Annotated in this window: 95 protein-coding genes (2 of these 95 running past the window's edge); 40 read left to right on the forward strand and 55 right to left on the reverse strand. The window is 67.3% G+C overall.

The genetic code is table 11. From position 1 onward, the window contains the following. On the reverse strand, nucleotides 1-1,964 hold the 5' portion of the coding sequence (locus ACVOMH_RS10935; RefSeq protein ID WP_481551971.1) for a glycoside hydrolase family 3 protein. 616 nt of this gene lie to the left of the window's left edge; 1,964 of the gene's 2,580 nt are visible here — the first part of the coding sequence; its start codon is at nucleotides 1,962-1,964; its stop codon lies off the left edge, out of view. 205 nt (nucleotides 1,965-2,169) lie between these two features. Here ACVOMH_RS10935 and ACVOMH_RS10940 point away from each other — a divergent pair, with 205 nt between their 5' ends. Beyond that, nucleotides 2,170-3,168: a LacI family DNA-binding transcriptional regulator gene (locus tag ACVOMH_RS10940; RefSeq protein WP_481551972.1), complete on the forward strand. Its 999-nt coding sequence runs from the start codon at nucleotides 2,170-2,172 to the stop codon at nucleotides 3,166-3,168. Nucleotides 3,169-3,260: 92 nt separating this feature from the next. On the opposite strand, the gene ACVOMH_RS10945 is transcribed toward ACVOMH_RS10940, so the two are convergent. From ACVOMH_RS10945 to ACVOMH_RS10965, 5 genes are all read right to left on the reverse strand, one after another. Beyond that, nucleotides 3,261-4,721, reverse strand: a complete 1,461-nt coding sequence (locus ACVOMH_RS10945; RefSeq protein ID WP_481551973.1) for an MFS transporter — start codon at nucleotides 4,719-4,721, stop codon at nucleotides 3,261-3,263. Nucleotides 4,722-5,063: 342 nt separating this feature from the next. Further along, nucleotides 5,064-6,659 carry an OpgD/OpgG family glucan biosynthesis protein gene (locus tag ACVOMH_RS10950; protein ID WP_481551974.1) on the reverse strand — a complete coding sequence of 532 codons (1,596 nt, stop codon included), beginning with the start codon at nucleotides 6,657-6,659 and terminating at the stop codon, nucleotides 5,064-5,066. A gap of 82 nt (nucleotides 6,660-6,741) precedes the next feature. Then, complete coding sequence (mutM, locus tag ACVOMH_RS10955; RefSeq protein ID WP_481522415.1) at nucleotides 6,742-7,554, reverse strand: bifunctional DNA-formamidopyrimidine glycosylase/DNA-(apurinic or apyrimidinic site) lyase; 813 nt, start codon at nucleotides 7,552-7,554, stop codon at nucleotides 6,742-6,744. A gap of 60 nt (nucleotides 7,555-7,614) precedes the next feature. Beyond that, nucleotides 7,615-7,956, reverse strand: a complete 342-nt coding sequence (locus ACVOMH_RS10960) for an EF-hand domain-containing protein (protein WP_054660197.1) — start codon at nucleotides 7,954-7,956, stop codon at nucleotides 7,615-7,617. Beyond that, nucleotides 7,953-8,342, reverse strand: coding sequence for a hypothetical protein (locus ACVOMH_RS10965; protein WP_481551975.1), 390 nt, complete (start codon nucleotides 8,340-8,342; stop codon nucleotides 7,953-7,955). The genes ACVOMH_RS10960 and ACVOMH_RS10965 overlap by 4 nt, the downstream gene beginning before the upstream one ends. Nucleotides 8,343-8,470: 128 nt before the next feature. On the opposite strand from ACVOMH_RS10965, the gene ACVOMH_RS10970 reads away from it, so the two are divergent. Beyond that, the gene (locus tag ACVOMH_RS10970; protein ID WP_481551976.1) at nucleotides 8,471-9,295 is read left to right on the forward strand and encodes an ABC transporter ATP-binding protein; all 825 of its coding nucleotides are present in this window, start codon (nucleotides 8,471-8,473) and stop codon (nucleotides 9,293-9,295) included. Between the two features lie 61 nt (nucleotides 9,296-9,356). Further along, entirely contained in the window at nucleotides 9,357-10,226 is an 870-nt protein-coding gene (locus ACVOMH_RS10975) for an acid phosphatase (RefSeq protein ID WP_481551977.1), read from the forward strand. Nucleotides 10,227-10,620: 394 nt separating this feature from the next. Here the strand turns inward: ACVOMH_RS10975 and ACVOMH_RS10980 are convergent, their stop codons facing one another. After that, nucleotides 10,621-12,882, reverse strand: coding sequence for a TonB-dependent receptor (locus ACVOMH_RS10980; RefSeq protein ID WP_481551978.1), 2,262 nt, complete (start codon nucleotides 12,880-12,882; stop codon nucleotides 10,621-10,623). A 170-nt stretch (nucleotides 12,883-13,052) separates the two neighbouring features. Between ACVOMH_RS10980 and ACVOMH_RS10985 the strand changes: the two genes are divergently transcribed. Together ACVOMH_RS10985 and ACVOMH_RS10990 are read left to right on the forward strand one after the other, a co-directional pair. Beyond that, complete coding sequence (locus ACVOMH_RS10985) at nucleotides 13,053-14,066, forward strand: TIGR00266 family protein (RefSeq protein ID WP_057505707.1); 1,014 nt, start codon at nucleotides 13,053-13,055, stop codon at nucleotides 14,064-14,066. A gap of 76 nt (nucleotides 14,067-14,142) precedes the next feature. Further along, complete coding sequence (locus ACVOMH_RS10990; protein ID WP_057505708.1) at nucleotides 14,143-15,177, forward strand: patatin-like phospholipase family protein; 1,035 nt, start codon at nucleotides 14,143-14,145, stop codon at nucleotides 15,175-15,177. Between the two features lie 46 nt (nucleotides 15,178-15,223). Here the strand turns inward: ACVOMH_RS10990 and ACVOMH_RS10995 are convergent, their stop codons facing one another. After that, nucleotides 15,224-15,709, reverse strand: coding sequence for an Lrp/AsnC family transcriptional regulator (locus ACVOMH_RS10995; protein ID WP_054660213.1), 486 nt, complete (start codon nucleotides 15,707-15,709; stop codon nucleotides 15,224-15,226). 133 nt (nucleotides 15,710-15,842) lie between these two features. Here ACVOMH_RS10995 and phhA point away from each other — a divergent pair, with 133 nt between their 5' ends. After that, nucleotides 15,843-16,733, forward strand: a complete 891-nt coding sequence (phhA, locus tag ACVOMH_RS11000) for a phenylalanine 4-monooxygenase (protein WP_481551979.1) — start codon at nucleotides 15,843-15,845, stop codon at nucleotides 16,731-16,733. An 87-nt stretch (nucleotides 16,734-16,820) separates the two neighbouring features. Here phhA and dmeF read toward each other — a convergent pair whose 3' ends face one another. Further along, entirely contained in the window at nucleotides 16,821-17,771 is a 951-nt protein-coding gene (gene dmeF / locus ACVOMH_RS11005; protein ID WP_054660217.1) for a CDF family Co(II)/Ni(II) efflux transporter DmeF, read from the reverse strand. Nucleotides 17,772-17,833: 62 nt separating this feature from the next. On the opposite strand from dmeF, the gene ACVOMH_RS11010 reads away from it, so the two are divergent. The 5 genes from ACVOMH_RS11010 to ACVOMH_RS11030 all read left to right on the forward strand — a co-directional run bounded on the left by ACVOMH_RS11010 (nucleotide 17,834) and on the right by ACVOMH_RS11030 (nucleotide 22,700). Continuing rightward, nucleotides 17,834-18,106, forward strand: a complete 273-nt coding sequence (locus ACVOMH_RS11010; protein ID WP_481551980.1) for a metal/formaldehyde-sensitive transcriptional repressor — start codon at nucleotides 17,834-17,836, stop codon at nucleotides 18,104-18,106. Nucleotides 18,107-18,202: 96 nt separating this feature from the next. Then, the gene (locus ACVOMH_RS11015; RefSeq protein ID WP_481551981.1) at nucleotides 18,203-18,931 is read left to right on the forward strand and encodes a DUF3348 domain-containing protein; all 729 of its coding nucleotides are present in this window, start codon (nucleotides 18,203-18,205) and stop codon (nucleotides 18,929-18,931) included. A 10-nt stretch (nucleotides 18,932-18,941) separates the two neighbouring features. Next, nucleotides 18,942-21,335 carry a DUF802 domain-containing protein gene (locus tag ACVOMH_RS11020; protein WP_481551982.1) on the forward strand — a complete coding sequence of 798 codons (2,394 nt, stop codon included), beginning with the start codon at nucleotides 18,942-18,944 and terminating at the stop codon, nucleotides 21,333-21,335. Between the two features lie 5 nt (nucleotides 21,336-21,340). Next, nucleotides 21,341-21,988: an OmpA family protein gene (locus ACVOMH_RS11025; protein WP_054659976.1), complete on the forward strand. Its 648-nt coding sequence runs from the start codon at nucleotides 21,341-21,343 to the stop codon at nucleotides 21,986-21,988. Next, nucleotides 21,978-22,700, forward strand: a complete 723-nt coding sequence (locus ACVOMH_RS11030; protein ID WP_481551983.1) for a DUF2894 domain-containing protein — start codon at nucleotides 21,978-21,980, stop codon at nucleotides 22,698-22,700. The genes ACVOMH_RS11025 and ACVOMH_RS11030 overlap by 11 nt, the downstream gene beginning before the upstream one ends. A gap of 87 nt (nucleotides 22,701-22,787) precedes the next feature. Here ACVOMH_RS11030 and ACVOMH_RS11035 read toward each other — a convergent pair whose 3' ends face one another. Beyond that, nucleotides 22,788-23,492: a pirin family protein gene (locus ACVOMH_RS11035; RefSeq protein ID WP_481551984.1), complete on the reverse strand. Its 705-nt coding sequence runs from the start codon at nucleotides 23,490-23,492 to the stop codon at nucleotides 22,788-22,790. Nucleotides 23,493-23,671: 179 nt separating this feature from the next. On the opposite strand from ACVOMH_RS11035, the gene ACVOMH_RS11040 reads away from it, so the two are divergent. After that, nucleotides 23,672-24,070, forward strand: coding sequence for a hypothetical protein (locus ACVOMH_RS11040; RefSeq protein ID WP_481551985.1), 399 nt, complete (start codon nucleotides 23,672-23,674; stop codon nucleotides 24,068-24,070). Between the two features lie 14 nt (nucleotides 24,071-24,084). Here the strand turns inward: ACVOMH_RS11040 and ACVOMH_RS11045 are convergent, their stop codons facing one another. From ACVOMH_RS11045 to ACVOMH_RS11085, 9 genes are all read right to left on the reverse strand, one after another. After that, nucleotides 24,085-25,296, reverse strand: a complete 1,212-nt coding sequence (locus ACVOMH_RS11045; protein WP_481551986.1) for a GDSL-type esterase/lipase family protein — start codon at nucleotides 25,294-25,296, stop codon at nucleotides 24,085-24,087. A gap of 86 nt (nucleotides 25,297-25,382) precedes the next feature. After that, nucleotides 25,383-26,021: an RpiB/LacA/LacB family sugar-phosphate isomerase gene (locus tag ACVOMH_RS11050; RefSeq protein WP_054658441.1), complete on the reverse strand. Its 639-nt coding sequence runs from the start codon at nucleotides 26,019-26,021 to the stop codon at nucleotides 25,383-25,385. A 72-nt stretch (nucleotides 26,022-26,093) separates the two neighbouring features. Continuing rightward, nucleotides 26,094-26,849, reverse strand: a complete 756-nt coding sequence (gene kduD / locus ACVOMH_RS11055; protein ID WP_054658439.1) for a 2-dehydro-3-deoxy-D-gluconate 5-dehydrogenase KduD — start codon at nucleotides 26,847-26,849, stop codon at nucleotides 26,094-26,096. Between the two features lie 214 nt (nucleotides 26,850-27,063). Continuing rightward, nucleotides 27,064-28,149, reverse strand: a complete 1,086-nt coding sequence (locus ACVOMH_RS11060; protein WP_241772641.1) for a LacI family DNA-binding transcriptional regulator — start codon at nucleotides 28,147-28,149, stop codon at nucleotides 27,064-27,066. Nucleotides 28,150-28,164: 15 nt separating this feature from the next. Then, nucleotides 28,165-29,754 (reverse strand): family 43 glycosylhydrolase, encoded by a 1,590-nt coding sequence (locus tag ACVOMH_RS11065; protein WP_054658437.1) that lies wholly within the window; start codon nucleotides 29,752-29,754, stop codon nucleotides 28,165-28,167. Between the two features lie 88 nt (nucleotides 29,755-29,842). After that, nucleotides 29,843-31,126 (reverse strand): TRAP transporter large permease, encoded by a 1,284-nt coding sequence (locus tag ACVOMH_RS11070; protein WP_054658435.1) that lies wholly within the window; start codon nucleotides 31,124-31,126, stop codon nucleotides 29,843-29,845. A gap of 3 nt (nucleotides 31,127-31,129) precedes the next feature. Further along, a complete protein-coding gene (locus tag ACVOMH_RS11075) occupies nucleotides 31,130-31,666 on the reverse strand; it encodes a TRAP transporter small permease (protein WP_054658433.1) in 537 nt (178 codons plus the stop codon). 11 nt (nucleotides 31,667-31,677) lie between these two features. Further along, nucleotides 31,678-32,682 carry a TRAP transporter substrate-binding protein gene (locus ACVOMH_RS11080; RefSeq protein WP_057505712.1) on the reverse strand — a complete coding sequence of 335 codons (1,005 nt, stop codon included), beginning with the start codon at nucleotides 32,680-32,682 and terminating at the stop codon, nucleotides 31,678-31,680. 34 nt (nucleotides 32,683-32,716) lie between these two features. Then, on the reverse strand, nucleotides 32,717-33,544 hold the full coding sequence (locus ACVOMH_RS11085) for a 2-keto-4-pentenoate hydratase (protein ID WP_054660792.1): 828 nt from the start codon (nucleotides 33,542-33,544) through the stop codon (nucleotides 32,717-32,719). Between the two features lie 131 nt (nucleotides 33,545-33,675). Here ACVOMH_RS11085 and ACVOMH_RS11090 point away from each other — a divergent pair, with 131 nt between their 5' ends. The 4 genes from ACVOMH_RS11090 to ACVOMH_RS11105 are packed head-to-tail and all read left to right on the forward strand — an operon-like array spanning nucleotide 33,676 to nucleotide 37,865. Then, complete coding sequence (locus ACVOMH_RS11090) at nucleotides 33,676-34,674, forward strand: alpha/beta hydrolase (protein WP_057505713.1); 999 nt, start codon at nucleotides 33,676-33,678, stop codon at nucleotides 34,672-34,674. Continuing rightward, nucleotides 34,671-36,278: a carboxylesterase/lipase family protein gene (locus ACVOMH_RS11095; RefSeq protein ID WP_481551987.1), complete on the forward strand. Its 1,608-nt coding sequence runs from the start codon at nucleotides 34,671-34,673 to the stop codon at nucleotides 36,276-36,278. Before ACVOMH_RS11090 ends, ACVOMH_RS11095 begins: the two co-directional genes overlap by 4 nt. Nucleotides 36,279-36,286: 8 nt before the next feature. Continuing rightward, the gene (locus tag ACVOMH_RS11100; protein ID WP_481551988.1) at nucleotides 36,287-37,162 is read left to right on the forward strand and encodes a rhamnogalacturonan acetylesterase; all 876 of its coding nucleotides are present in this window, start codon (nucleotides 36,287-36,289) and stop codon (nucleotides 37,160-37,162) included. 58 nt (nucleotides 37,163-37,220) lie between these two features. Then, entirely contained in the window at nucleotides 37,221-37,865 is a 645-nt protein-coding gene (locus ACVOMH_RS11105; RefSeq protein ID WP_481551989.1) for a cysteine dioxygenase family protein, read from the forward strand. 52 nt (nucleotides 37,866-37,917) lie between these two features. Here ACVOMH_RS11105 and ACVOMH_RS11110 read toward each other — a convergent pair whose 3' ends face one another. The 4 genes from ACVOMH_RS11110 to ACVOMH_RS11125 all read right to left on the reverse strand — a co-directional run bounded on the left by ACVOMH_RS11110 (nucleotide 37,918) and on the right by ACVOMH_RS11125 (nucleotide 49,248). Beyond that, nucleotides 37,918-41,655, reverse strand: coding sequence for a LamG-like jellyroll fold domain-containing protein (locus ACVOMH_RS11110; RefSeq protein WP_481552035.1), 3,738 nt, complete (start codon nucleotides 41,653-41,655; stop codon nucleotides 37,918-37,920). 87 nt (nucleotides 41,656-41,742) lie between these two features. After that, on the reverse strand, nucleotides 41,743-42,822 hold the full coding sequence (pelA, locus tag ACVOMH_RS11115; protein ID WP_481551990.1) for a pectate lyase: 1,080 nt from the start codon (nucleotides 42,820-42,822) through the stop codon (nucleotides 41,743-41,745). A gap of 249 nt (nucleotides 42,823-43,071) precedes the next feature. Further along, nucleotides 43,072-46,233 carry a TonB-dependent receptor gene (locus ACVOMH_RS11120; protein WP_481551991.1) on the reverse strand — a complete coding sequence of 1,054 codons (3,162 nt, stop codon included), beginning with the start codon at nucleotides 46,231-46,233 and terminating at the stop codon, nucleotides 43,072-43,074. A 264-nt stretch (nucleotides 46,234-46,497) separates the two neighbouring features. Further along, the gene (locus ACVOMH_RS11125) at nucleotides 46,498-49,248 is read right to left on the reverse strand and encodes a TonB-dependent receptor (RefSeq protein ID WP_481551992.1); all 2,751 of its coding nucleotides are present in this window, start codon (nucleotides 49,246-49,248) and stop codon (nucleotides 46,498-46,500) included. Between the two features lie 270 nt (nucleotides 49,249-49,518). Between ACVOMH_RS11125 and ACVOMH_RS11130 the strand changes: the two genes are divergently transcribed. Next, on the forward strand, nucleotides 49,519-50,541 hold the full coding sequence (locus ACVOMH_RS11130; protein WP_481551993.1) for a sugar kinase: 1,023 nt from the start codon (nucleotides 49,519-49,521) through the stop codon (nucleotides 50,539-50,541). Further along, the gene (eda, locus tag ACVOMH_RS11135; RefSeq protein ID WP_481551994.1) at nucleotides 50,528-51,166 is read left to right on the forward strand and encodes a bifunctional 4-hydroxy-2-oxoglutarate aldolase/2-dehydro-3-deoxy-phosphogluconate aldolase; all 639 of its coding nucleotides are present in this window, start codon (nucleotides 50,528-50,530) and stop codon (nucleotides 51,164-51,166) included. Before ACVOMH_RS11130 ends, eda begins: the two co-directional genes overlap by 14 nt. 27 nt (nucleotides 51,167-51,193) lie before the next feature. Here the strand turns inward: eda and ACVOMH_RS11140 are convergent, their stop codons facing one another. Then, a complete protein-coding gene (locus ACVOMH_RS11140; protein ID WP_057505721.1) occupies nucleotides 51,194-51,592 on the reverse strand; it encodes a hypothetical protein in 399 nt (132 codons plus the stop codon). 86 nt (nucleotides 51,593-51,678) lie between these two features. Continuing rightward, nucleotides 51,679-53,811, reverse strand: coding sequence for a TonB-dependent receptor family protein (locus ACVOMH_RS11145; protein ID WP_481551995.1), 2,133 nt, complete (start codon nucleotides 53,809-53,811; stop codon nucleotides 51,679-51,681). Nucleotides 53,812-53,986: 175 nt separating this feature from the next. On the opposite strand from ACVOMH_RS11145, the gene ACVOMH_RS11150 reads away from it, so the two are divergent. Continuing rightward, nucleotides 53,987-55,189, forward strand: a complete 1,203-nt coding sequence (locus ACVOMH_RS11150; protein ID WP_481551996.1) for an amino acid aminotransferase — start codon at nucleotides 53,987-53,989, stop codon at nucleotides 55,187-55,189. A 139-nt stretch (nucleotides 55,190-55,328) separates the two neighbouring features. On the opposite strand, the gene ACVOMH_RS11155 is transcribed toward ACVOMH_RS11150, so the two are convergent. Continuing rightward, nucleotides 55,329-56,561 carry an MgtC/SapB family protein gene (locus ACVOMH_RS11155; RefSeq protein ID WP_481551997.1) on the reverse strand — a complete coding sequence of 411 codons (1,233 nt, stop codon included), beginning with the start codon at nucleotides 56,559-56,561 and terminating at the stop codon, nucleotides 55,329-55,331. Nucleotides 56,562-56,729: 168 nt separating this feature from the next. On the opposite strand from ACVOMH_RS11155, the gene ACVOMH_RS11160 reads away from it, so the two are divergent. Beyond that, entirely contained in the window at nucleotides 56,730-57,740 is a 1,011-nt protein-coding gene (locus ACVOMH_RS11160; protein WP_054660010.1) for a class 1 fructose-bisphosphatase, read from the forward strand. Between the two features lie 69 nt (nucleotides 57,741-57,809). Here ACVOMH_RS11160 and ACVOMH_RS11165 read toward each other — a convergent pair whose 3' ends face one another. The 5 genes from ACVOMH_RS11165 to ACVOMH_RS11185 form a co-directional block, all read right to left on the reverse strand. Next, a complete protein-coding gene (locus ACVOMH_RS11165) occupies nucleotides 57,810-58,910 on the reverse strand; it encodes a PA0069 family radical SAM protein (RefSeq protein ID WP_481551998.1) in 1,101 nt (366 codons plus the stop codon). Between the two features lie 64 nt (nucleotides 58,911-58,974). Then, a complete protein-coding gene (locus tag ACVOMH_RS11170; protein ID WP_481551999.1) occupies nucleotides 58,975-59,985 on the reverse strand; it encodes an HlyD family secretion protein in 1,011 nt (336 codons plus the stop codon). A 12-nt stretch (nucleotides 59,986-59,997) separates the two neighbouring features. Continuing rightward, nucleotides 59,998-60,207, reverse strand: a complete 210-nt coding sequence (locus ACVOMH_RS11175; RefSeq protein WP_481552000.1) for a DUF1656 domain-containing protein — start codon at nucleotides 60,205-60,207, stop codon at nucleotides 59,998-60,000. Then, entirely contained in the window at nucleotides 60,197-62,359 is a 2,163-nt protein-coding gene (locus ACVOMH_RS11180; RefSeq protein WP_481552001.1) for an FUSC family protein, read from the reverse strand. The genes ACVOMH_RS11175 and ACVOMH_RS11180 overlap by 11 nt, the downstream gene beginning before the upstream one ends. Continuing rightward, entirely contained in the window at nucleotides 62,356-62,871 is a 516-nt protein-coding gene (locus ACVOMH_RS11185; protein WP_481552002.1) for a MarR family winged helix-turn-helix transcriptional regulator, read from the reverse strand. Before ACVOMH_RS11185 ends, ACVOMH_RS11180 begins: the two co-directional genes overlap by 4 nt. Nucleotides 62,872-62,957: 86 nt before the next feature. Here ACVOMH_RS11185 and cls point away from each other — a divergent pair, with 86 nt between their 5' ends. The 3 genes from cls to ACVOMH_RS11200 all read left to right on the forward strand — a co-directional run bounded on the left by cls (nucleotide 62,958) and on the right by ACVOMH_RS11200 (nucleotide 65,551). Further along, on the forward strand, nucleotides 62,958-64,418 hold the full coding sequence (gene cls, locus ACVOMH_RS11190) for a cardiolipin synthase (protein WP_054659081.1): 1,461 nt from the start codon (nucleotides 62,958-62,960) through the stop codon (nucleotides 64,416-64,418). 72 nt (nucleotides 64,419-64,490) lie between these two features. Next, nucleotides 64,491-64,787, forward strand: coding sequence for a hypothetical protein (locus ACVOMH_RS11195; RefSeq protein ID WP_241772643.1), 297 nt, complete (start codon nucleotides 64,491-64,493; stop codon nucleotides 64,785-64,787). Further along, entirely contained in the window at nucleotides 64,784-65,551 is a 768-nt protein-coding gene (locus tag ACVOMH_RS11200) for a pyridoxine 5'-phosphate synthase (protein WP_481552003.1), read from the forward strand. Before ACVOMH_RS11195 ends, ACVOMH_RS11200 begins: the two co-directional genes overlap by 4 nt. Nucleotides 65,552-66,216: 665 nt before the next feature. Here ACVOMH_RS11200 and ACVOMH_RS11205 read toward each other — a convergent pair. From ACVOMH_RS11205 to dnaA, 11 genes are all read right to left on the reverse strand, one after another. After that, complete coding sequence (locus ACVOMH_RS11205) at nucleotides 66,217-66,627, reverse strand: ExbD/TolR family protein (protein WP_054659085.1); 411 nt, start codon at nucleotides 66,625-66,627, stop codon at nucleotides 66,217-66,219. Between the two features lie 3 nt (nucleotides 66,628-66,630). Continuing rightward, nucleotides 66,631-67,056 carry an ExbD/TolR family protein gene (locus tag ACVOMH_RS11210; protein WP_054659087.1) on the reverse strand — a complete coding sequence of 142 codons (426 nt, stop codon included), beginning with the start codon at nucleotides 67,054-67,056 and terminating at the stop codon, nucleotides 66,631-66,633. A 46-nt stretch (nucleotides 67,057-67,102) separates the two neighbouring features. Further along, nucleotides 67,103-67,846: a TonB-system energizer ExbB gene (exbB, locus tag ACVOMH_RS11215; RefSeq protein ID WP_054659089.1), complete on the reverse strand. Its 744-nt coding sequence runs from the start codon at nucleotides 67,844-67,846 to the stop codon at nucleotides 67,103-67,105. 90 nt (nucleotides 67,847-67,936) lie between these two features. Then, entirely contained in the window at nucleotides 67,937-68,608 is a 672-nt protein-coding gene (locus ACVOMH_RS11220; protein WP_481552004.1) for an energy transducer TonB, read from the reverse strand. 146 nt (nucleotides 68,609-68,754) lie between these two features. Next, nucleotides 68,755-69,945, reverse strand: coding sequence for a tetratricopeptide repeat protein (locus ACVOMH_RS11225; protein WP_481522375.1), 1,191 nt, complete (start codon nucleotides 69,943-69,945; stop codon nucleotides 68,755-68,757). Between the two features lie 156 nt (nucleotides 69,946-70,101). Further along, a complete protein-coding gene (locus ACVOMH_RS11230) occupies nucleotides 70,102-70,908 on the reverse strand; it encodes a M48 family metallopeptidase (protein ID WP_481552005.1) in 807 nt (268 codons plus the stop codon). Nucleotides 70,909-70,979: 71 nt separating this feature from the next. Further along, nucleotides 70,980-71,828 (reverse strand): CPBP family intramembrane glutamic endopeptidase, encoded by an 849-nt coding sequence (locus tag ACVOMH_RS11235; protein WP_481522373.1) that lies wholly within the window; start codon nucleotides 71,826-71,828, stop codon nucleotides 70,980-70,982. A gap of 71 nt (nucleotides 71,829-71,899) precedes the next feature. After that, on the reverse strand, nucleotides 71,900-74,359 hold the full coding sequence (gene gyrB / locus ACVOMH_RS11240) for a DNA topoisomerase (ATP-hydrolyzing) subunit B (protein ID WP_481522372.1): 2,460 nt from the start codon (nucleotides 74,357-74,359) through the stop codon (nucleotides 71,900-71,902). 110 nt (nucleotides 74,360-74,469) lie between these two features. Next, nucleotides 74,470-75,570, reverse strand: coding sequence for a DNA replication/repair protein RecF (gene recF, locus ACVOMH_RS11245; protein ID WP_481522371.1), 1,101 nt, complete (start codon nucleotides 75,568-75,570; stop codon nucleotides 74,470-74,472). Nucleotides 75,571-76,397: 827 nt separating this feature from the next. After that, nucleotides 76,398-77,498, reverse strand: coding sequence for a DNA polymerase III subunit beta (dnaN, locus tag ACVOMH_RS11250; protein ID WP_057506194.1), 1,101 nt, complete (start codon nucleotides 77,496-77,498; stop codon nucleotides 76,398-76,400). A 374-nt stretch (nucleotides 77,499-77,872) separates the two neighbouring features. Beyond that, a complete protein-coding gene (gene dnaA, locus ACVOMH_RS11255) occupies nucleotides 77,873-79,201 on the reverse strand; it encodes a chromosomal replication initiator protein DnaA (RefSeq protein WP_057506193.1) in 1,329 nt (442 codons plus the stop codon). 256 nt (nucleotides 79,202-79,457) lie between these two features. Between dnaA and rpmH the strand changes: the two genes are divergently transcribed. The 8 genes from rpmH to ACVOMH_RS11295 all read left to right on the forward strand — a co-directional run bounded on the left by rpmH (nucleotide 79,458) and on the right by ACVOMH_RS11295 (nucleotide 89,401). After that, nucleotides 79,458-79,598 carry a 50S ribosomal protein L34 gene (gene rpmH, locus ACVOMH_RS11260; RefSeq protein WP_006404565.1) on the forward strand — a complete coding sequence of 47 codons (141 nt, stop codon included), beginning with the start codon at nucleotides 79,458-79,460 and terminating at the stop codon, nucleotides 79,596-79,598. 5 nt (nucleotides 79,599-79,603) lie between these two features. After that, a complete protein-coding gene (gene rnpA / locus ACVOMH_RS11265; RefSeq protein WP_481522709.1) occupies nucleotides 79,604-80,095 on the forward strand; it encodes a ribonuclease P protein component in 492 nt (163 codons plus the stop codon). After that, complete coding sequence (gene yidC / locus ACVOMH_RS11270) at nucleotides 80,095-81,801, forward strand: membrane protein insertase YidC (RefSeq protein WP_481552006.1); 1,707 nt, start codon at nucleotides 80,095-80,097, stop codon at nucleotides 81,799-81,801. The genes rnpA and yidC overlap by 1 nt, the downstream gene beginning before the upstream one ends. An 88-nt stretch (nucleotides 81,802-81,889) precedes the next feature. Beyond that, complete coding sequence (locus tag ACVOMH_RS11275) at nucleotides 81,890-84,577, forward strand: polysaccharide deacetylase family protein (protein ID WP_481552007.1); 2,688 nt, start codon at nucleotides 81,890-81,892, stop codon at nucleotides 84,575-84,577. 3 nt (nucleotides 84,578-84,580) lie between these two features. Further along, nucleotides 84,581-85,930, forward strand: a complete 1,350-nt coding sequence (gene mnmE, locus ACVOMH_RS11280; protein ID WP_481522367.1) for a tRNA uridine-5-carboxymethylaminomethyl(34) synthesis GTPase MnmE — start codon at nucleotides 84,581-84,583, stop codon at nucleotides 85,928-85,930. 45 nt (nucleotides 85,931-85,975) lie between these two features. Then, nucleotides 85,976-86,368, forward strand: coding sequence for a VOC family protein (locus tag ACVOMH_RS11285; RefSeq protein ID WP_481552008.1), 393 nt, complete (start codon nucleotides 85,976-85,978; stop codon nucleotides 86,366-86,368). 217 nt (nucleotides 86,369-86,585) lie between these two features. Beyond that, nucleotides 86,586-88,199: an ABC-F family ATP-binding cassette domain-containing protein gene (locus tag ACVOMH_RS11290; RefSeq protein ID WP_481552009.1), complete on the forward strand. Its 1,614-nt coding sequence runs from the start codon at nucleotides 86,586-86,588 to the stop codon at nucleotides 88,197-88,199. 131 nt (nucleotides 88,200-88,330) lie between these two features. Beyond that, nucleotides 88,331-89,401 (forward strand): glycerophosphodiester phosphodiesterase, encoded by a 1,071-nt coding sequence (locus ACVOMH_RS11295; RefSeq protein WP_481552036.1) that lies wholly within the window; start codon nucleotides 88,331-88,333, stop codon nucleotides 89,399-89,401. A gap of 35 nt (nucleotides 89,402-89,436) precedes the next feature. Here the strand turns inward: ACVOMH_RS11295 and ACVOMH_RS11300 are convergent, their stop codons facing one another. Both ACVOMH_RS11300 and ACVOMH_RS11305 read right to left on the reverse strand, forming a co-directional pair. Continuing rightward, a complete protein-coding gene (locus tag ACVOMH_RS11300) occupies nucleotides 89,437-90,228 on the reverse strand; it encodes a rhomboid family intramembrane serine protease (protein ID WP_481552010.1) in 792 nt (263 codons plus the stop codon). A 97-nt stretch (nucleotides 90,229-90,325) separates the two neighbouring features. Beyond that, a complete protein-coding gene (locus ACVOMH_RS11305) occupies nucleotides 90,326-91,282 on the reverse strand; it encodes a TerC family protein (RefSeq protein WP_054659568.1) in 957 nt (318 codons plus the stop codon). Nucleotides 91,283-91,562: 280 nt separating this feature from the next. Between ACVOMH_RS11305 and ACVOMH_RS11310 the strand changes: the two genes are divergently transcribed. Continuing rightward, nucleotides 91,563-92,732 carry a class I SAM-dependent rRNA methyltransferase gene (locus tag ACVOMH_RS11310; protein WP_054659570.1) on the forward strand — a complete coding sequence of 390 codons (1,170 nt, stop codon included), beginning with the start codon at nucleotides 91,563-91,565 and terminating at the stop codon, nucleotides 92,730-92,732. 286 nt (nucleotides 92,733-93,018) lie between these two features. Then, nucleotides 93,019-94,260 (forward strand): dipeptidase, encoded by a 1,242-nt coding sequence (locus ACVOMH_RS11315; RefSeq protein ID WP_481552011.1) that lies wholly within the window; start codon nucleotides 93,019-93,021, stop codon nucleotides 94,258-94,260. Between the two features lie 200 nt (nucleotides 94,261-94,460). Here the strand turns inward: ACVOMH_RS11315 and ACVOMH_RS11320 are convergent, their stop codons facing one another. The 4 genes from ACVOMH_RS11320 to ACVOMH_RS11335 form a co-directional block, all read right to left on the reverse strand. After that, complete coding sequence (locus tag ACVOMH_RS11320; protein WP_057506186.1) at nucleotides 94,461-95,894, reverse strand: amino acid permease; 1,434 nt, start codon at nucleotides 95,892-95,894, stop codon at nucleotides 94,461-94,463. A 148-nt stretch (nucleotides 95,895-96,042) separates the two neighbouring features. Beyond that, nucleotides 96,043-96,402, reverse strand: a complete 360-nt coding sequence (locus ACVOMH_RS11325) for a DUF488 domain-containing protein (protein ID WP_481552012.1) — start codon at nucleotides 96,400-96,402, stop codon at nucleotides 96,043-96,045. A gap of 26 nt (nucleotides 96,403-96,428) precedes the next feature. Then, nucleotides 96,429-97,052 (reverse strand): leucine efflux protein LeuE, encoded by a 624-nt coding sequence (gene leuE, locus ACVOMH_RS11330; RefSeq protein ID WP_481552013.1) that lies wholly within the window; start codon nucleotides 97,050-97,052, stop codon nucleotides 96,429-96,431. A gap of 15 nt (nucleotides 97,053-97,067) precedes the next feature. Continuing rightward, a complete protein-coding gene (locus ACVOMH_RS11335; RefSeq protein ID WP_481552014.1) occupies nucleotides 97,068-97,271 on the reverse strand; it encodes a hypothetical protein in 204 nt (67 codons plus the stop codon). A gap of 62 nt (nucleotides 97,272-97,333) precedes the next feature. On the opposite strand from ACVOMH_RS11335, the gene ACVOMH_RS11340 reads away from it, so the two are divergent. Beyond that, nucleotides 97,334-98,905, forward strand: coding sequence for a DNA recombination protein RmuC (locus ACVOMH_RS11340; protein WP_481552015.1), 1,572 nt, complete (start codon nucleotides 97,334-97,336; stop codon nucleotides 98,903-98,905). 153 nt (nucleotides 98,906-99,058) lie between these two features. Continuing rightward, nucleotides 99,059-99,604 (forward strand): glutathione peroxidase, encoded by a 546-nt coding sequence (locus tag ACVOMH_RS11345; protein WP_054660073.1) that lies wholly within the window; start codon nucleotides 99,059-99,061, stop codon nucleotides 99,602-99,604. Nucleotides 99,605-99,678: 74 nt separating this feature from the next. On the opposite strand, the gene ACVOMH_RS11350 is transcribed toward ACVOMH_RS11345, so the two are convergent. From ACVOMH_RS11350 to ACVOMH_RS11375, 6 genes are all read right to left on the reverse strand, one after another. Continuing rightward, nucleotides 99,679-100,683, reverse strand: a complete 1,005-nt coding sequence (locus tag ACVOMH_RS11350; protein ID WP_057506182.1) for an MlaA family lipoprotein — start codon at nucleotides 100,681-100,683, stop codon at nucleotides 99,679-99,681. Nucleotide 100,684: 1 nt separating this feature from the next. Further along, nucleotides 100,685-100,993: an STAS domain-containing protein gene (locus ACVOMH_RS11355; protein WP_057506181.1), complete on the reverse strand. Its 309-nt coding sequence runs from the start codon at nucleotides 100,991-100,993 to the stop codon at nucleotides 100,685-100,687. Continuing rightward, the gene (locus tag ACVOMH_RS11360) at nucleotides 100,983-101,651 is read right to left on the reverse strand and encodes an MlaC/ttg2D family ABC transporter substrate-binding protein (RefSeq protein WP_057506180.1); all 669 of its coding nucleotides are present in this window, start codon (nucleotides 101,649-101,651) and stop codon (nucleotides 100,983-100,985) included. The genes ACVOMH_RS11355 and ACVOMH_RS11360 overlap by 11 nt, the downstream gene beginning before the upstream one ends. Then, nucleotides 101,648-102,169, reverse strand: a complete 522-nt coding sequence (gene mlaD, locus ACVOMH_RS11365; protein WP_054660674.1) for an outer membrane lipid asymmetry maintenance protein MlaD — start codon at nucleotides 102,167-102,169, stop codon at nucleotides 101,648-101,650. The genes ACVOMH_RS11360 and mlaD overlap by 4 nt, the downstream gene beginning before the upstream one ends. Before the next feature lie 100 nt (nucleotides 102,170-102,269). Next, nucleotides 102,270-103,019, reverse strand: a complete 750-nt coding sequence (locus ACVOMH_RS11370; protein WP_057506179.1) for an MlaE family lipid ABC transporter permease subunit — start codon at nucleotides 103,017-103,019, stop codon at nucleotides 102,270-102,272. Then, entirely contained in the window at nucleotides 103,019-103,807 is a 789-nt protein-coding gene (locus tag ACVOMH_RS11375; protein ID WP_481522357.1) for an ABC transporter ATP-binding protein, read from the reverse strand. The genes ACVOMH_RS11370 and ACVOMH_RS11375 overlap by 1 nt, the downstream gene beginning before the upstream one ends. 226 nt (nucleotides 103,808-104,033) lie before the next feature. Between ACVOMH_RS11375 and recC the strand changes: the two genes are divergently transcribed. The 5 genes from recC to ACVOMH_RS11400 all read left to right on the forward strand — a co-directional run bounded on the left by recC (nucleotide 104,034) and on the right by ACVOMH_RS11400 (nucleotide 114,251). Beyond that, nucleotides 104,034-107,393 carry an exodeoxyribonuclease V subunit gamma gene (recC, locus tag ACVOMH_RS11380; protein ID WP_481552016.1) on the forward strand — a complete coding sequence of 1,120 codons (3,360 nt, stop codon included), beginning with the start codon at nucleotides 104,034-104,036 and terminating at the stop codon, nucleotides 107,391-107,393. Next, entirely contained in the window at nucleotides 107,390-111,037 is a 3,648-nt protein-coding gene (locus ACVOMH_RS11385) for a UvrD-helicase domain-containing protein (protein ID WP_481552017.1), read from the forward strand. The genes recC and ACVOMH_RS11385 overlap by 4 nt, the downstream gene beginning before the upstream one ends. Next, the gene (gene recD / locus ACVOMH_RS11390) at nucleotides 111,034-112,968 is read left to right on the forward strand and encodes an exodeoxyribonuclease V subunit alpha (RefSeq protein ID WP_481552018.1); all 1,935 of its coding nucleotides are present in this window, start codon (nucleotides 111,034-111,036) and stop codon (nucleotides 112,966-112,968) included. Before ACVOMH_RS11385 ends, recD begins: the two co-directional genes overlap by 4 nt. A 136-nt stretch (nucleotides 112,969-113,104) precedes the next feature. After that, on the forward strand, nucleotides 113,105-113,704 hold the full coding sequence (gene folE, locus ACVOMH_RS11395; RefSeq protein ID WP_054660942.1) for a GTP cyclohydrolase I FolE: 600 nt from the start codon (nucleotides 113,105-113,107) through the stop codon (nucleotides 113,702-113,704). A gap of 100 nt (nucleotides 113,705-113,804) precedes the next feature. Then, the gene (locus ACVOMH_RS11400; RefSeq protein ID WP_481552019.1) at nucleotides 113,805-114,251 is read left to right on the forward strand and encodes an MAPEG family protein; all 447 of its coding nucleotides are present in this window, start codon (nucleotides 113,805-113,807) and stop codon (nucleotides 114,249-114,251) included. Between the two features lie 65 nt (nucleotides 114,252-114,316). On the opposite strand, the gene ACVOMH_RS11405 is transcribed toward ACVOMH_RS11400, so the two are convergent. Then, nucleotides 114,317-114,359, reverse strand: partial view of a TonB-dependent receptor gene (locus ACVOMH_RS11405; protein WP_481552020.1) — the final stretch only. The gene runs 2,885 nt beyond the window's last position; 43 of the gene's 2,928 nt are visible here — the last part of the coding sequence; its start codon lies off the right edge, out of view; the stop codon is at nucleotides 114,317-114,319.

Here is a 114,359-nt window from a genome sequence, read left to right on the forward strand (position 1 = left end):
AGGCCGTAGTCGAACGGAAACAGCGGGGCATAGTCCTTCTGACCGACATTGTTTGCGAACTGGTTGGCACGGCGCGGCCACGAGAAGCCCAGCTTGCCTTTGAAGTCGTGCTGCACGGTGCCATCGGGCTTGCGCAGCAGTACGTCGGCGACGCCCGCGCCTTCCGAACCAGGCAGCCAGGCGGCGACGAAGGCGTCGGCGGCGTTGATCTCGCGGTTCATCCACAGCGGACGACCGCTGAGGAACACCGCCACCACCGGAATGCCGTCGGCCTTGAGTTTGCGGATCAACTCCAGGTCGCCGGACTTGCCACTCTTGAACATCAGATCGGGTAGATCCCCCTGGAACTCTGCGTAGGGGTTTTCGCCGAAGACCACCACGGCAACATCGGGCTTCCGCCGGTACGCTCCATCAACAGCCAGTTCGGCACTGCCGCCCGCCGCCCGCACCTGGGCATTGAGGCCATCCCAGATCGAGTCGGCATTGGGGAAATCGGCGCGGGAAGTTCCATCGCCCTGCCAGGTCAGCGTCCAGCCGCCGGTCTGCTTGGTGAGATTGTCCGCACCGTCACCCGCCACCAGCACCCGCTGCTTCGGAGACAGCGGCAGAATGCCGTTCTGGTTCTTCAGCAGTACCAGGGATTCGCGTACGGCCTGACGGGCGATGGCACGGTGCTCCGGCGCACCGAGCAGTTCGAATTTGCCGCCCAGTGCACGCGCCGAAGGCTTCGGCTTGTCGAACAGGCCCATGCGGAACTTCACCCGCAGAATGCGGCGCACCGCGTCATCCAGCCGCTCCGTCGGCAGCGTTCCATTCTTGACATGCGCCAGCGTGCTTTCGTAAAGACCCTTCCAGCTGTCCGGCGCCATGGCCATATCCAGTCCGGCATTGAAGGTCTGCGCGCAATCCGTGTTGGTGCAGCCCTTGACCTGGCCGTGGCCATTCCAGTCGCCGACGATAAAGCCGCCGAAGCTCATGCGGCCCTTCAGCACGTCGGTCAGCAGCGGCTTGTGGCCATGCATCTTTTCACCATGGAAGGTGTTGTAAGAGGCCATGACCGACTGCGCGCCGACTTCTATGGCCGGCACATAGCCAGCGGCATGGATGTCGCGCAATGCGGCCGCACTGACCTCGGTATTGCCCTGGTCCTTGCCGTTGGTGGTGCCGCCATCGCCAAGGAAATGCTTGACCGAGACCATTACATGGTGATCGTCAAGGAAACCGGGCGTACCCGGCGTACCCTGCAGTGCCTCGACCATGACCCGCGCGAAACGGGCCACTACTTCCGGATTTTCCGAGTAGCCTTCATAGGTGCGGCCCCAGCGGTCATCCTGCGGAACCGCCACCGTCGGCGCGAATGCCCATTCCATGCCGGTGGTGCGGGTTTCGATGGCGGTGATGCGCCCGATCTCGCGCATCAGCTCGGCGTTGCGGGTGGCGCCCAGGCCAATGTTGTGGGGAAACAGCGTGGCGCCGACGATGTTGCTCTGACCATGCATCGCATCGATACCCCAGATCACCGGGATCGCCTTTCCGCCGTTGCGGGTGTCCATCGACGCTTCCCAGAAGGCATCGGCCAGCTCCAGCCATGCCTTGGGCGGCGCGTTGTACTTGCCGCCAGGATCCGAACCGCCGCCCGCCAGGATCGAGCCCAGCCGGTACTTGCGCAATTCGTCCGGGGTGATCGAGCCGATATCGGCCTGGATCGTCTGGGCGACCTTCTCTTCGATCGTCATCGATGCCAGCAATGTGTCGATCTTGCCTTCGAGTTCGGCATCCTGCGCGAACGGCCATACCGGCTGCGGCCATTGCTCCGGCACAATGGCGGTATCGGCATCCACAGCCTTTTTTGCCTGTGCCGGGCCAGCCGGCGCTTGCGGGGTACAGGCCACCAGGGTGATCAGTGCGGCGGCAAGACAGGTGATTCGAAGGGCGGATCTGCAGATGACACGAGCGGTTTTCATGGTCGTTCCGGTCTGTTCCATTCAGGCATTGGAGGCGCGCGTATTCGCTTGACAGCGCTGTCACATAGCGCAGCATAGCCTGCTTCCGTGCGCCATGCTTGTTGCACGGCATCATCCCGATCAGGGTGCAATGCCATGGATTTGGCAGAATCCACAACGTTCCGAAGAGGTAAGAGTTTTGGCAATCCGGGTACGAATCGAAGATGTGGCGGCAGCCGCCAACGTGTCGATGAAGACGGTGTCACGCGTGCTCAACAACGAGCCCAATGTCGCCGACGCAACGCGCCGTCGGGTCGAGGCGGCGGCGGAGCAGCTTCGCTACCGCCCGCTGCCCTCGGCGCGCGTTCTGGCGGGACGACGCTCCTATCTGGTCGCCATGCTGTTTGACAACCCTTCCTCCAATTACCTGATGGAAATCGAGATGGGGGTCCTGGACGCCTGTCAGGCGCAGCATTACAACCTGATGCTGGTGCCGTTGATCTATGACGCAGACGATGTCGTGGACAAGGTCGAGGCCCTGGTCATGCAGTCCCAGATGGATGGAATCGTGCTTACCCCTCCGCTCACCGACGATGTCCAGCTACTGGAGCGGCTGGTCGCCCTGGGCATTCCTTATTCAAGCATCTCGGCGATGGAGCAGAATCGCCACGTCGGTGTGGTGGTGGATGAAGTCGGCGCGGTTGGCGCGCTGATGGCGCACTTGGCTGAGCTGGGACACACCCGTATCGCCCATATCAAGGGCCATGCTTCACACGGTGCCAGCCAGTGGCGACTGACCGGCTATCGCGAGGGTCTGCGCCGGGCAGGCTTGCGCTACGATGCCGCGCTGGTGGTGGATGGCGAGTTTTCCTACGAATCCGGCTATGCCGGGGCCAATGCGCTGCTGGACCTGCCCGATCATCCCACCGCCATCTTCGCAGCCAATGACGATATGGCCGCAGGTGTCATCTGTGCCGTCTGCGAGCGCGGCCTGTCGGTACCCGGGGACATCTCGGTCTGCGGCTTTGATGACACGCCTATCGCCCGGCAGATCTACCCGGCACTGACCACCGTGCGCCAGCCTACCCGTGAAATGGGGAAGCTGGCCGCCGCCGAACTGCTCAAGGAAATCCGCGAGATGGGCAGCGGTGGCGTGGTGGACGTGGCTTACACCTTGCAGGTGCGGCGTTCAACCGGACCGGTGAAACAGCGGGCACCGAAATAGGCGGGGAACCCATGGAACAGGCCGTACGCACCGGCGCTTGCCTGGGCACGGCCTCTGGCTCCGTTTTTCTTCCACGGGCCCCGCGCTTGAGCTCAATGCCCGCCTTCGGCCGCCAACTGGTCCAGATCGATACCCTGCCGGCGCAAGGTGCGGGTGGCGGCAACGGCGTAGAACGCCAGATAGGCGAAGCACAGCACGCCGACGATGAAGCTGTGATGCACCCCTACCTTGTCGGCCAGCGCGCCCTGCGCCCAGCTGACGAGGCCGCCCCCCATGATCATCATCACCAGCAGGCTGCTGCCTTGGTTGGTGTTGTTACCCAACCCGGTGATCGCCAGGGTGAAAATACACGGCCACATCGTGCTGCAGAACAGGCCGACACTGATGAAGGCGATCACGCTGAGCATGCCGGTGGTGAACATGCCCACCAGCTGCGCGATGATTCCGCACAACGCGAAATACAGCAGCATCCGCGCCGGATTGCCCTTGCTGGCCAGGGTGGCCAGGATCATCAGCACGATCACCGGCGCATAGTGGTAGAACCGGGATACGTCATGGCCGGAGATCGCATTGACCGCCAGGTACACGCCGAAGGCCACGAACGGCAGAACCAGCATGAGCAGCTTCTTTGTCCCCGCCCTGACATCGAAAGCGCCTGCCGCCCCGCCCCAGCGACCGATCATCAGACTGGCCCAGTAAAGCGACACGAACGGCGCGATCAGCGAGGTGTCGATACCCAGCCCCCCCTTCTCTACCGGCAGCTCCAGATAGGCCGGCAGATTGTCGATGGTGGAAACTTCAACGCCGACGTAGAGGAAAATGCCGATCATGCCCATGACCAGCTGCGGGTAGGCGAACGCTGATTTCTTGTGGATCAGCCGGCTGCTGTCCTGCGCCTCGGTTTCGGACAGCTTCTCCAGGTCGATGTGGTTGGGCACCGAGGAGAGTTTCAAGAACAGCGCCACCAGCACGAAGGCCGCGCCCAGCACCAGGTAGGGCGTCTTGACGCTTTCGATGCTGGCCTCGGTATTGCCGGCGGCGACGCTGCCGAAGATGGCGATGCTCACCAGCAGCGGACCGACCGTGGTGCCCAGGTTGTTGATGCCGCCCGCCATGGTCAGCCGCTGCGAGCCGGTGGCCGGATCGCCCATGATGATGGCCAGGGTGTTGGCGGCGATCTGCTGCAGCGAGAAGCCCAGGCCGACGATGAACAGGCCCGACAGCATCAGGGTGAACGAGCCCAGGTTGGCCGCCGGGTAGAACAGCAGCGCGCCCAGCGCCGAGATCAGCAGGCCGACGCAGATGCCGTTCTTGTAGCCGATGCGGTTGAGCACGTCCACGCCCAGCGCCTTGGACACGGCGACGTAGATCAGCGAGCCGACCGTGTAGGCGACGTAGAACGCGATCGCCACGTACATGCTCTGCGCCTGGGTCAGGTCGAAGGCTTTCTTGAACACCGGGATCAGGATGCCGTTGCTGGCGGCGACGAAGCCCCAGAAGAAGAACACCGTAATGAGTACACCGAACTGCGACCAGCGGGTTTTTGGGCTCATGTCATTTCTTGGTTGGCTTGTCGTTGTCAGCGCGCTCCTGACGCACTCTCCCCTACCGCTGCGCAAGGTCTCCTTCTGTCGTCCCACCTGAAGACAGGCGACCCTACCGGCATCGCAGCGGCTGGATGGCTTTTGCGTGCACTGAACGGGTGGCGGCCCCCCTCCGGCGTCAGCCGTTGTACGGGCTACCTGACAACGCTGTCAACGAATTTATGATGATGGACCGGTTTTCCCGCACTGCAGGTGCAAAACGTGCCGTACACCGGAATCCTTGTCGCAATGCAACATCAATTTCCGCGGCAGCCAAGGCCGCAAAAAGCCTGCAATCCGCTCCCTCGCAGGTCAATACAGAATGCGCTGCTCCGCCGGCGGCGGGCTGTACTGGTACAGCCACGTTTCGGTCAGGGTCTTGCCGCCGCTGCGCAGGTACAGGCGGATATCGATCTGCTGCGTGCCGTCGTCGGGCGGCACCAGGTCAAACATGGCGCGGTAGCCCTTGATCTCGCGCAAGGGGCGCGCCGAGACGACTTCCACGCGGCCGCGGCTGGTTTCCACCACCGCCTCGACCTCGGCCTTGTCGATCAGGCCGGCCAGTTCGCCGCCTTCGAAATCCACCGCGAAACGCCACGAGAAATACTCGCGCTTCTTGCCGATCACTCCACCAAGACCCGTGCGGCTGGCCACGCAGTGCGCCAGTGGCGGGCGGGCCGGCGGCTGCGCGCCCCAGTACAGGCGATAGCCGACCAGCAGCTCCTGGCCCGGCTGCGGCTTGGCCTTGGGGTTCCAGAACGCGACGATGTTGTCGAAGGTCTCATCGACCGTGGGAATCTCCACCAGCTGCACCGAGCCTTCGCCCCATTGCCCCTTCGGCTCCACCCACAGGCAGGGACGCTTCTCGTAGAACACGCCATCGTCCTGGTAATGGTCGAAATTGCGGTCACGCTGCAGCAGGCCGAAGCCGCGCGGATCGTGGTCCACGAACATGTTGAAGCGCAGGTGGGCCGGGTTGCACAGCGGCCGCCAGATCCATTCGCCGGCGCCGTTCCACATCGACAGGCCATCGGTGTCGTGGATCTCCGGGCGCCAGTCCCAGCCCATGCGGCGGTCGTTCTCGCCCACCTGGTACATGCTGGTGCACGGCGCGATGCCGAGGCGCTCGATTTCCCTGCGCGGATACAGCGCGCTGTCGATGTCCATCAGCAGCACCTCGCCATTGGTGATGGCGAAGCGGTAGGCGCCGGCCACGCTGGGCGAATCCAGCAGACCATAGACGACGATGGTCTCCGAATCGGCGCTGGGCTGTTCCAGGTAATAGGCGATGAAGTCCGGGAACTCCTCCGGGCGGCCCAGGCCGGTATCGATGGCCAGGCCACGCGCCGATTGTCCGTACTGGCCCTCCTTGCCCACGGCGCGGAAATAGCTGGCGCCGAGGAACGCGGCGAAATCGCGATCGGTATCGGTGCGGGTGTTCAGCCGGAACCCGGCAAAGCCCAGATCGGTCGGCAGCTGGCCGCCGTTGATGCCGCTGTTGCCGTAATCGAACGCCGCGCCGTCATAGGCCAGCTCCTGCGCCTGGCCATCGACCACATCGAACATGCGGACCGGCGAATGGAAGTACAGGCCCAGATGGAAGAACCTGGCCTGGAATTTGCCCGGCTGATCGGCCCACAACGCATGGTCCTGCCGGTAACGGATGGACTGGTACTGGTCCCAGTCCAGCTTCTCCACCGCCGGCGGCAGCACCCGTTTGTGACTGCGATACGGCGCCTGTGCCAGCGCGCGCGCCTGGCCCTTGAGCGTGGCGAAGTCGAACGGCTGCGGCTGGCCGATACGGCGCAGACCCTGTTGCTGGGGGCTGGCGGCGCAGGCAGGCAACGCGGGCAGGCCGAAGGCGGCCAGCGCCAGCGAGGCACGACGGAGGAAATCGCGGCGGTGCATGCAGTCATCCGTGGCAGGAGGTTGCGCATGATAGGCACAGCCCGCCTAACCGTACGCTGGATGGAAGCCCGCCTCCGCCCGCTCAGCGTTGGCAGTGCCCACACCAGACGGTGGCCCGCTGGCCGATGGCGGCGTAGCGCAGGTCGCGCCCGCACTGCTTGCAGGTCTGGCCTTCCCGTCCGTACACCAGCAACTCCTGTTCGAAGTAGCCCGGGGCTCCGTCGGGGCTGATGAAATCGCGCAGGGTGGTACCGCCCCGCACAATGGCGTAGCCGAGGATCTGTTTCACCGCATCGGCCAGCCGCTGGTAGCGCGCGCGAGAGACCTTGCCCGCCTCGCGCAACGGGTTGATGCCGGCCATGAACAGGCTCTCGGCCGCGTAGATGTTGCCCACGCCGACCACGATGCGCTGGTCCATCAGGAAGGTTTTGATCGATGCGCTGCGGCCACGGCTGCGCGCGAACAGGTAGTCGCCATCGAAGTCCCCATCGAGTGGCTCCGGTCCCAGATCGCGCAGCAGTTCATGGGTTTCACCCACCGGCTGCCACAGCAGGCAGCCGAAACGGCGTGGATCGTTGAAGCGCAACACGCGGCCGTCCTCCAGACTGAGGTCGACATGGTCGTGCGTGCGCACCAGCGTGTCGCCGGGCAGCACCCGCAGGCTGCCGGACATGCCCAGATGCAGCAGCGCGCTGCCGGCCGCGGTATCCAGCAGCAGGTACTTGGCGCGGCGGCGGATCGCGGCAATACGTTGGCCCGGCAACTGTGTTTCGACTTCGGCCGGGATCGGCCAGCGCAGGTCCGGCCGGCGCAGGATCACGCCATGGATGCGCCGGCCCTGCAGGTGCGGCTCCAGGCCGCGGCGGGTGGTTTCGACTTCGGGTAATTCGGGCATGCGGAATTCTCTTTCGGTGCAGTTGCTTGCCGCCCGGACGGCTGGCGTGGGCGCACGCACTCAGCGCGGCGGCGCCATCAGTTCACGGGCGCTGAGGTAGCCGTCACCGTTGGCATCCTGGCGGGCGAAACGGGACAGGATCACCTGCCGCTGTTCTTCGCGGGTGATCGGCTTGCCGCGGCCGCCGGGCTGTTCGGCCGGCTCCAGCACGCCATCGCCATTGCGGTCCATGCGGTCGAAGGCGTACAGCATCCACTGCAGGTACTCGTCCGGGCTGACGCGGCCATCGCCATCGCTGTCCATCCGCTGCAGGTACTGGCTGGTGTCCTGTACCTGCGCCATGGCCGACAGCGCGGCCAACAGCAGGACGGGCCCGAGGAGAAAAAACGGTCGTGTCTTCATGCGGTACCCGGCGGATAGTCTTTGAGCCGTGCGGCATGCGCCGGCAATGCCGCGCTGCCGCTGGCTTGGGCCTCATGGCATCGCTGCCGCCGCTGGTGCCGGCGCCCGGCCGCAGGGTGGCTGCGCGCTTCCCGCAATGCCGACAGGCGCGCGCGATGCTCCACCGGCAACGTGAGGTACCGTTGGATCCAGTCCTGCGCCGTGCCGCGACCATGCCGCTTGATGTCCGCCCGCTGCGCGCGGGAATCCACCCCGCGGTGGGCCGGGCTGCGGTGCAGGTACAAGGTCGCCGCGAAGAGGATCCGCTGGGTGGCCACCCGCAGCAGCCCCCATCCGCCCCGTCCGGTGAGGCCGCGGCAGAGGAAGTCGATAACGGTGGGGGACATTGCGCAGCTCCGGGCCGGTCGATGGCAGATGAAACCAGTGGTTCCATGATGGCGCCTGCCGCTGCAAACTGCATCCGCCCGGGACGCCGTCCCGCGTCCAACCCGTCCGCTGCCCCGTCCTGTCCTGCATGTCCATCGCACCTGCCGCCGGCGCGGCCCCGTTGATCGAACTGGACCAGGCCTGCGTCATCCGTGGCCAGGTCCGCGTGCTGCATGAGCTGAATCTGCGCATCGAGCAGGGCCAGCACACCGCGATCCTGGGGCCGAACGGCTGCGGCAAATCCTCGTTCATCAAGCTGATCACGCGCGAGCTTTACCCGCTGGCGCGCGGCGACGGCCAGCTGCCGGTGAAGGTGATGGGCCAGTCACGCTGGCAGGTGGACCGGCTGCGCGCGCAGCTAGGCATCGTCACCGGCGATCTGTCCGGCAATCTGGCCGACATGCCCGGGCTGGGCGTGGAGGAGGCGGTCATTTCCGGCTTCTTCGCCAGCTACGTGGTACCGCCGCATCGCGACATCACCCCGGCCATGCGCGAGCGCGCCCGGCAGGCGCTGGAACTGGCCCGCGCCCTGCCACTGCTCGGCCGCGGCTATGCCGAACTGTCGGCCGGGGAAACCCGCCGCGTGCTGATCGCCCGGGCACTGGTCAACCAGCCCCACGCGCTGCTGCTGGACGAACCGTCCACCGGACTGGACCTGGTCTCGCGCCAGCACCTGGTGGAGACCATGCGCCACCTCGCCCAGCGCGGCATCACCCTGGTGCTGGTCACCCACCACATCGAGGAAGTGATTCCGGAGATCGAACGGGTGGTGCTGATGAAGGGGGGACGCATCTTCGCCGACGGCCACCGTGCGGACCTGCTGCGGCCCGGACCACTGTCGGAGGTGTTCGGCGGACGCATCGAGGTGCGCGAGGAGCATGGCCGGCTGAGCGCCTGGGCCTGCGCCGGCTGATCCCGGCGTGGCGCGAGAGTGCGATCATGCCGCCTGTTCCACCGCTCCGGTCACCGTCGCAATGTCCTTTTCCTCCCGTTTCCCACGCCTGGGCGCCGTCTTCGTCCTGGCCACCACACTGGGCGCCTGCGCCAGCACGCCCGCCCTCGTCGACACCCCCGCGCCGGCCATACCGTCGGCCACCACAGCAGACGCCGGGGCAGCGCCGCCGGTAACCGGCTATCTGCATGGTCCGGCCATCCCCGACAGTCTGGCGCTGAGCCCGCCGCCGCCCGCACCCGGCTCGGCCGCCGCCGCACTGGACACGGCTGTCGCCGCCCAGGCGCTGGCCCTGCACAGCAGCGCGCGCTTTGCGCAGGCGCAGATCGATGCCGATCTCAGTTTTCCGGCCGGCGCCAACCAGTTCAGCTGCGCGCTGGGCGTGACGGTCGATACACAGCACACCCCGGCGCTGTACCGCCTGCTTGAACGCAGCCGCATCGACGCCAGCGCCGCCACCAAGGCCGCCAAGCACCACTACCAGCGGCCGCGTCCGTTCATGGTCAACCAGCAGCCCACCTGCACCCCGGACAGCGAGGACGGCCTGCGCAAGAGCGGTTCCTATCCGTCCGGACACACCGCCATCGGCTGGGCGTGGGCGCTGATCCTCGCCGAAATCGATCCGCAGCACGCCACCGCCCTGCTCCAGCGCGGCCGCAACTACGGCCACAGCCGGCTGGTCTGCAATGTGCACTGGCACAGCGATGTGCTGCAGGGCCAGCGCCTGGGCGCGGCCACCGTGGCGCGGCTGCATGACGACCCGCAGTTCAGCGCCGATCTGGCGCTGGCACGGCGCGAACTGCACTACGCCCGCAGCCTGAAGCGGACGCCGCCGCGCGACTGTGCGGCCGAAACGGCGGCGCTGGCGACGGAGCTTTCCGAAGCCCGGTAACGCAGCTTGCAGAAGCTAAAGAGCCGCTTCTGCGGCAGCCTGACCAAGGGCCACCGGCCACCATCCGGGCCTGCGCAATGCGGCGCTGGCCCTGCCGGAGGGCCACAACACCGGGGCGGCGGTGCAGTACTTACCCGATGCCGGCGTGCCGGCGCCCACGCGCAACGTCGGCGCGCCGTTCCACGCCCCGCAGCTTCGGCGAGGTGAGCCCGGCCCACCACGGCCGCTTCCAGAAATTCACCACCGAGGGCGGCCTCATCACCCGGCGCGACATCGTCCACATCCGCCGCCGTGCGGCACAACGCCTTGCACGGCGGGCAACGAGCCGGTGGCCACATGCACGCAGGGCGGGGCATGCCGCGCCCTGCGTGTTTCACTCCTTCAACCGCAACGCTCAGAACTTGGCGGTGAACTCCACGCCGTAGGTGCGCGGTTCGTTGAGGAAGCCGGTGAGGTTGTTGAAGTCGATCGCCCCGACCACGCGGGTCTGGTTGGTCAGGTTGCGGCCGAACACCGCCACGTCGTACTGGCCGTAGGCCCAGTTGTAGCCCACCCGCAGGCCGCCCTCCAGCGAGCTGCGGCTGCGGAACTCCGGCGACTCGTACAGGAAGAAATTGACCGGGCTGCGATAGGCCCAGTCGGTGTAGGCATACAGCTCGCTGGCATCGGTGAGCGGGAAGCCGGCACGCAGGGTCAGGTTGTGGATCCACTTGGGCGCCTGCGGCAGCGGGTTGCCGTTGACCAGCGCATAGGTGCCGCCGTTGATGATCGTGGTCGGATCGGTGATCGTGCAGCCGCCGCCGCAGATCGCCACGGCCAGATCCTTGTCCTTGATCTGCGTGTCGTTGTAGCTGCTGCCCAGGGTCAGCAGCACGGTGTCGGTCAGGTAGGCCTCGAAGTCGAGCTCCGCACCCTGGCCGATGGTCCTGTCGGCATTGAGCAACGTGGCGGTGTTGTTGGCCCCTCCCACGGCGATCAGCTGCTGGCCATCGACGTGGTAACGGAACACGTTGAAGCCCAGCCGGGCACGACGGTCGAACAGGTCGGCCTTGATACCGGCTTCATAGGAGATCACCGTCTCCGAATCGGCCTGCGAGACGCCACCGAAGGCCAGCCGGCCCTGGATGGACGGCGCGCGGAAGCCCTTGGCCGCCCGCGCATAGACGTTGAGGTTGTCGTTGAGCTGGTAGACGCCACTCAGGTCCCAGCTGACATCATCCACATCGGTAGCGGCGATGTACGGGCCACTGACCGGAGTACCGAACGGCACGGCCTGCAGCACGCTGGCGGTGAAATCCTTCTTGTCCTGGGTGTAGCGCACGCCGCCACGCAGCTTGAACTTCTGGGTCACGTCGAAATCGCCGGAGGCGAACACCGCCCACGCCTTGTTGCGCTGGCTCTGCACGGCGTGGCCGGTCTGCGGATTGCCCGGGCTCAACGAGTCGTAGTTGAAGCTGTCGATGGTGACGTCTTCATCGAAATAGAACACGCCGGCCTGCCAGTCGAAACGGCCCCACTCGTTGGATTCGACGCGGAATTCCTGGGTGATCTGGCGGTGGTCGGGCAGGCCGTCCATCGATTCGGCGGCAAACGGGATGAAGCCCGGGCCGGACACCGGCAGGAAGGCGGCGCCATAGCCGCCATCGATGTCGCCACGGTTCTGCGATTTGGCCGTTTCATAGCCGCTGATCGAGTACAGCGTGAGCTTGCCCAGATCCCATTTCAGGCGGGCGCTGCCACCCCAGGTTTCCAGCTCGGAATAGTTCACGCCATCGAGCGCGACCTTGTCACGGTCGAAATCCTCGACCAGCGCGTTGCTGCCCGGCTGGAGGATGTTGGCGCGGAACAGGCGCGCGGTGCCGTTGAGCTTGCGCTTGTGCAGGTTGAACAGGCCTTCGAAGGCATCCCCCTCGTAGAGGAACTGCACGCGGGCGGCCGCTTCGTCATAGCCCTCGAAGCCGTCGCTGGGCGCGTTGGCCAGGGTGTTGTCGACGTAGTCGTCGCGCCGCTGGTACAGCGCCGACACCCGCGCCGACCAGCGATCGGTCAACGGGCCGCCGTAGGCGCCCTGCGTGTTCCAGGTGTTGTAGCTGCCGTAGCCGACCTTGAGGTAGCCATCGGCGTCCTGCGCCGGACGGGCCGAATCGAACTTGACCACGCCGGCCGGGGTGTTGCGGCCGAACAGCGTGCCCTGCGGGCCGCGCAGCACTTCCACGCCGGCCAGATCGAACAGCGGGAAACCCTTCAGCAGCGGGTTTTCCTGCACCACATCGTCATACACCAGCGACACCGGCTGCGAGGCGTTGAGATCGAAATCGGTGTTGCCCAGGCCGCGGATATAGAACCGCGGGAACGCACGACCATAGGACGACTCGATGTTCAGGCTGGGCACGCGCGCGGACAGGAAGCGGATGTCATCGCCGGCCGAGCCGAGCACATCGAGCTTCTCGCCCTGGATGGCGGTGATCGAGACCGGCACGTCCTTGGCGTTTTCCACACGACGCTGCGCGGTGACCTGCAGCGTATCGAGGGCGACGGCCTCCTTGGCCGGGGGGACGTCCTGGGCGGCGGCGGTCAACGGCAGCACGGCCAGCACAGCGACAAACAGCGGATGCGCAACCGGCAGTCGGCCGCGGACGGTACGGGTCGGAGTCATGGCGGAGAAGGACCTGTTGGAGGAATGGGAACTGCGCCTGGCACGGGATTGTTGCAGCGCGGAATTCATGCCGCAAATCCCCGGCATTCAGCCGCATGACCTCTGTCAGCGGCGTGAAAGGCCGGCTATGCCTAGACTTGGCTCCTTCATCCCTTACCAGGCAAAGCGCCATGACCCAGTGGTATTTCCATGTTCCCGGCCAGGCCGACCGCATCGGCCCGCTCGACGAGACCGCCGCGCGCCAGTTCGCGCAGGGCAATCACCAGGCGCTGGCCTGGCGCGAAGGCATGCAGGGCTGGCTGGCCGTGGGCCAGTTACCCGAGTTGGGCGGCCAGGCCGCGCCGCCGCCGATGCCGCCGCCGCTGGGGGGCAGCCGCCCGCGCGCCGACGACATCGACTTCCGCATCGTCGGCCATGAGATGCAGTTCGTCGAAATCGAGCTGGATCCGGGCGAAAGCGCGATCGCCGAAGCCGGCGCGCTGATGTTCAAGGATGCGGCGGTGCAGATGGACACCGTGTTCGGCGACGGCCGCCACGAGGGTCAGGGCGGCGGCTTCATGGACAAGCTGATGAGCGCCGGCAAGCGCGTGATCACCGGCGAAAGCCTGTTCGCCACGCTCTACACCCACACCGGCCAGGGCAAGGCCAAGGTGGCCTTTGCCGCGCCCTATCCCGGCACCGTGCTGCCGATGAAGCTGGACGAACACGGCGGCAAGCTGATCTGCCAGAAGGACAGCTTCCTGGCCGGTGCGCGCGGCGTGCAGGTCGGTGTGCACTTCCAGCGCAAAGTGATGACCGGCCTGTTCGGCGGCGAGGGTTTCATCATGCAGAAGCTCGAAGGCGATGGCTGGGTGTTCGTGCATGCCGGCGGCTGCGTGGTCGAACGCGAACTGGCTGCCGGCGAGCGACTGGATGTGGATACCGGCTGCGTGGTCGCCTATCACGCCAGCGTGGACATGGACGTGCGCCGCGTGGCCGGCATCAAAAGCATGGTCTTCGGCGGCGAGGGCGTGTTCCTGGCCACCCTCACCGGACCGGGCAAGGTGTGGCTGCAGTCGCTGCCGTTCTCGCGTCTGGCCGGTCGCATGTTCGCCGCCGCGCCGCAGGGCGGTGGCCAGAGCCGCGGCGAAGGCTCGGTGCTGGGCGGCCTGGGGCGGCTGCTGGACGGCGACAACCGGTTCTAAACGGGGAGCACGGGGGCCGGCGTCGGCAAGGCGCGAAGCGCTATGCTGGCGCCCTTTCCGACGCCCCCTGTTAATCATGAAAGCGCGCACTTCCCGCCTGCTGCTGTTCCTTTCCCTGCTTGGCCTGCTGGCCGCCTGCGGCGGTGAGAACGTCAAACCCGCCGCACCGGCGGTGGCCGCGCCGGTGACCCCGGTCAAGCCGGTGAAGATCGGCGTGGCGCTGGGCGGCGGCGCGGCCAAGGGTTTTGCCCATATCGGCGTGATCAAGATGCTCGAGGCCAACGGCTTCGAGCCGGTGGTGGTGTCCGGCACCAGCGCCGGCAGCGTGGTCGGCGCGCTCTATGCCAGCGGCATGAACGCGTTCCAGATGCAGCAGAAGGCGGTGGCGCTGGATGAAGCCAGCATCCGCGACATCCGCCTGTTCTCCGGTGGCCTGGTGCAGGGCCAGAAGCTGCAGGACTACGTCAACACCCAGGTCGGCAACAAGCCGGCCGAGCAGCTGAAGAAACCGTTCGCCGCGGTCGCCACCCAGCTGGAGACCGGCGACCGCGCGGTGTTCGTGCGCGGCAATGTCGGCCAGGCGGTGCGCGCCTCCAGCTCGATTCCCGGCGTGTTCGAGCCGGTCAGCATCGGCGGCAAGACCTTCGTCGATGGCGGCGTGGTCAGCCCGGTGCCGGTGGACGCGGCACGCCAGCTCGGTGCCGAGTTCGTGATCGCGGTGGATATCTCCAGCCGCGCCACCGGCCAGCGGCCGAGCGGCCTGCTCGGCGCGGTCGGCCAGTCGATCACCATCATGGGCCAGCGGCTGGGCGAGCAGGAACTGGCACGCGCCGACGTGATCATCCGCCCGCAGGTGCTGGATATCGGTGCGGCCGATTTCGAGCAGCGCGGCCGCGCCATTCTGGAAGGCGAGAAGGCCGCCATGGCGGCGATGCCGCAGATCCGCGCCGGCGTTGCCCGCCTGCAGCAGGCGCGTGTCGCCAGCGCACGCAGCGCCGATGCCCGCGCCGCGGCGCTGCAGGCCGAGGCCGTGCAGCGCTGCCAGGACAGCCGCTCGCGTATCGACAAACTGCGCGGCAAGGAAAAGGACTGCGGCGCGCAGGCGCGCTGAGTCCAACCGCCGGCGGGGCGATCATGTGCGTCCCGGATACCGCCGCTCAGCCCCGTCCCAGCTGTGACAGTGGCAGCGCGCGGAATTCCTTCACCGCGCGCAGCACGAAGCTGGAATTGACGTCGGCCACACCGGCGGCATTGAGCAGCTTGTCCAGCAGGAACGCGGAGAAGTGGTCCAGATCGCGCACGTAGACGTGCAGCAGGTAGTCCATGTCGCCGGTCAGCGCGTGGCAGGCCACCACTTCATCCCACAGCAGCACCGCCTCGACGAAGTGGTCGATCGCCTCCTTTCCATGTTTGGACAGCTGCACCCGTACGAAGGCCTGCAGTCCCAGCCCGATCGCGCGCGGCTCCAGGCGGGCGCCGTAGCCGCCGATCACCCCTTCGCTTTCCAGCCGCTGGATCCGGCGCAGACACGCCGACGGTGAAAGGTTCACCAGGGCCGCCAGCTCGGCGTTGGTGGCGCGGCCCTGCTGCTGGATTTCGGCCAACAGCCGAAGATCCGTTCGGTCAAACATGACTGGACCCATCTTTGTTGCTCCGCAACATTGGATACGCGCAACAATATTGCGTCACAAAGCCGCAGCGTCGCAACTTTGCACACCTGTTGCGCGGCCTCGTCCCTACCATCGATGGATTCCCTCGTTACCCGGAACCACCGTCATGGAAGCCACCCCGCGCCGCGTCGAACACCAGCAGACCGACAAGGGTTACGTGCCGGTCTATACCACCGCGGTGGTGGAGCAACCCTGGGACGGCTACAGCGCCGATGACCACGCCACCTGGAGCACCTTGTACCAGCGCCAGCGCGAGCTGCTGGTCGGCCGTGCCTGCCAGGAATTCCTTGATGCCCAGGACGCGATGGGCATGAGCGCGCACATGATTCCGCGTTTCGACCAGCTCAACGAAGTGCTGGGTGCGGCCACCGGCTGGACCCTGGTCGGGGTCGAAGGCCTGCTGCCGGAGCTGGATTTCTTCGACCATCTGGCGCACCGCCGCTTTCCGGTGACCTGGTGGATCCGCCGCCCGGACCAGATCGACTACATCGCCGAACCCGACCTGTTCCACGACCTGTTCGGCCATGTGCCGCTGCTGATGAACCCGGTGTTCGCCGACTACATGGCCGCCTATGGCCGTGGCGGCGTCAAGGCGCATGCGATCGGCCCGGACGCACTGCAGAACCTGACCCGGCTGTACTGGTACACCGTGGAATTCGGCCTGATCAATACCGCCGATGGCCTGCGCATCTACGGCGCCGGCATCGTCTCGTCGAAGGGCGAATCGCTGTACTCGCTGGAATCCGCCGCGCCCAACCGGATTGGCTTCGACCTGGAGCGGATCATGCGCACCCGCTACCGCATCGACACCTTCCAGAAAACCTACTTCGTAATCGACAGCTTCGAGCAGCTGATGGCGGCGACCGGACCGGACTTCACCCCCATCTACGCGCGTCTGGCCGATAGCGCGCACCTGCCGGCCGGCCAGGTGCACGAGGGCGATATCGTGTTCCAGCGCGGCAGTGGCGAGGGCTGGGCCGAGGGCGGCGACGTCTGAGACGACTTGCCCTTCGCGCCGCAAGGGAGCCGCCGCCCCGGGCGGCTGTTCCGTCTCAAGCCGAGCGATGCACGCCGCCGGCAGAGCTCACCCCGCGGCGTGGCGCACCTCCACCGTCACGTGCACGATTTCCTCGTGGATGGACAGCGCGCGGTGGAACACCTCTGACTCCACGCCCGGCGCGGTGACCACCTCCATCGCGCAGGCGAAACGGCCACGGCCGACCTGCCAGACATGCAGATCGGCCAGCCGCGCCGGCACCGCGCCCTGCTCCACCGCCTCGCGGATCTCGGCCACCACCGGCGCGTCCATTTCCGCATCCAGCAGCACCCGGCCGGTCTGGCGGATCAGGCCAACGGCCCACACCGACACGAGTACCGCGCCGACGATGCCCATCAGCGGGTCCAGCCATGAAGCGCCGAAGTACAGGCCGCCCAGCAGCGCGATGATCGCCAGCACCGAGGTGGCCGCATCGGCCAGCACGTGCAGGTAGGCCGAACGCTGGTTGAGGTCATGGTGATGGCCGTGGTGGTGGCCATGATCGTGGTGATCGCCATGGGCGTGGTCATGACCGTGATGGTGCTGGTCGCGCAGCCACCAGGCGCACAGCAGGTTCACCGCCAGCCCCACCACGGCGATGGCGATGGCCTGCGGGTAGTGGATGGGGCTGGGCTTGAACACGCGCGCGATCGACTCGAACGCCATCAACCCGGCCACGCCCAGCAGCAGGATCGCACTGGTGTAGCCGGCCAGGATCTCGATCTTCCAGGTGCCGAAGGCGAAGCGCGGATCGTCGCGGTAGCGCCGCGCGCAGGCATAGGCGAACGCGGCCAGGCCCAGCGCCAGCGCGTGCGAGCTCATGTGCCAGCCGTCGGCCAGCACCGCCATCGAGTTGAACCACCAGCCGCCGGCGATCTCCACCCCCATCATCAGCACGGTCAGGATCATGGCGCGACGGGTGTTCTTTTCGGCCATCGGATTGCCTTCGCTGAAGGCATGCCGGTGGCGGCGGGCGGCGGCAAGGGCGTCCAGGGACATGACGGCGGCTTCGGAAAAAAGTGGCGCGCATCATATACCCCCCATGGGTATATGATGCGCGCATGGCCCATATCCAGCGCGAAAGGAAGAAACTGCTCACCCGGGTGCGCCGCATCGCCGGCCAGGTGGCGGCGCTGGAACAGGCGCTGGAGACCGGCGACGACTGCGATGCGGTGCTGGTACAGATCGCCGCGGCCAAGGGCGCCATGCACGGGCTGATGCTGGAGGTGATGGCCGGCCACCTCAGCGACCATCTGGTGGCCGAACCGGATCAGGTCCGGCGCGAAGCCGAGGCCGCGGTGCTGCTGGACCTGCTCAAGCGCCATGCCCGCTGAATGCGGGCTTTCGCGCGGCCGGTGCCGCCGCTGAACCGGGCCGGTCCGGCGGTACGGGGCCGGCCATGTAAAATGCCCCGTTTTTAGTCAGGAACCATGGCGAAAGCTTCCCAACGGGCGTCCCTACAAGGCCCGGCGTTCATTCGCCTGCTGGCGCGCTTCGCGGACGCGGAGCTTTCCCGTGCGCCGCCGGCCCTGTCCGAGCGGCTGAACCAGTGGTTCGACTGGAACCGGGCGATCACGCTTTCCAGGGCCCTGGAGGGCCGGCTTCCGGCGGCGCTTGACGGGCCTGGTTTCGACAGCCACGAAGACGCCGAGTACGCGCGGCTGCGGGCCACGCTGCTGGACACGATCCACGCCGGGCTGCCGGCGACACCGGCCCGACGCATCGGCGCGGCCGAAATCCAGACCCATGGAGCCTACGCGCCCTACCACCAGCACTACCTGGGCGTGCAGCGCTCGATGCAGATCACCACGGGCACCCTGCGTGGACGCCTGCGCGACATGCTCGCGCTGCAATCGCCCGCCAAGGCGCGGCTGGCCGAAGTGGACGCGGTGATGGAGGCCACCCTGAGCCCGCGCGAGCACAGCCTGCTGTCGCGCGTGCCCGCCCTGCTGGGTATGCATTTCTCCCGCCTGCACGATGCCTGGCGGCACGACCTGGCGGCCCCTGCTTGCCCCGATATATCCGAAGATGCCGCAGCGGTGCCGTGCGGCCCCTGGCTGGCCGTGTTCGAACAGGACCTGCGCACTGCGCTGCTGGCCGAACTGGATGTCCGTTTCCACCCCATTGAAGGCCTGCTTGCAGCGCTTCGTAGCCGGTAAACCGAACCTCATGTCCAAGACCTTGCTCCGTGTCGCCGTGTTTGTTGTCGGTCTGCTCGCCATCTGCTGGATCGGCGCGGGCTATGTCACCAGCAATCTGCTGGGACTGGGGATCACCGCGGTGATCGCCGCCTGCTATCTCGCCGGCGCACTGGAGCTGCGCCGCTACCGGCAGGCCACACTTACCCTGGAGCAGGCCCTTGCCGATGTCGCGCCGGCACAGTCCGACCTCGGCGCCTGGCTGGCACGCCTGCATCCGGGCCTGCGCAACGCGGTACGGCTGCGCGTGGAAGGCGAACGCGTGCCGCTGCCGGCACCGGCGCTGACCCCGTATCTGGTCGGTCTGCTGGTGTTGCTGGGCATGCTGGGCACGCTGCTGGGCATGATGGCGACCCTGCGCGGTACCGGCCTGGCGCTGGAAAGCGCGACCGATCTGGAAGCCATCCGTGGCTCGCTCGGGGCGCCGGTCAAGGGTCTGGCGTTCGCCTTCGGCACCTCCATTGCCGGTGTCGCCGGTTCGGCCATGCTCGGCCTGCTGTCAGCACTGTGCCGGCGCGAACGCGTGGACGCGGTGCAGCGCCTGGACCTGCAACTGGCCACCACCCTGCGCCCGTACTCGCACGCCCACCAGCGCGAAGAAGCCTTCCGCCTGCTGCAGCAGCAGACCGGCTTGATGCCGGCCCTGGTCGATCGCCTGCAGTCGATGATGGCCACGCTGGAACAGCACAACCTCAGCGCCGCCGAACGCCTGGCCAGCAGCCAGCAGGAGTTCCACCGTCGCACCGAAGCCAGCCATCTGCAACTGGCCAGCTCGCTGCAGCAGTCCCTCACCGCCGGCATGGCCGAGAGCGCCAGGACCGTGGGCAACGCGCTGCAGCCGGTGGTGGAAACCACGCTGGCCGGGCTCGCCCGCGAAACCGCGGCGATGCAGGCCAGCGTCAGCCACGCCGTGCAGCAGCAGCTCGATGGTCTGGCCGGCAATCTGCAGGCCACCACCCGCGCGGCCGCCGAGACCTGGAATGCGGCCACACAGCAGCAACGGCAGACCAATGATGCGTTGCTGCAGCACCTGCGCGACAGCCTGCAGCAGTTCACCCAGACCTTCGGGCAACGCTCCGACGATCTGCTGGCCAGCGTGTCGTCGCACCTGCAGCAGAGCAGCCAGGCCACCACGCGGGCCTGGAGCGAAGCGCTGTCGCATCAGCAGGACATCAACGAGCAGCTGGCCACGCGCAACGAGCAGGCCCTGACCCAGGTGGCACAGAGTTTCGAACAGCGCGCCAGCGCGCTGCTGGAAGTGATGCAGCACTCGCATGCCGAACTGCAGGCCACGCTGGAAGCGCGCGATCAGCAGCGCCTGACACAGTGGGCCGACAGCTTCGCTGCGATGACCGCCACGCTCGACCAGCAGTGGCAGCACAGTGGCGAGCAGATCGCCAACCGTCAGCAGGCCATCTGCGACACCCTGGTAAAGACGGCCGGCGACGTTTCCGCCCAGCTGCAGGGCAACGCGACCGATACCCTGGCCGAGCTCTCGCGCCACGCGCAGCAGCTCACCACCGCGGCGGAACGTTTCGATACGCGCACCGGCACCGTGCTGGACGCGATGCAGCAATCGCATGGCCAGCTGCAGGCCACGCTGGAAGCGCGCGATACGCAGCGTCTGGCGCAATGGTCCGAGGCCCTGTCGGCCATCACCACGACGCTGAGCCGGAGCTGGCAGCAAAGCAGTGACCATGTCGCCAGCCGCCAACAGGAGATCTGCGACACGCTGGCGCGGACCGCCAATGCGATGTCCGAGCAGTCACAGGCACATGCCCGCGACACCATTGCCGAGATTTCGCGCCTGGTGCAGAGCGCCTCCGAAGCCCCGCGCGCGGCCGCCGAAGTGGTGGCCGAGCTGCGCCAGAAACTGTCCGACAGCATGGTGCGCGATACCGCCATGCTGGAGGAACGCAGCCGCCTGCTGGCCACGCTGGAAACGCTGCTCGATGCGGTCAACCATGCCTCCACCGAACAGCGCTCCGCGGTGGAGGCGCTGGTCAGCACCTCGGCCGATCTGCTCGAACGCGTCGGCAGCCGTTTCTCCTCCCAGATCGAAAGCCAGACCGGCAAGCTCGACCATGCCGCCGCACACGTCACCAGCAGCGCGATGGAAGTGGCAAGCCTGGGCGAAGCCTTCGGCACCGCGGTACAGCTGTTCGGCAGCTCCACCGAAGCGTTGAACGCGCGCCTGCAGGGGATCGAATCGGCGCTGGAGAAATCGCTCACCCGCAGTGACGAGCAGCTCGCCTACTACGTCGCCCAGGCGCGCGAGGTGATCGACCTGAGCATGCTCTCGCAGAAGCAGATCATCGGTGAGCTGCAGCAGCTGACCGGACAGCGCGCCGCGGTCGGGGCATAAACCGGATGAGCGACGAGATCGAGCTCGATTCCGAATCCACCGCCACCACCTGGGCCGCCTTCGGTGACCTGATGTCGGTGCTGCTCGGTGCGTTCGTGCTGATCCTGGCCGGTGTGATCGGCATCCAGTTGCAGCTGTCCCGCCAGCTGGATGAGGAGGTCAAGCAGCGCCAGGTCGAAGCGGCCAAACTCAAGACGCTGGAGCAGGCTCTGGCCGCCCCCCTGGCGGCCGGCCGGGTGACCGTGATCAACGGCCGCATCGGCATCAGCGGCAGCGTGCTGTTCGCGTTGAACTCCGACCAGTTGCAGCCTGACGGCCGCGCGCTGCTGCAGAGCCTGGCTGCGCCGCTGCGCGACTATCTGGGCACGCGCGAGGAGGTGCTGATGGTCAGCGGTTTTACCGACGATCAGCCGGTGCGGGTGAGCAACGGCCGTTTTGCCGACAACTGGGAACTGTCCGCCGCACGCGCCCTGACCGTGACGCGCACCCTGATCGCCGACGGGGTGCCGTCGGCGTCGGTGTTCGCCGCCGCATTCGGCGCCGAACAACCGGTCAGCTCCAACGCCGATGAAGCCGGGCGGGCCAGGAACCGGCGCGTGGAGATCGCGCCGATTCCGCGCCCCAAGGTGGACAGCACCGGTAATGGCCGATAAACCGACCTCACCGTGGCTGCAGCTGCAGGCGTGGCGCGAACAGGGCGCCGACCGCATCGATCCGCTGCGCTTCAGCCTCATCGACGGCCTGGCACGGCGCGCGGCAGCGCACGACGGCCAGGTCACCCAGCTGCTGCACGCGCGGCTGGCGCAGCTGGTCGCCGACTATGCCCGCGTCGTGGCGGCCTCGCCACCGGCCACGGCCACGGCGGCGGTGAGCCCTCCCACGCCGCTGCGTGCGCTGCTTGCGCATATCGGTGGTGCGGCGCAACCGGCGCTGTCGGCCTGGCCACCCCCTCCTACAGCGGCGGCACCGGCGGGCGCCACCCCCGCCACCGCGGCGGCCACCACGGCGCGGGAACCGCTCGCGGTGCTGGACGAGTTCCAGCAGCTGTGGGGTCGCATCCGTATCGACAGCCTGCTGCGGCAGTCGCAGGAGGCGATCTCCGAAGACGCCGGTCCGCTGCACTCGAGCGTGCTGCTGCACCGCGCGATGACGCTGATGCGCGATATCTCGCCCGAGTACCTGCAGCACTTTCTGGCCTACAGCGATGCGCTGTCGTGGCTGGAGCAGCTGCATACCGCTGGCGGCGCCCAAGGCGCGGAGCCGGCCCGTACCGGCACCGCCCGCAAGGCCGTGCGCCGTTCCGCTCCGCGTCGCCGCAAGGCGTCTGCGGCGGCGGAACAGATCCCGGACGCAGCGCCGGAGTGACGTCCGCTGGGAGGCCTGCGGCAACCGGCAGACAGACGGCGCGGTGTCCCGCGCCGTTGTCCTGGTGCCTCGGGCAATGACCGGGGATCAGGCCGCGGTATCGACCAGCACCAGCTCGGCATCTTCCAGCGCGCGCACCACGATCGTGTCCACGCCGCTGATCGCGGCGCCGTCGCGGGCCTCGATCAGCACGCCGTCGACTTCGACCTTGCCGGTGCTCGGCACCAGGTAGCCGTGACGGCTGGCATCGCTGAAACGGTATTCGGTGCTCTCCCCGGCCTTGAGCGTGGCGCCGGACACCCGCGCGTTGGCCCGGATCGGCAGCGCCTCGTCATCGCCGGGCAGGCCGCTGGCCAGCGCCACGAAACGGCCGGAACGCTCACCGCGCGGGAACGGCTTCGCGCCCCAGGCCGGGGTACCGCCGCGCTGCTCCGGGAAGATCCAGATCTGGAAGATGCGGGTGATGCCCGGCTCCTGGTTGTACTCGGCGTGGCGGATGCCGCTGCCGGCACTCATCACCTGCACATCGCCGGCCACGGTGCGGCCGCGGTTGCCCTGGTCGTCCTGGTGGCTGATCGCGCCTTCGCGCACGTAGGTGATGATCTCCATGTCCGCATGCGGATGCGGCGGGAAGCCGGCGCCGGCGGCGATGGTGTCGTCGTTCCACACCCGCAATGCGCCCCAGTGCATGCGCGCCGGATCGTGGTAACCGGCAAAGGAAAAATGGTGCTTGGCATCAAGCCAGCCGTGATTGGCTCCCCCAAGGCTGGCGAACGGGCGACGTTCAATCATGGCGTGCTCCTGTGGAACGATGGATGTGAGGGGAGCAGTCTAGGGCGCGGTGCGTCCGGCAAAAACGCGCCCGGCGGCAAAGGATCATTTCCCTTTGCGAGATGATGTGCCGGACCGGCGGGACGCCTCACCGGCGCCGGTAGTGCCGCCCGGCCCTGCCCGCTCTGGGATCCGTCCGCATGCGCCCGGCCCATGATCGCGACGAAACCTTGCTGCGCGAAGCCGCCGCCACTCGGCAGCGCGGCAGCGACACCGTCGGTGGCCGGCGGTTCCCGACCGACCGGCGCCTGCACGTCATCGCGCACCGGTTCAATGGACAAACCGGGAAAACCGGGATTCCGCTGGCGGATATCCTCCGGCGGCGACGGTGCTGGACCCGGCTGTTCAATGTGGTTCCGCTTCTGCCTCATTCGCTGGCAGTGGAAACCGGCGACGGTGCTGGGCACTGTTTTGTGCCTCAGGGCCGCAAACCCTGGGCCCGGGCGATCCAGGGCACTGCTGCAACGGCAGGCAGTTTGAACGGTGCGGCCACCAGCGCGAGGTGGTCACGCAAGCGTGGTGTTGCCGGCGCCGTCTGAGCGCTGCGCCGGTCTCAGCGCGGCGCGATCGCCGGATAGGCCAGCAGCAGCACCAGATCCGCCTCGCCGTGCTGCTGCAGTGCATGCGTGCTGCCGGCGCGGGTCAGCAGCGCGTGACCCGCGCCGACGTCATAGTGCGTGCCATCGAGCACATAGCGGCCACGGCCGCTGACGATGTAGTAGATCTCGTCCTTGTGCTGCGGATGCAGGCCGATGCCGGCGCCTTTGTGCAGCACCCGCTTGCGCAGCACGAACGGCAGATCGGCCACGTCGGCAAAAAACGAATAGGCGGTGGTCGGACCGACGCCGCCGTGCGGACCGGGTTGTTCGCGGGCGATGTCCTGTTCACGGATCACCTGTGAGCCGTGCGGGTTCGTCACCTCGATCTTCGGTACTGCTGCAGGCGAGGACAAAGCCAGGGCGGTTGCAGCGCTGCGGGGCGCTGTCGTTGTCGTTGTCGTTGTCGGCGACGAGGTGACCGCACCGCAATCGATATCGCGCCTCAGCATGGCCTTCATCTCCGGCTGCAGCTCCACCCAGCCCCGCATCACCAGACAGGCCACCGCGGTGGCACCGGCCGCGCTGAAATGGGTGCCATCGGCCTTGCCCTGTTCGGGCACGAACATGAAGTACGGCTGCGCGCCCTGCTCGCCCAGCGCGCGGATCCAGGCCATCGAGCTGGCATTGAGATCGATCAGCGGCACATTCTGCTCGCGCGCCAACCGCTGCATTGACCGGGTATAAAGCCCATGGGTGTCCAGCAGCGCGCCGAAGTCGTACAGCAGCCGCGCGACCGGGGTTATCAGCACCGGCGTGGCGCCCTTGGCACGCGCGGTTGCCACATAGCGCGACAGCAACGCCGGGTAGTCGGTATCCGGATCGGTGTACCGCGTGGGGTCCTCGAACTTGGCGTCGTTGTGGCCGAACTGGATCAGCAGCACGTCACCGGGCCGCAGTTCCTTTTCAATGGCCTGCAGGCGCCCTTCATTGAGGAAACTGCGCGTGCTGCGCCCGCCGATGGCATGGTTGCGTACCTGCCACTGCCCCGGGTCCAGCCAGCTCTGCAGCATCTGCCCCCAGCCGGCCTGCGGCGCGCGCTCCGGGCCATACGTGGCGGCGGTGGAATCGGCGGCGATAAAGACCCGCTGCGCGGGAGGGGCGGCGCTGGCGAGGCCGGCCAGCGACAGCAGCGCAAGCAGCAAGGGGACGTGGCGTTTCATCGGCATGGGCTCCGGCGGTGGAAGGTGAAACAACAAGGGCGCCGTTGGGCGCCCTTGTCTGCCCTGCAAGGGCGATACAGCTGCGGGCGTGCTTACTTGCCCAGCACGCCCTTCACGTAGGCGACGATGTCCGCGTCCTGGGCGTTGTCGAAGAACGCCTTCTGGAAGCGCTCGCCACCGACGGCCTGCTTCACCAGCTCCGGGTCGATCGCCTTCAGGCCTTCGATGAAGTCCTTCGAGGCGCCCTGCTTGACCTGCGCCAGGATGCCGGCATTGGCCATCTGCGATTCGCGACGCTCGGCCGGGTAACCCTGGCCGCGCTCACCGGCGAACGCCTTCTCGAAGATGTAGCGGATGTTGATTTCCGCGCCCCAGCCGAAGCCCTTGGCGAACGGCAGCGACAGCGCGTTGCCGCTGTTGACCTGGGCGAACAGGAACGCGTCGGTCGGCTCGATGCAGTAGCCGCAGAACACGCCCGGCCATGCGTTGAGCGACATCAGCGCGCCCTGGCCGGTACCGCAACCGGCGACGACGAAGTCCACGGCCTTGGAATTCAGCAGCAGCGCCGCGCAAATGCCCAGGTGGATGTAGGTCAGGCGGTGGTCGTTGTCACCGTCCATGCCGACGTTGAACACGGTGTGGCCCTGCGCGGCAGCCACCGTGTTGAGCTGTTCCAGCACCACCGGGTTCTTGGCGGCCTGGCTGAACTCCTGCATCAATGCGATTTTCATTGCGGAACTCTCTATTCAGTACGGGATTGCATGAAGCGTGCACGGCGGCGGCCGGCACGCGGGAAACGGGAATCAGCGCGCCAGCCAGCCACCATCGACCGGGATGATCGCGCCATTGACGTAGTCCGAGGCGCTGGACGCCAGGAACACGGCGGTGCCGCCGAGGTCTTCCGGCTTGCCCCAGCGACCGGCCGGGATGCGATCCAGGATCGCCTTGTTGCGGTCTTCATCGGCGCGCAGCTGCGCGGTGTTGTCGGTGGCCATGTAGCCCGGGGCGATGGCGTTGATGGTCACGCCCTTGCCGGCCCATTCGTTGGCCAGCAGGCGGGTGATGCCGGCGATGCCGCTCTTGGAAGCGGTGTAGGACGGCACCCGCACGCCGCCCTGGAAGGACAGCATCGAGGCGATGTTGATGATCTTGCCGCTGCCCTGGGCGATGAAATGCTTGCCGGCGGCCTGCGACATGAAGAACGCAGACTTGATGTTGACGTTCATCACGTCATCCCAGTCCTTCTCGCTGAAGTCCACCGCGTCGGCGCGACGGATCAGGCCGGCGTTGTTGACCAGGATGTCCAGCCGGCCGAGGCCGGCGAGGGTTTCGGCCACCACCCGCTCGACCGGCTCGATGCTGATCAGGTTGGCCTCGATATTGAGGAAGCGCCGGCCCAGCGCACGCACCTTCTCGGCGGTTTCATCGGCCGGCACGATGCCCGCGCCGGCGATGTCGGCGCCGGCGGCGGCCAGTGCCAGCGCGATGCCCTGGCCCAGGCCGGTATTGGCGCCGGTGACCAGCGCGACCTTGCCTTCAAGACTGAATGGATTCGTCATGGTGTTCCTCTCCCTGAAGCGGTGGTTCGGGTTCGTGATGCCGGCGGGGTCGCCGGAGGGGGTGCGCCGGCATTGCAGCCGCCGGTGCGGGCGTAGGCCAGGGCCTGACGGTGAGGTTCCGGCCCGTTCGCGGCCATTCTAGCCAATTATGGAAACCGGTGTCATTTTGCAGCGCAAGATCGCACAAATCCATTGAAAACAAACTGTTGGGGGTTCAGTCCTGCGGCGGCTGGCAGGAATCGCGCACGATCAGGTGCGGACGCACACTGGCCATCGGCAGCGGGCTGTGGCCCTCGGGCTGGATCAGCATCGCGGCCGCTGTTCTCCCGGTGTCACGGGTATTGCGGCGCACCGAGGTCAGCGACGGCCACAGCCGCGAGGCCAGCGGGCTGTCGTCGTAGCCCACGATCGACAGTTCCCGGGGAATGCTGATGCCGGCGCGCATGGCCACCTTGTACACGCCGGCGGCCATTTCATCGTTTCCGGTGAAGATCGCGGTCGGTCGCTGTTTGCCCAGCAACAGCTTCTCGGCCGCGGCCACACCCGATTCGAAGGTGTAGCCGGCCTCGATGATGCGCGCCGGCGGCAGTTCGATGCCGCGGTTGTGCAGGGCCTCGATGAAGCCGGCGGTGCGTTCATGCGCCGAGCGGTAGGCGGTCGGGCCGGTGATCAGCGCGATGTCGCGATGGCCCAGCGAGAGCAGGTAGTCGGCCGCTTCGGCCGCGCCATCGCGGTCGTGGGTGATCACCATCTGCGAGGTGTCATCCAGCGGCAGTGCGGCGATGCGGGTGAAGCGGCAGCCGATCTCCTCGAGCATGTCCGCCAGCGCCTGGTCTTCGGAGGCACGCGGGACCAGGATCACCCCATGCAGCTTCTGCTGCTGCACGAAACGCTTCACGCCTTCGATATAGCCGGGACTGCGCGTATCGCACGGATGCACCACCAGCTCGAAGCTGGAGCCGCGCAGCGCGTCCAGCGCACCGTTCTGCATGTCCACCACGTACTGCGCGGTGGGGTTGTCATAGACCATGCCGATCAGGAACGAGCGCCGGAACGCCAGCCCTCGGGCCAGCGGATCGGGCGCGTAGCCGACCTCGCGCATCAGCGCCTCGACCTTGTCGCGGGTGTCTTTGCGCACCAGCGGCGAGTTGTTGATGATCCGGGACACCGTCTTTTTGGAAACCCCGGACAGCCGCGCGATGTCATTGATCGTGGCGGGTCGTCCTACCGGGCGGGAGGTGGGGTCGGTGTCGGCTTTCTTGCGCAAGGCGATGTCCTTGAAACCGTTCAATACAGGCATTCTAGCGATCCGCGTTCAATCAAGAGCGCGGTAGCGGAACTGGCGGAAGTGCACCTTGCCGTCCCCCGCGGCGTAGATCGCCGGCTTCAGGGCAAGGAAGCCACCGGAGACATTGTGATGGTAGCCGGAGACTTCCATCTGAACGGGATACTTTTCCCAGTTCGTACCGTCGCGGGAACTGTGCACGGTGAGGATATGGCGGTTGTTGGTGACCCGCAGCCACAGCTTGCCGCCGGTGGCACTGGGCCGGGGCCGGGTGGGGCGCTCATCGCCGTAGCGGTGCAGGATGAAATCCTCGCCGTTGCTGCCGACCCCGGCATACAGGCGGTCGCTGTAGAACAGCAGCGCGCCGCCGAAGGCGCCCGGTTCGATCTCCATTTCCACCTCGAACTGGTAGGCCACATCCCCGGCGATGGCGGTCAGCGGCGAGGCATCGCGCGGGGTGCGGCCCTTGCCCTGCAGGGTCAGGCCGTCCTTGCCGAAGCCCAGCCGCTGGTACTCGTCCTGCGCCGGGTTGAAGAACGACCACTGCGCGCCGAGCGTGTCGCCGCGGAAGTCGTCCGACAGCGCCATGCCATGCGCCTGCGACTGGCCGGCCGGCTTGGCCAGCGGACGGGCCAGATCGCCGCCCTTGGCCACGAACCAGCCGTCCTTTGTCCATTCGATAGGCTCCAGCAGCATCTGCCGGCCCAGCGTCCAGTAACCGTTCTCGTAGCCGTGATAGACCATCCAGTCGCGGCCGTCCGTGCCTTCGACAATCGTGGCGTGGCCGCGCGACCACCACGGCTCGGCGCGGCTGACGGTGCGCGTGATCGGATTGTGCGGCGAGTTCTCCCACGGCCCGTGGATCGAACGCGAACGCGCGGTGATCACCATGTGCCCGGTCGGCGGGCCGGCGGTGCCGCCCACCGCGGTGGTCATGTAGTACCAGCCGGCGCGGAAGCTGATCTTCGGGCCTTCCTGGGCGTAGGCTTCCACGTCCCAGCTTTGCGGATAACGCCAGCCGTCATAGACGTGCTTCGGTTGCCCGACCACGCTCAGGCCGTCGTCGGCCAGCTGCACGTAATCACCGCCGGACAGGAACAGGTAGCGCTTGCCGTCTTCGCCCACCGCGTGGCCCGGGTCGATGTACTTGCCCAGGCCGATCTCGACCGGCTCGCTCCACGGGCCGCGGATGTCATCGGCCCACACCACCCAGTTGCTGCGCAGGTTGCCTTCGGTGCCGCCCACGCGCGCCGGGAAATAGATGAAGTAACGGCCCTGGTGCTTGACGATGTCCGGCGCCCAGATCGAGCCGACATTCGTGCGGATCGCATGGCCCAGCGGCTGCCAGTTCACCAGATCGCGCGAGTGCCAGATCGGCAGGCCGGGATAGGCATCGAACGAGGACAGGGTGAGGTAGTAGTCGTCACCATCCTTGAGCACCGACGGATCGGGACGGTCGCCGGCCAGTACCGGATTGAGGAAACTGCCATTGCCCAGATCGGCCTGGCGCTGGTGTTCGATGCCGCGCTTCCAGGGGGAGGGCGCCTCCTGGGCCAGCGCCGGGGCGGCGGCCAGCAGGCAACCGAGGGCCAGCGCGGCCAGGCTACGGGTCACGTTCATTCTCTTCTCCACAGGCAGGGGGCCGGGGCCCCCGATCATCAGACAGCCGGAACGGTGCGCCCGCAGGCACGCCCGCCCCGTCGTTGCATCAGCTGCGCAGCAGCGCCGGCAGCCACAGCGACATGCCGGGGAACAGCGTCACCACCAGCAGCACCGCCAGCCCGGCCAGCCAGAACGGCCAGATGGTCTTCATGCTTTCACCGACGCTGATCTTGCCGATCGCGGTGCCGATGAACAGCACCGAGCCCACCGGCGGCGTGACCAGCCCCAGGCCACCGGTCAGCACCAGCACCAGGCCGAAGTGGATCGGATCGATGCCATAGGCCTTGGCCACCGGCAGGAAGATCGGCGTGCAGATCAGGATCAGCGGCGCCAGGTCCATGAAGGTGCCCAGCAGCAGCAGCATCACCACGATCATCAGCAGTACCGCGTACTTGCTGTGGGCGAAGGACTGCAGGAACTCCACCGCGGCGGCCGGCACCTGCAGGTAGGCCAGCAACCAGCCGAACACGGCGGCGGTGGCGATCACGAACAGGATCACACCGGTACTGCGTGCGGCATGCACCACCGTTTCCATGAACTCCTTGATGCGCAGCTGGCGGTACAGCACGGCGGTGACCAGCAGCGCGTAGACCACCGCGATCGCCGCCGATTCGACTGCGGTGAAGATGCCGGCGCGGATGCCGAAGAAGATCAGCCCCACCAGCCCCAGGCCGGGCAGGGCGGCGATCAGGCGGGTGAACACCGCACGCATGCCCGGGAACGGCTCCACGCCGTAGCCGCGGCTGCGCGCCACCGCATAGCCGGTGACCATCAGCACCACGGTCATCAGCAGCGCCGGCACGATGCCGGCCGCGAACAGGTCGGCGATGGACAGGCCGCCGCCGGCCGCGGCCGAGAACAGGATCAGGTTGTGCGAGGGCGGCACCAGCAGCGCCACCAGCGCCGCAGTGATGCTGACGTTGACCGCGAAGTCGCGGTCGTAACCGCGCTTGACCATCTGCGGGATCATCGTGCCGCCGACCGCCGAGACATCGGCGATGGCCGAACCGGAGACACCGCCGAAGAACAGCGAGGACAGGATCGAGACCTGGCCCAGGCCGCCGCGCAGGCGCCCGACCAGCGAGGAGGCCAGCGCGATCAGGCGCTCGGAGATACCGCCGCGCATCATGATTTCACCGGCGAAGATGAACAGCGGAATGGCGATCAGCGAGGCCGAACCGGTACCGGCGGAGATCTGCTGCACCAGCACGATGCTGGGCAGGTCCAGGTACAGCAGGGTGGCCAGCGAGGCCGCGGCCAGCGCATAGGCCACCGGCACGCCGATCAGCAACAGCACGCCGAACACGGCAAACAGGATTGCGATACCCATGGTTCAGCGGTCTCCTTCAACAGCGGCGGCGGCCATGGCCACGTCCACGCGCAGCGACAGCAGCAGGCGGTTGAGCGCGAACACCGCCATCAGCGCCCCGCCGAGGCTCAGCGGCAGGTAGTTCACGCTCTGCGGCAACGCGGCGCCAGCAGTCTTGATGTGCAGGCCGTCGCTCCACAGCAGCCAGCCCCAGACGGCGATGAAACCGCCGATGGTGGCGATGATCAGCGGCACCAGCGCCTCGACCAGGCGCCGGAACAGCGGGTTCATGTGCTCGGCCAGCAGGTAGAAACCGAAGTGGCGGTTGGTGTGCACGCCGGCGGCGGCGCCCATGCTCATCGTCGTGCTCAGCAGCAGCAGCGTCACCGGCTCGGTCCAGCTGGGCGAATCGTTGATCACGTAGCGGGCGAACACCTGCCAGCCCTGCACCACGACCAGCCCGAGCAGGGCGAGCACGGCGATATGGATGACCACCGTGGCCAACTGCTCGAGCAGCTTCTGCGGGCCGGTCAGGATCGGAGTTGCGTTGGAATCGGACATCAGGACGGACCTCAGGCGAAATCGCGGATGCGGCGGTGGAGGGCGGCGATCTCCGGCTGCTGCAGGTACTGCCGCAGCAACGGCGCGGCCGCCGCACGGAAGGCCGCCATATCCACCGCGTTGGTCTCCACTCCAGCCGCCAGCACCGCCTGCCGCGCCTTGTCCTCGGAGGCGTCCCAGGCGCTGCGCATCTGCTGCACCGACTGCCGCGCCAGCTCCAGCAGCAGGCCACGGTCGGCCGGGCTCAGCGCCTCCAGGCTGCGGCGCGACATCAGCAGGATGTCCGGCGCGTAGGAGTGCTCGCTCTGCGACCAGTAGCGGGCCGCCTCGAAATGGCGGCTGGAATGGAAGCTGCGCATGTTGTTCTCGGCGCCGTCGATCATGTGCGTCTCCATGCCGGAGAACGTGTCGCCCAGCGACATCGGCGTCGGGTTGGCGCCGAACAGGCGCATCAGCTGCAGGAAGATGTCCGAGCTGGCCACCCGCAGCTTCAGCCCGTGCAGCTGCCTGGGCTCCACGATCGGATGCTTGGTGTTGTAGAAGGAGCGCGCGCCGCAGTCGTAGATCGCCAGCCCGACCAGATCGCGGCTCTCGAAGCCGCGCAGCACGTCCTCGGCGATGCCGCTGTCCAGCGCGTGGCGCATGTGCGCGACCGAGTCGAACACGTACGGCAGGCACAGCGCGCGGGTCAGCGGGAAAGCGTTGTTGAGCGCGCCCGAATACACCCGGGTGATGTCGATCGCGCCGAACCGGGCCATGTCGATGGCCTCGGACTCGCGGCCGAGCTGGCCGGAGTGGTACTGGTTCAGGCGCAGCCGGCCGCCGGTATGCAGTTCGAGCTGCTGGCCGATCCATTTGACCGCGGTGACCGTGGGGTAGTCGGCCACATGCACGTCGGTGGCGGTCAACAGCTGGCCGCCACGGCCGGCATTGCCGCCGCCGGCCGAACACGCCCCCAGCAGCGGCGCGGCCAGCGCGCCCAGGCCGGTGGTGAGAAAACCTCTGCGAGTGATCATTGCGCCCTCCGCGCGTACCCGCTGTACGGACCGGTCAGCCGGCCGCCACAGCCTTGCAGGAAATATCGCCATGGCCTTCAAAGCGGATCACCGCCTGCTGGCCCACCGCGATGTCATGGATGCCGGTGGCATTGCCGGTGGCGATCAGCTCGCCCTTCTTCAGCGGCCGCCCGCGCCTGGCCGAACGCGACAGCGCGAACGCATAGGCCGCGCGCAGCCCTCCGGGCAGGTTACCCGCGCCGCCGGTGCCGACCACCTCACCGTCGATCTCGGTGCTGGCACGCAGCTGCGATTCGTCCAGCGCCGTCCAGTCGGGAATCTCCGCCGCCAGCACCAGGCCATTGTTGTTGCCGAAATCCGACACCACCACCCGCGGGCCGAGCTGGTTGATCGTGGCCAGCGGGCTGCTGGCCACTTCCACGCCGATGAACATCCGTGCCGGCAACGCCGCCGCTTCCTCCGGCGTCCACTCCAGCTTGTCTGCCGGGGCATCGGCCTGCAGCTGCAGCACGTACTCGGCCTCGACCGCGGCAAAACCGCCGGCGCCGGAAAACACCGGAATGTCGTTGATGCCACCGGTAGCATTCCAGAGATGGCGCGAGAACACCGGGCCCAGCAGGCGCTCGTCACCGGACCCATCGCGGCGCTCCGGCGCGATGAAACCGACCTTCCAGCCCACCACCGCATCGTCCCAGCGGGCGATGGCCAAGTCCTGCACCCGGTAGGCGGTGACCAGATCCTCCGGGATCTCGCCCGGGAAGTCCGGAAGCGATGCGCCGCTGCGGCGGGCATCGACAAAGCTGCGGGCAATAGCGTCCAGCCCTGCGGTCTGCGGGTCCTGGCTGTCCTGGTCGTTGCTCAAGTGAGTCTCCTGATGGCTTTGCTGCACCGCGCATCGACAGTGCCGTGACTGGCTGTATATGGTAAACCGGTGTCATCTGGCAATGTGCAGTGCACCAGACCCGCCCGTTCCCTCCTTGCATGCCTCCCTCGATGCCGAACCGGAAACTCCCCAAACCCTTGCATTCAAAGCGTCTTGCGACTGTTCTGGCTTTTCTGTGGTCAATTCCGGGACTGGCCGCGGCCACCGAACCGGAGCCGGGATCGGCCGACCGGATCGCGCTGTGGTCACAGGAGGTGCCACCGGGAGACAAGCCGCTGCCGCAAGCACCGCGCATCGTCGAGCGCAGCACCGATCCGGCGCTGCCGGACCGCTATATCGACCATGTCAGCGCGCCCTATCTGGTGGCCTACCGACCGGCCCGGCCCAACGGCAGCGCGCTGCTGGTGATCCCCGGTGGCGGCTACCAGCGGGTGGTGCTGGACAAGGAGGGCACCGCGCTGGTGCCGGCGTTCGTCGAACAGGGCGGGATGACCCTGTTCGTGCTGCGTTACCGGCTGCCCGGCGAAGGCCGCGCCGACCGCGAGGCGGCACTGGCCGATGCGCAGCGCGCGCTGCGGCTGATCCGCCACCGCGCCGGCGACTGGGGCATCGACCCGCGGCGGATCGGGGTGATGGGGTTTTCCGCCGGTGGCCACCTGGCGGCGCGGCTGGGCAACGGCTTCGATACGCCGGTATACCCGGCCACCGATGCCATCGACACGGTCAGCGCCCGGCCGGATTTCCAGCTGCTGGTCTATCCGGTGATCGACATGGAAGGGCCCGACAGCCATGCCGGCTCGCGCGAACGGCTGCTCGGTGGCGCCGATACCCCTGCACTGCGGCAGCGCTATTCGATGCAGCAGCAGGTCAGCGCAAGCACACCGCCGACCTTCGTGCTGCACGCCGCCGATGACGAGGTGGTGCCGGTCGGCAACAGCCTGCTGTTCTACCACCGCCTGCAACAGGCCGGCATCCCCAGCGAAATGCACCTGTTCCCGCGGGGTGGACATGGCTTTGGCACGCGCGGCACAGCCGGCCTGACCACCGCCGTCTGGCCGCAGCTGGCGCTGGCCTGGATCGCCGCACAATCGCCGGAGGCGAACCGATGAGCACGACCTCTTCTCCCCCGGCCCCGGCCCGGCGCGACTTCCTGCGCCGCAGCGCGCTGCTGGGTATCGCCGCCGGTCTGGGCAGCCCCGCCCTTGCAGGCACGCCGGCCAGCCCCAGCCCGATCGCACGGCTGCGCAGCGGCAGGGTCGCCGGGCAGACCGAGCAGGGCGTCCATGTATTCCGCGGCATTCCCTATGGCGGCGATACCGCACCGCGCCGGTTCCAGCCGGCGCTGCTGGAAGCACCGTGGCGTGGCATCCGCGATGCGCTCGATTACGGCCCGGCCGCACCGCAGGGCGGGAGCGAAGGTCCGGGCAGCGAGGACTGCCTCTACCTCAATGTCTGGACCCCGGCGCTGCGCGACGGCGGCAAGCGGCCGATCCTGTTCTATATCCACGGCGGCGCCTACAACAACGGCTCCGGCAGCGATCCGCTGTACGACGGCGGCAATCTTTGCCGGCGCGGCGATGTGGTGGTGGTCACCGTCAACCACCGCCTCAACCTGTTCGGCTACCTCTATCTGGCCCAGCTCGGCGACGAGCGCTTTGCCGACTCCGGCAACGTCGGCCAGCTGGATCTGGTGCAGGCGCTGCAGTGGGTGCGCCAGCACGCCGCGGAATTCGGCGGCGATGCCGGCAACGTCACCGTGTTCGGCCAGTCCGGCGGTGGCGCCAAGATCGCCACGCTGATGGCGATGCCGACCGCACGCGGTCTGTTCCACAAGGCGTGGACGATGAGCGGGCAGCAGGTCACCGCCGCTGGCCCGCGCGCGGCCAGCCAGCGCGCGCAGCAGGTGCTGGACCATTTCCAGGGTGATGCCGAAACGCTGCGGCGCCTGCCGATGGCGCAGCTGCTCGAAGCGGTGAAGCTGCGCGATCCCTCGCGCGTGGAGAACACCGCGCTGTACCTGGGGCCGGTGCTCGATGCCCGCAACCTGCCGGTACATCCGTTCTGGCCGCAGGCCCCCGCGCAGTCGGCCGGCATCCCGATGGTGATCGGCAACACCCGCGACGAGACCCGTGCCTTCCTCGGCAACGACCCCAAGCACCATGCGCTCAGCTGGGAAGAACTGCCGGCCAAACTGGAAACCCAGCAGTACGTCGACCTGCTGCCCTCGGTGGTGATCGCCGAATACCGGCGGCTGTACCCGCAATACACGCCCTCGGAGGTGTTCTTCGCCGCCACCACCGCCGGCCGCTCGTGGCGCGGCGCGGTCGAGGAGCTGGAAGCGCGTGCCCGGCAGGGCGCGCCGACCTGGGCCTACCAGCTGGACGGGTACGACCGCGACGGCGACGCCGCCGCGCTGCGCGCCTTCCACACGCTGGATATTCCGCTGGTGTTCCACAACAACGCCCAGCCCGGCTCGCGCACCGGCAGCGGGGCCGCGATGCAGCGGCTGTCCGACAGCATGAGCGACGCGCTGCTGGCCTTGGCCCGCACCGGCGACCCCAACCATGCCGGTCTGCCGCGCTGGGACCGCTACGGACTGGCACGCCGCCAGACCATGGTGTTCGACACGCCGAGCCGGCAGATGGACGACCCGCGCGGCGGCGAACGCCGGCTCTACCAGCAGGCCCCCTTCATCCAGCGCGGTACCTTCTGAGCCCGATCATGACCTTGCGACCGTGGCTGTTTTCTCTCGCCCTGGCGCTGACGCTGACGCCGGCAGTGGCCTGCGCCGCGCTGGATCCGTCCATCACCGAGCGGCCCACGCCCACCCCGATCCGCGCCAGCAAGATCGTGCTGGTCGGCGACTCCACCACGGCGGTGCAGGGCGGCTGGGGCCCGGCATTCTGCGCGCGCCACGTCAGCGCGTTCCTGAGCTGCGTGAACCTGGCCCGCGGCGGTCGCAGCAGTTACAACTACCGTGCCGAGGGTTCGTGGGACATCGCCCTGCAGGAGATGCGGCCCGGTGCCTACCGCGACGTGCATGTGCTGATCCAGTTCGGCCACAACGACCAGCCCGGCAAGCCGGGGCGCTCGACCGATCTGCAGCACGAATTCCCGGACAACCTGCGCCACTACGTGCGCGAGGTCCGCGCCGCCGGCGCCGTGCCGGTGCTGCTGACACCACTGACCCGGCGCCAATTCCGCGCCGGGGTGCTGATCGACGATCTGGCGCCGTGGGCCGACGCCACCCGCCGCGTCGCCGCCGAGCTGGACGTGCCGCTGGTGGATCTGCACGCGCGCAGCACGGCGGCGGTGCAGGGCATGGGCCCGGTGCAGGCGATGCGCTTTGCCCAGGCGCCGGCGTTGCCGGTCCAGGTCAGCGCGGCGCAGGCCGGCACCACCATCGGCGCGCCGCCAGCACCCGGTACGCCGGCGCCCGGCGGGGTCGATGCCAACGCGATCGAGCCGATGGGCCAGGCCAAGATCGCCTTCGACTACACCCACCTCGGTCCGGAAGGCGCCGGCTTCTTTGCGGCAATGGTGGCCGACGAGCTGGCGCAGCAGGTGCCGGCGCTGCGCCGCAACCTGATCCCCTGAGCCCGGCCGGACGCGGCCTCGGCACATGGCGTTAACCGCGCTGCCCTAGACTCGGCGCATGCGTGATGACCTCGACCGCTACCCGCCGTTCCCGGGCCGCCAGCGCCTGCTGGCCGCGCTCGACCAGGCCATCCAGCAGCCCGATATCGCGGCGATCACCCACAGCGTGCAGCAGGTGCTGCGCGAGGCGATCGCCGACGACCAGATCGTCCTGCCGGCGGGCGTGCACGAGCCCGTCCACGATCACTACGCCCGCCGCGAGCTGTATCGCAGCGCGGCGCACGGTTACAGCGTGGTGGCGATGACCTGGGGCCCGGGGCAGGCGACCCCGCTGCATGACCACAGCGGGCTGTGGTGCGTGGAAGGCGTGTGGAACGGCATGCTGCAGATCACCCAGTACGCGCTGCAGGCGCAGGCCGGCGAGCGGTTCCAGTTCCGGGCCGGGCGCGGGCTGCTGGCCGGACGCGGCAGCGCCGGCTGCCTGATCCCGCCGCACGAGTACCACACCATCTGCAACCCGAGCCCCGATCAGATCGCGGTGTCGGTGCACGTCTACCAGCAGGTGATGGAGCGCTGCACGGTGTTCCTGCCCGATCCGGCCCACCCGCACTGGTATCTGCGCGAAACCCGCGATCTGCAGACCGAGGCGGACCAGCCGCCGCAGGCCATGCCGCGCGACACGCCGGTGGCCATCAGCGGCTGAGCGCAGCGGCCGGCGCCCGAACCGCTCAGGTCCGGGCGCCAGGCAGCGGCGATCAGTGCAGCGGCAGGCTGTTGTTCAGCGCCGTCACCTCGGCCACCTCGCCGTCCTGCAGCACCTGCACGCGCGCCCCTGCGCGCACGAAACCGGCCGGTAACGGCAGCTGCACGGTCACCGTCTTGGGCAGCAGATCACTGGGCGCCGGCAGTGCCGGAATCACCGCCCGCGCCACTTCCCGGTCGCGGGCATCGCGCACCACGGCCACGCCGGGGACGGTGGCGACATGGCCCAGGCTGTGCACGGTCAGATGCAGCGTGTCGCCTTCGATGCGCAGATCGCCGCGGCCGATGCCCAGATCGGCACGCCCGCTGACCGGGGTGCCGGCCTGGATCCGTTCGAACTCGAAACGCTGGGTCTTGCCCGGCACGAATTCCAGTGGCGTGGCCATGCTCTTTTCGAAATCGATCTCACGCAGCTGCACCCGCCCGTCGATGCGGCCGTCGCCATCGGCATCGATGCCGCTGCGCACCTGCCAGCGGCCGGCGGCCACGTTCCAGCCGGTCATCTGCACCGCCTGCTTGCGGCCGCTGAGGTTGTAGGCGGTGACGCTGAAGCGCTCGGGCGAGGGCGCGTCCACCAGCAGCGCGACCTGCTCGGCGGCGGCAGCGTCGGCAAAGCTCCAGCTCACCGTGTGCCCCGGCCAGCTCTGGTTGCGCTTCAGCGCGATACCGCCCAGCCGCGCGCGCTGCAGGAACTCGCTAGGCGCCTCGACCCGGTCACTCCACCAGTGGCCTTCGGTGTTCATGTATTCGCGCTGCGCCTTGGCCTGGATGCCCTCGGCGTGCAGCTGCTCCAGGTACCGGGTGTCGCCGGTGAGCTGCCAGGCGGTCACGCTGGCGAAGCCGCCGCCACCGTTGTCGGCCTCGGTGATCAGCTGCTTGCCCCAGTCCTGTTCGCGGCCCAGCACCTGCACGAGGTTCTCGCCCAGGTTGGACAGCGCGCCGGGGCCACCACGCTGCACGCGGTAGTCCAGCCCCTGCAGATATCTGTCGTCACCACTCCAGCGCCACGCGGCCCAGAACGTGTGCATCACATCGCCACTGCCCGAGCCCTGGTTCAACTCGCCGCCACGGGTCTGCCCGGTCGCCCAGTTGATTTCATTGGGCAAGGTGAAGCGGCCCTTGTCGTCGGTGTAGGCGTGCGCCAGCCAGCTGTCGGCCAGGCCGGTGACCAGCTTGCGACCGGTCGGATCGGCGTTGTACTCGCCGATCAGGAAGGCCGGATGCAACGCCGGGAACGAGTACGGCTTCTGCCACTGCCAGTTCGGCTCGCGGTAGACCTTGTTGCCGCCGAACCAGTTGCTGGAAAACAGCAGGTGGCCCTGCGGATTGGGCAGAATGATGCGCTCGTCGAAGGCCTTGACCGTTTCCATCAGCCGTTCGACGGTCAGCGGATCGCCCCAGTTGAGGTAGAGCATCGCGCTGTTGGCGTTGATGCCTTCCTCGTAGGAATGTAGCTCGTCGGTCTCGATCGTGCTCAGGCCGTTGGCGAACATGCCGTTGCGGTAGATCGCATCGGACAGCGCGGTCAGCGAGGCGTTGAGCTTGTCCGGCTGCACGCCCATCAAGGCCAGTCCCGGCCACTGCTGCACCAGGTCCGAATCATCGGACAGGCCACCGCCGAAATCGCCATAGGCGACCTGGCGGTTCTCGATCCACCAGTCGATGAAACGGCGCACGTACTTGAGGTCTTCGGTCTGCCGGAACGCCCACAGCGGCACGCCCTTGGGCGCGGCCGGCTGCGCGAACGGCGGCTTGCCCTGGCTGTTGTAGCTGATGTAGTTCCAGTACAGGCGGCCCAGTTCGTGGTCCGGATCCACCCGCAGCAGGTCGCTCAGATCCGCATAGACGCGCGCGTACAGGCGCTGGCGCTTGGAGGTGGTGTGCTCCTCGACCAGGAAACCCCAGTTGTCGCGTACCTGGTTGAAGCGGTCGGCCACGTGTTCACCGAGCGCCTGCTTGCGGTCCTTGAATACAAGGCGTACTTCGCCACCATCCAGTGATGCGGCATTGAAGCCCGGTGCCGCCGAGGCCATCGAGATCCACAGGCTGTCGGCGGTGAGGATGCGGTCACGCAGGTCCAGCCACAGCGTGCGCTTCTGCCCGGGTTTGACCGAGACCGATACGTCGATCATGTCGCGCGCCGGCCAGATCGGGTCCTTGATGCGGATGTTCAGCGGGATCAGTCCGTCGTGCGTGGCCGGCAGGTCCAGCGCCGGAATGTCGATGGCCACCCCGTCCAGGCCGTCATGCATGTTCTCCCAGCTGTGCGCCCAGCTGCGGATCAGCGGCTGCGCGGCCGGTGCATCACCCACGCCGGAGGGAATCAGCACATGCACGATCGGCAGCGGATCGGCCGGCAAGGTGCCGGCGCCGCGCTTGCGTGCCCCGGCCCCCTTGGGCAGCGCCATCACCGTGCTGCGTTCGGCCTGTGGATAACGGCCGTCGATATACGCCCGCAGCGCGGCGATGTTGGTGTAATCGGGCAGCACGCTGCTGTCGATCAGGTAGCGCTGCTTGACCGTGCCTGCCGGCTCGGCGGCGTCGCTGACGTGGTAGCCCCAGATCTCCTGGATCGGCGTTTCCTGCTCGGTGTTGCGGAAGTGCAGCTGACCGCCGCGCTGCGCGGCGAAGCTGTCGACACTGCGCACCACGCCCTGCGGACGGGTGAACAGCGTTCCGGCGGTGCCAGCCAGGGTGCCGAATGCGGCGCCGCGGATCTCCACCCGGTTGATGGTTTCACCGTCGGGCACGGTCAGGTCCAGCTGCTGGCCGCCCTCGACATAGGTGTTCCAGTCCGGCAGCTGGAAATAGTCGTCACGCCCGGCCAACCGCGAGCGGTTGTAGACGCCCGGCCAGGTGGTCTCGGCGATACCGTCGGTGCCTTTCCACATCCACTGTTTGAGGTCCTTGACGTCGGCAAACTCGACCTTGCGGATCGTCGTGGTCGACGCGGCAAGCGCCGGTGGCGGCGCGCCTTCCCAGCCGTGACGATGCCACCAGCTGCGCTGAGAGGGCGCGACGGTGGGCGCCACAGGCGGTTCGGCATGGCGAGCGAGGGCGGCCACCGCCTCGCCATCGAGCAGGCGGTCGTAGACGCGGATCTCGTCGAAGTCGCTGCCACGCAGGAAGTTGTAGCGGCTCTGCACCTGGTAGGGCGCCATCACCCGCCCGGCCAGGCCGAGCTGGTCCAGCGCCGCATCGTAGTCGCCGGTGGTCTGCGCACGCGCCACTTCCTTGCCATCGACAAAAAGTTTGACGCCGTGGTCTTCATCCCAGCCGAAGGCGATGTGCTGCCACTGCTGTGGCGACGGGTTTTTATCCAGCTTGAACGAGACGCGGGTGCGCGCCAGGTTGGCGTCGGTGACGAACGCATCGAAGCCGTGGCCGTTCCAGTCGATGCGCAGCCAGGCCATGTCCCAGCTGCTGTGGTCGGCATAGCCGACGCGGAAGATCACGAACGGCGCCTCGCCCACGGCATAACGCGAACGCCAGAAGAACGACAGCGTGCCGCGCTGGGCGTGGATGTTGCCCGGCGCATTCCACGACAGCACGCCATCATCGGCCCACTCGATCGCGCTGCCCCGCGCGCCGTCGGCGACGATCTTCACCTTGTCCTGGAAGTTGGGGGTGGCATCGCCCGCGGCGCGATCGGCGACAAATCCCTCATCGGCGGACACCTGGAACAACAACTGGGCCGGTGCCGCCCATGCCGTGGGCGCCTGCAGCAGCATGCCCAGCGCACAGGCCAGAAGGGAGGGACGCAAACAAGTCTTCGGGTTCATCAGCTCACTCTTTCCACACATGTTTCTTCACTGCCGTCACTGCACCGCGGGTACCGGGGCGCCGTGCGGCGACACGCCCCAGCGCGCACGCCATGCCGGCCATTCGCTGCGCAGCAGTTTCTCCGGCCACACTCCATACCACGCATAGCCGACACGGCGCTCGTTGGGAATGGCCGCGAACTGCGCAACCTGCACGCCGTCACGATTGACGAACATCGGCTGCTGGTGCTGCAGGTCGTAGAACCGCGCCCACAGCGATGCGCCGGGCCGTTGCACGATCCGCACATCGCGTCCGCTTTCCTGTTCGGGCGCGTCGACCCTCTCCAGCGCCACATCCGGCAGCCGGTGCGCCTGCAACCAGCGTACGCCCGCCTCCACCGCGGCCACCTGTGCCGGTGAGGGATCGCGCTGGCGCATCAGCAACCGCAGCACCCCGACCGATTCGGCCACCGCCAGCGACGGCAGCTCGTAGGACCGCGCCTTGGCCGGCAGCAGCGTGACCTCGTCGTACTGCGCCGCCCAGAGGGTCGGCAGACCCTCGATGCGCACCTGGGTGGCCAGCACGCAGTCCAGCCCACGTGCCAGCGCGGCCTGTGCGGCGGAGCCGAACTCCGGCGCCAGCAGTGCCGCCTCATCGCGTGACTCGACGATGTCCTGCAGCAGCTCCAGCACCCGGGTCATGGCATCGTCGTTGAAGGTGATCTGGTGGCGGTAGAACGAACGGTCCGGGTAGTACTGCGGCCAGCCGCCGTTGGGATACTGCGCGGCCAGCAGATAGTTCACCCCGCGGCGCGCGGCCTGCAGATAGGCCGGGTTGGCGGTGCGGGCATGGGCCTGCAGCAGATAGCGGATCTCCGACGTGGTGGCCTTGTTGTCGAGCGTGGCATCGTCCTTGCGCCCGGGCGCGCGCAGCGCGTCACGTTCGACCGCGCTGAGCGGGCGACGGTAGTCCACCGCCTTGCCGCGGTAGTGCTTGGACCAGCCGCCGGAGGCGGTCTGCAGCAGCAGCATGGTCTCGGCCTGCGGATCGGTGGGGGCGGCCGCGTGCACGGTCGCGGCCGGTGTCAGCAGTGTCGCCAGCAGCAGAGCGCGGAGGAATCGAAGCACTGCATTCATCGGAAAGGTCTCCAGTCGCCCAGGATCCGCGCACGGGAGGCGCCGCCGGCGTGCGCCTCCGTCAGGGTGCGCAACCAGGGCACCCGCCCACGGCGGTCAGCGCCGGCGCCCTGGTTGCGGCACCCGGTGTCGGGCACCGCAGCCGGGGCGACAGACACCGGTAGCGGAAACACCCCCGGTGTCCCACACCGTCGCCACCGCAGCAGACCCGCGCGGCGCGGGCGCCTGCGCCGCGCGGCGGGCGCTTGCTCAGAACTTGTAGCGGGCACCGAGGTAGTACTGGCGGCCGGTGACGGTGTAGCGGTCGGCCAGCTGCAACGACGAATCGACGTAGCGGCTGTCCGGCGTATCGAGCAGGTTGATCGCCTCGAAGGTCAGCGAGAGCTTCTTGCTCAGGCGGTAGGACATGTTGAAGTCGACGTTGCGCACGCTGTCCTTGCCGGTCACATCGGCGGTGGTCAGCTGCTTGCCATCCAGGTCCCAGACGTTCTCGCGGCTGAGGATCTCGCCGATATAGCCGTCGCGGTAGCTGGTGGAGACACGCGCACTGAAGGTGCCGTCGTCGTAGTACAGGGTGGCGTTGTACGAGTTCGGCGACAGGTTGACCAGGTCGTTCTCGGTGAAGGTGGTGGTGACACTGGTGTTGCTGTTGGCCGCCGTGCTGAACATGTACTTGATGCTCGACTCGACGTGGGTGTAGTTCAGCTGGATGCCGAACTTGCCCCAGATGCCCGGCAGGAAGGTGAAGGGCTGCTGGTAGGTCAGCTCGTAGCCCTTCAGCGGGCCACCGGGGGTGTTGTAGTAGCTCTGCACGTTGAACAGCGTGTCGGCGGTGAAGCCGGCCGGCAGCAGATCCAGCGAGTAGCCCATGTCGCCCCAGGTGGTCAGCAGGCGGGTGCGCTGCACATAGCTTTCGATGTCCTTGTAGAACGCCGCCGCCGACAGCAGCGCGCCTTCGGCGAAGTACCACTCCGCGCTCAGGTCGTAGTTGGTCGAACGGAACGGATCAAGCTTGGGATTGCCCAGGTTGATGGCGAACACGCGGCCGTCGTCGAAGTAGCCGGTGGGGCCTCCGCTGACGCTGGGCGAGAGGTAGGCCAGAGTCGGCCGCGCCATCGTCTTGGCCGCGCCAAAGCGCAGCACCACGTTCTCGGCCACGTCCCAGGCCAGGTTCAGCGAGGGCAGCACGTCCTGGTAGCTGTGGTTGACGATCGAGCGCACCAGCGAGCGCTCGCCGGCCGCGGCGGTGGCACTGGCCACGCCGAAGAACGACTCGCAGTTGGCCGAGTTGTTGCCCGTCGTGGCTGCGTTGCACGGCGCCCAGCCCGAGGCGCTGATCTGCGTATCGACCACGCGCACGCCCAGGTTGCCGCGGAACGCGCGATCCAGCAGCTCGGTGTTGAAATCCAGCTGCAGGTAGCCGCCCAGGCTCTTTTCGTTGACCTCGAAGTTGTTGTTGGACGCGCCGAAGTGGCCAACACCGGCCAACCGGTAGTCGCCCCCCTGCACGCCTTTGTCGCAGTTGCAGTTGATGTCCAGCAGCGTGGCGATCTTGTCGAAATCCGGCACCAGCCAGCCGCTGGGCACATTGCCCGACAGGTTCTTGCCGAAGCCGGTCAGCGTGGTGCTCAGGTCGGCGATGCTCACCCCGGCCGGCAGCGCCTGGGCCAGGCGGCCGTAGCTGATGTGTCGGTACTCTTCCGACGCCATGTCGTAGTCCTTGTAGGCAAGGCCGGTACGCAGGGTGAAGGTCGGATTGAGGTTGAACTGCAGGTCGAGCTTGGCGGTGTCGAAGGCGTTGCTGACGTAGCTCGGATTCAGGCGCACTTCGCTGATGTTGCTGCCGCGCGAGGTGCCATTGCTGTTGACCGGCACCGCGCCGTAGCCCAGCCACGACCACGCCGCCGGATCATTGAGCGCGAACGGCAGGGTCATGGCCGGCATGTCGCCGCCGTTGCGCATGTCCATCACGAAGCCGTCGATGTTGCTGTTGTCGAAGCTGACCAGCGAGAACACCGGGCGCTCGTAGTCGGAGCGGGAATGGCCGACCTGCGCTTCGAGCTTCACCGCGTCGTTGAAGTGGTGGTCCAGGTTCAGGCTGTACTGCTGGAATCGGGTCGATTCCTGGATCTGGCTGGACTCGGTGCGGAAGTCGACGTTGTCGAACACGCCATAGACCAGCCGGTTCTGCGCATCCACCTCGGCCTCGCGCACCACGATCTGGGTCTTGCCGCCGAGGTTGGCGGCACGGTGCAGGTTGGCGCCGAGCGAATCCTCGCGCTGGTCCTTGTCCAGCTGCGAGTACATCGCATCGAAGCTGAGCAGGGTGTCGTCGGAAACCTTGAACTGCAGCGCGCCGGTGACGCCCAGTCGCTCGATCTCGTGCGCGGTGCGGATATAGCGCGGGTAGCGCGGGATCCAGGCGTTGGTGGCGGTTTCGTAGGCGGCGATGTTCGCGGCGGTGGCCGTCGGGCGTGGCAGGCCGGTGCCGCAATGGGTGGCGCTGATGCCGTAGCTGCCCCAGCCGTTGTTGCGGTCCTGGTTGGCCTGGCTGCCGCTGCCGGCCGGGGTCTCGTTGGAGGCCGGATTGCGCGGCGTCTGCGGGTTGTAGCCCAGCGGTGAACAGAAGCCGTAGGTGCCGTTGTTGGCGGCGTTGGACTGGTTGGAGTTGCGGTGGTTGCCGTGCTCCCAGCGCACCGGGTTGTAGCCTTCCTCGTAGACGTTGCGCTTGCTGTAGGACGCCGACAGCAACGCGCCGAAGCGGTCATCGGCCCAGGTGTTGCTGATCAGCGCCGACACACGCGGGTCGTAGTCCCTGGCCAGCTCGCTGTATCCGGCCTGGGCGCTGGCCGAGGCCTGGAACCCGTCGAAATCGAACGGACGCGAGCCGCGCAGATCCACCGTCGAGCCCAACGAGCCTTCGTCCATCTGCGCCGACTGGGTCTTGTTGACCTTGACCTGGGAAAACAGCTCCGAGGCGAAGGTGTTGAAGTCGAAGCCGCGGCTGCGGTTGACGCCGCTGCTGCCGTTGCCGGCGGTGGCCAGCGCCTCCAGCCCGTTCAGGCGCACCCGGGTGAAGTCCGAGCCCAGACCGCGGATCGAGATGCGCTGGCCTTCACCGCCCTCGCGGTCGATCGACACGCCGGCGATGCGCTGCAGCGACTCGGCGAGGTTCTGGTCGGGGAACTTGCCGATGTCCTCGGCATAGATGGCATCGACCTGTTCGGTCGAATAGCGCTTCTCGTCCAGCGATTTCTGCAGGCTCTGGCGGTAGCCGGTGACGGTCAACCCGTCCAGTTCGGTCGGGCTGGCCGGCGCGGTGGCCTGCTGGGCCAGTGCGGCCGGGGTCGCCAGCACCGAAGTGATGGCGAGGGCAAGCAAGGTAACCGGTGTCTTTCTGATCTGGCGCATACGACGATCCATGTAATGGGCTCCTCCCCGGAGGGACTCGGTCAACGTGGCAACGAAGCAGGGGCGGTGGCGAGGGCTGATCGCGCTGGCAGCCCCGGCCAGCACGGGCCGGGGAGTGTTCGATACGCCAGCACAGGTCCAGCAGCGCACAGACGCAACCGCGCAGGAGCGGTCTGCCGGACGCCGGCAGCGCCGCGCTGTGGACAACGGAACAGGGCCGGGCCGGTGGGGGCGACCCGGCCCTTCACAGGCCCGGTGGAACGGTCAGAACTTGTAGCGCAGGCCCAGCGTGTACTGGCGGCCGGTTTCGCTGTATTCCAGCGGCAGCGAGACCGACGGATTGGCCACCCACGATTCCTGGGCTTCGTTGGTCAGGTTGGCGCCTTCCAGGCTGATCTCCAGCTGGTCGCTGATGCGGTAATGGATCGAGGCATCGACGAAGGTGGTGCCGCTCTGGCCATGCACACCCAGGCCCTTGCTGTCGAAACCGGCTTCGGTGCCCGGCACCTGGATCAGGTAGTCGTCGCGGTTGGTCGCCGAGACGCGGCTGGACCACTTCTCGCCTTCATAGAACAGGGTGGCGTTCCACGAGTTGCGCGACAGACCGGTCAGGTCGGCCTTCTGCGCCAGGACGCCGGCGCCGGTGACGTACTGGATCTTGGATTCGACGTAGGTGTAGTTCAGCTGCGTGCCGAGGTTGGACCACTTGCCCGGCAGGAAGGTGAACGGCTGGGTGTAGTTGAACTCCACGCCGGTCAGGTCGCCACCGGGGGTGTTGACCGGGGTGCTGAACACGAAATCGTCGGTGACGGCGGCGTTGAGGTTCTCCAGCAGGCTGGCCGGCAGGCCGCTGCTCGCATACGGACGGGTTTCGCGGGTGTTCTGGATGAAGCTCTCGATGTCCTTGTAGAACAGGCCGACACCGAGCATCGCCCCTTCATTGAAGTACCACTCGAAGCCCAGGTCGGCGGTCTTGGCGCGCACCGGATCCAGCAGCGGGTTGCCGCCACTGACCGTCTTGGCACTGCCACTGACGCTGACCGTCACACCCGGCGTCAAGCTGCCCAGGCCCGGACGCGACATGACCTTGGCCGCACCGAAGCGGACCAGGAAGTCCGGGGTGATCTCGGCCACCAGGTTCAGCGAGGGCAGGAAGTCGTTGTACTCGCGGGTCACCGTGGTGGTGATCGGCGTACCGCTGGCCGTGGCCACGCCGGTGGAGGTCTGCTTGGTCTTGACGTAACGCGCGCCGAGGTTGCCCGAGACCGGCACCGCACCGATGTCGAAACCGAACTTGCCCATCAGCCAGGCGCCGCGATCCTGCTCCTGCACGTTGCGGATGCTGGCGTTGTAGTCGGCCAGCGCGTAGATGCCTTCGCCGCTGAGGATGTCGAACTCGTTGGCGATGCCGTTGAAGTTCGGCACCACCCACTTGCCCGGTGCGCCGGTCATGCCCTGCAGCGCGGCCAGTTCGGTCATGTTGACCGGCACGATCTTGCTGCCGTTGAAGGTCGGCACCACGGTTTCGTTGCCGACGCGGCGACGCTCCATCGAATCGAAGCCGAAGTTCTTGGCCTGCACGCCGCCTTCCAGCGTGAACGAGGGCCCGATCACCCACGAGAACTCCAGCTGGCCGTTGTCGAACTCGTTGGTCACGTAGTTCTGGCGCAGGCGGATCGTGGACAGGGTCCAGCCATTGGGATCGGTCGGATCCACGCCGTAGTTGAACACCGGCTTGTTGACGTTGCCGCGGTAATCGTAGCTGTAGCCCTGGACATTGAGCTTGTCCATCATCACCGTGGCCTGGACCGGGTTGTCGTGCTTGGAGCGCGAGGTGCCCACCTTGCCGGTGATGGTGAAGTTGTCGCTCAGACGGTGCTCGCCATCCAGGCTGATCTGGTAGAAGTCCGTGCTCCACTCGTCGTGGCGGTTTTCGGCGCGGATGTCGACGTTGTCCATCCTGGCGTAGACCAGCGCGCCGTTGCGCACCTCGCCATCGGTGACCAGGATTTCCTTCTTGCCGTCGTTGGACGACTTGCTCAGGCCGTTGGCCTCGATGTACTTCTCGTCGCGCTTGGCGTCGATCTTGGAGTACAGCGCATCCAGGCTGAAGGTGGTGCGGTCGGACGGCTTGAACTGCAGTGCACCGGTCACGCCCAGACGCTTCTGGTCATGCTCCATCAGCGTGTAGCGCGGGAAACGCGGCGCATACACATCCGCCTTCAGCGCGTCCTTGAACGGCGAGGCCACGTTGAAGCCGCCATTGGTACCACCACCGGCCCAGCGCACGGTGCCGGAGCCTTCCTCGACGGTCTCCCGCTCGGAGTAGGCCACCGACAGCAGCGCGCCGAACTTGCCGTCGGCCCAGCTGTTGGCGATCAGGCCGGCAAAGCGCGGCATCGCCGACTGCGAGGCATCGTTGTAACCGGCCTGCACGTTGCCGACGATGGTCAGGCCGTCATAGTCGAACGGACGCGCGGTACGCAGATCGACCGTGGCACCGAGCGAGCCTTCCTCGACATCGGCCGAGGCGGTCTTGCGCGCGATCAGCTGCGAGAACAGGTCCGCGGCGAACACGTTGAAATCGAAGCCACGGCCGCGGTTGGTGCCGCCCTGGCCGTCGCTGCTGCCGACCGTGCTCAGCGCTTCCAGGCCATTGATGCGCACGCGGGTGAAATCCGGACCCAGGCCACGCACCGAGATGTTGCGGCCTTCGCCGCCATCCCGGGTGATCACCACGCCGGGGATGCGCTGCAGCGACTCGGCCAGGTTGCTGTCGGGGAACTTGCCGATATCCTCGGCAACCACCGCATCGACCACGCCGCTCTCGCCGCGTTTGATGTCCAGCGCCTTCTCGACGCTGGCGCGGTAGCCGGTGACGGTGACGGTGTCCAGTTCGGTCGCGGCTGCGCCGCCGGCATCCTGCGCCAGCACGGCACCGGAGTGCAGGGCCAGGCTGATGCCCAAAGCGAGCAAGGTAACCGGTGTCTTTTTCTTCGCGTTACGTGGATCCATGTGCTTCCCCTCTCCAAGGTCTACATGTGATGCGGTGTTCTTGTTGTGTCATCCGCTGAATGACACCGCTAGTCAAAACGGAAAGTAGCAGCTGCGTGAAAGAGGAGCATCTTGCACTGCAGCAGGGGGAAAACACGTGCCAAACCGTTGTCCAGGCACTGCTGGCGGGCAGCGCGGGACAGGACAGCAGGGACAGGATCCACTTATGACACCGATGGTCAAACTTCCGTGCCATCATTCCCGGAAATCGACTGCAAGCAGGAGCGCTTGATGAATTTCCCCCGTGTGGTCTGCTTTGGCGAGCTGCTGTTGCGGCTGGGCGCCCCCGGTAACCAGCTGCTGCTGCAGAGCCCGGCGCTGGAGGTGCATTGTGGTGGCGCCGAGGCCAATGTCGGCGTGTCGCTGGCCCACTTAGGCCATGCAGTGGCGATGGTCAGCGTGGTCGCCGACAACCCGCTGGGCGCGGCGGTGACCGGCGAGCTGCGCCGGCACGGGCTCGACACCAGTCGCGTGCGGCGCAGCGAGGGCCGCATGGGCCTGTACTTCCTGACCACCGGCGCCGGCCATCGGCCCAGCGAGGTGGTCTACGACCGCGCCGATTCGGCCTTCGCCAACGCCCGCGCCGACAGCCATGACTGGCCGGTGCTGCTGCATGGCGCGCAGTGGCTGCACCTGTCCGGGGTCAGCCCGGCGCTTGGCCCGGAGGCCGCACAGGCGACGCTGGATGCGGCCCGCGCCGCCGTGGCGATGGGGATCAAGGTGTCCTTCGATGGCAACTTCCGGCCCAAGCTGTGGGAGCGCTGGGGGGGCGACGCCCAGGCGATCCTGCGCGACCTGTTCGACTGCGCGCATATCGTTTTCGCCGACTACCGCGACATCGGTGTGGTGCTCGGCGGGCAGTTCGCGCAGGCCGATGCCCAGGCGCGCGTGGATGCGGCCGCGGCGATGGCCTTTGCCGCCTTCCCGCGCCTGCAGTACATGGCGTGCACCCAGCGCACCGCGCACAGCGTGGACCGGCATTCGCTCGGCGCGATGCTGCTCGGCCGCGACGGCACCCGTGCCATCGCCACGGAAGAGACGCTGACCGGCATCGTCGATCGCATCGGTGGCGGTGACGCGTTTGCCGCCGGCGTGCTGCACGGGCTGATCGAAGGCTTCGATGTCGAGGCCACGATCCGCTTCGGGTTGGCCGCCGGCTGCCTGAAACACTCCATTCCCGGTGACTTCAACCCGGTCGGCGTCGCCGACGTGATGGCCCTGGTGGGCGAAGGAAAATTCGATGTCCGGCGCTGATCCGCGCGTGCGCGCAATCCTGAAACTGGCACCGGTGATTCCGGTGTTCACCCCCAACGACATCGACGATGCGGTGCAGGTGGCCAACGCGCTGTTCCGCGGGGGTCTGCCGGTGATCGAGGTGACCCTGCGCACCCCGCGCGCGATGGACGCGATCAAGGCGATGGTCGAGGCCGTGCCCGAGGCGGTGATCGGCGCCGGCACCGCGCTCGAAGGCCGGCAGCTGGAGCAGCTCAAGGCCGTGGGTGGCCGCTTCGCGGTTTCGCCCGGCGCCACCGACCGGCTCTATGCCGCCGCGCGTGATGTCGACCTGCCGTTCCTGCCCGGCGTGGCCACCTCCTCGGAGTTGATGCGCGGGCTGGAGCACGGCCTGGACACGTTCAAGTTCTTCCCGGCGGTGCAGGCCGGCGGCGCGGCGATGCTGTCGGCGTGGAACGGCCCGTTCGGCGATGTGCGCTTCTGCCCGACCGGCGGGATCAGCGCGCAGACCGCGCCACAGTTCCTGCACCTGCCCAACGTGCTGTGCGTGGGCGGCTCGTGGCTGACCACCGGCGAGCTGCTGCAGTCACGCGACTGGGCCCGGATCGAGCAGCTGGCGCGCGAAGCGGCCGTGCTGGCCGGCTGATCCACCCGCCGGCGCCTCCTGCGCCGGTTACAGCGGACGGCTGTGGACCGCGGCCGCCGGCATGCGGTCCAGGGCCAGCCACGCGTCCTCGATCACCGCCCGGGCCTGGTCCCACTTCAAGCGCGATTCGCCGCGCGCCTGCTCCCAGTACGCGGCCAGTTCGGCCTCGGTGTCCCCGGTGCCCCGCGGCCAGTCGGCGGCATGGCTGGCCAGCGCGAAGGCATAGGCCGGATAGACATCCCGCCAGCGGGTGAATCCCTGGCGGCGGCGTTTGGCGTAGTCGGCCAGGCTGTATTGCAGGAAGTCCTGCGCCACCTCGTCGGCATCGGCCGCGCGGCGTTTGAAAACACCGCGGCGTATCGCCCCCAGATGGGCATTGAACAGCCGGGGGGCGGAGCGGTATTCCGGATGCTCTGGACGGTACATGGCACGAACCTCCCTGCGGGGTGGACACAGTTACCGCCACCGCCGTCAGCGGGTCGTGATCGCACCGTTACCCGGAGGTGAGCTGCTCACCGCTGGCGCGTCCACTGCCATTGCACGCCCACCGTGACGCTGCGGTCCGGGCCGGGCTCGTAGTAGCGCTGGTTGCCGTCGTTGACGATGACCGAGCCGATGTGGCGCTGGTCCAGCACATTGTCCAGCCGGGCGAACGCGCGCAGCGGGCCGTGCGGGGTGGACCACTGCCGTGCCGCCTCCAGGTTCACCAGAGCGTGGCCGGGCGCGCGCGCATCGCCCCGATCGTCGACGCCGAGGTCACTGGCGGCAACAAGTTCGGCCGCCCAGTGCCAGGTCCCCGGTTGCCACTGCCAGCGCGCGGACAGCTGCTGGCGCGGCACGCCCGGCAGGCGGGTTCCCGCGGCGACGCGGTTGCGCGGCGTGGTGCATGGCGCCGGCACGCCGGTGCAGGTCAGATAGCCCTCGCGCACCGTGGCCTGCAGCCAGGTCGCGGCCAGTTGCAGTTCCTGCGCTGCGCCGACCGGCTGGCGCCAGTCCAGTTCCACGCCCTGGCGGCGGGTGGCGCCGATATTCCGGTAGCTGCTGCGGCCGCCCACATTGGCCGCCACCGCCAGTTCGTCCTCGGTGTCGGCACGGAACAGCGCCAGCTCCAGCCGCGCCCCGCTGTGTCCGTGCCATTTGCCGCCCAGCTCGTAGCTGCGGCTGCGCGCCGCGGCCAGATCCAGCGCCAGCCCGGCACCGCCATCGGCGCGGTAGCCCAGCTCGTTGAAGGTCGGGGTCTCGAAGCCATGCCCGGCCGAGGCATACAGGCGCAGGGCGTCCGTGGCGCGGAACACCAGCCCGGCCACCGGCGTGGTCGCCGCATAGTCGCGCTGGCCGCTGTCGTCGGGATTGGCCGCGGTGCGGTAGTGGTCACGCGAGGCGAACCGCACCCGGCTGTGGCGCGCGCCCAGCAATGCCGACCCGCGCGAACTGAACTGCCACCACGCCTGCGCGAACTGGTCGATATTCCGCACCCGGTCATGCTGGTCGCGGCGCAGCCGCCCCTTGATCCCCACGGTGTCGCCGACAAAGTTCTCGTAGCCGGTACGGTGCTGGCGCTGGCGGTCGGCATTGGCACCCGCCACCAGGTCCAGCGGCTGCCCGGCCAGCGTGCCCTGCCAGGCCCAGCGCGCGTCCAGGCCGCCGTAACCGCTGTCCAGATCGATCACCCCGCCCGCGTGCAGCGGGCTGTTCTGCGGCCCCGGCGGAATAGCCAGGAACTGCTCGACCGCGCGCTGCCCGGCATAGCCCATCAGCCGCCAGGTCTGCCGCCCGCGCTCACGCGTGTAGACCAGGCCGGCCTGCTGCTGGGCGACCGATTTGCGGGTGTTGTACTGGCGCGCCACCGCCGTGGCCTGGCGCGGGTTCTCGCGCACCTGCGCCGCGCTCAGGCCCAGCGGATCCTGCGCGTGCGGTGCCTCCAGCGCGTTGAACAGCAGCGCCAGGCGCTGGCCGGGGGCCAGATCGAAATCCAGCCGGGTGTTGAGCGATTCGCGCCGCGCGGCGCTGTGCTGGCGCCAGCCCGCAGTGGAAAAGTGGTTGGCGGCCACGTTGTAGTGCATCGCAGCGGCCTGGCCCTTGAGCTGCACGCCGCTGCTGGACGTGGCATGGGCGCCATAGCTGCTGCGCAGCCGCCACGGATCACCGGGCTGGCCTTCTGCGCTCCACAGCTGCAACACGCCGCCGGAGGCGTTGCCATACAGCGCCGAGAACGGCCCGCGCAGCACCTCCACGCGCTCGGCACCGAGCAGGTTGAAATGCGACAGCTGGCCCTGGCCGTCGGGCATCGTCGCCGGCACCCCGTCGACCAGCAGCCGCACGCCGCGCACACCGAAGCTCGAACGCGCGCCAAAGCCACGGATCGACAGCTGCGTGTCCTGGGCCAGGTTCTGCCGTTCGCGCGCCAGCAGGCCGGGCACCCCGGCCAGCACTTCGGAAAGCAGCGCGCCCCGGCCGTTGTGGTTGCTGTCCACGTCCACCGTGGTGATGGCCGCCGGCAGTTCGACATCGGCCAGCGCCCGCACCCGGGCCGCCTGCACCTGCACGCGGTCCAGCGTCTGCGCTTCCGGCGCGGGCTCTTGCGCGGCGGCGGGCAGGGCCGCGAGCAGCCCGGAAAACAGGAAAAAACGCTTACATGCCGTCATCGCGCAATGATCGCCGATCCGGCACGGTGGCGGCAGCGCCGCGGAAGCGGAAGTTCCAGCTGAAACCCTGCCGTCAGCGGCTTCCAGCCCTGCTACGATGACGCGGTTCTGGCCGCCGCTGCATGCTTTCGCGCCGGACCGCCCCCACTTCCCGCCACTTGATACGAGTACCGCCGTGTCCTTCTTTGCAACTGTGGAACAGGTTCCTGGCGACCCGATTCTGGGTCTGACCGACGCTTACAACGCCGATACCCGCCCGACCAAGGTCAACCTGGGCGTGGGCATCTACTACGACGAGAGCGGCCGTATTCCGCTGCTGCGCGCGGTCAAACAGATCGAACAGCAGCTGGCCGCCGAGGCCAAACCGCGCGGCTACCTGCCGATCGACGGCCTGGCCGCCTATACCTCGGCCACCCGCGAGCTGGTGTTCGGCAAGGACTCGGAACTGGTTGCCGCCGGCCGTGTCGCCACCACCCAGACCGTGGGCGGTTCGGGCGCGCTGCGCGTGGGCGCCGAGCTGCTGGCCCACACGCTGCCGCACGCCACCGTGGCCATCTCCAACCCGAGCTGGGAAAACCACCGCGCGGTGTTCACCGCGGCCGGCTTCAAGGTGGTGGATTACACCTACTTCGACGCCGCCCGCCACGGCCTGGACTTCGACGGCATGCTCGCCGACCTGGCCAAGCTGGCACCGGGCACCACGGTGCTGCTGCACGCCTGCTGCCACAATCCGACCGGCGCGGACCTGACCGAGGCGCAGTGGAAGCAGGTCGCCGCGCTGCTGAAGGAACGCCAGCTGTTCCCGTTCATCGACATGGCCTACCAGGGCTTTGACAAGGGCATCGCCGAGGACGGCGTGGCCGTGCGCATCGTCGCCGAGGCCGGCATCGACAGCTTCATCGTCGCCAACTCCTACTCCAAGTCGTTCTCGCTGTATGGCGAGCGCGTCGGCGCGCTGTCGGTGGTCGCGGCCGACGCCGCGCAGTCCAGGGCGGTGCAGTCGCACATCAAGCGCATCATCCGCACCATCTACTCCAGCCCGTCCACCCACGGTGCCGCGCTGGTGGCCGGGGTGCTGGGCAGCACCGAGCTGCGCGCGATGTGGGAAGAGGAGCTGGGCCAGATGCGCACCCGCATCCACGCCCTGCGCGCCGGACTGGTGGCCAAACTGGCCGAACTGGGCGCACCGGAGTTCGCCTTCATCCAGCAGCAGGCCGGCATGTTCTCCTACTCGGGGCTGAGCCGCGCGCAGGTGGATACGCTGCGGGACGAGTACGGCATCTACGCCGTCGGCACCGGCCGCATCTGCGTGGCCGCACTGAACCAGGGCAACCTGGATTACGTGGCCAAGGCCGTGTGCGCGGTCAGCCGCGGCTGAGCACCGGCCATGCGCCAGTGACACAAAAAGCCCGGGGAAACCCGGGCTTTTTTGGTATCCCGGCGGGCGTCACGCCCGAGGTCCGCAGCCCGGACAAGCCGGAGGCCGGGAACCGGCGCCTGTCCGTTTTCCCGCCGTCTCATCCCGTCCCCCAGGCCACCAGCGCCGCCCCGATCACCATCCCGCCCAGGCCGGCGCTGACGATGCCGCCATAGCGGGCCCCGCCACTGAGGAAGGCCAGCACCGACTTGGCCAGCGACGCCGACGCCAGCAGGGCGATCACCCCCCAGCGCGCCTTGCCCAGCTCCAGGCCACCGGAGGCGGTGAGGCTGGCGATGCTGGCCGCCGCCGCGTGCAGTTCGGCCAGCCCCGCCACCGTCGCCCCCACCAGCGCGCCGGCCTGCCCGAATACCCGGCGCAGCCCTTCAGACAGCAACAGCACCGCTGCGATGGCCACGGCGATCATCAGCGCGTGCTGCAACTGGAACGCCTTGGCGGTGGAGGTTTCCGGAACCGATTCATCCGGCACATGGCGCAGACCCAGCGCCGCAAAACCCAGCAGCACCAGCGCCGCGGTCAGCAGCGGCCAGGCACTGGCCTGCAACAGCGCAGGCGAGGTGGTACCGAGGATCGCGGCGAACAGCAGCAGCGAAGCCAGATTGGCCAGCAGCGCGGCCGATGCCGAGGGTGCCACCAGCATCGGTGAGGCACGGCTGCTGCGACCGAACCCGGCCACCGAAGCGGTAGAGGAGGCGAAGCCGGAAAGGAAACCGGCCACCGGCAGGCCCCAGCGCGCGCCCACCGCACGCAACCCGACATGGCCCAGCATTCCGGTGCCCATCACCAGCACGACGATCTGCCAGAGCTTGTACGGCACCAGCACTGCCCAGGGGTCCACCGCTGTCACCGGCAACGTCGGCAGCACCACCAGCGCGCAGGCTGCCAGCAGCAGGGCATCGCGCATTTCCTGGTCGCTGATCAGCTCGCGGCTGAAACGTGCCAGCGGGGCCTTGGCCCACAGCAGGATCGCCACCACCACCCCCAGCGCGGCGGCCAGCGCGCGCTGTTGCAACGCCAACCCGCCCAGCAGCACGGTGGTCAGCATGGTGATCTCCCCCGTCAGGCCCGGGTCGTCGGCGGACGTGGCGCGGTAGCTGGTCCATGCCAGTGCCGCAGCGGCCAGCAGCGCCACCAGGAAAGCCGGCGGACCGAGCAGCATGGCCACTGTCCCCATCAGCGCCAGCAACGCATGGGTGCGTACCCCCGCCTGCAGCGGGCGGCCGTTGCCATGCTGACGCTCGCGCACCGCGCCGATCAGCAGCCCGATACCCAGTGCCGACAGCAGCCCCTGTGTCACCTGATTCCAGTCCATGCCACTCCCCTTGCAGGTCCTGCCATGGTACGAGCCCTGTAGATAAAGCCAATGGCCGGCGCGCGGGTCGATCCTGTCCACAAACGGACATGGCATGACCGCTGGCTCGAAAAAAACAGCCCGACCCACGACAATGGCGCTCCTTTCGCCTGAAGGTGGTCCTTGCCCATGTCCCGCACGTCGTTGACCCGCTTCCTGATTGAAGAGCAGCACGCCCAGCGCATCAATGCCGACCTGCGCCAGCTGGTGGCGGTGGTGGCCCGCGCCTGCACCAGCATCTCGATCGCGGTGAGCAAGGGCGCCCTGGGCGGCGTGCTCGGTGATGCCGGTACCGGCAACGTGCAGGGCGAGGCGCAAAAGAAGCTGGACGTGATTTCCAACGAGATCCTGCTCGAAGCCAATGCCTGGGGCGGCCACCTGGCGGCGTGCGCCTCGGAGGAGATGGACCACAGCCAGCGGGTGCCCTCGGAATATCCACAGGGCGACTTCCTGCTGCTGTTCGATCCGCTCGACGGCAGCTCCAACATCGACGTGAACGTGTCCGTCGGCACCATTTTCTCGGTGCTGCGGGCACCCGAGGGTGTGGATAACCCTGGGGATGAACATTTCCTGCAGGCCGGCACCCGGCAGGTCGCGGCCGGCTACTGCATCTACGGACCGAGCACGATGCTGGTGCTGACCGTGGGCCACGGCACCCATGCCTTCACCCTGGACCGCGAAACCGGCGAGTTCGTGCTGACCCAGCGCGGCATGCAGATCCCGGCCGACACCCAGGAATTCGCCATCAACATGTCCAACCAGCGCCACTGGGAGGCGCCGATGCAGGCCTATGTGACCGACCTGCTGGCCGGCAAGGACGGCGTGCGCGGCAAGAACTTCAACATGCGCTGGATCGCCTCGATGGTCGCCGACGTGCACCGCATCCTCACCCGCGGCGGCATCTTCATCTACCCGTGGGACAGCAAGGATCCGTCCAAGGCCGGCAAGCTGCGCCTGATGTACGAAGCCAACCCGATGTCTCTGCTGGTCGAGCAGGCCGGCGGTGCCGCCACCAACGGCCGTGAGCGCATCCTCGATGTCGCCCCGGAGCAGCTGCACCAGCGCGTGCCGGTGTTCCTGGGCTCCAAACACGAAGTGGCCGAAGCCACCCGTTACCACCGCGAGCACGACGCCAGGTAATCCCGATTGCCGGCCACTGTGCGCCCGCGGCCACCGGCAACGTTCCGGTGGCCGTTTTCTTTGCCGCGCTCAGAACAGCTCGCCCTGCGGTGAGGGCTTCTTCGGCGGCAGCGGCGCGATGAACTTGCCGCAGTCCAGCGCCGGCCATTGCTGGCGCGAGGCGTTGTTGAAGCCCAGCCGCTTGCTGGCCAGCTTGAAACGGTTGGCCAGCAGCTCGGCGTAGGCGCCTTGGCCGCGCATGCGCGTACCGAACCGGCTGTCGTAGTCCTTGCCGCCGCGCAGCTGGTTGATGGTGCTCATCACGTGCTCGGCGCGCTGTGGATAATGTGTCTGCAGCCAGTCGCGGAACAGCGGCGCCACCTCATAGGGCAGGCGCAGCAGCACGTAGCCGGCACTGCCGGCACCGGCCCCGCGCGCGGCCTCCAGCACCGCTTCCAGTTCGGCGTCATTGATCCACGGAATCACCGGCGCCACCATCACGCCCACCGGAATGCCGGCCTCGCTCAGGCGGCGCATCGCGCGCAACCGGGCATGTGGGGCCGAGGCGCGCGGTTCGAGCTTGGCCGACAGGTGCGGGTCCAGCGAGGTCACCGAGAAGTGCACGCTGACCAGCTGCTGCGCGGCCAGTGGCGCCAGCAGATCGATGTCGCGCTCGACCAGCGCGTTCTTGGTGATCAGCGAAAACGGATGCCTGGTTTCGGCCAGCACCTCGATCAGCTGGCGGGTGATGCCCAGCTTGCGTTCGATCGGCTGGTAGGCATCGGTGTTGATGCCCAGCGCGATCGGCTGCGGCACGTAGCCCGGTTTGGCCAGTTCGCGGCGCAGCACCTCGGCGGCGTTGGTCTTGGCGAAGAGCTTGGTTTCGAAATCCAGGCCGGGGGACAAGTTGAGGTAGGCGTGGCTGGGCCGGGCGAAACAGTACGAGCAGCCGTGCTCGCAGCCGCGGTACGGATTGACCGACTGGCTGAAACCCACGTCCGGCGAATTGTTGCGGCTGATGATGCTGCGCGCGATTTCCGGACGCACGTCGGTACGCAGCCGTGGCGCGACGAACTCCTCGCTCTCATCGGCCGACCAGCCGTCGTCGACGGCTTCGGCAATCCGGGTTTCGAAACGGCCGGCAAGGTGGCTGGTCGCACCGCGGCCTTTGATGGGGGTGGGTGTAGGCATGCGCCTACGCTAGCGCGCGGCCGTCGCAGCGGGCGCGACGGGCCGTATTCAGCGCCCGCGCGCTTCAGCCGGCAGTCTGCTTGGCGTGGCCGTGGATCACCAGCGTGGCGCTCATCCCGGCGCTGAGCACCGCGCCCTCGGGCACCGAATGCGGATCGATGCTGACCCGCACCGGCACGCGCTGGGCCAGCCGCACCCAGTTGAAGGTGGGCTCGACCTCGGCCAGCAGGTGGCTGCCGGTCGGGCCGGCCGCATCGGCGATGCCGGTGGCGATGCCTTCGACGGTGCCGCGCAGGTGCACGCCGCCGGCCATCAGGCGGATATCCACCGCATCGCCGCGATGGATCCTGGGCAGCTTGGTTTCCTCGAAGTAGCCGTAGACCCACAGGCCTTCACTGGCCACCAGCGCCATGCGCGGGACACCGGCGGCGGCATAGTCGCCCACCCGCACGTCCAGATTGGTGATGCTGCCGTCGGCGCTGGCCCGCACCTGCGTGCGCGCCAGGTCCAGCCGTGCACGCTCCAGGGCAACCTGGGCCTGCTGCAATGCGGCCACGGCCTGCTGGCGGCTGGCGCTGGCGGCATGGGTGCCGGCCTGGGCCTGTTTCCAGCTGGCCTGCGCGGCCTGGGCCAGGGCACGGGCGTCGGCCTGTGCTTCGCGCGAGACCACGCCGTCGAGCCGGGCACGACGCTGCGCCTGTTCCTGCCGCATCAGGTACTCGGCCTGGCTGGCGCTGGCCCCGGCCGCGGCGGCCGAGGTGCTGGCGCCGGCGGCACGCGCGGCGGCTTCGGCGGCGCGCAGGTCGGCTTCGGCCTGGGCCACGGCCAGCTGGTAGCGCTGCGGATCGACCACGAACAGCAGTTCGCCTTTTTTCACCGGCTGGTTGTCCCGCACCGCGACTTCGGTGACCAGGCCGGACACGTCCGGCGCGATACGCACCACCTCGGCCCGCAGGCGCGCATCGCGCGTCCACGGCGAGAGCATGTACTGGTGCCAGACCACGTAGGCCATCACTGCAGCCAGCAGCACAACCACGCAGGTGACACCGCCTCGGATCAGGCTGGCGGTCTTCATCGGGAACCTCGGTCAGGAAAAGGGGGGAAGAAACAGCAGCAGCGCCGCGCAGTAGACGCTGGCAAACAGCGCCACCCGTACCAGCGACGGATGCAGCGCGCGGCGATACAGGCCAACCCGGCCCAGCCCGAAATCGAGCAGGCCAAACACCGGCAACAACAGCACCACCAGCACCAGCGCACCGGGGAAGTAGATGTCGCCGATGGAAATTTCATACGGCATGGCGGGCCTCCTTCAGGCGGTGGTGGCGGCGCGAACGTTGCACGTAGGTGGCCAGCACGGTGGCGCTGTCTTCCAGGCTCATCTGCAGCAGCAACAGGTGCTCGCGCACGCGGCGCAATCGCTGCGGTTGCGGGCCGGACAGTCCGCCCAGTGCCGCCTGCACACTGTCCTGGGCCGCCTGCAGGGTCTGCGCGCGCGGCGTGAGGTACAACTGGCCGAGGCGGGCCAGCGCCTGGCCGATCTGCCGTTGCAGGGCCGGCGGCAATGATTGTTCGGCCAGGTCATGGCGCAGGTCGATCGCACTGTGGCCGGCCTCGTGCACCAGCAGCGCCCATTCGAACAGCTGCCGCGAGGCGCGGCTGCCCGGGGTGGTGCAGCTGGCCACCTGCTGGAACAGCTCGCGGCTGACGCTCTCGAACTTCGGCAGCAGGCCGGGCAGCGGCGCGCTCACCGCCAGCTGCACCTGCGCGCGCAGCCGTTCGAGCAGACGCCGCTGGCGCTGTTTGCCGCCCGGCAATCCCGGCACCAGCATGAACACCGCCATCGCCACGCACGCGCCGATAGCCAGCGTCAGCGAGTTGTCCAGATAGGCCTGCGCACTGGGGTGGAACGACGGCCCCAGGTTCCACGAGACCAGGATGCCGACATTGAGCGCCATGCCGGTCACCGCAAACCGGGGGCGGGTGGAGATGTACAGCGCGGCGATCATCGTCGGCAGGGTGACCAGCACCAGCAGCGGGTAGTCGGTGGCCAGCGCCAGCGCGATGAAGCCGGGCAGGGCGAAGAACGGTGCCACCAGATGACCGAGGGTGGCACGCCGTACCACCCACAGCGGGTCCGGAGCGGCCGAGGCCATCGCCACCAGCGCGGACACGCCGAACACCGCCAGTCCGCCTTGGTTCCAGCTGCTGCACAACCACAGCAACGACAGCGACAGCATCACCACGAAGCAGCGCGTGGCCGCCAGGGCAATCGCGTACCCGTCCTGGGCACGGGTGAAGCGCACCTTGGACAGCCGCGGCGCACGCGCGCGCAACGCGCCCTTGCCGCGTTCCATCCGCGCCTTGGCCTGCACATAGGCATGCAGCTCCTCGGCGAAGCGGCGTACCAGCAGCGCGCTGGCATCAAAGCCGTCCGCGCGCGTGGGCGGCAGCTGCCGCCGCTGTTGCGCCAACGCGCCTTCCAGCTGTTGTCCCAAGTGACGCAGGCGCGTGGCCAGTGCAAGCCGGTCGCCGCGCAGCGTCGGGTCCTCCAGCAGCAACGGCAGCGGCTGCAGCACGCTGCGCACCGCGGCGACCACCTCGTCCTCGCCGCGACGCCGCATCCGGTCCATGTGGTGGTGCAGCGCCTGGAACCGCGAGGTCGCGGCCATGAAGTGCTGGTTGATCAGCTTGAGCTGGCCGTTGCGGCTGCGCAGGATCGGATCGTCGAAATACGCGGTGGCACGCAGCTCCTCGAACTGCAGCGCGCCTTGCACCACGCGGCTCTGGGTGCGTTCGATCACCTCGAAACCCTGCAGGCGCCCGCCGATCGCACCGGCGACGAAATCCAGGAAGTCGTTGAGGTTGCCGTCATCGGCCGCGCGCAGGCCGGCGCGCAGGCGGTTGGGCCACAGCACGTCGAACACGATGCTGGTCACCGCCATGCCCAGCAGCACTTCACCGGTGCGTTCCAGCGCGCTGTTGAGGATGTGCTGGGGCTGGTGGATCACCGGCAGCATGATCATCGCCACCGTGTAGCCGGCCAACACGAAGCCATAGGAGGCCATGCCGCGGCTCCACACCGAGCCGCCGGCACAGAAGCCGGCCCACAGCGCCATCACCGTCACCAGCATCACCGGGCTCTGCGGAAGCAGCGCCACGATCAGCACCGCCATCGCACAGCCGACCACGGTGCCGAGCCCGCGATAGAACGCCTTGGCCAGGACCATGCCGGTATTGCGGTTCATCACCACCAGCACGGTGATCATCGCCGTGCCCGGCGAACTCATCCCCAGCCACATCGCGATCCAGCCGGACAGGTACAGGGCCACCAGCACCTTGCCGATGTAGGCCCAGACCGCCCCCTCGCCGGTCATGGCGTGACGCAGCGTGCCGGTCCAGCGGGACAGCTTCCGGGCACCCGGTGCGCACTCAGCCGGATGCGTACTCATGCGCGGGTTTCCAGCCCCGCCAGCACGCGCGTGAGCAGTGCCTCCATCTGCTGCAGCTCCTGTGCTTCCACTCCGCTGAAAAAGCGCTGCAGCTGCGCGATCACCGCCGGCATCACGGTTTCGATCAGCTGCTCGCCGGCGGCGGTAAGCCGCACCACCAGCTTGCGGCGGTCTTCCCCGCTGGGTTCACGGCTGACCAGGCCCTTGGCCAGCAGCTGGTCGATCAGGCGGGTGACGTTGGAGGACTTTTCGCTGGCGGCCTCGCTGATCTGCGACGGACTCAGGCCCGCTTCGGAGCCGTCGAGCATCATCAGCACGTTGTACTCGGGATGGCTGATGCCGTAATCGCGCAACAAGGCGTTGCCGTGATCGCAGAACAGCTTGTGCACCAGCTTGACCAGCCGCGCCAGCATGGCCTGGTCACGGGGAAAGCCGGGATGGCGAGCGCTGCTGATCGCCAGCTTCTCATCGATGCTGGCGTAGCCGCTGGCTGCCGGGAGCTGTTTATCCATCCCGGTATATTACACTTGTGTACAAATTGACGCAACGCAACATCAGCTCCCCGCGCGCGCCTCCCGCCCGCAGCTAGAATCGGCCCATGCGCCAAACCCTCCAAGAGCTGTGGACAAGCCTGTCGAGCATTCCCCACTGGGGGCAGATCCTGGCGGTGGCCTATGTGGCCTATCTGCTGGTGCTGGCCGGCTACATCGTGCTGCAGAAGCGCGAGCCGGTCGCGACGCTGAGCTGGATCCTGTCGCTGGCGGCGCTGCCATACATCGGCCTGTTCGTGTTCTACCTGTTCGGTCCGCAGAAGATCGTGCGCCAGCGCCTGCGCCGCGGCCGTTCACGCGCGGGCATGGGCACCTACGAGGCGGTCTGTCCGCCCGATACCCGCTGCACCGAACTGGCGCGGGTAGGGCAGGCGACCACCGGGCTGGCGCCAAGCACCGCGACCGCGGTGGACTGGCTGGTGGATGGCGCGGCGACCTATGCGGCGATCCTGGCCGCCATCGGCGACGCCCGCCGCCATGTGAATCTGGAGTACTACATCTTCGAGCCCGACCACGCCGGCACCGCGATGCGCGATGCGCTGGTCGCGCGCGCCCGCGCCGGGGTCAAGGTACGGCTGCTGCTCGACGCGGTGGGTTCCTCGAAGATCCGGCGCCGCTTCCTGCAACCGCTGCTGGACGCCGGCGGCGAGGTGGCCTGGTTCCATCCGCGGCAGCTGCTCAAGCCGTTCAAACGGCCATGGCTGAACCTGCGCACCCACCGCAAGCTGGTGGTGGTCGATGGCGAGATCGCCTTCACCGGCGGCATCAACGTCACCGACGAGGAGGACGACAGCCGCAATGCCAACGCCTACCGTGACCTGCACATGCGCATCCGCGGCCATGTTGTCCACAGCCTGCAGCTGGTGTTTCTGGAGGACTGGATCTACGCCACCGGCCAGGCGCCGGAACGCTTCGAGCGCGGCGACCTGTTCCCGGCCACGGTGCCGGCCCGCGAGTGCGGCCAGATCAACGCGCAGGTGCTGGTGTCCGGGCCGGATTCGGCCTGGGAGGCGATCCACCGCCTGCATGTGGCCGCCATCCAGGAAGCCAAGCGGCGCGTGTGGCTGGTGACGCCGTACTTTGTGCCGGGCGAGGCCGCGCGCATGGCGCTGACCTCGGCCGCACTCGGCGGGCTGGATACCCGACTGATGGTGCCCAAGCTCAGCGACTCGCGATTCGTCACCTTTGCCGCGCGTTCCTATTTCGACGAGCTGCTCGAAGCGGGGGTGCGCATCTACGAATACGGCCCACGCATGCTGCACAGCAAGGCCTTCATCGCCGATGACAGCACCTGCATCGTCGGCACCGCCAATTTCGACCATCGCAGTTTCCGCCTGAATTTCGAGCTGTCGATGATGTACAGCGACCGCCAGCTGACCGCCGAACTGGACGCCATCCTGCAAGCCGAGTTCGACCGTGCCGTCGAGGTGCAGCCCAACCGCAGCCGTTCGCTGTGGCGCCAGCGTCTGCCCGAAGCATTCGCACGGCTGGCGTCCCCCTTGCTCTGATACGCGACGGCGGCACGTGGAACCGTGCCGGCCCGCCCCGTTACACTTCCTTCCCTCTACCGGGAGATCGTCATGTACTGGCTGTTCCTGCTGCTCGCGCTGGGTGCGTTCGTGCTCGCCATCTCGGCCACACAGACCTGGCTGCTGTTGCTCTCGCTGCTGGCATCGCTGGTGTTTGCGCTGCTGTGGGTGAAGGGCCTGTATGCCGCCCGTATCGGCGGCGCTCTGACCGATGCACCGCGTGCGTTGCATCCGGCGGAACTGCAGGCACTGCGCGAACAGTTCCGCGTCGATGCCGCCGCACCGACCGTCGCTCCGCCTCCCCCAGTGCAGCCGGCAACGCCGGATCGGGAATCCCCGCAGCCATGACCTTCCTCAGCGTCAACGTCAACAAGATCGCGGTGCTGCGCAATTCGCGCGGCGGGGGGGAGCCTGACGTGGTACGGGCGGCGATGACCTGTCTGCGCGCCGGTGCGCACGGCATCACCGTGCATCCGCGCCCGGACCAGCGCCATATCCGCGCCGACGACGTGCTGGCGTTGTCCGCACTGACCCAGCAGCACGGGGTTGAATTCAATATCGAAGGCAATCCGTTCGCCCCGCCGCGCGAGGGCTATCCGGGCCTGCTGCCGCTGTGCGAGCAGACCCGCCCGGCCCAGGCCACCCTGGTACCCGATGGGGATGGCCAGCTGACCTCCGATCACGGCTTCGACTTCGCCCGGGATGGGGAACGCCTGCGCCCGCTGATCGCCGCACTCAAAAGCTACGGCTGCCGGGTCAGCCTGTTCGTCGATGCCGGCAATCCCGCCATTGCCCAGGCCGCCGCGCTCGGCGCCGACCGCGTCGAGCTGTACACCGGCCCCTACGCCGAAGCCTTTGCCGAAGGGGATCCAACCGCCACCCTTGCGGTGTTTGCCGACGCCGCGCGCCGCGCGCAGGCCGCCGGTCTTGGGGTCAATGCCGGCCATGATCTGTCGCAGGCCAACCTGGCCACGTTCCTGCGCCACGTACCCGACGTGCAGGAAGTCTCCATCGGCCATGCGCTGATCAGCGAAGCCCTGTACGAGGGGCTGGAGACCACCGTCGGCGGATATCTCGCCGCGATCAGCGGGGCCGAATCCGGCAACGCCTGAGGGTCGCCCCGGCACGCAGGCGTTCCACCGGACTGCCGCTCACCGCACCAGCGCGGCAGCGCTTCTACCTCGTCCACCACTGGTGGGCGGGGAGCCTTCGCGCTTTGGAGCAGACCTTTTTCGCAGTCTCTGCGGGCTGCACGCGTCCCTCAAAGCGGCGGGCGGCCAGGCGGTGCAGGAAAGGCACGTGCTCCGCGCAGGTTGCTTCACCTGCCACGGAGAAGGAAGTGCTCCCCGCCGCTGCGCGTACGCGTGCGCCCGGCCACGTGGTGGGTGCGCACGTCCGTACTGCCGTTGCGAAGCACCTGAAAAGGCAGCGCTCCCGCGGCTCTCCAAGCCATCCGCGCCAAGGGTGGGGGCACCTGTGTCCCGCAACCGCACCACACAGGCCGCCCCGCGCGGCACCTTGTCGGGCGCGTATAAAACAAGAGGGCGGCTCCGCCGGCTACCGCAGGAGCGTCATTGCGCACGCCCTCGGCATGTCCAACAACTACCATCGCAACAGGCGGCAACACGGTGCCCGGCTTGCCCACAGCGCCGGGGTTTCATTAAGGAGAGCCGCGAGTGCCAGCGACTGCGCGCGCGGGCGAAGAACGCCGGGCAAAAAAAACGCCCCCGATTGCTCGAGGGCGTTTTCCAGTCGCGTCATGACTTGGTGTTGCGTATTACTGTACGAAACCGATCTTGAGCATGCGGGCGTTCTTGGCCTGGGCCAGAATCTTGGCCATGACCTCGTACTCCGAATCCGGATTGGCGTCGATGCGAAGTTCCGGCTGGTTGGTCGGATCCTTCTGTACTTCCTCTTCCATGCGCTGCTGCAGCTCAGCCACGTTGACCGGACTGTTGTTCCAGTACACCTGGTTGCTGGCATCCACACGCAGCTCGATCGGCGGCGGCGGTTCCTTGAGCTGCGGCGGCGGGTTGATCACCCGCTGCGGCAGATCCACGGCGATCGGGTAGGTCATGATCGGCGCGGTCACAATGAAGATGATCAGCAGCACCAGCATCACGTCCACGAGGGGCGTCACGTTGATGTCGGCCATGGGGCCCTTGTTACCACCACTACTGAAAGCCATCGCTTATTGCCCCTTTTCTTTGGTGGCAACGAAACCGACGTCCAACATGCCCTGGCCCTGCGCGATCTTGGTGACTTCGTTGATCACCTTCATCTTGGTGGTCTTGTCACCACGCAAGTTGAGCGGAGGCTGGGGGGTCTGCTGGGCAGCCGTGGCGAAACGCGATTCCAAGGTCTCCTTGGAGACCTCTTCGTCGTTCCAGTAGAGCGAACCGTCTTCCTTGACTGCCACCGTAATCGGGCTCGGGCGCTTTTCGGCGTCGTCCGGATTGATGACCAGGTTGGCCTCTGGCAGCTCGACCTTGACCTTGTGGGACATCAGGGGAGCCGTGATGATGAAGATGATCAGCAGCACCAACATCACGTCCACGAGGGGCGTCACGTTGATGTCGGCCATGGGGCCGCTGCTGTTGTCACTACTGAAAGCCATAACGGGCTCCGTCTATATCGTTGCGAGGACTGCTTGGCTTGCCGGATTAGCGGACGCGCGAACCGGTGGCGAAGAAGTCGTGCAGATCGTGGGCGAAGGTGTCGAACTTGCTGACCGTCGCGCTGTTGATCTTGCTGAAGAAGTTGAAGGCGAACACGGCCGGGATAGCCACGAACAGACCGATGGCGGTCATGATCAGGGCTTCACCCACCGGGCCGGCAACGGCGTCGATCGAGGCCGAACCGGTGGCACCGATCTTGATCAGCGCGCCGTAGATGCCCCACACGGTACCCAGCAGACCCACGAACGGAGCGGTCGCACCGACGGTGGCCAGCAGGATCATACCACCCTGCAGCTTGTTGGATTCGCGGGTCACGGCCTGACGCAGGGCGCGGTCCACAAACTCAGAACGGCTCAGGGTTTCGCCGGCACCAGCCTGCTGGTGATGGGCGGCCGCCTGGGCAGCGTCCAGGGCAATCTTGGAGAACGGCTCCGAAGCGGCCTGCTCTTCCATCGCACGGACAGCTTCCTGCGCGTTCGGGGCATCCCAGAACAGGCTCGGCACGCGGTCAGAAGCGGACTTCAGGCGCGCGGTGCGGAAGGTGTTGATGACCGTCCAGTACCAGGACATGGCCGACATCACCACCAGGGTGATCAGCACGACCCAAGAGACGGCGAAGTCGCCCGGCTGGGAGGTCATCTCGTGGATCAGGTGCTCGAAGCCCATCTGCGAGAGCGCGTTGTTTGCGTTGCCCCCGGCAGCAGCGGCGATGAAAATTTCCTGCAGCATGACGCTTACCTTTGTTGTGTGTGGTGTTAAAGGGTGTAGCTAAGTACGAAAAACGTTCCGCGGGGGCGGCCGTCAGGGCCGCCGCCGGGATCAGCTCAGCGCAAAGTTGACCGGGACGCGGACGCGACCAGCTGCCTTCGCCCCACCGCTCTGGGCGGGGTTGAACTTCCACTTGCGCGCCGCTTCCATTGCAGCCCGGTCGAGATCGCGATTGCGACTGGACTTCTCGACAGACACATTGGTGACATTGCCGTTGGCATCGACATCAATGATCAGGATGACCTCGCCCTGGATACCGGCGCGGAAAGCGGCCGGCGGATAACGCGGCGGGTTCATGTTCTTGGACGAGATGTCCACGCTGGCCTGGATGTCGACCGGAGGCGCCCGCGGAGCCGGCGGCGACGGTGGCGTCACCACGTCGGTGGGACGCGGTTCAGCGACGTCGATCGGCGGTGCTTCCGGCGGCGGCGGCAACGGCGAGGGCTTCGGCGGCGCGAGGTTCTTGACCGGCGGCGGCGGGGTATCCGTCGGCGGCGGCGGCGGCGGCGGTGGCGGAGGCGGCGGCGGCGCGTCGACCAGCGTCACCATGACATTGCGTTCCTTTTCCGCGGCGGCCTTGGGAGCCACGGCAGGAATCAGAAGCATCATCAGGGCTGCAAGATGCAGTGCGATTACAAAGGCGATACCGGCGATACGGGGCCAGCTCAGACCCTTATCTTTCTCGCCGTCATACCTGTGGTGGAAGACCAGTTGTTCCGTCATGCGCCAAGAGCTCTTTAGTGGGGTCGGGACGACGCTGTTATGGCGCCCCTGATTCAGCGGTGCATGACACCGCAGGAACCTCCAAGCTTATACCAATCCTGACCAGCTGCGCATCACAAATGCAGCTGTTCAGGCGTTATTCCTGCTTACTTCAGGTTGATGATTTTGTTTGCATCAGCCGGGTTTTTGACACCCTTGGCCAACGCGTCCCGCGCGGCCTGCTTGGCCTCCGGAATACGCCCCTCCGAGTGCAGCACACGTGCCAGATTCAGGTACGTCTCGCCATCCTTGGAAAGCGGCGCCGCCTTGCGCCACGCGTCAATCGCCTGCGGTACCTGGTCGCTGTAGTAGTACGACTGCGCCAGTGCCAGGTAGACCTGGTGGTCCGGCTTGAGGATGCCCTTCTCCAGGCCCTCGTTGATCACCGCAATGACGTCCCGTTCCTTGTTGTCGGTGTTGGCATAGATCGAGTACAGCTGCTTGTACTCGCGCTCTTCTGTGAGCTGGCCAGCGGCGCGCAGTTTGTCCATCACCGCGGCCGCCTTGTCCATCTGGTCGGCCTGCATGTACATGCTGGCCAGATTCAATTGCGCCTTCTTGTCGGCCGGATTCTTGGCCGCCAGTGCTTCGGCTTCCTTGACCGCTTCAGCGGTCTGGCCCGCTTCGGCGTAGGCGGCCATCAGCAGCTGGTTCCAGTTGTCCTTGGGCTCGGGCGAAGCGGCGATGGCCGCCTTCAGCACCGGAATGGCTTCGGCATACTTTTCAGTCTGGTACAGCGCCTGGCCCTTGATGACCAGTTCTTCCGGCTTGGCCGACTTGGACTCGGCAAAGTACTTGTCCAGAGTGGCCAGCCCCTCGGCGTACTGCTCGTCCTGCAGCTGCAGCTGGGCCAGCATCAACATCGCCTGGAAGTGGCCGTTGTTGTCCAGCTGGTTCAGCGCGATGGCCTGCTGCAGATACTGCTTGGTGGCGGCGCCATCATCCAGGTTGTAGGCCGCCTGTGAGGCGAGCTGGTTGGCAACGGCCTTGTCGTAATCGTTGGCATCGGCCGAGGCGATGATTTCATCGGCCAGCGTGCGGGTCTGCGCGTAGTCGTCCTTGTTGTACGCGGCGAACAGCTTCTGCAGCTTGCCGCCCATCTTCGAAGAAGGCTTGCCGTTCGGCTCGGTGCGGGTGGCTTCCGGAAAGAGCACTTCAGCCTTGGCGCTCCCCTTGCTGCGACGCTCGTTGCGATCAGACGAACGCGCCTGGGCAAAGGCATCGGCAACCACAACACCGCCGAGCAGGGTCGCAATCAGAACGGAAAGCACTGCTTTCTTGGGGCTGTGGGAAATCATGGTTCACCTCGTTGAAACCGCCAGGGCGGCACTGAAAACGGACGGTCTGGAAAAAGCAGAGCCGGCAAACGTACCAGAAAATATTTGATGGAGAAATCACTTCCGATGCTGTATTGCACCAATGTCCAGGGGACTGCCCGCATCGGTCGCCCCGGGTCAACCGCAGCGCGGGATGCGGCCCGCCTGGCGCGCCTGCTGGTAAACGGGCTGCAACATCGGGATATCGCGTTGCAGTTGGCGGATGCGGTTGGCCGGATCGGGATGGGTGGAGAGCCACTGCGGCGAACGGTTGCCGCCGGCCGCCATCATGTTCTGCCACAGATCCACCGCCTGGGCCGGGTCAAAACCGGCCTGCGCCATCAACCGCTGGCCTACCTCATCGGCTTCACCTTCCTGGGTGCGTGAGCCCGGCAGCAGGATCAGCCCCTGCGCGCCGAGGCCGCCGAACTGGTTGACCACGCTAGTTCCCGCATCGCCATAGGCCGCGCCGGCCAATGCGCCGATGATGCCCAGTCCGATCTGGGTGCCCTGCTGGCGGGTCAGGCGCTCTTCGTGGTGACGCGAGATCACATGGCCGATTTCGTGGCCGATCACCGCGGCCAGCTGATCCTGGTTTTTGGCGGCACTGAAAATGCCGGTATTGACGCCCACTTTTCCGCCTGGCAATGCGAAGGCGTTGGGCTCCTTGTCGACGAACAGCGCGGTTTCCCAACGTACGCCACGGTACTGGGCAGGCAGCTGCGCGACCAGGGCATTGACCACGCACTGCACATAGCCGTTCTGGGTGCCGTCGCGGCTCAGGGTCTGCTTGGCCTTGATCTCGGAAAATGCCTGCGCGCCGAGTTGATCCAGCTGCTGCTGGGACACGCCACCGACCACCTGGCGGCGCCCGGTGGGCGAGGTGGTGGTGGCGCAGGCGCTCAGCAGCAAACCGATGGTCAACGCACAAAGAATCGATTTCACGCAAGCCCCCTTATTCATGCCCGCAGTGTGCGGGCGGCTGGCTTAATTTTCCGTCAATCCGACGTGCAGATTTAGCCGGTACCGAACACCACCAGCGCGCCCAGAGCGATGGCATTGTTGATCGCATGGGCGGCGATGGCAGCCCACAGCGTGCCGGTCTTGCGGTACAGCCACGCGAAGGCCGCGCCCATGCCGCCGTAGATGAGCCAGAGCTGGAGAATCTCGGGCAGGCCGTTGGCGCTGGTGCCGGGGACCTCGTGCATCAACGCGAAGGCGGCACTGCTCAGGACAATACCCAGTGCAGGGCGACCGGCAGCCCACAGGCGTCCGAACAGCACCCGGCGGAACAGCAGCTCCTCGTAGGCCGGCGCCAGGAACACTGCGAACAGCAGCAGAAACAGCGGAAAATTGGCCAGCGCCTGTTCCATCAACGGCAGATTGGTCGGCACCGGCTCGATGCCGAGCTGCTTGGCGCTCCAGCCGATGAAACTGCTGCCGGCAAAGACCAGCGCAGCCACCAGCAGTGTCCAGCCCCAGGTCGATCCGCGCCGGAGCGCGTGGGCGGAGATGCCGCGTTCGGCCGAGGTGGCACGGCGCCGCCAGACATACACCAGCAGTGCGGCCCCCCCGGTGGAGATCAACGCCATCAGCATCTGCGCCAGGGCGCCGGGTTGGCCGAGCAACTGCGCCATGTCGGCGGCCGCGGACAGGCTGGTCCCGCTGCGGGCGGCCTCCCGGCCGACCTCCACCCCGCGCCATAGCCCCCAGACCACACTGCACAGCAGGCTCAGGCCCAGCAGTGTGGCCGCGGCGATCAGCAGATCGAGAAAGAACCCTGCAACCGGCGAACCGGCCTGGCGGATACCCGCTGCGGAGCGTGCAACGGCGGGAGCGGACGGAAGCGGGGGCTGGGCGGACATCGCGATCCTTGGCAGAGCGGTAAAAAAAAACGGGCGCTGCGCGATGCAACGCCCGTCTTGGGACTGGTGGGTCAGATATCCAGGTTCATGACCTTCAGCGCGTTGTCCTCGATGAAGTCACGACGCGGTTCCACCACATCGCCCATCAGGGTGCTGAAGATCTGGTCGGCCGCCACCGCATCTTCGATGCGGACCTGCAGCAGACGCCGGGTATCCGGATTCACCGTGGTGTCCCACAGCTGTTCCGGGTTCATTTCACCCAGGCCCTTGAAGCGCTGGATCTGGCGGCCCTTCTTGGCTTCCTCCAGCAACCAGGCCTGGGCCTGGGCAAACCCGCTGACTTCGGCCGATTTGTTGCCACGGCTGATCCGTGCGCCTTCCCGTACCAGACCGTGCAGCAACTGCGAGGCCTTGTGCAGGGCGCGCAGTTCCCCCGATTCGAACGCCGCCAGCGGCAGCACTTGGATCAACTCCTCGCCCATGTGGCGACGGGTGACCAGCACCGCGGCCGGGCGCTGTTCGGTGGGTTCCTGCAGTTCCAGCGTGTAGCGCGGCGTTCCCAGGCTGCCCCGGTTCAGGTGCTTGGCCAGTGCATCCAGGCCTTCGTCCTCGCCCGCGGTACGCAGGTGTTCCAGGTCCATCGGCGTGAAATCGACCAGCGCTTCGAGCAGGCTGCGGTCGTAGCGATGGGCATTGCGGTCGATCGCGTCCTGCGCCGCCGCGTAGGCCAGCAGCAGACTTTCCAGCGCCACGCCTTCGATCGGCGGCTCACCATTGGCCGGAATCAACGCGGCGTTTTCCACCGCGCTGTTGGCCAGATAGGCGTCCAGTGCCGGGTCGTCCTTCAGGTACAGCTCGGTTTTGCCCTGCTTGATCTTGTACAGCGGCGGCAGGCCGATATACACGTAACCGCGCTCGATCAGCTCCGGCATCTGCCGGTAGAAGAACGTCAACAGCAGCGTGCGGATGTGCGCGCCGTCGACGTCGGCGTCGGTCATGATGATGATCTTGTGGTAACGCAGCTTGTCCGGGTTGTACTCGTCGCGGCCGATGCCGGTACCCAGCGCGGTGATCAGGGTGCCGACCTGGTCGGAGGCCAGCATGCGGTCGAAGCGGGCACGTTCCACGTTGAGGATCTTGCCGCGCAGCGGCAGCACCGCCTGGTTCTTTCGGTTGCGGCCCTGCTTGGCCGAGCCACCGGCCGAGTCACCCTCGACGATGAACAGTTCCGACAGGGCCGGATCCTTTTCCTGGCAGTCGGCCAGCTTGCCGGGCAGGCCGGCGATATCCAGCGCGCCCTTGCGGCGGGTCAGATCGCGCGCCTTGCGCGCGGCCTCACGGGCACGGGCGGCATCGACGATCTTGCCGGTGATGGCCTTGGCTTCGTTCGGGTTTTCCTGCAGGAACGCTTCCAGCCGCTGTCCGAAGGCGTTTTCCACCGCCGGTCGCACATCCGAGCTGACCAGCTTTTCCTTGGTCTGGCTGGAGAAACTGGGGTCCGGCACCTTCACCGAGAGCACCGCGATCATGCCTTCGCGCATGTCATCACCGGTCAGGCTGATCTTGGCCTGCTTGGCGATGCCGTTCTGCTCGATGTAGTTGCTCAGCACCCGGGTCAGCGCGCCGCGGAAACCGGCCAGGTGGGTACCGCCATCCTTCTGCGGGATGTTGTTGGTGAAGCAGTACATCGTTTCCTGGTAGGAATCGGTCCACTGCAGCGCCACTTCCACGGTGATGCCGTTGTGCTCACCGGTCACCGCGATGACGTTGGGGTGCAACGGGGTCTTGAGCTGCGCCAGATGCTCCACGAAGCTCTTGATGCCGCCCTCGTAGTGGAAGTCGTCGCGCCGGCCTTCGCCACGCTCATCGACCAGAACGATCTTGACGCCGGAGTTCAGGAACGACAGCTCGCGCAGGCGGCGCGCCAGGATTTCGTAATGGAATTCGACGTTGTCGTGAAACGCCTTGAGCGAGGGCCAGAAACGCAGGGTCGTGCCGCGCTTGCTGCTGGCTTCGAGCTGCCGCAGCGGGCCGCACGGAGCGCCATCGGCGTATTCCTGCTGGTAGTGGAAACCGCCCTGGTAGATGTCCAGCAACAGCTTCTGCGACAGCGCGTTGACCACGCTGACACCGACGCCGTGCAGACCACCGGAGACCTTGTAGCTGTTGTCATCGAACTTGCCGCCGGCGTGCAGCACGGTCATCACCACCTCGGCGGCGGAGACTTCGCGGCCCAGCTTGGCGCTCATCTGCTCGTGCTTGCCGGTCGGAATACCGCGCCCGTTGTCCGAGACCGCGACCGAGCCGTCGGCATGGATCGTGACCGAGACCTGGTCGGCGTGACCGGCCAAGGCTTCGTCGATGGAGTTGTCGACCACCTCGAACACCATGTGGTGCAGACCGGTGCCGTCATGGACGTCACCGATGTACATACCAGGACGCTTACGGACAGCCTCCAAGCCCTCCAGGGCGGTAATGCTGTTGGCGTCGTAGTTGCCGTTGTTTGCCGGGGTGTTCTGTTTTTCAGTCATTGCGCTTGCCGTAGGCTCCGCAGGTCGTACGCCCGCCATCATGGCCGGGTACGAGAGATAGGGGATTGCCGCCAAATTATACCAGCCGGGCCCTTGAGCGCCCGGGACGGTCAATCGAGCCGCTGAACCACGCCATGTTCCACGTGGAACCGGGTCGGCGCGGTGGGGGAATCTGCCAGCGCTGCCGGCGGTTCGGTGGCAGTGATGAACACCTGCGCCGGGGTCTGCGCCAGCCATCCCAGGACGCGCTGCTGGTGTCTGCCGTCCAGCTCCGATGCCAGATCATCCAGGGCGATCACCGGCCATTCGCCCCGCTGGTCCGCGTAATCCTCGGCTTGCGCCAACAGACACGCCAGCGCGGTCAGCTTGGCCTGCCCGCGGGACAGCGCGTCCCGGCCCGGAATCTGGGCAAATCGGGTACTCCAGTCGGCCCGATGCGGCCCGACCGAGGTGTAGCCGGCCATCCGGTCACGATCCCGGCCAAGCAGCAGTGCGTCGGCCAGGGCCATTTCCTGGCGGCGCCAGCCCGGTTGCAGCTCCAGCGCCTGCAATTGCAGGGACGGCGCCAGGTCGGCGGCGATCCGGATGGCCCGATCCTGCAAGCGTTCCAGGTAGTGCTGGCGGCGGGAGGTCAGCGGGGTACCGGATTCGGCCAGCTCGTGATCCCACGCATCCAGTGCCGTGGCGCTGGCCCCGCTTTTGAGCAGGGCGTTGCGTTGCTTCAGCGCCCGTGTGTAGCGCCGCCAAAGCGGAAGAAAATCGGGTTCCACGTGGAACAATCCCCAATCCACGAAGCGCCGGCGCGGTTCACTGCCGCCACTGACCAGCGCATGGCTACCCGGTTCGAACGTGACCACCGCCAGGGCCGCGCACAGCGTTCCCAGTTGCGAGACGTCTTCGCCATCCAGACGGCCTCGCCAGGTATGGCCGCTATGGGCCAGTCCGGCACGACGTCGCTGTACGGCACTGCCCGCAGGGCCCCGTTCCTCCCATTCCACGAACACATCCAGGCCTTCAGCCTGTTTCTGCACCAGACCATCGCGTACCCGCCCGCGGAAACTGCGGCCATAGGCCATCAAGTGCAGTGCCTCCAAGAGACTGGTTTTTCCGGCGCCATTGTCACCGGTGATCAGGTTGATGCCGGGGCGGGGGGCCAGTTCCACGGAATCGAACCGGCGAACACGGTTCAGGGCCACACGGACGATATGCATTGACGCTCTGCTGAAAAACCCGATGCCGCTGCGCCATCCGCAACGAACAGAGGCTCAGCTTAAAGCATCTGGCCCTGTACCCCGTGCGCAGTGTCCGCGTCACCGGCAGGACGGAATGACGAACACCCGCAATTCTTTGAAATCTGAAACGCCGTGGCGGGAATACCCGTGCAGATTTCACGAAATCACAGCCTAATCCGGGCAAGGACAGAACAGGGCACAAAGCTTGTGTATAAGTAGGGCAACCTATGGATAAAAACAGCTCTTTTGCCCCTGTCGCGACTTATGCACAGCTATCCACAGGCTAGACCCCGGGTTCTACAGGGGGTTTCAATGCCATTAAATCCATATAAAACAGCAACTTGATAGAGTTCTACATGAAATCTGCCCCTACCATCACCACCAAGCTTTTGATTTATCTTCTAATTTAAAAGCTTTGATAGAAGCGAAAAGCGCCTCCAGCCTGCAGCAACCAGGCGTGTAACTACTTTCCTGGGCGCAACGTCTTTGCTGCCTGATTTCACGGGTCCCAACCCACGGCACGCGCTACAGGAAAGCGCGTGCCGCCTCGCGAGCAGAGGAACTCGATCGCGGCGTTTCTCCGGCTCGTCGGCTACAACGACTGACCAGAAAAATTTCCACGACAAGGGATATCACCACGTTCCACGGGGAATGCGTTGTGCTTGATGCAAGCAAACTGCAGGCCTTGGGAAGCTGGCTGCCTTGACGTGGTCAGCCTGAAATCCAGCGATCACCAATGAGCACGAAAAACGCAAAGAAAAAGCCCGGCGATGCCGGGCTTTTTCGTGTTCCACGTGGAACATCGGTCAGAGGCGCAGCGGCATCACCACGTGACGCGACTTCTCGCTGCTGGCTTCACGCACCAGGGCCGAGGAGTTTGAATCGCGCAGCTGGATCACCACGTGCTCGTCGCGCAACGCCGACAGCGCATCCAGCAGGTAGTTGACGTTGAAGCCAATGGCCAGATCACTGACCGTGGTATCGGCTTCAATCTCTTCCTGGGCTTCTTCCTGCTCCGGGTTGTGCGCGCTGATCTTCAGCTGGCCCGGGCTCACTTCCACGCGCACGCCGCGGTACTTCTCGTTGGACAGGATCGCCGCACGCTGCAGGGAAGCGCGCAGGGTTTCACGCTCGACTTTCACTTCCCGATCGGCGCCGATCGGAATGACGGCTTCGTAGTCCGGGAAACGGCCATCGATCAGCTTGGAAGTGAAGGTCACATCGTCGCGTTTGACACGCACGTGGCTACGGCCGACTTCCAGCTCGACTTCGCGCTCGCCGCCTTCCAGCAGACGCTGCAACTCGGTCACGCCCTTGCGCGGCACGATGATCTGGCGCTTGGCTCCATTGCTGTTTTCCAGCGCGGTTTCACACAGCGCCAGACGGTGGCCATCGGTAGCCACGCAGCGCAGCGTCTTGTCGCGCAGGTCGAACAGCAGACCGTTGAGGTAATAACGCACGTCCTGCTGCGCCATCGCGAATGCGGTGCGTTCGATCAGTTCCTTCAGTGCCGCTTCCGGCACCACCACGCGCTCGGTGGCTTCCACTTCATCCACCGACGGGAAGTCGTTTGCCGGCAGGGTGGCCAGCGTGAAACGGCTGCGCCCGGCCTGCACGGTGATCTTGTCACTGGTCTGCGAGACCGTGATACGGCTGCCATCGGGCAGGGCGCGGATGATTTCGAACAGCTTTCGCGCCGGAATGGTGGTTTCGCCGTCCTGGGCATCGTCAACGGCGATGCGGGAGACCATTTCCACTTCCAGATCGGTACCGGTCAACGACAACTGGCCCTCCTGGACCTGGACCAGAAAATTGGCCAGAACCGGCAGAGTCTGGCGGCGTTCTACCACGTTGACGACCTGGGCCAACGGCTTAAGAAAGGCTTCGCGCTGCAGTGTGAAACGCATGTGGTTTCGTGCCCCTATGCTTTAAAAGATGTGGTTTAAATCAAAAGCTTGGTGGTGATGGTAGAGCCAGATTTCGTTTAAAACACACCTAAGTGTTTGTTATTCAAAGGTTTTCATTGCCTGAAACCCTCTGTATTACTGACCCCGAGCAGGGGGATGAAGCTGTGGATAGATTTGCGCCTGAAATAACCGGCCTTTTTATCCACAGATTCTCCCGTGCTTACCCCGGAATGATGCACCGTTTTGTGCGATGACGCCCGCTTGGTGTGCAGGCATCATTGCCGCACTTCCAGCAACGACACGACGGCGGCTACCGGTGGTGAATCAGGTGATCAACCCACGCAAGCCCGCGGCCGGCGCAGCCGGTCGGCCACTCACTCGCTGAGCTTGCGGATGAGCTTGTCCCAGTCCTCGCGCAGCTTGCCGTCGGTTTCCATCAGATGCTTGATCTGGCGGACCGCGTGCAGCACGGTGGTGTGGTCGCGGCCGGCAAAGGCATCGCCGATTTCCGGCAGGCTGTGCTCGGTCAATTCCTTGGTCAACGCCATGGCCACCTGGCGCGGACGGGCCAGCGAGCGGGTGCGGCGCTTGGACAGCAGATCTTTCATCTGCAGGCCGTAGTAGTCGCCGACCACCTTCTGGATGTTGGGAATGCTGATGGCCTGCTGCTGGGCACGCAGCAGATCGCGCAGGGTTTCCTGGGCGAATTCGGTGGTGATCGCCCGGCCGGTGAAATTGGCGCGGGCGGTGAGCGTATTGAGCGCACCTTCCAGATCGCGGACGTTGGAACGCATCTTCTTGGCGATCAGGAACGCGACATCATCGGGGATGTCAGCGCCACGTTCGCGGGCTTTTGCCAGCACGATCGCTGCACGGGTTTCGAAATCCGGCGGCTCAATCGCCACCGACAGGCCCCACGCCAGACGCGATTTAAGGCGGGCTTCCAGGCCTTCGACTTCGCGCGGATAGCGGTCGCAGGTCAGGATGATCTGCTGCTTGCCGTCGAACAATGCGTTGAAGGTGTGGAAAAACTCTTCCTGGGTACGGTCCTTGCCGGCAAAGAACTGGATATCGTCGATCAGCAGCGCGTCCACCTGCTGGAACTGGCGCTTGAACTGGTCCATGGTCTTTTCCTGCAGCGCCCGGATCATCGCGCTGAAGAACTGCTCCGAGCGCAGATACAGCACCTTGGCGGCCGGATTGGCCTGGCGCATCGCATTGCCGGCGGCAAACATCAGGTGGGTTTTGCCCAGACCGGTGCCGCCGTACAGCAACAGCGGGTTGTGCGCGCGGTCGCCGGGTTTCTGCGCGGCCTGGAAGGCGGCGGCCAGACCCAACTGGTTGCTGCGGCCTTCGACGAAGTTGGCAAAGGTGTAATGCGAATCCATGTTGCCGTTGAACGGCACCACCGGCGCGGCCGGGGCCGGCGCGCTGGCCACGGGAGCCAGCGGCGCCGGGTCCGCTGCGCGCGGGCGCGAGCCGACCTCCAGCACCACCTCGCCAAAACCGGCGAAATAGGTCAGCAATTCGGCGATGCGCGGCAGGTAATGTTCGCGCACCTGATCGACGATAAAGGCATTGGGCGCATACAGCACGAGGCTGTCGGCGCGCTGGTCGGCCTGCAACGGCTTCAACCAGGTGTGGACATCTTCCGGCGGAAATTCCGCCTCCAGACGTTCAAGACAACGGGACCAGGCATCCATCAGAAATAGTCATCAAAGGCTTGTCAGCCGGGCGCAGAAAGCCGCCGGGCCACAGGCCGGAAAGGGGGGAAGAAGTGGATGGCGCAGACTACCACCGCCGGGCCGGGCCGGGAATGCTTGTCCCGTATTTATTCACAGGATCATCCACAAGTTACGCACCGTCGCCGTACCGCCACTTGAAGAAGGGGTTTGACGGGAGGGGGTAACCCTCTATAGAATTTCCGGTTCTTTCCGTCCACTTCATACAGGTGCCCCCATGGCCACCAAGCGCACGTTCCAACCCAGCAACCTCAAGCGCAAGCGCGACCACGGCTTCCGTGCTCGTATGAAGACCGCTGACGGCCGCAAGATTCTGTCGCGTCGCCGCGCTAAGGGCCGCAAAGTCCTCAGCGCTTGATTGCGTTGCCGCGTGATGCGGCAAATGCAACTCCGATCGTGAGCAGTGCCTTCCCGCGCAAGCGATTTCCTCGCTCTGCGCGGGTTCGTACGCGTGCCGAATATACATCGGTCTTCAACGGCGCCCGCCGTGTGTCCGACCCGCTGATGACACTCCACTGGCTGAACGGGGATACCCCCGCCCGGCTGGGACTTGCAGTGTCACGGAAGGTCGACACGCGTGCGGTCGGTCGTAACCGTATCAAGCGTGTGTTGCGCAATGCAACACGCCATCTCCGGTCGTGTCTGGCCGGTGGCGACTATGTGATAGTGGCCCGTGCGGCGGCCAAGACCGCCAGCAACCAACAGATCCACGAGGCGTTCGAGCGCCTGCTGCGCCGTGCTGGCGCATTGCCCCCTGCTGGCGTGAGCGGCACAATGCCGCCGCGCGAGGGTGTTGGACCCTTTCCTTTGAACGCGCCGGAAGCTGCTTCCGGTCGAGCCGAGCCTGCCTGCTGATGAACCAGACCCGTGTATTCCTGATTTTCGCCTGGCTGATGGTGGCCGTGCTGCTGTGGATGGAATGGGGTCGGGAAAAGGCGGCGCCGGATCCGGCAACCGTGGCCGCGACCCAGCCGGCTGTACCCCACGCCAATGATGTCGATCTGGCCCTACCGCCGGCCGGCAATGTGCCGCAGGCCACCGTGCCCGGCCAGACCGGTGCCGCGCCGGTAGCCGCTATGGAGGCAGCCACCACCGCACCGCGGGTGACGGTCACCACCGACGTGCTCAAGCTGGTGCTCGACGGCCGCAGCGTGCTCGATGCCGATCTGCTGCAGTTCCCGCAGACCAAGGCTGCCGGCAGCCCGCCGGTGCAGTTGCTGACCGAAGACGCCGCCCATCCGTACAGTGCCACCGCCGGCTGGGCCGGTCAGGGCGGCTCGCCGGTGCCCGGTGCCAACGGGTTCCAGCCGGCACAACCGGTCACCGAGGTGGTGCTGGCCGAAGGCCAGGACAGCGTCCAGGTGCCGTTCGTCTGGAATGGCCCCAATGGCGTCAGCATCCACCGCACCTACACCTTCAAGCGTGGCGACTACGCCATCGGCGTGAAGGATGAAGTGGTCAATGCCGGCACCGCGCCGTGGCAGGGCTATGTGTTCCGCAAGCTCGACCGCGTGCCGCCGGTGATCAGCAAGGGCATGACCAACCCGGATTCGTTCAGCTTCAACGGTGCCACCTGGTACAGCGCCGCCGATGGCTACCAGCGCCGCGCCTTCTCCGACTATCTGGACGACGGCAACGTCAACCAGACCATCACCGGCGGCTGGCTGGCGATGCTGCAGCACCACTTCTTCACCGCGTGGATTCCGCAGGCCGACCAGTCGGCGCTGTACCTGCTCTCGCAGAACGGCCCGCGCCATGTGATCGAAGCGCGCGGTCCGGGCTTCAGCGTGGCCCCGGGGCAGAAGGTCAGCACCGAGGCGCGCCTGTGGGTGGGCCCGAAGCTGGTCAACCAGATCGCCAAGGAAGACGTGAAGGGTCTGGACCGCGTGGTCGACTACAGCCGTTTCTCGCTGATGGCGGTGATCGGCCAGGGCCTGTTCTGGGTGCTCAACCAGGTGCACAAACTGGTCGGCAACTGGGGCTGGGCGATTGTCGGTCTGGTGATCCTGCTGAAGCTGGCGCTGTTCCCGCTGGCCAACGCGCAGTTCAAGTCGCAGGCCAAGATGCGCAAGTTCCAGCCGCGCATCGCCCAGCTCAAGGAACGCTACGGCGACGACAAGCAGAAGTTCCAGGTCGCCATGATGGAGCTGTACAAGAAGGAGAAGATCAATCCGCTGGGCGGCTGCCTACCGCTGCTGATCCAGATGCCGATCTTCTTCGCGCTGTACTGGGTGCTGGTCGAATCGGTGGAGCTGCGCCAGGCACCGTGGTTCGGCTGGATCCAGGACCTGACCGCGCGTGACCCGTACTTCATTCTGCCGGTGATCAACGTGGCGGTGATGTGGTTCACGCAGAAGCTGACCCCGGCCGTGGGCATGGACCCGATGCAGCAGAAGATGATGCAGTTCATGCCGCTGGTGTTCGGCGTGATGATGGCCTTCATGCCATCCGGTCTGGTGCTGTACTGGGTGGTCAACGGCGGCCTGAGCCTGGCCCAGCAGTGGTGGATGATCAAAAAGCACGGCGAAGACACGCCGAGCAAGGTCATCGAAGCCAAGTAACCAAAAGCCCGCCGCAAGGCGGGCTTTTCGCATGCGGCGCTAGAATCGCCGGCAGCCGCGTTCAGTCTCCTTTTTCCCGAGTTTGCCCATGCCCTGCGTGCCTTCGCGATCCCGTCTGCTGCTGCTTTCACTGGTGTTGGCCGCCTCCAGCCTCAGCGGTTGCACTGATCGGAGCGAGGCCGAGAACCCGGCGGCAACCGCCGCTGCGGTCCCTGCCGATGCAGTCACCGGGCCGGCGGCGGCGGCGCCGCTGCTGGCGGCACTGCGCGGACAGCTCGAGGGCCATCGCCGCATCATCGTGCTGCTGGCCGACGAGGCGCAGCAGTCGGCGGCGGATCGCAGTACCTCCAGCCGCATCGGCCAGCAGCTGTTCCATGACGGGCTGGCGCAGCGCGAGGCCATCGCCACCCAGTTCGACCGCCTGCTGCGCGGGGCCAGTCCACAACGTGTCGCCACGCTGTCGGCGGTGCTCGATTACATCGAATCGGCGCCGGAGCTGTTTGATGCCGATCGCCTGGCTTTTCGCGAAGTGTTGCGCGAGCTGCAGGTGCGCGTCGGTGCCGATTCCTCGCTGCCGGCGGTGAAGCTGCACCAGCGTATCGGCGAGGACCTGGAGGCACTCGATGCGATCGAGCGCAACTACAACCAGGAAATCACCCGCATCTTCAGCCGCTTCGAGCGCACCCGCGCCATCGACCTGAAGCGTGAGAAGTGGGAGGACTACATCGCCCACCTGCGCAAGCAGTACAGCCGTGAGGCGATCCTGCGCGACTACGGCGTGATCGAGCCGTACCCGATGTCGATGCGCGACAGCGAACGCGAGATTTTCGGCCGCGACCTGCCGGCCAAGACCGTGGTGCTCACCTTCGATGACGGTCCGCACAAGGCCTACACCGAGGAGGTGGTCGCCATCCTCAAGCGCTACGACGTGCCCGGCGTGTTCTTCGAGGTGGGCCGCAACCTGGGCACGGTGCAGGCCGATGGCAGCGTCGCGCTGGGACCGATGGCCGGTATCAGCCGCAACCTGATGGAACAGGGGTATGCGGTGGGCAACCACAGCCTGACCCACGCGCAGCTCTCGCGCACCAGTGGTGATGCGCTGCGCGAGCAGGTGCTGGCCACCGATACCCTGCTCAAGGGGGTGGATAGCCGGCGCGCGCCGCTGTTCCGCTTCCCCTATGGCGCGCGCAACGCCGAAGGCCTGCAGCTGCTGGGCGAAGCCGGGCTGAAGTCGATCATGTGGAACATCGATTCGATGGACTGGGCCGATCCGGTGCCCGAGTCGATCGTGCAGCGCGTGCTCGAGCAGGTGCACAAGGAGCAGAAGGGCATCATCCTGTTCCATGACATCCACGACCGCGCGGTCAAGGCATTGCCGCAGATCCTGGACCGGTTGATCGCCGACGGTTACCAGTTCGCCGGCTGGAACGGCCGGGATTTCACCGTCAGCCGCGCGCGCACGGGCGCCAGCAGCGATGCCACCGTCACCACCGGCTACGGAAAATCCTGGGCGATCGTCATCGGCATCGATGAGTACGCCAAGTGGCCGAAGCTCGAATACGCCGGGCGCGATGCGCAATCCATCGCCGATACGTTGACCGGGCAGTTCGGTTTCCCGTCGTCGCAGGTGATCGTGCTGAAGAACCAGCAGGCCACGCGCAACAACATCCTGGCCGCCTTCCATGATCGTCTGGCCGATGACCGCACCGGCAAGAACGACCGTGTGTTCGTGTTCTTCGCCGGCCATGGCGCCACCCGCCAGCTCGCCTCCGGTCGCGACCTGGGCTACATCATCCCGGTGGATTCGGATCCCAACGAGTTCGCCACCGATGCCATTGCGATGACCGACATCCAGAACATCGCCGAGAGCCTGCAGGCCAAGCACGTGCTGTTCGTGATGGACGCCTGCTACAGCGGGCTGGGGCTGACCCGGGGCGGTGGCAGTTCCTCGACGTTCCTGCGCGAGAACGCCCGCCGCAGCGCGCGGCAGATGCTCACCGCCGGTGGTGCCGACCAGCAGGTGGCCGACAGCGGCCCGAACGGGCATTCGGTGTTCACCTGGGTGCTGCTGCAGGCGCTGGGCGGCAAGGGCGACCTCAATGGTGATGGTCTGATCACCGGGACCGAGCTGGCCGCGTATGTGGCGCCGGCGGTGTCGGCAGTGTCAAAGCAGACCCCGGCCTTCGGCAGCCTGCCGGGTTCGCAGGGCGGCGAATTCGTGTTCCAGGTACCCGACAGCCAGGAATTCCTGACCGCCGACACGCGCCAGCTCTCGGCCGATGCGATCGCGCTCAACAGTCGCGTGGAAGCCGTGCAGGAAACCAGGCCCGGCGGCGACGCCAAGGCCCCGGTGACAGTGGCCGATCTGCAAGGGGGACGCAGCACGCTGCAAGTGCCGGCGGCGGTGCCATTGTCCGAGCGTCAGCGCGCACAGCAGGCCAATGATCGCGGCCTGCAGCTGTACCGCGAAAAGCGCTACGACGAGGCGGTTGCGCAGTTCACCGAAGCGCTGAAACTGCGCCCGGACTTCGCGCTGGCGGCCAACAACCTGGGCTTCGTCTACTACCGCCAGCAGCGCTACGCCGAGGCGGCGCGCTGGCTGGAGAACACACTGAAGATCGATCCCTCGCGGGCAGTGGCCTATCTGAACCTGGGCGATGCCTATTTCCATCTGGGCGACACCGCCAGGGCCCGGCAGGCCTACACCACCTATCTGGAGCTGCAGCCCACCGGCGGCAGCGCCGCCCAGGCCCGCGCCCAACTGCAGAAGCTGTAAGCCATGAATGAACTGTCCACCGGTCAGACCATTGTCGCCATTGCCAGCGGCGCCGCCGCCGGTGGTGTCGGCATGCTGCGCATCTCCGGCCCGCTGTCGCTGCGCCTCGCCGCTGCCCTGGGGTGTCCACCGCTCAAGCCGCGGCATGCGCATTACGCCAGATTCCGCGATGCGGCCGGGGAGGTGATCGACGATGGCATCGCGCTGTATTTCCCCGGTCCGCGCAGTTTCACCGGCGAGGATGTGGTGGAGCTGCAGGGCCATGGCAGCCCGGTGGTGCTGCGCCAGTTGCTGGCGCGCTGCATCGAACTGGGCGCGCGCCAGGCCCGCGCCGGTGAATTCAGCGAGCGGGCATTCCTCAACGGCAAACTCGACCTGGCCCAGGCCGAGGCGATTGCCGATCTGATTGCCGCCGGTGATGTGCGCGCCGCGCGGGCCGCGCGCCGGTCGCTCGACGGCGTGTTCTCGCAACGCGTGGACGAGGTGGCCGAGCAGCTGGTGCGGCTGCGCATCCATGTGGAGGCGGCGATCGATTTCGCCGATGAACCGCTCGATACGCTGGGCGGTGCGCAGGTGCGGGCCGGCGTGGAACAGGCGCGCGCGCTGCTGGGCCAGCTGCGTCTCGATGCCGAGCGCGGCCGCAAGTTGCGTGATGGCCTGCATGCGGTGCTGATCGGCCCGCCTAACGCCGGCAAGAGTTCGCTGCTCAATGCGCTGGCCGGCAGCGAGCGGGCCATCGTCACCGATATCGCCGGCACCACCCGCGACACCCTGCGCGAGACCATCCGCATCGACGGGCTGGAGCTGGAACTGGTAGACACCGCCGGTCTGCGCGAAGGCGGCGATGCCATCGAACGCGAAGGCATGCGCCGCGCCCGTGCGGAAATGCAGCGCGCGGATCTGGCCATCGTGGTGCTGGATGCCCGTGACCCCGAAGCGGGGCGCCTGGCCATTGGCGATGCCGCCACACAGGCGGCGCGCCAGCTGTGGATCCACAACAAGTGCGATCTGCTGCCGCAATGGCCGCAGGAGCTGGGCGCCGACCGCATCGCGCTGTCGGCGGCCAGTGGCCAGGGCCTGGAACAGCTGCACGCGCGCCTGCGCGAGATCGCCAGCGAGGGCGCGGGCGAGGGCCAGCAGGGCGAGTTCTCCGCGCGCCTGCGCCATGTCGAGGCGATCGCGCGGGCGGCCGAGCATCTGGAGATCGCCGCTGAGCAGTTGCGCTTTGATCAGCTGGAACTGGCGGCCGAGGAACTGCGGCTGGCGCACGATGCCCTCGGCGAGATCACCGGCCGGATGACCGCCGACGACCTGCTGGGGAAGATCTTCTCCAGTTTCTGTATCGGCAAATAACCGCGGCGGCGATGGTCCGCGCCGCACAATCGGCAGGAGCAACACATGTTTTCGCACATCGTGGTGGGTGCCAATGACATCACCGCCTCCAGGCGGTTCTATGACGCTGTGCTGGCCGCACTCGGCGCAAAGCCCGGTTTCATCGACCCCAAGGGCAACGTGGTCTACCGCCATCAGGGCGCGCTGCTGATCGTGGGGCATCCGCGCAACGGCGAGCCGGCAACGCCTGCCAATGGCGGCACCATCGGTTTCACCTGTGGCAGCCCCGGAGACGTGGACGCGTGGCATGCCGCGGGCGTCGATCATGGCGGTACCAGCATTGAAGATCCGCCGGGCCTGCGGCAGACACCGTTCGGGCCGCTGTATCTGGCCTATCTGCGGGATCCGGCCGGGAACAAGCTGTGTGCCGCCGGTCGCCCGGCGGCCTCCACGGGGTGAAACACCGCCGCTGCTGATTCCGGTGGCGCAGTGCCGGTGGGTGCTGCGCTGTTACTGGCAGGTTCGGCGGCAGGCCGCTAGCCTGTGGGCTGTTACGGGATCCCCCGTGTGCCGGAGCCAGTCCAATGCGCCATTGATGCCCCCGTCGTGATGACGGTCCCTTTCCGTCCCTGCTGCCGCTGGCGGCCGGGTGCTTCGGGCATCGATGGAAACCTGCATGACCCCTTCTGTATCCGTGACGCTTGATGGCGTCAGTTGGCACGCGCCCGATGGGCGCTGCCTTTTCTCCGATCTCAGCCTTCACCTCGATGCCCGGCCGACCGCGCTGGTCGGGCGCAACGGCGTGGGCAAATCCGTACTGGCGCAACTGCTGGCAGGGCAGCGGATGCCCAGCACCGGGCAGATCCGGCGTATCGGCCAGGTGCACTACCTGCCGCAGCAGATCCAGCCCGCCCCCGGACAGCGCGTCGCCGAACTGGCGGCTGTGGATAACGTCCTGCAGGCGCTGCGCCGGATCGAACAGGGCAGCATCGATCCGGGCGATTTCGAGCGGGTGGGCGAGCAGTGGAGCCTGCGCGAGACCTTGCAGCACGCCTTGGCGCAGGCCGGGCTGGAAGGCGTGGATGCCGATACCCCGGTGGATACGCTCAGCGGCGGTCAGCGCATGCGGGTGGCGTTGGCTGGCGCATTGTTGCAACCGGCCGCACTGCTGATCCTCGATGAGCCGAGCAATCACCTGGACCGCGCTGGCCGGCAATGGCTGGCCCGGCAGCTGCAGGCGCGTGGCAAGGGGGTGCTGCTGGTCAGTCACGACCGCCCGCTGCTGCACGGTGTGGAACGGGTGCTGGAACTGTCGGCGCAGGGGCTGCGCAGCTACGGCGGCAACCATGATAGTTATGCACAGGCCCGCACAGCCGAACGGGCCGCAACCCGGGCGCTGCAGCAGCAACGCCAGCAGGAACAGCGCAAGGGCGAGCAGGCGCTGCAGCAGCAACGGCAACGGCTGGAGCAACGCCGCGCGCGCGGAAGCCGGGCCGCGGCCAGTGCCAATCAGGCGCCGATCCTGCTTGGCGGGCAGCGCCAGCGCGCCCAGGCCAGCGCCGGCAAGGCACACCAGCAGTTGCAACTGCGTCAGCAGCAGCTGCAGGACAACCTGCAGCAGGCGCGCGCGCTGGACGAGCAGGCTGCGCCGGTGCTGCTGGCGCCGGTCGTCGACGCCGCCGCGCCGCCGTGGGTCGCCCGTTTTAAGCAGGTGCAGCTGCCGTATGTGGCCGCGCCGCTACGCGATCTGGATTTCGCACTGCGTCGCGGCGAGCGGCTGGCGATCAGTGGCTGCAATGGCGCGGGCAAATCGACCTTGTTGAAGGTGCTCGCCGGGCAGCTGGCGCCGTTGCACGGCAACGTGCAGATATCGGTACCGCTGGCGCTGCTGGATCAGCAGCTGCAGGTGCTGCCGCCCGGTCGCACCGCGCTGGCGGCGCTGCAGGCCTGCAACCCGCTGCTGGACGAGGCTGAGTTGCGCAGCCGTCTGGCCCTGCTGGGGCTGGATGCCCGGCAGCTGCGATTGCCTGCCGCGCAGCTCAGCGGCGGGCAGCGGCTGATCGCGGCGCTGGCCTGCGCGCTCTATGCCGATCCCCCTGCGCGGCTGCTGCTGCTCGATGAGCCGGGCAATCACCTCGATCTGGAAGCGCTGACAGCACTGGAAACCGTGCTGCGCCAGTACCACGGCACCCTGGTGGTGGTCTCGCACGATGAGGCCCTGCTGCAGGCCATCGGCATCAGCGCACGGCTGCAGGCCAATGCCGATGGCTGGCGCTGGTCGGCGTGCTGAGCCGGCCCGCCGTTCTTATGCATGTCATCCAGCGCGACGATACTGCGCGCCTTTCCAGATCAGGGCGCATTGTGGCGCCCACAGGAGCAACGGTGTCCAGGTGGTCGAGGGTGATGACAGTGGTGGCGGGCATGGCATGCTGCTGGGCGATGGAAACCGCTGCCGCTCCGGCTTATCCACACGCCCATGTCTATGCGCATCGCGGCGCCAGCGCCCTGCTGCCCGAACACACCCTGGCCAGTTATGCACAGGCTATCGCCGATGGCGCGGACTACATCGAACCGGATCTGGTGATGACCCGCGACGGGGTGCTGGTGGCACGGCATGAGAACGAGATCGGCAGCACCACCGATGTCGCCACGCGGCCGGAGTTCGCCGATCGCCGCACCGTCAAGTGGATCGACGGGCAGAGGGTGGAAGGCTGGTTCAGCGAGGACTTCACCGCCGCCGAGCTCAAGACCCTGTACGTGCGCGAGCGCCTGCCGCAGATCCGTGGCACCGCGTTCGATGACCAGTTCCGGATCGCCACGCTGGAGGAGATCATCGCCTTCCTGGTCCAGCAGGCCGCGCGGGCGAACCGCGGCATCGGGCTGGTGCCGGAGATCAAGCACGGCAGCTATTTCCGCGGAATCGGCCTGCCGATGGAGGAGAAACTGCTCACCGCGTTGCGCGCCGATTCCTATACCAACGTCGCGCCGGTGCTGATCCAGTCCTTTGAGGTGGCCAACCTGCGCGCGCTGCGCGCGCAGCTGGGAGATGCCTCCAACATCCGCCTGCTGCAGCTGATCGGCGCGCCCGGGCAGCAGCCGGCCGATATCGCACTGGCCGGAGGCACACTGACTTATGCACAGATGGGTACCGCGGAGGGATTGCGGGAAATCGCCCAGTACGCCGAGGCCATTGGCGTGGAGCGGCGCGCGCTGCGGCCATGGGATGACCAGGGGCGGCCGGGTGCTCCCACGGCGCTGATTGCCGATGCGCATGCGGCCGGTTTGCAGGTGGTGGCCTACAGTTTCCGCCCGGAGAACCCGTTCCTGCCGCCGGCGTTGCGCGCCGGTGACGCCAACGCGCGCAATCCCGATGGCGCGGTGGCGGAGATGCGTGGCTACCTGCAGGCGGGTGTCGATGCGCTGTTCACCGACGATCCGGCACTGGGCCGGCGCGCGGTCGATGGCGACGGCGTGGCACCTGCCTCGCCGTAACCCAACCGGCCGGCCTCGGCGCGGCGGCGCGGGGCTCACTCGCGTGGAGGCTGGTCCGGATCGCGGCGGCGCAACGGCACCACCACCTCGTAGTCGCGGCCCTGGCGCGGCTGCCACAACACCGGCACGTCGTGCGGCGCGCGCTGTTCCAGTTCGTGGTCGAGCAAAGCGTCCTCGGCCAGGGCTTCTTCTTCCTCGTCCTCCCAGCTGTAGCGCTTGCGCGGTGCGCGCGGGTCGGCGTTGCGGAACAGCAGCGCGGCGATCACCCCGGCCGCGGCGCCGCCCATATGGGATTGCCAGGATACCCCCGGCTCGTGTGGCAGGATGGTGATCAGCATGCTGCCGTAGAACAAAAAGCCGATCAGGCTGGCGGCAATGGCCGGGCGGTCGCGGCGCAACAGGCCCAGCACGAACACCAGGAACATCAGGCCGTGGGTGACGCCGCTGGCGCCCAGATGGTGGCTGCCGATATCGCCCAGCAGCCAAGCGCCCAGCCCGGAACCTGCCCACAGCAGCGGCAGCGCGCGCACGGTGGCCTGTGGATAAACGCTGCCGGCCAGCGTGCCCAGGATCAGCAGGGCCACCGCATTGGCGCCCAGGTGCTCGATCGAGCCGTGCAGCAGCGGCGCGCCAAGCAGGCCCAGCAGGCCATGGCTGTCCAGCGGGGCGACCGACCACGGCCGCCAGTCCCAGCCACTGCGCTGCACGGTGAACATCACCACCAGCAGCAGCACGAAACCCAGGCTCAGGTTGAAAGCGCGCAGCACGCGGCGGCGGTCGTGGGTGGCCGGGTTGTGGCCGGCGTCAGGCGCGGTAGGCGTATCCATGACCTCAGACCTTGCGGCAGCCCCGCCGATTGCAAGGGCGCCGCGGGTGGGAACCGGTGTGCCAGCGACGGGACAATCCCGCCGCCGGCAAGGCGGATCAGCCGTGCTTGTGCTTGGCCGGGATCTTCAGGCTCAGGATCACCGTGGTGACCAGGATCGCGGCGACCACGCCCAGCGACACCGGCACCGGGATCTTGAAGATGTCGATCAGCAGCATCTTGGTACCGATGAAGGCCAGGATCACCGCCAGCCCGTACGGCAGCAGGTGGAAGCGGTCGGCCATGCCGGCCAGCAGGAAGAACATCGCGCGCAGGCCCAGCACCGCGAACACGTTGGAGGTCAGCACGATGAACGGGTCGGTGGTGATGGCGAAGATCGCCGGGATCGAGTCCACCGCGAAGATCACGTCGGTCACCGCGATCAGGATCAGTACCACGAACATCGGGGTGAACCAGCGCACGCCGTTCTTCTCGGCCATCAGCCGGTTGCCGTTGTACTCGTGGGTGATGCGCAGGTGCTTGCGCATGAACTTCAGCACCGGGTTGTCATCCAGGCTGGGTTCCTGGCCGGCGGCGAACCACATCTTCCAGCCGGTGAACAGCAGGAACGCGCCGAACACGTACAGCAGCCAGTGGAACTGGTTCACCAGCACGGTGCCGGCGAAGATCATCACCGTACGGAGCGCGATGGCACCCAGGATGCCGATGATCAATACGCGTTGCCGCGCCGTCTCGGGTACCGCGAAGTAGCCCATGATCAGCAGGAACACGAAGATGTTATCCACCGCCAGGGCTTTTTCGATCAGGTAGCCGGTCAGGAACTGCAGGCCCACTTCATTGGCCACCGCCGCACCGGCGGTTTCGTTCAGGTAGTACCAGAGGCCGGCGTTGAAGGCCAAGGCCAGCGCCACCCAGCCCAGCGACCACAGCAGGGCTTCTTTGAACGTGACCTTGTGCGGACCGCCGTGGCGCATCAGCACCAGGTCGATCAGCAGGGCGGCGATGACGACGGCGATGAAGCCGCCCCACAGCCAGGGATTACCGATTGTCTGGATCATGGAAAATTCCGGTCATAAGAGGGTTCTTTGGACCACACAGGCCAAGAGCTGGACGCGGAATCGAAGGGAGACCGGGACAGAGCTTCGCCAATGCGGCGAAGGTCTTGCTCACAGTTCCGGTGATTGGAACTGCCGTTGCACCGGAACCTTGCGGCTCGAACTGACGGCGACAACGTCTGGGAGCTACTCCCCTTCTGCACCAGATACTGCGGCCTGCAGGCGTTGCAGTCAATGAATACGTGACGGGCAGGGGCCGGTGCGCGGCTACAATAGCGCCATGAATACCCCACTTCCCGTCGTACGCCTGAAGAACGCGTGGCGCTCCAGCCACCCGTGGATTTTCCAGAAGCTGGTCGAAAAGCCTGCCGTAAAGCCCAAGTCGGGCACCATCGTCGACGTGGTCGGCGTGGACGGGGAGTGGATCGGTCGTGGTTTCTACAACGGCCACTCGCGCATCGCCGTGCGCATCCTGGAAACCCATCCGGACGTGGCGGTGGATCAGGCCTGGTTCGCGCGCAAGATCGCCGCGGCCGTGTCGCTGCGCCGGGACGTGCTCAAGCTCGATGACACCACCAACGCCTGGCGGGTTGTCCACAGCGAAGGCGATGGTCTGTCCGGGCTGGTGGTGGACCGCTATGACGACCTGATCGTGGTCGAGTTCTTCGCCGCCGGCATGTTCCGCCACCGCGAGTGGATCTACGAGGCGCTGCGCGAGCAGTTCCCGGGCTGCCGTTTCCACAGCTTCGCCGACGAGCACGTGCAGAAGCAGGAAAGCTTCGATTTCCACGGCAACACCACCACCGAACCGGCGGTGATCACCGAGTACGGCATCAAGTTCCGCGCCGACCCGGCCGGCGCGCACAAGACCGGTTTCTTCGCCGACCAGCGCGAGAACCGGCAGTGGCTGAGCCAGCAGGTGGAAGGCAAGTCGGTGCTGGACCTGTGCTGCAACACCGGCGGCTTCGCGGTGTATGCCGCCGCCCGTGGCGCCAGTGAAGTGCTGGGCGTGGACATCGACCAGGACGTGATCCAGATCGCCAAGGGCAATGCGCGGTTGAACAACGCCAAGCCCCGGTTCGTGCAGGCCGATATCTTCCCGTGGCTGCGTGATGCGGCCAACCGCGGCGACCAGTACGACGTGGTGATCCTAGACCCGGCCAAGATGACCCGCGACCGTGACCAGGTGATCACCGCGCTGAAGAAGTACCTGGACATGAACAAGCTGGCGCTGGGCGTGGTCAAGCCCGGCGGCCTGTTCGCCACGTTCTCCTGCACCGGCCTGGTCGGCGAGCAGGAGTTCCTGGACATGCTGCGCCGCGCCTCGTACTTCTCCGGTCGCACCATCCAGATCCTGAAGGTGGCCGGTGCCGGCCCGGACCATCCGTTCATGGCCCACGTGCAGGAATCGCGTTACCTCAAGGCGGTGTTCTGCCGCGTGCTGGACTGACGCCGCAGCACGGCCGTTGCCCGTGGCAGCGGCCACAGCCGAAAAGGCGGGCCCTCGGCTCGCCTTTTTGTTATCCCCACCCGCTTGTGGATGAAATTCCCTGTTGACCGGCAAAGTCGCGGCCGTGGCCACATCGCGGGGTCGGTCTACGGTGCGATAGGGCGACAGGCGGCGTGCTTTCCCGACGGCGGGTGCCTGCAGGCCGGCGCCAGGCATGCCGTCCGTCACTGGCCGGCGGCGGCCCTGCGGCGCTATGGTCGGGCCTTTCCGTCGAAGGTGAGGCCTGATGATGCTGCGTCCGCTGTCCCTGCTGGTATCCCTGTCGCTGTGCGTTCCGCTGGCGGCGTCGGCCGTGGAGTTCAGCGCCGCCGAACTGGCCAAGGCCAGCACCTTGCAGCGCACGCTGCTGACCCTGGATTCGCATCTGGACACCCCGGCCAACTTCGCCCGGGCCGATTTCAACATCATGCGGCGCCATGACCACAACGCGCTGTCGCAGGTGGACTACCCGCGCATGGTCGTGGGGGCGCTCGATGGCGGTTTCTTCGCCATCTATACCGACCAGGGCGACCGCAGCCGCGCTGCGCACCTGGCCGAGCGCGACCACGGCCTGCAGCGGATGTTGCAGATCCACGAAATGCTGGCCGCCAATCCGGACACGTTCCAGCTGGCGTTGAGCGCCGATGATGCGGCGAAGATCAAGGCTGCCGGCAAGCGCGTGGTCTATATCAGCATGGAAAACGCCAGCCCGCTGGTGGCCGACCCCAGCTTGCTCAGCTACTACCACAAGGCCGGCCTGCGCCTGCTGTCCACGGTGCATTTTGCCAACAACGAGTTCGCCGATTCGGCCACCGATCCCAAGGGCGCCGAGTGGAAGGGCCTGAGCCCGGCCGGCAAGGCGCTGATCAACGAGGCGGTGAAGCTGGGCATCGTGATCGACCAGTCGCACGCCTCCGATGCGGTGTTCGATGACCTGATCGCGATGATGCCGGTGCCGTTCATCCTCTCGCACAGCTCGGCCAAGGCGATCTACCACCACCCGCGCAATCTCGATGACGCGCGCCTGCGTCAGCTGGCCGCAAAGGGCGGGGTGATCCAGGCCAATGCCTACGGCGGTTACTTGATCGATGAAGCCAAGAGCGCCGAGCGCAAGCAGGCCGAGGAAGAACTGGAAAAGCGCCTGGGCGGCTGGGAGCACATGACCATGGCCAAGGGCGTGGAACTGCGCAAGGCGATGGCCGAGCTCGACCAGAAATATCCACAGCGCAAAGCCACGCTGGAGGATTTCTTCGCGCACTTTGGCCACATGCTGGACGTGGTCGGCCCGGACCATGTCGGCATCGGCATGGACTGGGACGGCGGTGGCGGCGTGACCGGCATGGAAGACGCCGCCGACCTGCCCAAGATCACCGCCTGGATGCAGCGCCGGGGCCTGAGCGAGGCGCAGATCGCCAACATCTGGAGCGGCAACGTGCTGCGGGTGATGCGCCAGGCGCAGGAGTATGCGGCCCCGCACGCCACACCCTGAGCCGCGGGCACGGCGGGGGTTATTCACAACCGGCGGTGGACAAGACCGCTGCCGGTCCGGTCGCGCGCTGTGCAGGGCTTCGGTCGCGGCTGCGGTTATCCACAGCGGCATGGGGATATCGGTTCCCGCGGCCAGGTCGCGACAACAAAAAAGGCGGGCCAATGGCCCGCCTTTCTATTTATCCACAAACAGGCTGTGGATTACTGCTTGCCCAGCACCGCATTGCGGCGGCTGTACAGCGCATAGACCACCAGGCCGATTGCGTTCCACGCCAGGAACCACAGCTGGGTGCGGGTGGGCAGGCTGAAGAACAGGTAGACGCAGCCGGCGATCGCGACCGGGCCGATGAGCCACGCCAGCGGCGCACGGAACTTGCGCTCGCGGCCCGGCTCGCGCCGGCGTAGCACCAGCAGGCACAGCCCCACCGCGGTGAACGCGGCCAGGGTGCCGGCATTGGCCAGCGCGGCGATCTCGTCCAGGCGCGCCACACCGGCCAGCGCGGCCACCAGCACCGCGGTGAACAGGGTGATGGTGACCGGGGTGCCGGTACGCTTGTTCACCAGCGACAGACTGCGCGGCAGCAGGCCGTCACGCGACATCACGAAGAAGATCCGGCTCTGGCCGTAGAAGAACGCCAGCAGCACGGTCGGCAGGGCGATGATGGCGACGATGCCGATCACCAGCGCGGCGGTGCCGTGGCCCAGTTCGCGCATGATCAGCGCCAGCGGCTCGGCGCTCTTGCCGAACACGGTGTAGCTCATCGCCCCGACCGCGGCCAGCGCCACCAGCAGGTAGATGATGGTGCAGCCGACCATCGAGCCGATGATGCCGATGGACAGGTCGCGCCTGGGATTCTTGGTTTCCTCGGCCGCGGTGGAGATCGCATCGAAGCCGTAGAAGGCGAAGAAGATGATCGCCGCCGCCGCCATCACCCCGCGTTCGACGCCGTCCGGGCCGAGCGACTTGGGGAAGCCGTAGGGCATGAACGGCTGCAGGTTCTCGACGTTGAACGCCGGCAGCGCCACGGCCACGAACACCGCCAGCGCGATCAGCTTGAGCACCACCAGTACCGCGTTGAGCGTGGCGCTTTCCTTGGTACCGGCCATCAGCATGCCGGCCACCAGGAAGGTGATCACGATCGCCGGGACGTTGAGGAAGCCGCCTTCCACGTGCGGGCCGGCGGCCAGCGCCTGCGGCAGCACCACGTTCCAGCCGAAGGAGCTGTGCAGCCATTCCAGGAAGCCGACGAAGTAGCCCGACCAGCCCACCGCCACGGTGCTGACCACCAGCGAGTACTCCAGGATCAGGCTCCAGCCCACCACCCAGGCGATGGTCTCGCCCAGCGCGCTGTAGCTGTAGGTGTAGGCGCTGCCGGCGGCCGGCATCATCGTCGACAGCTCGGCATAGGCCAGCGCCGCGCAGGCGCAGATCACCCCGGCGATGATGAACGACAGCAGCACCGCCGGGCCGGCCTTGTCGGCGCCCACGCCGATCAGCGTGTAGATACCGGTGCCGACGATGGCGCCAATGCCCAACGCGATCAGATGGGGCCAACTCAGCGAGGGAATCAGCCGGCGGCCTTCCTCGTGTTCGGTGAGCTGGTCGATGGATTTGCGCCGGAGCCAGGACTGCATGCGGACCTCACGGTTCGTGGTGATTCGGGAAAGGGGGCGAGTGTGGGCGAACGCAGTGCAGCAAAGCCAGAAAAACCCGCCGATCCACGGGGTTGTACGTCCAGGGCGCGGTCAGGTGACGGAACCGGCACAAAAAAACACGGGGCCGTCAGGCGCTCCGGCGCGGGTGGGCCAGCAGGTAGTGGCGCAGTGCCACCGCCTGGTTGTGCTGCTCATCGCGTGCGCCGAACACCAGCGTCACCGGGCCGGCATCGAGCGCATCGCGCAGCGGTGCCAGCCGCTGTGGCTGCGCGGCCAGTTCCTGCCAGTAGCGCCGGCGGAACGCATCCCAATGCTCGGCGCGGTGGTCGAACCACTGGCGCAGTTCATCGCTGGGCGCGACCTCCTTCAGCCAGGTCGCCTGCAGCCGTTCGCGGCTGACCCCGCGCGGCCACAGGCGGTCGACCAGGAAGCGCTGGCCATCGTCGGCCGTGGCCGGTTCATAGGCGCGTTTGCAATGGATGAGCATGCCGACCTCCGCAGCGCCGGAGCGTTTCAGCCTTCCAGACCCAGCCGCACCCCGAACCCGATCAAGCATACGCCGACCGCGCGGCGCAGCCACACGCCCACCCGCGGGTAGCCGGCCAGCCGCCGGGCGATGAACTGGCCGCCGAAGATCAGCACCGAGCACCAGCCGATGCTCAGCAGCGCGATCAGCAGCGCCATGGTTGCCAGCGTCAGGGCGCCGCGCTGCCGCGCCGGGTCGATGAAAAGCGGGAAGAACGCCATGTAGAACAGGATCGCCTTCGGGTTCAGCACGCCGACCAGGAGCGCCTGGCGGAACCAGCGGCGGCCGTGTTGGGCCGGGCTGGCGCTATCGGGGGGGGCCGGCTCGCGCAGCAGTTGGGCGCCGACCCACACCAGATAGCCCGCGCCGACATAGCGCAGGCCGGCGAACAGCAGCGGGTGGGCCTGCAGCAGCGCGGCCACGCCGGTAGCGGCGATCGCGATCAGGATCTGGTCGCCCAGCATCAGCCCGGCCAGCGTCGCATAGCCGGCACGCACGCCGCCGCGCGCGGTGGCGGTGAGCAGGGTGAAGGTGCCCGGGCCCGGCAGCATCAGAAACAGGATGACGGCCACCACGAAGGTGCCCAGATCGTTGATACCCATCCACGGCATGGGGGGACTCCGGGCTCAGCGCGCGCGCTGCTGGGCCAGACGCTGCCCGAGCGCGCCGACCAGCGCCGGCACGTCGTCGCGGTCGCCGGTGATGTCCAGCTTGCCCGTGCGCCAGTAGCCCCCCGGAACCGGCGCGGTGGCGGTTTGCGAGCAGGCGGCTGTGGCGGTGAACGGCCGCATGGCCAACAGGCGGGACAACAGCAGCGACAGCGGCTTCATGGCGGAGGACAACGGGTGGGGGCGCACATGATCGCAGATGCGGCGCAGCTGCTGAGACCGGGATGGCTACACTTTCCGCCATGCATACTGAAACCCTGATCCTGGCCAGCCTGCTGGTCGCCGTCATCGTCCTTCTGGTGTTCCTGTTCCGTCGTACTGGCGGTGCGGGACAAACGGAGGCACTCAATCGCGAACTGGATGGCCAACGCCAACGCACGACCGCCGCCGCGGTGGAAGCGGGGCAGCTGCGGGGCCGCCTGGAGTCGTTGGTCGCAGAGCTTGAGCACGAACGCAGCCAACAGGCCGAGCAGCAACGCTCGCTGTCGGGGTTGAGCCAACGCATCGAGCGCGAAGCGGCGACGGTGGCGGAGCTGGAGGCCAAGTTGTTCGAGCGCGATCAGGCGCTTGCCGATGCACGTGGCCAAAGCGTGGAGCTGATGGCCGCTGCGGAGCGGCAACGCGATGTGCTGCAGAAAGTACAAACCGAAAACTCGCGCCTGCATGCCGAGCTGCTGCATGCGCGCCAGGCACAGGAGGAACTGCGTAGCTGGGTGGGTTCGGCAAAGGAAAACCTCTCCAGCGCGTTCACTGAACTGGCCGGCAAGGTGTTCGAGGAGCGCGGTCAGCAGTTTGAAAAGAACGTGCGTGTGGCCACGGGACAATCGCGCGTTGACCTTGAAGCCATGCTCAAGCCGTTCTCGGAAAAACTCAGCGAATTCCGCCAGCGTGTGGACACGCTGTACAACGACGAAGCCCGTGAACGCGCCAGCCTGCTCGGTGCGGTGGGCGAGCTCAAGACCCTGAACCAGGACATGGCACAGCAGGCCGCCGCGCTCACCAGCGCGCTCAAGGGCAGCGCCAAGGTACGCGGCGACTGGGGCGAGCTGATGCTCGACAACGTGCTGCGTGGTTCTGGACTGGAAGAAGGCGTGCACTACGAGCGGCAAGCCCACGTCACCAATGACGATGGCGACAGCTTGCGCCCGGACGTGGTGGTGCGTTTTCCGGACCAGCGCAGTGTCGTGATCGACAGCAAGGTCAACCTGATCGCATGGCAGGAAGCGATGAACTCAGGCTCTCCGGAGCAGCAGGAAGATGCGTTGCGTCGCCACGCCGTGGCGCTGCGCCAGCACGTCAAGGATCTGGGCGACAAGAACTACCCCAAAGCGCTGGGCGGTGATGCGCTGGATGTGACCATCGCCTTCGTTCCGATCGAGGGCGCGCTGTCTGCGGCACTGGGTGCGGATATGGATCTGCAATCCTTCGCCTTCGACCGCCGTGTGGTGTTTGCTTCACCCAACACCTTGATGGCGCTGCTGCGGGTAACCGAACGCCTGTGGACGCGCGACAAGGTCCAGCGGCAGGCACTGGAAATCAGCGATACCGGCGGCAAGGTGTTGGATGCGATGGTCGCCTTCCTGGCCGATTTCGACGCGGTGGGCAAAAAACTGGACGAGGCCAATCAGTCCTTCGCCAAGGCACGCAACCGGCTCACCGATTCTCCGCAATCACTGTCCAACCGCGCACGGCGCCTGGCCGAACTGGGCGCCAAGGCCAAGAAGGCACTGCCACCGGAACTGCAGCCAGACACCATCCGCAGTCTGGCTGACGATGCCGACCAATCTGCTGACTGAGTAGCTGTTGTGCACAGCCCGGTCACATTGAGGCGGCCCGGGCCATCCGGGGGCGGCGGTGATGAAAATGAAAAACAGAGTGTTGATACCAGCGGCACGCAACGGACCGGTTGCCGATCTATGCTTGCGCTCCCCTCCCGATCAGGAACCGCTATGACCGCTTCCGTGTATGACATCCCGCTGACCACCATCGACGGCGCTCCGGCCTCGCTGGGCGACTACCGCGGCAAGGTGCTGCTGGTGGTCAATACCGCCTCCAAGTGCGGCCTGACCCCGCAGTACGAAGGCCTGGAAAAGCTCTATCGCGAAAAGAAGGACGCCGGACTGGAAGTGCTGGGTTTCCCGGCCAACAACTTCAACGGGCAGGAGCCGGGCAGCGAGGAGGAGATCAAGCAGTTCTGCGCGCTGACCTATGACGTGAGTTTTCCGATGTTCGCCAAGATCAACGTCGCCGGTGCCGACGTGCATCCGCTGTACCGTCAGCTCATCGCGGCCCAGCCGGTGGCGACCGGCGAAGGCCCGATGCGCGAGAAGCTGCTCGGCTTCAATATCGAACCCAACCCGGCACCGGGCATCCTGTGGAACTTCGAGAAGTTCCTGATCGGCAAGGACGGCAAGGTGATCGGCCGCTTCGCGCCGGATACCGCCGCCGATGATGCCGGCCTGCGCCAGGCCATCGACGCGGCCCTGGCGGCCTGATCAGGCCGCGGCTTCGGCAAAAAGAACAAAAAAAGCCCGGGAATACCGGGCTTTTTTTGTTCTGGCGTTGCCGGTCAGTTGCCCCAGTCGGGCATCGGCATGGCGTCGACCGGGATGGTCGGCTGCTCTTCGTCATCGCGCTGACGGGCACCACGCAGATCCTTCTCGATCTGGTAGTTGCGGCGTTGCAGCCACGCATCGCGGGTAAGGGCGTACTCGTCCACCGCGGTATCGCGCAGCGCGTCCACCGCCATCAACTGAACGCGCATGTCCACCAGCTGCAGGCCCTGCAGGCCGATGCGGACCTTGTCCGACTCGATCGTGCGCACCGGTGAGAGGGGAATATCGCCGGCCATGCCGAACACGTCGCGCACGGTGCGCGGACCGAAGAACGGCAGCTCCACATAGCGTGAGCCACGCCAGCCCCAGGCCCCCAGGGTCTGGCCGAAATCCTCGCTGCGGCGCGGCACCATCGCCTTGCTGGCCGGATCGAACAGACCGCCGATGCCGAAAGTGGAGTTCATCAAGAAGCGGCCCAGCGTGTCCCAGGCATCGTCCGGGTGACCCTGCAGCAGCTGGTTGACCAGGGTCAGCGGCGAGCGCAGGTTGCTGAAGAAATTGGTCACGCCGGTGCGCGCGAAACGGGGCACCACGTTGACGTAGGCGGTGGCGATCGGCCGCGCCACCGCACGGTCCACCACCATGTTGAAGTGGTGCACCTTGCGGTTGTACTTCTCCCACGGGTCGTAGCTGGAGCGGGCGTTGCCGCCCGCCCCGGACTCGGCCGGCGCACCGGGAGCAGGACCACCGTACAGCGCCGCGAAATCGTCCTCGGCATCGGTAGGGGCGGCGGTCTGGCCGGTACCGGTGTCCGCCACCACCGGGGAGGGGGCGGGAGCGGGCGACGCCGGTGCGGTGTCTGCGGTCTGCGCGCCGGGTACCGGCACGATCGCGACCTCCGGGGTCGCAGCCGGGGAGACCAGGCGGTCTGCCGGTCCGGCATCGCGGACCGGTTTGCCGGCACAGGCGGCAAGCACGGCCACGCAGGCCAGCAGGGGGAGTGTGCGTAACAGGCTCATATCAGCGTCCAGCCGGGGAGGCGTTGAAATCCAGGTCCGGCAGCAGCCGGTAGGCGGCGCGCAGTTCGTCCAGTCCGGGCGGCGTGCCGGTTATGGCACCTCCGCCGTTGGCGCGCAGGCGCGCGGCGATCTCGCCCAGCAGCGCCAGCCCGGCGCTGTCGACGCGTTCCACCGCTTGCAGATCCAGCTGGCGCAGCGGGCCCAGCGCGCGCGCCAGCTGGGGCCACAGCTCCACCACCGCGGCGCGGTCGAGCGCGCCCGCCAGGTGCAGCGTGCCATTCTCGATGCGGCAGGTGGCGTCACTTGCCACGGGGAGTCGGTCCTGTCGCGGGCTGCATGTTGCCGCTGCGCAGATCGGCGGCGACCTGCTTGATCGACTTCTGCCGCAGCGGGGTGTCGAACTGGTTCTTGAAGGTCTGCACGTAGGAGATGCCTTCGATCATCACGTCGAAGATCTTCCACTGGCCGTTGACGTTGCGCATAAGGTATTCGACCGGGGTCGGCTCGCTGCCGGCGCGCACCAGCTCGGTGGAGACCTTGACGCCGCGGCCGCCCGGCAGCGCGGTTTCGCTCTTGTAGCGGAAGCTGGGCTTGCCCTGGATATCCAGCAGGGTCGAGCCGTAGCGCGCCATCAGGTTGTCGGCCATCGCATCGGCGAACAGCTTCACATCGGCATCGGCGGCGCCGCGGCCATGTACGCCCAGCACCAGCCGCGCGGCGTAGTCACGGTCGAAACCGCGGCTCAGCTCGCCATCGATGAAGCTGCGCAGCGCCGCCGGGTTGGTGCGGAACTCGCTGCGCCGCGTTTCCAGCGTGGTGAGGATGCGGGTGCTCGCGTCCAGCACGGTACGGCCGGCGGCGCTGGGCTGGGCGGCGGTGGCGGCCGGACGCGCCTGCGCCATCAGCAGCGACGGTGCGCTGGCCAGCAGGGCCGAAGCGAGAAGGGCGGTCAGCAGTTTCACTTTCATTGTTGCGGTTCCGTTGCAGGCGCGTCGGCGCCGGTGGAGTCGTTGTCGCCGGCGGTCGTCCCGCCGCCACTGAACATGTATTTGCCGACCAGCTGGATCAGGTCCACCGCCGGCTGGGTGAAGACGATCTCGTCGCCGGACTTGAGCACGTCCGGATCACCGCCCGGCTGCAGGCCGATATAGCTTTCGCCCAGCAGGCCGCTGGTGAAAATACCGGCCGAGGTATCGGCGGGCAGATCCTTGAACTTGCTGTCCAGCGCCAGGGTGACGATGGAATCGTATTTAACCGGATCGAGCTGAATATCAGCCACTTGGCCGATGGTCACCCCGCCGACCTTCACTGGCGCCTGCGCGCGCAGCTGGCCGATCTGGCTGAAACGCGCCTTCAGCACGTAGTCGCCGCCACCCAGGCCGAAGCGCTGGTTGGTCGAGGCCACCGCCAGCACCAGCAGCGAGGCCAGCGCCAGCAGCAGGAAGGCGCCGACGGAAAATTCAAGTCTGGGTCCACGGATGGCCATTGGTTATCTCACTCCTGATCCAGCAGATGCTTCGCAGCGCGAAGCGGGTTGTTCGTTTGATCCTGCAGATGGACGTGCAGGTTTTTGCGAGGGACTCGCGTTATTGAAACAGCAGCGCCGACAGCACGAAATTGAACATCAGCACCAGCAGCGAGGCATTGACCACCGCGCGGGTGGTGGCCACCGAGGTGCCTTCGATGGTCGGCTCGGCGTGGAAGCCCACGTAGGCCGCCACCAGCGCCGCGGTGCCACCGAAGATCGCCGACTTGAGCAGGGCCACGACGAAGTCGTCCCAGAAATCGACACTGCCGCGCAGCCCCGACCAGAACGTGCCGTTGTCCTGGCCCAGGATGTGCACCGCTTCGAACCAGCCGCCGGCGATGGCCAGCGAGCAGAAGATGCCGGTCAGCAGCGGCACGGTCAGCACCGCCGCCCAGAAGCGTGGCGCCACCGCCTTGGCGATCGGATCGATGGCCATCAGCTCCAGCGCCTTGATCTGGTCGGTGGCACGCATCAGCCCCAGTTCGGCGGCGATCGAGCTGCCGGCGCGGCCGATGAACAGCAGCGCGGTCAGCACCGGCGCCAGCTCGCGGTACAGCGACAGGCCCAGCAGGGTGGACAGCGCATCGGCCGCGCCGAAGGTGGTCAGCGTGCGGTAGCCCTGCAGGGTCAGCACCAGGCCGACGAAGGCGCCACCCACGGCGATGATCGGCAGCGAGCGCGCGCCGATCTTGTAGACCTCGCGGGTCAGCTCGGCCAGGAAGTCGCGGGTCGGCAGCGAGCCGCGCAGCACGGTCAGCGAGAACAGGCCGGCGCGGCCGAGCGAACGGATCGAGGCAACAAACGGCATCAGGCAGTCCTCGCGCGCGGGGCGGCATCGAACGGGATCGGGCCATCCGGCTGGCCATGCAGGAACTGCCGCACCAGCGGATCGGCGCTGGCCTGCAGCGCGTCCGGGGTGCCGGAGAACACGATGCCGCCATTGGCGATCACCACCGCCTGGTCGCAGATCGGCAGGGTTTCGTGGACGTGGTGGCTGACGATGATGCTGGTCAGGCCCAGATTGTCGTTCAGGCGCTGGATCAGGCTCATGATCACCCCCGAGGCGATCGGGTCCAGCCCGGTCAGCGGCTCGTCGTAGATCATCAGCGGCGGGTCCAGCGCCAGCGCGCGGGCCAGCGCCACGCGCCGGGCCATGCCGCCGGACAGCTCGCGCGGCCAGGCGTCGGCGGCGGCCAGCAGGCCCACCGCGTGCAGTTTCATCTCCACCAGGCGGCGCAGCACCGGCTCGGGCAGACGGGTATGCGCGCGCAGCGGCAGGGCCACGTTCTCGGCCACGCTCAGGTCGGTCAGCAGGCCGTTGCCCTGCAGCAGCACGCCGATGTTCTTGCGCATCTCCAGCAGTGCGCGGCTGCCCTGTGGCAGGTCCTGCCCGAACAGGCGCACGCTGCCGGCTACCGGCCGCAGTTCACCGGTCAGTGCCGCCAGCATCGTCGACTTGCCGCTGCCCGAAGGGCCGAGCACGGCGGTGATGCTGCCGCGCGGCACCTGCAGCGAAACATCGCGCAGGATCGTGCGCCCGCCGCGGTCGATGCGCACGTTGGACAACTGCACCAGGGGTGTCCGGGAAGCGGGCATGGTGGCCTTTAACGGAAAAACAACGTTGCAGAATTGCCAGAGACACCTGAACAAAAGCGTACTGGGCCGTGCAGTATTGTCGCATCGCCGGCTCCGGTTGCGCGCGGCCGGGTCCACGCCGTAACGGCAACAGTGTGTGCGGACGATGAGGGTGCACGGGCGCCGCGGCTGTGTACCGGCGTGGCGGATCTCGCCGCCTGCGATATGGCTGCGGCAAGATGGTGTGATGACCGACGCGCCCGACTTCCGCCTGTACCACTCCAATTCGCTTGATGTGCTGGCCTCGCTGCTGGCCCACGCCCTGCGCGAACCGGCGCCGGGGCAGCCGCTGCTGGCGGCCGATACCGTGCTGATCCCGCAGGTGGCGATGCGCCGTTGGCTGCAGTCCACACTGGCCGCCGAATACGGCATCGCCGCCAACCTGGAGTTCCTGACCCCCGGCGAGTTCGTCGCCAGGGCGCTCAAGGCCAATGTCGCCGGCGAACGTGATGACCTGGGCGCGGTCGGATTGCACTGGCGTCTGTATGCGGCATTGACTGACCCGGCGGTGATGCAAAATCCGGCGCTGGCCGGGTTGTATTCCTACCTTGAGCATGGCGATCCCCTGCGGCCGTGGGCGCTGGCCGCCGAGCTGGGCAGCGTGTTCGAGAAGTACCAGGCCTGGCGCCGTGACTGGCTGCTGCGCTGGGAAGACGGTGCCGAGCCGGATGATCCGCAGGCGATCCTGTGGCGGCATATCGCCGCCGGCCAGCACTATCGCGCGCGCCGCATCAACGACTACCTGGCCCGCTTCGAAGGTGCCGGGCAGCCGTTGCCGCAGGGCCTGCCGGGGCGGCTGTTCGCCTTTGCCACGCTCAACGTCTCGCCCGACGTGTTGCGGGTGATCGCCACCCAGGCGCGGGTCGGTACGCTGCATTTCTATATGCCCACGCCCACCCAGTCGTACTGGGGCGATCTGCAGACGCTGGCCGAGAAGTTGCGCAGCGGCCTGGACGATCCCTTCGGCAGCGCCGCCGGCGAGAACCCGTTGCTGCAGGCCTGGGGCGCGGCCGGCCGCGATTTCATGGCGGTGCTGGGCAGCTATGAAGTGGTGCACCCGACCGGCGAGATCGCCGCCTATGTCGACCCGGAAGACGAACCCGGCGCCGGGCTGGATGACGGCGGGCTGGCCGACAGCCTGCTGCAGCGGCTGCAGGCCGACCTGTTCCACCGCCGCGCGCTGCCCTCGTCCCCGTTGTTGCCGGCGCTGCGGCTGGACGACCCCAGCCTGCAGGTCCACGCCTGCCACACCCGCCTGCGCGAGATGCAGGTGCTGCACGACCAGCTGCGCGCGCTGCTGGACGATGCGCGCTTTGATCCACCGCTGCAGCCGCGCGAAATCGCGGTGCTGGCGCCGGATATCGATCCCTATGTGCCGTACCTGGAATCGGTGTTCGGCGGCCGTGGCGGCGAGGAACACCTGCCGTGGGCGCTGGCCGATGCCAGTCCGCTGCAGGGCGAGCCGCTGGCCGAGGTGTTCGTGCAGCTGTTGGGGTTGCCAGTGTCGCGCTTCGGCCTGAACGAGATCCTGGACCTGCTGCAAAGTGCGCCGCTGGCCACTGCCGCCGGGCTGGATGCGGCCGCGTTCGAGCGCCTGCACGGCTGGCTGCAGGCCGCCGGCGCGCGCTGGGGGCTGGATGCCGCACATCGCCAGCAGCATCTGGCCCCGGCCGATGACGCCTACACCTGGCAGTTCGCGCTGGACCGGTTGCTGCTGGGCTATGCCAGCGGCAGCGACCAGGACATCGCCGGGGTCGCGCCCTGGCCGGAGCTGGAAGGCGGCGCGCTGGCCGCGCTGGATGCGCTGGTACGGCTGCTGCGGGTGCTGGCGCGGCACCAGAAGACCCTGGCCGAAGCGCTGAGCCCGTCGCAATGGCGCGAGCGCCTGCTCGGTCTGCTGGCCGCGCTGCTGCCCGAAACACCCACCGAACCGGCCGCGCTGCGCGCGCTGGAACGGCTGCGCAAGCTGATCAACGAATTCGCCGAGGAAGCCGAAAAGGCCGGGTTCGCCGCGCCGGTGCCGGCGGAAGTGGTGCGCGCGCATTTTGCCGCGGTGCTGTCCGAGGCCGATACCCGCGCCCCGCTGCTCACCGGGGGCATCAGCTTCGGCCGCATGGTGCCGATGCGGCTGCTGCCGTTCCGGGTGATCTGCGTGCTGGGCCTGAATGATGGCGATTTCCCACGGCGTGACCCGGCCGCCGGCCTGAGCCGGTTGACCGCCGAACTGGGCACGCAGCGCCGGCGCCACGGCGACCGCTCGCTGCGCGAGGACGACCGCTTCCTGTTCCTGCAGTTGTTCGCCTCGGCGCAGGACGTGTTCTACCTGAGCTACCTCGGTGCCGATGCGCGTGATGGCAGTGTGCGCGAGCCCTCGGTGCTGGTCAGCGAACTGGTCGATGCCGCCGCCGCGTATCACGCCGATCCGGCCGCCGCGCGCAGACAGCTGGTGGTGCGCCATCCGCTGCAACCGTTTGCCCCGGCCGCGTTCGGCGATGCGCAGGAGCCGCGCCGTTTCAGCTATCGCCGCCAGTGGCGGCCCGCGGCCGGCGCCATGGGCGGCCACCGGCAGCGCTTGCCGGCGTGGATCGAGGGTCCGCTCGACGCGCCGCTGCCACAAGCCTTCGCCGAAGAGCGTCTGGCCCTGGAGGCGCTGCGCCGGTTCCTCGCCGATCCGGCCGGGCAGTTCCTGCAGCAGCGCCTGGGCCTGCGTCTGGCCGGCGAGATCGACCGCAGCGAGGACATCGAGCCGCTGGTGGTGCCGGGCGGCGGTCGCGAGCACGCGGCGTTGCAGCAGCAGGTGCTGGCGGCGTTGCTGGACGGGCAGGAAAACGGGTTGTACCTGCGGCTGCGGGCGCGCGCGCAGCTGCCGTCCGGGGCGCTGGGACGACAGCAGTTCGAACGGCTGCTGGCCCGCATCCGGCCGTGTGCCGAGGCGTTCTCGCAGTGGTACGACGGCGCGCCGTTGTCCTCGCAGCGCTTCGAAGTTGAACTCGATGGCATGCAGCTGCACGGACGGGTCGATCAAATCCATCCACAGGGACTGCTGCGCCTGCAGGCCGGTACCGCAGGGGTGGCCTACGTGCTGCGCAGCGGGCTGGACTGGCTGCTGGCCAACGCCGCCGGCGCGCAGCTGCCGCTGCTGCAGTTCCATGACGATGGCGAGGCCCGCTACGGTCCCCACGGGTTGCCGGCACTGCCGGTGGAACCGGCCAAAGCTGCCTTGAAAGCCTTGCTGCAGCTGCGTCTGCAAGGATTGCAGGAACCCCTGCTGTTCGCTCCTTACACCGGCTGGGAGATCTACAACAGCGATGCCGAGGGCCGCGAAAAAGCCGCGCGCGCCCGCTGGTACCGCTCCGATTTCAGCTGGGGCGAAGGCGAGGGCGAAGCGCTGCAACTGGCGCTGCGCGGCACCGATCCGTTCGCGTCGGAAACCACTGCACACAGATTTATCCACAACAGCCTGTTGATATTCACCGCGTTGCGCGAGGGCCGCGTGTTGCCGGATTTCGACACCGAACACGACGCGGCAAACGGAGGGGCGGCATGAACGGGGAACAGATCAATGAGGACCCTTATCTGCAGTTGCCGCTCGATGGCCTGCGCCTGATCGAGGCCAGCGCCGGTACCGGCAAGACCTTCACCCTGGCCACGCTGTTCACCCGGCTGGTGGTGGAACAGGGCCTGCGCATGGGCCAGATCCTGGCGGTGACCTTCACCGATGCGGCCACCCAGGAGCTGCGCAAACGCATCCGCGAGCGGCTGGATCTGGCCGCGCGGCTGGTCGGCGAACCGCCCGGCGAGGGCGACAGCCCGGAAACCCTGCTTACCCATCGCATCCTGCACCGGCATCTGCAGCAGGGCGGCGAAACGGACGTGCAGCTGGGCCGGCGCCTGCGCGTGGCGGCCGAGGAAACCGATCTGGCGGCGATCTTCACCATCCACGGCTTCTGCACCCGGGTGCTGGGCGAATACGCGCTGGAAAGCGGTCACAGTTTCGCCACGCCGGAACTGCTGGCCAACACCGGCGAGCTGTATGCCGAACTGGCCGCGGACCTGTGGCGGCTGCATGCCGGCCAGGGCGAGCAGCTCGAAGCGCTGCTGGGGTTGTGGAAAAGTCCCGAGGCATTAGCCAAAGACCTGCCGGCGCTGGTTGCCGACCTGCCGCTTTATCCAGCGCCTGCGCAGACACCGGTCGACGACCCGCGGGCGTTGCGCGACGCCGCCGTGCAGCGGCTGGCGGCCGGTATCGCCGCGCACGGTGAAACGTATCTGCAGCAGTTGCGCGGCGCACTGGACGGTGGCGTGCTCAACAAAGCCAGCTACCGGTCCGACTGGATCGAGCCGCTGTTCGTGCAGCTGCGGCAGTGGAGCCGCCATCCGGATCCCAACGCCGGGCTGGACGAGAAGCTGGAGCGGCTCACCCTGGAGGTGCTTACCGCCAAGACCAACAAGGCCAAGACCGGCAGCACGCCGCTTTCGCCCCTGCAGCCGCTGATCGCCGATTACCTGCAGGCGCGGGCGCAGGTGACGCGCTGGCAGCGCCAACAATCGGTCGCGCTGCTGCACCAGCTGCGCGAGGACGTGCGCCAGCGCCTGGCCCGGCTCAAGCAGCTGCGGCGGCTGCAGACCTATGACGATCTGATCGACAACGTCGCCCACGCCCTGCAGAGTGAACACGGTGACGTGCTGGCCGCGCGGCTGCGCACGCAGTACCGCTTCGCGCTGGTGGACGAATTCCAGGACACCGATCCCCGCCAGTGGGACATCTTCCGCCGTGTGTTCGCCGAACCCGGGCGCGACGGCGGCGACGCCGCGCTGTTCCTGATCGGCGATCCCAAGCAGGCCATCTACGGCTTCCGCGGCGGCGATGTGCACACCTATCTGCAGGCCAAGGCGCTGGCCGCCCTGGCCCCGCCGCTGGACCGCAATTTCCGTTCGCGCCCGGGGGTGCTGCGCGCGATCCAGGCGCTGTACGACAACGCCGGCGAGCAGGCCTTCCTTGATCCGCGCATCCGTTTCGAACCGGTTTTGCCGGGCAGCAAACGCAGCGATGCGGACTATCTGCTGGACGGGCGGCCGGCGCCGGCGTTGACCGTGCACCGGATCGGGGCCGGCGAAGACGGCAAACCGCTCAAGGCCGACGCCTCGCGCGAGGCGGCCACCGCCGCCTGTGTGGCCGATATCCACAAGGTGCTCAGCGCCGCCCGCGAAGAGCGCGCGCTGATCGACGGCAAACCGGTGCAGCCGGGCGATATCGCGGTGCTGGTGCGTTCGCACAAGGAGGCCGCGCGCATCCAGCAGGCGCTGGCGGCGCTGGGTATTCCGGCGGTGGCGGCGGGCAAGCAGAGTCTGTTCGCCAGTGCCGAGGCGCATGAACTGCGCGTGCTGCTGCTGGCGCTGTTGCAGCCGGCCGATGACGGCCGCCTGCGCGCCGCGCTGGCCACGGTGCTGCTGGGCGAAAGCGCCGCGGCGATCGCGGCGATGGAACACGAAGGCGATGCCCAGCGCGCGCACCAGCAGCGGCTGGCGCAGTGGCGCGAGCGCTGGCAGCGCGGCGGCGTGCTGGCGCTGCTGTCGGAGCTGTGCGCCGAACAGGCCGAACGCCTGCTGGCGCTGGTCGATGGCGAGCGGCGGCTGACCAACTACCTGCAGCTGGCCGAACAGCTGCAGGAGGCCAGTCACCGCAGCATCGGCCTGCACGGCCTGCTGGACTGGCTGCAGACCCGGATCGCCCACGCCGACGAGGGTGACGAGGCGCAGCTGTTGCGGCTGGAGTCGGACGCGCGCCGGGTGCAGATCATCACCCTGCACAAGAGCAAGGGCCTGGAATACCCGCTGGTGTACCTGCCGTTCGTCGGCATCGCCACCAGCGCCCCGGACAGCAGCAACCACCGCACCGTGCACGACGGGCAGCAGCGCGTGCTGCACTGGAAGATCGACAAGGACGATGCCGACTGGAAGGCCATCGGCCAGCAGGTCGGCGCCGAGGACGCGGCCGAAACCGCGCGGCTGCTCTACGTCGGGTTGACCCGCGCCGAGCACGCGTTGTGGATAAGTGGCGGCGCGCTGGCCGGGCTGGCGTCTTCGCGGCTGGGGCCGATGCTGGAAGCGCTGCCGGCGCATGCCGATATCGCGGTGGTCGACGGTGCCGCCGGTCCGGTGCCGGCGCGGCTGCCGGCCGAACGCGAGCCCGCGCTGCCGCCGGTACGGGTGATCGGCCGCGTGGTGCCGCACGACTGGTGGGTCTACAGCTTCACCCAGCTGGCGCATGCCGACGGCCGCCAGGACACCACCGCGGCGGCCACCGAAGACGCTGGCGGCGCCGCCGACGAACCGCTGCAGGCCACGATCGACGACGCGCTGGCGAGCGGGGCGGACAGCGCCGTGGTGGCCACCGCCGCGGACGTGTTCGATCCGCGTTTTGCCGGCAGCCGCTTCGGCAACGTCTTGCATGCCGCGCTGGAGAATGTCGACTTTGGCGCCTGGGGTGACTGGCGCCCTGCCGATCCGGCGCCGGACGGTCAGGCCGGGATCATTGAAAAAACGCTGCGTGCCGAGGGCTATGTCGACGAGGAGATCGCCGATGGTGTGGACCTGCTGACCCGGCTGATCGGCCAGACCCTGACCGTGACCCTGCCTGAAGGCGGCGCGCTGCATTCACTGGGCGAGGGCGAACGCCGCGCCGAAATCGAATTCCATTTCGCGATGCAGCCGACCACGGTGCCTGCGCTGCTGCGGGTACTGCATCAGCATGGCGTGGTGCGGGGCCGCCAGGGCTTCGGTCTGCGCCGCCAGCTGGAAGGGCTGATGACCGGCAAGATCGATCTGACCTACGTCCGCGACGGGCGCTGGTACGTGCTGGACTACAAGTCCAACCGGCTGCCCGATTACAGCGCCGCGCAACTGGAGGCGGCCATGCGCCACAGCGAGTACGACCTGCAGGCGTTGATCTACACCGTGGCGCTGCACCGCTGGCTGCGCTTCCGGATCGGCGCCGGTTACGACTACGCCCGCGATTTCGGCGGCATCCGCTACCTGTTCTGCCGTGGCCTGGATGCCGGCCGGGCGTCCTCGCCCGGGATGTACGCGCATACCTTCGCCCCGGCACTGGTGGCCGCGGTGGATGAACTGTTTGCCGGGGGCCGTGAGGGCCACGCGGCGTTGCTGGCACGACTGGGAGGCACGGCATGAGCCTGCTGGCCGCACTGACCAAGGCTGGCGCGCTGCGCCCGCTCGACCACGCCCTGGCGCAGAGCCTGCGCCGGCTCGATCCGGACACGCCCGACGCGGTGCTGGCCGCCGCCGCGCTGGCCTCGCTGGCAGTGGCGCAGGGCCACGCCGGTTTCGATCCGGCGCAGCCGCAGCGGCTGGTGGATGCCGGCATCGTCTGGCCGGCGGCGGCGGACTGGCATGCGCAGCTGGCTGCCTCGCGCTGGGTCGCCACCCCTGTGGATAACCGGACCGCCGCCGAACCGGCGCCGCTGGTCTGGGAAAACGGCCTGCTGTACCTGCGCCGTTATCGCGAATACGAGCGGCGCCTGGCGGAAGGCTTGCAGCGCATCGGCCGCGCGCCGGTGGCCGATGGCGATCCGGCCGCGCTGGCGCCGGTGTTCGCGCGGCTGTTCCCCGGAACGGCGGCCCCCGCCCCGGCGCAACAGGATCTGTTCGGGGCTGCCATCGCGCCGACCGCCGAGCGCCTGCCGGCCCATTCCGATCTGCAGGCGCGCGCGGCGGCGATGGCGCTGCGCCACGCGCTGCTGCTGGTCACCGGCGGCCCCGGCACCGGCAAGACCACCACCATCACCCGGTTGCTGGTGCTGCTGGCCGCACAGGCCCAGGCCGCCGGCCGGCCCGCGCCACGCGTCGCGCTGGCCGCGCCCACCGGCCGCGCCGCCGAGCGCATGGCCGAAAGCCTGCGCCACGCCCTGCAGCAACTGCCCGCCGCCGGCATCGATGCCGAGCTGTGCGCACAGCTGCCCAGCACCGGCACCACCTTGCACCGCCTGCTCGGGGTGATCCCCGATTCCCCGCGCTTCCGCCACCACACCGACAATCCCTTGCCTTACGACGTGATCGTGGTCGATGAGGCCTCGATGATCGATCTGCCGCTGATGGCCAAGCTGGTGGAGGCGATCGCCGACGGCACCCGGCTGATCCTGCTGGGCGATCCGGACCAGCTGCCGTCGGTGGAGGCCGGCGACGTGCTCAGTGCGATCCTGCGCGCGGCCGGCGACGGCACCCGCATCGGCGCCGCCGCTGCCGGCGCGCTGCAGCCGCTGCTGGGCACCTTGCCGGCGGGTGCGTGCGAAACCACCGCCAGCCCCTTTGCCGGGGCCCGCGTGCAGCTGCAACGCGGTTACCGGCAGAGCGAGGCGTTGCAGCTGGCGCCGCTGGCCGCGGCGATGCGTCAGGGGGAGGCCGGTCAGGCGCTGGCCCTGCTGCGCGAGGGCCAGCTGCCGGGCGTGCGGTTCCACGAAGACCAGTTCGACCCGCTGGGCGCGTGGCGCGGGCCGCTGCAGCAGTACTGGCAGGCACTGGCCGACGCCACCACGCCGGCCGATGCGCTGGCGCTGGCCGGACGCATGCGCCTGCTCACGGCCGTGCGCGAAGGCCCGCAGGGCGCACGCGGGCTCAATGCGCGCATCGAGGAACTGCTCGCCGGCGGCCCGCGCCGCGGCGCCGGCCCGGGCTGGTTCCACGGCCGGCTGCTGCTCATCACCGAGAACAGCTACCGCCACCGCCTGTTCAACGGCGATGTCGGCCTCTGTCTCGCCGATGGCAGCGGCGGCGGCATCACGGCATGGTTCCCCGGTGACGACCCGGCCCATCCGCGCGGTTTCCACCCGGCCGCCTTGCCTGCCCACGAAAGCGCGTTCGCGATGACCGTGCACAAGGCGCAGGGCTCGGAGTTCGACCAGGTCTGGCTGCAGCTGCCCCGGCACGACAACCGGGTGCTGTCGCGCGAACTGCTCTACACCGGCATCACCCGGGCCCGCCACGGCCTGCATCTGGCCGGCAGCGCCGCGGTGATCGAAGCGGCGCTGGCGCGCCATGCCAGCCGCTGTTCGGGCTTGGCGTGGCGGCTGCTGGCCCCGGCCGCCGCGGCAGGGGGGGCCGGCTGATCCGCCGGCCGGCGCCTGCAACCGGGTGTCCGCACCGTGCGCCCGCGGGGGACGGGCCCGGCGCCGGGCCATCGCCGGTGCCCTGCCGGCAGCTGGCTGGTAGCATATCGGCCCCGTAATACAGGCGCCGTCCCCCATGGCCGAGTCCCCCAAATCCCCCGTCACCCAGGCCCAGGCCGAAGCTGCCGTGCGCACGCTGCTGGAATGGGCCGGCGAGGATCCCACCCGTGAAGGCCTGCTGGATACCCCGCGCCGGGTGGCCGAGGCCTATGGCGACTGGTTCAGCGGCTACCGCGAGGACCCGCGCGCCTACATGGCGCGGACCTTCGAGGAAGTGGCCGGCTATGACGAGATGATCGTGCTGCGCGACATCGAGTATGAAAGCCACTGCGAGCACCACATGGCGCCGATCATCGGCCGCGTGCATGTCGGCTATGTGCCCAACGGCCGCGTGGTCGGCATCTCCAAGCTAGCGCGCGTGGTGGAGGCCTATGCGCGCCGCTTCCAGGTGCAGGAGAAGATGACCGCGCAGATCGCCGACTGCATCCAGGATGTGCTGCAGCCGCTGGGCGTGGGCGTGGTGGTGGAAGGCGCGCACGAGTGCATGACCACCCGCGGCATCCACAAGCGCGGCGTGAGCATGGTGACCTCGCGCATGCGTGGCAGCTTCCATGACGATGCGCGCACCCGCGCCGAGTTCCTGCGTTTCATCGAAGTGGGCCAGGCGCGCCGCTGAGCCGGCGTTGCCGGTTGCCCCGGGTTCCCCGCCCGGGAGTGTCGGCAGCGTCACCGCCGGCACACCTTGCAAAGTCCGTCCCCGTTTCCAGGAGAAGTGCATGCACTACGTCGAATTGGTCGCCATGCTGGTGGTGTTGCAGTACCTGTTCTTCATCGTGCTGGTTGGTCGCGCGCGTGGCCGCACCGGGCTGAAAGCACCGGCGGTCAGTGGCAACGAGACCTTCGAGCGCATCTACCGGGTGCAGATGAACACCCTGGAACTGATGGTGATGCTGCTGCCGGCGCTGTTCGTGGCCGCGCGCTACTGGCCGGCGAGCTGGGTGGCGGCCCTGGGCGGGGTTTACCTGCTGGGCCGCTTCCTCTACTGGCGCGCCTACGTGAAGGCACCGTCCGGGCGCGCGCTGGGTTTCGGCCTGTCGATGCTGCCGGTACTGGCGCTGCTGCTGATGGCGCTGGCCGGTGCGGTGCTGGGCAAGAACCTGGATGAGATCCGCGCCACTGCCGGGCAGGCCGACGCCGCGCTGGACGCCGACCACACCCGCTGAGCCGCGCGGGAGGTGCAACGAAAAGGGAGCCTTGCGGCTCCCTTTTCTGTTGCCGGTAAGGCGACTCAGAAATCCAGGCTGAGCCGGGCGTAGGTGTAGCGGCCGGGC

The sequence above is a fragment of the Stenotrophomonas sp. STEN013 genome, assembly GCF_056760355.1.

Bases quoted from the DNA above. Each gene is read 5' to 3' on its own strand.
- ACVOMH_RS10945 (WP_481551973.1), bottom strand. From the start codon at position 4,721: ATGAGCCCAAAAACCCGCTGGTCGCAGTTCGGTGTACTCATTACGGTG.
- ACVOMH_RS10950 (WP_481551974.1), bottom strand. From the start codon at position 6,659: ATGCACCGCCGCGATTTCCTCCGTCGTGCCTCGCTGGCGCTGGCCGCC.
- mutM (WP_481522415.1), bottom strand. From the start codon at position 7,554: ATGCCCGAATTACCCGAAGTCGAAACCACCCGCCGCGGCCTGGAGCCG.
- ACVOMH_RS10960 (WP_054660197.1), bottom strand. From the start codon at position 7,956: ATGAAGACACGACCGTTTTTTCTCCTCGGGCCCGTCCTGCTGTTGGCC.
- ACVOMH_RS10965 (WP_481551975.1), bottom strand. From the start codon at position 8,342: ATGTCCCCCACCGTTATCGACTTCCTCTGCCGCGGCCTCACCGGACGG.
- ACVOMH_RS10970 (WP_481551976.1), top strand. From the start codon at position 8,471: ATGTCCATCGCACCTGCCGCCGGCGCGGCCCCGTTGATCGAACTGGAC.
- ACVOMH_RS10975 (WP_481551977.1), top strand. From the start codon at position 9,357: ATGTCCTTTTCCTCCCGTTTCCCACGCCTGGGCGCCGTCTTCGTCCTG.
- ACVOMH_RS10980 (WP_481551978.1), bottom strand. From the start codon at position 12,882: ATGACTCCGACCCGTACCGTCCGCGGCCGACTGCCGGTTGCGCATCCG.
- ACVOMH_RS10985 (WP_057505707.1), top strand. From the start codon at position 13,053: ATGACCCAGTGGTATTTCCATGTTCCCGGCCAGGCCGACCGCATCGGC.
- ACVOMH_RS10990 (WP_057505708.1), top strand. From the start codon at position 14,143: ATGAAAGCGCGCACTTCCCGCCTGCTGCTGTTCCTTTCCCTGCTTGGC.
- ACVOMH_RS10995 (WP_054660213.1), bottom strand. From the start codon at position 15,709: ATGGGTCCAGTCATGTTTGACCGAACGGATCTTCGGCTGTTGGCCGAA.
- phhA (WP_481551979.1), top strand. From the start codon at position 15,843: ATGGAAGCCACCCCGCGCCGCGTCGAACACCAGCAGACCGACAAGGGT.
- dmeF (WP_054660217.1), bottom strand. From the start codon at position 17,771: ATGTCCCTGGACGCCCTTGCCGCCGCCCGCCGCCACCGGCATGCCTTC.
- ACVOMH_RS11010 (WP_481551980.1), top strand. From the start codon at position 17,834: ATGGCCCATATCCAGCGCGAAAGGAAGAAACTGCTCACCCGGGTGCGC.
- ACVOMH_RS11015 (WP_481551981.1), top strand. From the start codon at position 18,203: ATGGCGAAAGCTTCCCAACGGGCGTCCCTACAAGGCCCGGCGTTCATT.
- ACVOMH_RS11020 (WP_481551982.1), top strand. From the start codon at position 18,942: ATGTCCAAGACCTTGCTCCGTGTCGCCGTGTTTGTTGTCGGTCTGCTC.
- ACVOMH_RS11025 (WP_054659976.1), top strand. From the start codon at position 21,341: ATGAGCGACGAGATCGAGCTCGATTCCGAATCCACCGCCACCACCTGG.
- ACVOMH_RS11030 (WP_481551983.1), top strand. From the start codon at position 21,978: ATGGCCGATAAACCGACCTCACCGTGGCTGCAGCTGCAGGCGTGGCGC.
- ACVOMH_RS11035 (WP_481551984.1), bottom strand. From the start codon at position 23,492: ATGATTGAACGTCGCCCGTTCGCCAGCCTTGGGGGAGCCAATCACGGC.
- ACVOMH_RS11040 (WP_481551985.1), top strand. From the start codon at position 23,672: ATGCGCCCGGCCCATGATCGCGACGAAACCTTGCTGCGCGAAGCCGCC.
- ACVOMH_RS11045 (WP_481551986.1), bottom strand. From the start codon at position 25,296: ATGCCGATGAAACGCCACGTCCCCTTGCTGCTTGCGCTGCTGTCGCTG.
- ACVOMH_RS11050 (WP_054658441.1), bottom strand. From the start codon at position 26,021: ATGAAAATCGCATTGATGCAGGAGTTCAGCCAGGCCGCCAAGAACCCG.
- kduD (WP_054658439.1), bottom strand. From the start codon at position 26,849: ATGACGAATCCATTCAGTCTTGAAGGCAAGGTCGCGCTGGTCACCGGC.
- ACVOMH_RS11060 (WP_241772641.1), bottom strand. From the start codon at position 28,149: ATGCCTGTATTGAACGGTTTCAAGGACATCGCCTTGCGCAAGAAAGCC.
- ACVOMH_RS11065 (WP_054658437.1), bottom strand. From the start codon at position 29,754: ATGAACGTGACCCGTAGCCTGGCCGCGCTGGCCCTCGGTTGCCTGCTG.
- ACVOMH_RS11070 (WP_054658435.1), bottom strand. From the start codon at position 31,126: ATGGGTATCGCAATCCTGTTTGCCGTGTTCGGCGTGCTGTTGCTGATC.
- ACVOMH_RS11075 (WP_054658433.1), bottom strand. From the start codon at position 31,666: ATGTCCGATTCCAACGCAACTCCGATCCTGACCGGCCCGCAGAAGCTG.
- ACVOMH_RS11080 (WP_057505712.1), bottom strand. From the start codon at position 32,682: ATGATCACTCGCAGAGGTTTTCTCACCACCGGCCTGGGCGCGCTGGCC.
- ACVOMH_RS11090 (WP_057505713.1), top strand. From the start codon at position 33,676: ATGCCGAACCGGAAACTCCCCAAACCCTTGCATTCAAAGCGTCTTGCG.
- ACVOMH_RS11095 (WP_481551987.1), top strand. From the start codon at position 34,671: ATGAGCACGACCTCTTCTCCCCCGGCCCCGGCCCGGCGCGACTTCCTG.
- ACVOMH_RS11100 (WP_481551988.1), top strand. From the start codon at position 36,287: ATGACCTTGCGACCGTGGCTGTTTTCTCTCGCCCTGGCGCTGACGCTG.
- ACVOMH_RS11105 (WP_481551989.1), top strand. From the start codon at position 37,221: ATGCGTGATGACCTCGACCGCTACCCGCCGTTCCCGGGCCGCCAGCGC.
- ACVOMH_RS11110 (WP_481552035.1), bottom strand. From the start codon at position 41,655: ATGCTGCTGCAGGCGCCCACGGCATGGGCGGCACCGGCCCAGTTGTTG.
- pelA (WP_481551990.1), bottom strand. From the start codon at position 42,822: ATGAATGCAGTGCTTCGATTCCTCCGCGCTCTGCTGCTGGCGACACTG.
- ACVOMH_RS11120 (WP_481551991.1), bottom strand. From the start codon at position 46,233: ATGCGCCAGATCAGAAAGACACCGGTTACCTTGCTTGCCCTCGCCATC.
- ACVOMH_RS11125 (WP_481551992.1), bottom strand. From the start codon at position 49,248: ATGGATCCACGTAACGCGAAGAAAAAGACACCGGTTACCTTGCTCGCT.
- ACVOMH_RS11130 (WP_481551993.1), top strand. From the start codon at position 49,519: ATGAATTTCCCCCGTGTGGTCTGCTTTGGCGAGCTGCTGTTGCGGCTG.
- eda (WP_481551994.1), top strand. From the start codon at position 50,528: ATGTCCGGCGCTGATCCGCGCGTGCGCGCAATCCTGAAACTGGCACCG.
- ACVOMH_RS11140 (WP_057505721.1), bottom strand. From the start codon at position 51,592: ATGTACCGTCCAGAGCATCCGGAATACCGCTCCGCCCCCCGGCTGTTC.
- ACVOMH_RS11145 (WP_481551995.1), bottom strand. From the start codon at position 53,811: ATGACGGCATGTAAGCGTTTTTTCCTGTTTTCCGGGCTGCTCGCGGCC.
- ACVOMH_RS11155 (WP_481551997.1), bottom strand. From the start codon at position 56,561: ATGGACTGGAATCAGGTGACACAGGGGCTGCTGTCGGCACTGGGTATC.
- ACVOMH_RS11160 (WP_054660010.1), top strand. From the start codon at position 56,730: ATGTCCCGCACGTCGTTGACCCGCTTCCTGATTGAAGAGCAGCACGCC.
- ACVOMH_RS11165 (WP_481551998.1), bottom strand. From the start codon at position 58,910: ATGCCTACACCCACCCCCATCAAAGGCCGCGGTGCGACCAGCCACCTT.
- ACVOMH_RS11170 (WP_481551999.1), bottom strand. From the start codon at position 59,985: ATGAAGACCGCCAGCCTGATCCGAGGCGGTGTCACCTGCGTGGTTGTG.
- ACVOMH_RS11175 (WP_481552000.1), bottom strand. From the start codon at position 60,207: ATGCCGTATGAAATTTCCATCGGCGACATCTACTTCCCCGGTGCGCTG.
- ACVOMH_RS11180 (WP_481552001.1), bottom strand. From the start codon at position 62,359: ATGAGTACGCATCCGGCTGAGTGCGCACCGGGTGCCCGGAAGCTGTCC.
- ACVOMH_RS11185 (WP_481552002.1), bottom strand. From the start codon at position 62,871: ATGGATAAACAGCTCCCGGCAGCCAGCGGCTACGCCAGCATCGATGAG.
- cls (WP_054659081.1), top strand. From the start codon at position 62,958: ATGCGCCAAACCCTCCAAGAGCTGTGGACAAGCCTGTCGAGCATTCCC.
- ACVOMH_RS11195 (WP_241772643.1), top strand. From the start codon at position 64,491: ATGTACTGGCTGTTCCTGCTGCTCGCGCTGGGTGCGTTCGTGCTCGCC.
- ACVOMH_RS11200 (WP_481552003.1), top strand. From the start codon at position 64,784: ATGACCTTCCTCAGCGTCAACGTCAACAAGATCGCGGTGCTGCGCAAT.
- ACVOMH_RS11205 (WP_054659085.1), bottom strand. From the start codon at position 66,627: ATGGCTTTCAGTAGTGGTGGTAACAAGGGCCCCATGGCCGACATCAAC.
- ACVOMH_RS11210 (WP_054659087.1), bottom strand. From the start codon at position 67,056: ATGGCTTTCAGTAGTGACAACAGCAGCGGCCCCATGGCCGACATCAAC.
- exbB (WP_054659089.1), bottom strand. From the start codon at position 67,846: ATGCTGCAGGAAATTTTCATCGCCGCTGCTGCCGGGGGCAACGCAAAC.
- ACVOMH_RS11220 (WP_481552004.1), bottom strand. From the start codon at position 68,608: ATGACGGAACAACTGGTCTTCCACCACAGGTATGACGGCGAGAAAGAT.
- ACVOMH_RS11225 (WP_481522375.1), bottom strand. From the start codon at position 69,945: ATGATTTCCCACAGCCCCAAGAAAGCAGTGCTTTCCGTTCTGATTGCG.
- ACVOMH_RS11235 (WP_481522373.1), bottom strand. From the start codon at position 71,828: ATGTCCGCCCAGCCCCCGCTTCCGTCCGCTCCCGCCGTTGCACGCTCC.
- gyrB (WP_481522372.1), bottom strand. From the start codon at position 74,359: ATGACTGAAAAACAGAACACCCCGGCAAACAACGGCAACTACGACGCC.
- recF (WP_481522371.1), bottom strand. From the start codon at position 75,570: ATGCATATCGTCCGTGTGGCCCTGAACCGTGTTCGCCGGTTCGATTCC.
- dnaN (WP_057506194.1), bottom strand. From the start codon at position 77,498: ATGCGTTTCACACTGCAGCGCGAAGCCTTTCTTAAGCCGTTGGCCCAG.
- dnaA (WP_057506193.1), bottom strand. From the start codon at position 79,201: ATGGATGCCTGGTCCCGTTGTCTTGAACGTCTGGAGGCGGAATTTCCG.
- rpmH (WP_006404565.1), top strand. From the start codon at position 79,458: ATGGCCACCAAGCGCACGTTCCAACCCAGCAACCTCAAGCGCAAGCGC.
- yidC (WP_481552006.1), top strand. From the start codon at position 80,095: ATGAACCAGACCCGTGTATTCCTGATTTTCGCCTGGCTGATGGTGGCC.
- ACVOMH_RS11275 (WP_481552007.1), top strand. From the start codon at position 81,890: ATGCCCTGCGTGCCTTCGCGATCCCGTCTGCTGCTGCTTTCACTGGTG.
- mnmE (WP_481522367.1), top strand. From the start codon at position 84,581: ATGAATGAACTGTCCACCGGTCAGACCATTGTCGCCATTGCCAGCGGC.
- ACVOMH_RS11285 (WP_481552008.1), top strand. From the start codon at position 85,976: ATGTTTTCGCACATCGTGGTGGGTGCCAATGACATCACCGCCTCCAGG.
- ACVOMH_RS11290 (WP_481552009.1), top strand. From the start codon at position 86,586: ATGACCCCTTCTGTATCCGTGACGCTTGATGGCGTCAGTTGGCACGCG.
- ACVOMH_RS11295 (WP_481552036.1), top strand. From the start codon at position 88,331: ATGGCATGCTGCTGGGCGATGGAAACCGCTGCCGCTCCGGCTTATCCA.
- ACVOMH_RS11300 (WP_481552010.1), bottom strand. From the start codon at position 90,228: ATGGATACGCCTACCGCGCCTGACGCCGGCCACAACCCGGCCACCCAC.
- ACVOMH_RS11310 (WP_054659570.1), top strand. From the start codon at position 91,563: ATGAATACCCCACTTCCCGTCGTACGCCTGAAGAACGCGTGGCGCTCC.
- ACVOMH_RS11315 (WP_481552011.1), top strand. From the start codon at position 93,019: ATGATGCTGCGTCCGCTGTCCCTGCTGGTATCCCTGTCGCTGTGCGTT.
- ACVOMH_RS11320 (WP_057506186.1), bottom strand. From the start codon at position 95,894: ATGCAGTCCTGGCTCCGGCGCAAATCCATCGACCAGCTCACCGAACAC.
- ACVOMH_RS11325 (WP_481552012.1), bottom strand. From the start codon at position 96,402: ATGCTCATCCATTGCAAACGCGCCTATGAACCGGCCACGGCCGACGAT.
- leuE (WP_481552013.1), bottom strand. From the start codon at position 97,052: ATGCCGTGGATGGGTATCAACGATCTGGGCACCTTCGTGGTGGCCGTC.
- ACVOMH_RS11335 (WP_481552014.1), bottom strand. From the start codon at position 97,271: ATGAAGCCGCTGTCGCTGCTGTTGTCCCGCCTGTTGGCCATGCGGCCG.
- ACVOMH_RS11340 (WP_481552015.1), top strand. From the start codon at position 97,334: ATGGCTACACTTTCCGCCATGCATACTGAAACCCTGATCCTGGCCAGC.
- ACVOMH_RS11345 (WP_054660073.1), top strand. From the start codon at position 99,059: ATGACCGCTTCCGTGTATGACATCCCGCTGACCACCATCGACGGCGCT.
- ACVOMH_RS11350 (WP_057506182.1), bottom strand. From the start codon at position 100,683: ATGAGCCTGTTACGCACACTCCCCCTGCTGGCCTGCGTGGCCGTGCTT.
- ACVOMH_RS11360 (WP_057506180.1), bottom strand. From the start codon at position 101,651: ATGAAAGTGAAACTGCTGACCGCCCTTCTCGCTTCGGCCCTGCTGGCC.
- mlaD (WP_054660674.1), bottom strand. From the start codon at position 102,169: ATGGCCATCCGTGGACCCAGACTTGAATTTTCCGTCGGCGCCTTCCTG.
- ACVOMH_RS11370 (WP_057506179.1), bottom strand. From the start codon at position 103,019: ATGCCGTTTGTTGCCTCGATCCGTTCGCTCGGCCGCGCCGGCCTGTTC.
- ACVOMH_RS11375 (WP_481522357.1), bottom strand. From the start codon at position 103,807: ATGCCCGCTTCCCGGACACCCCTGGTGCAGTTGTCCAACGTGCGCATC.
- recC (WP_481552016.1), top strand. From the start codon at position 104,034: ATGACCGACGCGCCCGACTTCCGCCTGTACCACTCCAATTCGCTTGAT.
- ACVOMH_RS11385 (WP_481552017.1), top strand. From the start codon at position 107,390: ATGAACGGGGAACAGATCAATGAGGACCCTTATCTGCAGTTGCCGCTC.
- recD (WP_481552018.1), top strand. From the start codon at position 111,034: ATGAGCCTGCTGGCCGCACTGACCAAGGCTGGCGCGCTGCGCCCGCTC.
- folE (WP_054660942.1), top strand. From the start codon at position 113,105: ATGGCCGAGTCCCCCAAATCCCCCGTCACCCAGGCCCAGGCCGAAGCT.
- ACVOMH_RS11400 (WP_481552019.1), top strand. From the start codon at position 113,805: ATGCACTACGTCGAATTGGTCGCCATGCTGGTGGTGTTGCAGTACCTG.